Here is a 111784-nt window from a genome sequence, read left to right on the forward strand (position 1 = left end):
GCCCGGCCCCGACCGCCGCCAACAGCCCAACGTCAACCAAAGCCACAGGCGCTGTGAGAGATGCGGGTTAGGGACGACCTTCTTTGTCTGCGAGCAGAATGGCAGAATCCCTTATGGGATAGAAGCCGACCGGCAGAGATATGAATGGGTCAGGGAACGCATCACGACAAAGGATCATCTCTTCTGCGGTGATAGCGCGGGGCTGGCAGCCTTCGGCCTTCCCGAGATGGATTTCTGCATCACATCGCCACCATACATGCCCCATTGGCATAAATGGAACCCGCTTTACAACGGCGATCCCGATTATGACGGCTATGACGTTTATCTGAAACGCATGCAGGAAATATACGGCCAGATCTGCCAACGCATGAAGACGAATGCCTATCTTGTCGTTCAGGCCGATAATCTGACCAACGAAAAATTCTCCCCCCTTGCCTGGGATCTGGGAAGAGCTTTGTCAAAGGTCATGATGCTTGAAGGGGAAATTGTGGTGAATTGGTCTGAAGCGGTGGAAAGCGGCAACCGCTTCACCCAATGCCTCGTGTTCAAGAATACAGGCGGATGAAAAGTTCGCCGCGATAGCCGTTACAGTCTGTGCCCCAAGGCAGCCAAGCGAAAAACTATTGCTCGGCCGGGAAATCTCTTTCAAAGTCTTCCTTTTCTTTCTTGCCGTACGCGGATGAGTAATAGCCACTGCAAATCAGATATGAGCACTCATCCGGATCGCCCATTTCCCATCCCGGCAGGCAGGTAACCACGCGCTGGAATTTTTCGTTGCAAAGGCCGTGGTTTGCCAAGAGCCGCGGCTCATTTCCGAAATACGCGCTTATGGCTTTCTGGCGTGTCCATGCCGGAACGACTTTCCAATCCGCGGCGCCACCCTCAGCGCTCACATTGCCGGTCGCACAGAGCGACCAGTTGGAAATCACGACCGGCTGATCGCAGGGAAAGGCCTGGACGGCGCTTCCCAGCAGGATCGAAACCAATGCCAGTAGCCGCTGGCCATAGACCATCGCGCCCTTCTTCCTCATGCCGACCCTTCGCATCCTGGCCTCCACCACGTTCAATTACCTGCCACCGTCTGACGGGATCAGGTGATCTCAAAAATGCCCTAAGATTTTTTTCCTAGTTCACGGAATGTTCTTACGCTAGATTGCTTGCCGTTGCAACCATGGAATGTTGAATTCCGAAGAATATTGTGGCGATTGGCGATGTCGGCGCTTGGATAGGTCTTTCCCTCCGCTTCTGTGAAAAACGAGTTCTTCTGTCGTTTCTCGGAAGGAGGCGCTGGCAGCCAAGCTGAGGCGCTGGCAGGGGAGTTCAGCCCGCAGGACAAAAGCCGCCCCAGTGCCGGAAGCCGCCGGCTCGCGCCTCTCGGTGGAGGCATCAAGCCCAACAGCGTCCAAATGCCTGGCCCTACTCCTTGATCGGGATTCCGGCTTCGATCGCAGCCTCGATGAAGGCCTGCCGCGCCTCTTCCCGGTTTCGTTTGCCCGACATGACATCCGCGCAAACCGCGCAGGCCCGATCCAGGGCCGGCCCCTCTTCGGTCGGCCAGTCTTCGATCAACGCCCATGTTGCCGCCTGGGTCGTCTGGATGACCACCCACTGATCCGGGCCTTCAAGGGCTAACGTCACCGGCTTCTTCCAAATGGTTTGCATGTCTCAGGACCTCCGCTGCGTGCTCTCTGCCGTCTCCTCACATAAGGCGGTTTATCCCGCGTGGCGAGGCGACGGCTAGAGCGAGATGTTTTTTTCAGCAAAGCCGACTGCAGGCTTATGCGGCGCCTCTTAAAAATCCTGGGCGAATTCGCACGCCAGCAATGTCTTGCCTTTGAAGGCATCCCCCTGGCGGGCGGCGATGGAAACTTTTCCAGGCCCGGCAAGTCCGGGCTCGGGCTGCTGATCGGCTGGAAGCTCGCGCGCATAGCCCTTGGTGGAGGTTCCAAGCAGGTCCGAGGTCTCCGGCTTCAACCCGTATTTTTTCGCCAGATCGTCAGCGCGTTGGCCCTCGACCAGAATTCCGACCGCATTGCTGGCAAAGAAAACCTCCGTCGACTTGAAGCCGTCGTGGCCGATCTGGCTCGGGATCTTGTAGATCGCTGCACCCAGCGACGACGTGTCCGGCTTGGCCAGAGCTTCCGCGGCATCATAGATTTCGGTTGCCGATGTTATCGAATAGGGCGGCTTGCAAAGGGCGGCATCGAAGAACTTTTCATTGGCCGAAGCGGCCAGGGCGTGTTCGGCCTGAAATGTCTGAAAAGCAACGAATAGCGAGATGGCAGCGGTGCGCATGAATTTGGCGTTATGCATGTGATATTTCCACGAGTTGGCAGTAGCGGGCCGCGTTCGATGATAAGTCCGGATGCTTAGGGGATTCGGAACGGCATTGCCACCTTAGGTTTAGCTTTCGGTCTTTTCGAAAGTGCCGCCAGATGTTTAATTGGAGATCGCTGTCCGGCTCGGATAGAGCGGCTCCGCTTGTCGAGACAGAGCATCACAGTCCCTACGACGGCGGGAGAGCCATAATCGCAGCCTATATCGACGAAATCGTCATGTTTTGCGCAGGCCTGTGGATGACCTCGGTCGGCTTTGGTTATCTGCCGCTGCCCGGCTACTCCGCCAATCCGCCTTTGGTTCGTCACTTCAAGTGGATGGGGCCCATACTGCTCGTCATCGCCATCGTCCTGGCCGCCGCCTCATAGGGCTGGAGTGAACAAATGAACAATATGTTGGCTTGCCCATCGTGCGGATTGGACGAAACAGAATCGATTGTGCACTTCGATTCGTACATTCTTCGATGCGCCGCCTGCGGCGAAGCAATCGTCGCGACATCATTCATGGCGATGCTCGAGTCGGATCACGCGTTTTCAGCCTTTGCCGATCCGGGGCCTGGAAAACACCTTGCGCCAGAGATGCTCATCGCTCGCGGACCGCTTCGGCAGATCTCAACGACAATCAGCGGCGCGGCGTCTAACGGAACGCTGATACGCCTGATCCCTGAACCCAAGGATTGAAATCCGACTTCGCGTCGGTTTATGGGTTTAGCCCAGCGACAGCCGCGCCGCGCACCAGTGCCATACCGCATCGACCGCCTTTCGCGGCGATGACGCGCGTTTGCGGATAAGGAAATAGTCCGGTTCGATCAGCGTCGTCGCATCCGTCACCTGCACCAGCCGCCCGGCCTCGAGATCCGCCGCCACGAACGCCCGGCAGGCCAAAGCGACGCCCTGGCCGGCGAGCGCGGCATCGAGGGCCAGCGTGGTGTGGTTGAACACCGCGCCCGGCAGCTTCTCGCGCGATCGCAGGATGAGCGGCCAGGGGCTGACCGCGTCATGCAGAAGCGGCAGCTTGCGAAGCGCATCGGCCGTCAGCGGAAGGGGTAGGCCCTTGACGAGGTATGGGCTGGCGACGGCGACCAGTTCCTGGCGGAACAGCAGCCTTGTTTCCAGCGAGGCTGGGAAGGGCCCGCGGGTCAGCCGCACCGCAATGTCCACCTGATCGCGGTCGAAGTCCGACAGCGCCTCGGTGGCGACCGTTCGCAGTTCCACGTCGGGGAGGGCGGCTTTGAACTCGGCGAGACGCGGGATCAGCAGCTTGGCGGCGACCGTCGGGGTGACGCTGATCGTCACGGCGTCCGGCCGGGCGAGAAGCCGTCCGGTCGCCTCGCCGAGCGTGTCGAAGGCGCGGGTCACATCCGCCAGATAGGCTGCGCCTTGCGGGGTCAGAGCCAGACCGCGCGGCAGACGTTGAAACAGCATCAGGCCGAGTTGATCCTCCAGCGCGCGGACCTGCTGCGCCACCGCACCCTGAGACACTCCCAGCTCCTCGGCGGCGGTGCGGAAATTCAACCTGCGGCCCGAGACCTCGAAGGCGCGGAGCGCATTCAGCGGCGGCAGCTTGCGGCGGGGTTGGGCCATTGAGATTTCCGGAGGCTCTCCAGTAGATTTTCTACAGTCTGACACGTTTCTTTCTGAGGCGAAAGTCGGCGCTGTCTCTGGCATACTGCTTCGCAATTCAACGATTGGAGGCTTCGATGTCTAAAGAAAAAGTCGCTCTCATCACCGCAGGCGGTTCCGGCATGGGTGCTGTCGCCGCACGGAAGCTGGCTGCGGACGGCTATCGCATTGCGGTGCTCTCTTCGTCGGGCAAGGGCGAGGCGCTCGCCAAGGAATTGGGCGGTGTCGGCGTCACCGGCTCGAACCTGGTCAATGACGATGTGAAGCGGCTCGTCGATCTGGCGATGGAGAGATGGGGGCGGATCGATGCGCTGGTCAATTCCGCCGGCCATGGGCCGCGTGCGCCGATCCTCGAAATTACCGACGAGGATTGGCACAAGGGCATGGAGGTCTATTTCCTCAGCGCCGTGCGGCCGATCCGGCTGGTCGCGCCGATCATGGAGGCCCAGGGCGGCGGCGGCATCGTCAACATCTCGACGGCATGGGCCTTCGAGCCATCGGCGATGTTTCCCACTTCGGCCTTCGCCCGGGCGGGGCTGGCAAGCTTCACCAAGATTTTTGCCGACACCTATGCGGCGAAGAACATCCGCATGAACAATGTCCTGCCCGGCTGGATCGACAGCCTGCCGGCCACCGACGCGCGGCGCGACAGCGTGCCGATGGGCCGCTATGGCACAGCCGAGGAAATCGCCGCGACCGTCGCCTTCCTGCTCTCCGAGGGCGCCGGCTACATCACTGGCCAGAACATCCGCGTCGACGGCGGCATTACCCGTTCCGTCTGAGTCAGGCCATGGAAACAGATCATGAGGCCGTGCCGCCGAACCTCGCGGATATAGACGCTTCCGCATGGCGGGAGCTTGAAACGGCTGCGTCAAATCCGCAGTCGGGTTTCCGGTTCGTGAACCTCTGCTCGGTGGATTCAGAGGCGAGGCCGCAGGCGCGCATGGTGGTCTTGCGGCGCGCCGACGGGTCATTGCGGGTTCTGGAATTTCACACCGATAGCCGCAGCCCGAAATGGCGGGAGCTTTCGGCAAATCCCCATGTCGTAGTCCTCGGCTTCTGCCCGCAGACGCGGCTGCAGTTTCGCCTTCAGGGAACGGTCGAACTGCATGCCTCCGGCAGCGATCAGGCGAACGCCGCCTGGGACACGCTCTCCCCCTGGACGCGGACGACCTACACCGGCGGTCCGCCCGGCGACGAGTGTGGTTTTGACATGATCGATGAGGCGGTTCTACCAAAGCCTGCGGATGAGGCGGAGGGAAAGCCGCACTTCGGCCTGCTGATCTTTCGCGCCCGCATGCTGGACTGGTTCCAGTTGCGCCGGCAGGGCAATCGAAGGGCGCTGTCGACCTATGACGAGACGGGCGCTCTTGCCGCCTGTCGATGGGTCAATCCATAATCTGGGAGGCCATGATATGGAATGGGCGCACCCTCATGGGCGCAGCCGGACGACGATCGAAGCTCCCGGAACCCTCAACTGTTCCGCCATCGCTTCCAGATCTTTTCCATCGGTGCCCGCCAGAACAATGTGGCCATCCATGATCGGCTCCCTCATCCAAGGTTCCATGACGACCTTGTCGTTGATCAGCAACTGCGTTTGCCGTCCCAATGCGGCTTGCGTGAAATCGCGGAATTTGGCGGTGCTTTCCGGCGTGAGTACGATAGTCAGCCCCCGATCATAAGAGATGGGAGACCGGGCGACCTCGGCGCCCTTCACCTCGAGCGAGACGGGCGCGATCGCTTCAGCCCCGTCTTTTTCCGTCACCACCGCCGTCTCCTGCGATTCCGGCGGCGAAGGCGGCGTGGAAAGCTCGTCCAGGATGCCCGGCCCGGCCTTGGCAGATGGCAGCGGCTCGACATGCAGATCGGGCGTCTGCAATACCTTGGCCGTCACCACGGCGGGGAGCGGCAAGCGCGCCGGCATGTCGTCCCGCAATATGTGGGTGTAGGTGCGCAGCGTAAATCCGCCTGTGGTCACGCTGACGATCTCGGTGGCTTCGACCGCCGAACCATCGTCCAGCGAGACGACGAATTTGGCGCTTCGGGTCTTGCCGGCGCGTTTGATGGAAACCAGCTGATCGGCGGTAAGGTTCTTTACCCGCTCGGGAAAGGCCGCCATCATCTTTGCCGTCGCCGGCTGCTGCGACTGACTCAACGCTGCGGGATCGAATTCTTCCGAGAGGGAAAGAGTTGCCGTGTGGGAGGCAGCGTCGGTGGACTCAAGGGTCCAGGTCGACACCACGGGGACATTGACGCCGCTATAATCCTCGATCCGCGACGCCGCCGCGGGCTGCCCGATCTGCATGACCTGATCCTGATAGAATTGTCCGGTCGCAAGCAGCTGCGCCTCCGGCACCAAGGCGGTGACGATCAGCAGCGGGTTTTGCTCTATCTTGCCGATGATACCATTGACCCCATTTTCCGCGGGCGCGGTCCCACCTGGTCCATTGGCGGCCATTTCCCGCATATGCGCCAGGATCCCATCGACGCCGAAGAGGTTGGTGGGAAAGCCGTTCAGGTCCGTTTCCAGCTCGAGCGTGCTGGTGCCATAGACTGCAAGGGAGTTCCGATAGAGCAAGTTCATCTGATAGCTGTCGGTAGGGCCAGCAGTGCCTTCCGGCAATTCGGCATTGAGGGACCAGCGGGCCCGCATGCCGCTTTCATCCCGCGACAGAACCGTCATGCGCTGGCGAAATACGCCGCGCGCCGTCACCGCGGCACCTGGCTTGTCGAACCAGAACGACATATCGCTTTCGGTGGCTTTCTGAACGCTGTAGCCGCGCTCGGCGCCGGTCGCCGGCGCATAGCTGGGGATTGTGACGCCGTCATCGGACCACGCCGGACCGGAGAGCGTGACACAGACGCAAAACCAGACAAGTCTTCTCCAGTGCGGTGATTTCATGCTGGCTGGCCTCTGACATTCCTGCCGAGATCCTAGCAGGAAGGCCTCGGTGATATAAGATCAAAACTAAGAATATTTTCCTATCCTGTGGATCGTGCTTGCGATATGTTGCACGCAATTGCAACCATGGAATGCTGAATGTCGAGCAAATTTTTTCCCGTTGGCGAAATGATCGTCCGGACGAACTTCCGCTGTCGCCCGCAGAATTCCCGGCCTCGCAAGGTGGGAGTCTTGCCGAAGGATCGGCTGGCAACGAGGGTTAGGGGCTGATGGTGGAATTCAACCCGCGCGACAAGAGCCGAACCAGTGCCGGAAAGACGCGGGCGATGGTGCGAAAACATACCGCTCCGCCCGGCAGGAGCGATGACGGCAGCCTTCGCTGGCAATGGCTGACGATCCAGTTGCTGGAATCGCCGGCATTCACGACATTGAGCGCCAATGCCTGCCGCGCCTTCTTCCGCATCATCATCGAACACACCGCCCATGCCGCCTTGGAAAACGGCAAGCTTGTCGTGACCCATCCCCAGTTCGTGTCCTACGGCGTCACCGGCGAATATGTCGCCGATGCGCTTGATGAATTGGCATATAAGGGGCTGGTCAAAGTTCGCCGCGGCCGCGCAGGCAGCGGGGTCGCGCATCCCAACCGCTTCACCCTGACATTTGTCGGCGACCATGAAGGCGCGCCGGCCACCGACGAGTGGAAACAATGCACGGCCGATAGATGCCGGAAATGGTCCGAGACCGACCGCAAACTTGCCGCCGACAAACGCGGGCGCGTCGGCCGGAAGAAAAAAACGCCACTTCGGAATCCCGAAATCCCACCGCTTCGGGATCCCGAAATTCGCCGCGCTTCGTGAGCTATGACCCTCGGAAAATATTGAGGGATTTCAATGCCGCAGCCAATTTCGGGATTCCGAAGTGCTATATAGAGTTTGGTGGGGACGAAGGCACTTTGCCACGATCAGGAACTCCGTCTCCCGCCCGCCGATCCTTCCGGCCGAAACCGTGCGCAGCAGAAGGCCGAAGGCTTCATAGAGCCAATAAAGCGGAGGAATTCGGTCCTTGAGCGCATGCACCTGGGTCGACACATATTCTCCGACGAAGACGATATCCATGCCGAGTTCCTTCAGTGTCCCGGCGATCTCCGAATGCGATGCCTCTGCGGCGTGCTCGACGCGAAACGGGGCATAACCCGGTTTTCCCGCGTTTTTCTGCCGCAGCACGTAGCGGTAGAACAGGACGTGGGTCCACCAGGGCGTGAGGTCGGTGAAGATCCCTTTGGTCGAATTCAGGATCGGACCCTTGACGAAGACCAGGCCACCGGGGGACAGGGTGTCGTGGGCTCTGAGCAAGGCGGCGCGCGGGCTTTCCAGATGCTCGAGTACGTCCCAAAAGACACACGCGTCGAAGCGGCGGTCTCCGTAGTCGATAGTCTGCGCATCGCCGAGGATCCGCTCGCAAGCATCCCGGTTCCTCTCGAGCTGCTCCTTCGAGATATCCAGCACCGTATATCTGGCGCCCTCCAAGGGAATATGGGTGCGGGAGCCGCCGCCAACCTCGAGAATATCCGTGTTGATCTTGCTTGAAAAGGCTGACCGCGCGTGTGACAGCGCATCGTTTACCCACGGCGAAGCCATAATCTTCCTCCCCAGGAGAGATTAGCGTCTGCGACTATAAGTAAGCATTAATATAACGTTTAAGCAATATTTAAACTTTCGATGCCGGTGTGCCTAAAGCGCGTCGCGTCAAACTTGATTCATGCGACGCGCTTTAGCTCTTTGTTTTCACGCATGTCGCTGCCGCAAAACCGCGGCACACTTTTGCGCGACATGCTTTAGTTTCGCGCAACCTTGCTGATGTACCCGCAGGTCTGATGAGTCTCAGAGGCGCTTCGGCCGGAGGATTGCATGATGGTGGGTATTTTTCGGGCTCTGGCGGTCCTTGCGATGATGACGGCGCTTGCCGGCTGCATCGACCATGCCAATGATCCGGTGCTCCTGGCGGTGGGCGTGCCGGTCAATCCGCCTGCTGTTGCGCACGGCATCTGCATGACCGATGGCAACGCCATGTATGACGAGGCGAGGAAGCAGTATCAGCTGCGGGCCCAGCTGACCGGCTATGCTCAGGCCGACGAGCTGGAGGCGGAAACGATAGCGCGCGCTGCGGCCCACCGGCAATATGTCGCCTGCCTCTCCGGCCAGGGCTACCGGACATTATACGCGAATTGAGAACAGAGAATTCAGATTTCCACCCTGGCGCCGTTTGAGCCCGTCTGCCGATCGCGACTTTTCACGTTTTTCGGCGCTTTGGTCACGCCGGATCGCCTGCAATCACGAGTTTTGGAAGCTGCATGTGAGCGAGGAACCAGGCAGCTGGAAAAGGCATTTTCATCAGGTAAATCCACGAAGGAGGGTTTATCATGAAGACGCTCAGACTGACCCCTTTCACCACGGTGCTCAGTGCCTTTCTCGCCCTCGCGTCGATCGCGTCGATCGCGCCGGCGCAGGCGGCACCTGTCCAGGCAGTTCGGCCGCCCGATCTCCAAGCCGAAAAAATGGTGCAATATAAACCACATGCCGGGTCCTGGCATGGATATCAGGGCTTTCACACCGAGCGCGCCGGCACCCGCCGCCATTCCGACGGTTACTGGTATCCGCTTGCCGCCTTCGGCGTCGAAGCCGGCACCACGGGCTCCATCGTTCGCCAGCCGGTGAACAGACCGGCAGCCCCGGAAATGTGCAACCCTACGTTTTCCGGATCGATCGGTCCCGGCAGCATGCCTTGTGATAACGGCTATTGAGCCGGCAAATGAAAGAGGCGGCCCTGAGCCGCCTCTTTCTCGATCATGGGGCCGCTCACATATCCGTGACCTCCATTTTGGCGCCGTAGTATGTGACAGATCGCCTTCCTAACTCCGGGGCGCAAATTCCCTGAATCCTCCCAAGGAGACGATTATGACCACGACCTTCAAGAGCGGCCTGACCGCCGCCGCTTTCAGTGCAATCCTCGGCCTCTCTGCCTTTTCGGCCACGGCAGCTCCCCTCCAGTCGAGCGCGACGGAGCAAGGTGCGACAGCGCGCCCGGTTGCTCAGGAAACCAAGGTTGAACATGACAGGCGCACGACCGGTTCGATCGGCGAGCGCGCGGAAAGCATGGGTTCGACACACTATATGATGAACCCGAAGAAGCCCCTCAACATGGATTGCAAACTCGGCTTCAACCCCACGAGCAGCTCCAGCTGCAACTATTGACGAGCGCCCCGCCGTTCGCGGCCAAGTTGGCAGACTTTGTCGGCAATATGGAGGCGGCCTTTTTGGGCCGCCTTTTGCTGTAGGGACCGGTACAACCGTCTTCCACAAATCTTGCATCAACTGCAAAAATGCAATAAGTGAAAAATCAACAGAGATTTCGACAGAAAAAACCGCGCAAATCGCCTGTTCGCACAGGTGTTTGATGCGTCTGCCTTGGAATTGCCATGCTCGCCGCGATGGTCGCATTTCATAATCAATCGAATTTCAGACAGGTGGGATAGTCATGACCGCAAAGGCTGCATGCTCCGATTTCCTGCATTTTTTTCGCTCCTGGATCAGCAACCCGCTTCGTGTCGCCGCCATCGCGCCGTCGGGCGATTCGCTTGCCAGGATCATGACCAGTGAAATTGCCGCGCTCGACGGGCCGATCATCGAGCTTGGCCCCGGAACCGGCGTCTTCACCCGGGCGCTGTTGACGCGCGGCGTCAGCGAGGCGGATCTGACCCTGATCGAGTACGGCCCGGAATTCATCGCCGCGCTGCAGGCGCGTTTCCCTATGGCGCGTGTGTTGCAGATGGATGCGGCCCAGCTCGCCCATGCCGATATTTTCGAGGGCGAACCGGTCGGCGCCGTTGTCAGCGGCCTGCCGCTCTTATCGATGTCGCCGCGCAAGATCGCCTCGATCCTGGCCGGAGCCTTCGCCTATATGCGGCCGGGCGGGGCCGTCTATCAATTTACCTATGGGCCGCGCTGCCCGGTGCCGCGGCCGATCCTCGACCGTCTCGGCCTGAAGGCGGTGCGCATCGGCGGCACGGTGCGCAACCTGCCGCCGGCCTCCGTCTACAGGATTTCCCGCCGCAAACCGCTTGAGCTGTCGCGCGAGCGCTTCAGCTATCGTGAGAGCGAAGCCGAACTCGACGATATTGCCGCTTTTTCCAACGAAACCGGCGGCTGAGTGATGATGCCGGGCTGACATGGCTGACAGCAAACGGACGGCGACCGGGGAAGGCAGGCGGGAACGCAAGCGGCGGCAGACGCGCGAGCGCATCGAGCAGGCGGCGATGACACTCTTTCTCCAGCGCGGCTTCGAGGCCACGACCGTCGAGGACATCACCGAAGCGGCCGACGTCTCCAAGCGCAGCTTCTTCGACTATTTCCCCTCCAAGGAAGAGGTGGTGTTTGCCTGGCAGGACAGTTTCGCCGATCGGCTGATGGCTGCGATCGCCGCAAGGCCGGCAGAAGAGCCCTTGGTGGCCGTGGTCGAGGCGGCGATCATCGCCACCGTCATCGCCGCTGTCGACGAGCGCGGCCTGGCGCTCGCTGAACTCATTCATCGCACGCCGGCGCTGAACGCCCGCGACCAGCTGAAATATGCCAGGCTGGAGCAGAAGCTCGCCGAGGCGCTGCTTCTGCGCAAGGGAAATGATCCGCAAGAGCGGTCGCGCATGCGCATTCTCGCGGCGGTCGTCATCGGCGCGCTGCGCGTCGGGGCCGAACTTTGGCAGCAGCGCCCGCCGGGTGCCGCGCCGCAGGATTTTGCCGAGGAAATCTTCGCCGAGCTCTGGAGGATCCTGGCTGAATTCGGCGACGAGGCGAAGACCAGGCTTTGATGTCGGTCGCTCAATCCGCGCACCCTGCGGCATTTTCGGTTCCGTCCCTGTCCGTGCCCGCGGCTCCCTCCTATATGTGCAAGCGTCATAAAGGCCATAGTCTCGATATCACCGTGATCGGCGGATCATCACCGCGCGCCGATGACCGGTGAACCCGGCGGCACCGCGCTGCGCCACCCACTTTAACGATTTCATTGACCAGGAGAGGAAAGATCATGTCCAGTCATAATGCAGCCAAGTCAGGCACCTTCAAGATCGGCGGCGAGATCGCCGTCAACCGTCTCGGTTTCGGCGCCATGCGGGTCACCGGCAAGGGCATCTGGGGCGAGCCCGACGATCATGCCGAATCCATCCGCACGCTGAGGCGCCTGCCGGAACTCGGCGTCAACTTCATCGATACCGCCGATTCCTACGGTCCCGATATTTCCGAATGGCTGATCAAGGAGGCGCTGCATCCCTATGGCGGCAAATCCATCGTCGCCACCAAGGGCGGCCTCACCCGTCATGGCCCCGACATCTGGCTGCCGGTCGGTCGCCCGGAATATCTGATCCAGCAGGCGCATAAGAGCCTGCGCAATCTGGGGCTCGAGCAGATCGACCTCTGGCAGCTGCACCGCATCGATCCGAAGGTGCCGGCCAAGGAGCAATTCGATGCGATCAAATCGCTGCTCGATGCCGGTCTTATCCGCCATGCCGGCTTGAGCGAAGTCTCCGTCGCCGACATCGAGGCGGCCTCGAAGCACTTCAAGGTCGCCACCGTCCAGAACCGCTACAATCTCGTCGACCGCACCAGCGAAGACGTGCTCGATTACTGCGCCAAGCACAATATCGGCTTCATCCCCTGGTTCCCGTTGGCCGCCGGCGATCTCGCCAAGCCCGGCTCGCTGCTCGACACGATCGCCAAGAAACACAATGCCGCGCCAAGCCAAATTGCGCTCGCCTGGGTTCTGAAGCGCAGCCCGGTGATGCTGCCGATCCCCGGCACCTCCAAGGTCAAGCATCTCGAAGAAAACGTCGCGGCTGTGGATATCACGCTGTCGGACGAGGAATTCTCCGCACTCGATGCCGAGGGCCGGAAGGTCTTTAAGGCGGCTTGAGGAGCTGACCGGCGGAGCCAATCCAAAACCCCTCCCCACAAGGGGAAGGGGCCAACTTGCTGCACCGCTTCAAGTTACCGTCGATCGCACCAATCCGTCGAACGGTAACAACAGACAAAGACCTTCACCGTCTTTAGCCCCTCCCCCTTGTGGGAGGGGTTGGGGAGGGGAAAGGGCGGGAGGATGAGCGGCAGGCGGCGACCTCTGAGTTGCAGCAAGATTTTTCGGCACAATTTTGACCACCTGGTCAAACATGCCGCAAAATGAGGCGCCTCCCTGCTGTTTCCTAGGCAAGCCTTGCACTGAGTGCAATGCTGCATTGCGGTATTTTCGCTGTTCCCGATCAAATGAATGGGGTATCACTATCTTCGTAAGCAGCGCACTCCTCCTCCCAGCGCTCTTACATCGGACTGACAACACTCCTCCTCCCAGTTGTCAGTCAGGATCAAGAGCCTGGCGCACCTCCTCCCGCGCCAGGCTCTTTTCGTTTTCCCAATCAAGCTCTTCCTTCTAGGCAATTTGACTCTGCGGCTGTCGTCGGCCTATTTGAACGGGCGCCGCCTGTCGGTGCGCGAACCGGTTGGAGTTTGGTCATGATCGGCAGATGGCGCGGCCCGCGGGCGGCTCTGACAGGTCTTCTGCTCGCGGCGTTCGCGCTTGCCGGCTGCGGCGGCAGGCCGGTCGGCGTCATGCAGGCGGCGGGCAGCGTTCCCCCGGGTACGTCGAAGGTGGACCTTCTCGTCGCGACAACGCGCGCTGCCGACGACAATCCGGCCGTGCTTTTCTCAGGCGAACGCGGCACCGGGCTTACCGTCAATGCCGTCGATGTCTCGATCCCGCCGGAGGCCAATCGCAAGGTCGGCCAGGTGCAATGGCCAACGCGGCTGCCGGCCGATCCCTTACGCGATTTCGTCACAGTGTCGGTCGATCCGCTCGAAGGCGAGCGGGCGGGCGAGACCTGGCTGAAGGGCCATATGCCTAAGAGCCGCCGGGTGCTGGTCTTCGTGCACGGCTTCAACAATCGGTATGAGGATGCCGTCTACCGCTTCGCCCAGATCGTCCATGATTCGCATGCCGACGTCGCTCCCGTCGTCTTCACCTGGCCCTCACGCGCAAGCATCTTCGATTACAATTACGACAAGGAAAGCACCAACTATTCCCGCGACGCGCTGGAGGAATTGCTGACCCGCACCGCCGCCAATCCCGCCGTCAGCGACGTCACCATCATGGCCCATTCCATGGGCACATGGCTGACCGTCGAAGCGCTCAGGCAGATGGCGATCCGCAATGGTCATGTCGCGTCCAAGATCAACAACGTCATCCTCGCCTCGCCGGATCTCGATGTCGACGTCTTCGGCCGCCAGTTCGCAAGCCTCGGCAAGGACCGGCCGCATTTCACCATCTTCGTCTCCAGGGATGACCGGGCTCTGGCGTTGTCGCGGCGCATTTCCGGCAATGTCGATCGCCTCGGCCAGATCGATCCTTCGGTCGAGCCCTACCGCAGCAAGCTGGAGGCGGCCGGCATCACCGTGCTCGATCTCACCAAGCTCAAGGGCGGCGACCGGCTGAACCACGGCAAATTCGCTGAGAGCCCCGAAGTGGTGAAGCTGATTGGTGACCGGCTGATTGCCGGCCAGACGATCACCGATTCCAATGTCGGCCTCGGCGAAGCCGTCGGCGCAGTGGCGATGGGCGCTGCCCAGACGGCCGGAAGTGCCGTCAGCGTCGCCGTCAGCACGCCGATCGCCATCTTCGATCCGCGCACCCGCCGCAACTACGACGCCCAGTTGAAGCGCCTTGGCCGGTCGGTCGACAATACCGTCGGCTCAGTCGGCGACAGCGTCGGCGCCGGCCTGCCGGAAAGCCAGTAAAAAATCCATAGGCATCACTACCGATCTGATATATCAGAGTGGCGAACGGCAATTCTGTCTGCAGTATGGGTGGGTTGATGGCATGGCTGAAGAGACGAAGAAGAGGGTTGTTGTCGTCGGCGCAGGCGTGATCGGCGCCTCGATCGCCTTCGAGCTGCAGCGGCGCGGCCTTGCGGTGACCTTGGTCGACAAGGGCGAGCCGGGACGCGGCACCTCCTTTGGCAATATGGCGAGCATCGCGCTCGATTTCGTCGCCGGTTCCGGCCCCTCGACCTGGAAGAAAATGCCTGGCTGGCTGCTCGATCCCGAAGGCCCGGTCTGGCTGCGGCCCTCATATGCGGCAAAGATGCTGCCCTGGTTCCTGCGTTTCCTCGCGGCCGGCCGCCCGTCGCGCCTCCGCGCGATCGAGGATGCCGGCATGAGCCTCTCACAGCGCGCCCTCGGCGATTTCAGGCAGATGCTCGAGGCGATCGGCGCGCCCGAGCTGATGACCGAGGAGGGGTGTCTGGCGATCTACGAGACCGAGGCGGAATTTGCCGCCGACCGCGGCCATCTCGCCATGATGCAGCGCTACGGCCTCGAATTCGAAGTGTTGACCAACGGCGCCATCCAATCTTATGAGCCGGCGCTTTCGCCTTCGATCGCCAAGGCCGTGCTGCTGCCCGACAACAAGTCGATCCGCGATCCCTATCAGCTGGTGGTCAAACTTGCCGAGGCGGCCAAGGCCGCGGGCGCGGCCTTCGTCTCCGGTATGGTGCGGAATATCGAGCGCAATGGCGATGGCACCGCCGTCGTGCTGCTTGAAGACAGCAGCCGCATCGAGGCGGATTCCGTCGTGCTGGCCGCCGGCGTCCACACCCGCTTCCTCGCCGAAAAGCTCGGCGAGCCGATCCCGCTTGAAACCGAGCGCGGTTATCACACGCAGATCATGAAACCCGGCATCTCCATGCGCTATTCGATGATCTGGCCGGCGCGCGCCTTCATGGTGACGCCGACGGCGGGTGGCATCCGCGTCGGCGGCAATGTCGAACTCGCCGGCCTCGATGCAGCTCCGGATTTCCGCCGACCGCGGGTGCTGGTGCGCCATGCCCAGCGCGCGCTGCCGGGTCTCAAACTCGAGGAGGCGACGGACTGGATGGGCCATCGCCCGGCGCTGCCCGATACGATCCCGATCATTTCGCCGTCCTCGAAAATTCCGGGGGTTTTCTATGCGACAGGCCACGGCCATCTCGGCCTGACCTATGCGGCAACGACAGCGCGGCTGATCGGCGATATGGTGACCGGGCTCAAGCCACCTCTCGACATCACCCCGTTCCGCATAGACCGATATTAGGATTTACTGTCGATGGCGGCCTCGGCCGTCACATCCGAACTGGAGTTTACGACATGAGATGGAAGCGCACGATCCAGCTGCTGGACGTTCATGCTGAAGGCGAGATCGGCCGCGTCGCGATCGGCGGCGTGCCGAAGATCCCCGGCGAGACCATCGCCGCTCAACTGCATTGGCTGAACACCGATCCGAAGGGTGACGAGCTGCGCCGCTTCCTTTGCCTGGAGCCGCGCGGCGCCCCGATTGGCTCGGTCAACCTGCTGCTGCCGGCAAGGCATCCGCAGGCGGATGCCGCCTTCATCATCCTGCAACCGGATCAGGCGCATGCGAGCTCCGGCTCGAACTCGATCTGCGTCACGACGGCTTTGCTCGAATCCGGCATCGTCGAGATGCAGGAGCCGGAGACGATCGTGACGCTCGAAACCGCGGCCGGCCTCGTCAACGCGGTAGCAACCTGCCGCGACGGGCGCTGCGAGAAGGTCAAGCTCACCATGGTGCCTTCCTTCGTGCACGAACTCGACGTCGAGATCGACACGCCGCATTGGGGAAGGATCAAGGCCGATCTCTGCTATGGCGGCATCTTTTACGCCCTGGTCGATGTCGGCCAGATCGGTTTGACGATCGAGAAGGCCAATGCCGCCGGCCTCGTCCAGGCCGGCATGATTCTGAAAGAGCTGATCAACCGCGATATCAAGGTTGTCCACCCCGAGATCCCGGCGATATCAGGCGTTGCCTATGTGATGTTCCGCGATAGCGAGGCCGACGGCACGGTGCGCACCTGCACCACCATGTGGCCGGGCCGGGCCGACCGCTCGCCCTGCGGCACCGGCAATTCCGCCAATCTTGCCGCGCTCCATGCCCGCGGCAAGGCGAAAGTCGGCGATGTCTTCACCTCGAAATCGATCATCGGCTCCGAGTTCGAGGTCGGGCTGCAGGCGGTGACCGAGGTGGCCGGCCGCCCGGCCGTCATCCCAACAATCACCGGCCGCGGCTTCACCTTCGGTCTGACCCAAGTGGCCCTCGACCCCTTCGACCCGCATCCCGCAGGCTTCGCGCTGACGGATGTCTGGGGGCCGTCGGCGGGAGAAATCTGAGCCTTCCTCCAAGATGTGCCGCTGGGCCTAGAGTGGAACAATATATGGCTGGATCGATCGTGCAGGGAAACTGGTGCAAGCGCTTGGCGGCATCTTTGGTCGTCATCCCGCTATGCGGCTGCGATACTGTGACCCAGCATTTTGCCGATTTTGAATTGAGGGGCGACTATAAAGCGATAGCCAACTGTGCAACCAAGTATCTGTCCAGCGATCATTGGCTTCGAGAAGACCACGACGATGCCAAGCAAGTGAGGTTCCTTCAGTTTCCGCCAGGTAAATTGCAGGCCGTCATAGAGGTTGTTGGATCGGGAGCAGGGCGGACCCACGTCAGCGTCTCGGAGTGGTCGATAGGAGGCGGCATGGCTGATCTGTATGGGAGCTATTTCACCTACTGTGAATCGACGATCGCTGGATGACTTGCCGCGAGACCGAGTCTTCGGGAATCCGCGCTCTTTGACTTACGCACGCTGCCGCATGCTGATGCGCCCGCACTATCGATCATCAGCCTTTCCAAGTCTCTTTCTCGGGGCGACGGGGAGGGTCGTGTTTGAGCGTTTGCGGGCGGGCCGGGGGGTCGCGTCAAATGCGCGATCAGAGCACCTGCGCAGCAGCGAGGGATCGTCGATCACATGCGCCGGCACCGCGTAGTAGCGGCGAACCGTCACATCCCTGCCGGCAGCGCGGTAGCTGAACGGTTCCGAGCCATCTGCCTCGAACTCCGCGCGCATCGCGGCGTCGACGCGCAGATACAACGTGCCCTTCATGACGAATCCGAACTGCGCGCCGTTTCGGACGAGGGCGGATCCGCCGAAGAACCGCCTTACATCGATGGCGCCCGGTGGGGCGATCTGGCTCGCAAATTCGAGCGCCAACTGGCGTGTCGCCTCGCTAGTCATGGGGCTGCCCCGCCGAAGGATCAAAGAAGCCGGTGATCGCGCTGAGCCGGCCATCGGACATCGCCGCGAAGCTTGTCCCCGTCTGCAGGACGGTCTCGTCGTCGTGGCGCAGTTCCCAGCGTGCCAGCGAACGTTCATTGTGATGGAGGACACTCAATATTATGAACCTGCCTGCCGGCATACTCTCCTTGAAGCCGGCCATGTAAGCCGAGAGGCCGGCTCGCCCGGCGATCGCTCCATTCGGATCGCAATAGGTCACATCGTCGGCGAGGCATGCCAACATTTCCGGCTCGCGTGCGTCAGCGTCCAGCGACCAGATGGCCGCATATCGATTCCATAGCGCCTCAGGCGTCATAACAGTGTCTCCAGTTGATTGAATTCGTCTTCGATCGCCTGCAGCAGGCTGGCTTTGTCTTCGCCGCCGCGAATAAGCACGAGTAGGCCTTGATAGAGGGCAAGAAGACGGACGGCTGTCCGGTCCGCCTTGGCTTCGTCCGCGTCTCGAGCCACATTCGACGACTCGCCGAGCCTCGAGCGGAACGTGCTGCGAAGAAGACCGAGCGCTGCCTCTACACGGGGATGCGTTTTGACGTCACCGCCAAATTCCACAGCCATGTTGGTGATCAGGCAGCCGAGGGAGCCATTGTCGGGCTCATGCAGCAGTGAAAGGAACAGTTCGCGCAAGCCTTTAAGGCCGCTCCCCGGCGGCGCAAATCGCTCGAGCCGCCCCTCCAGGACCGCCCGATTGTAATGTCTGAACGCCGCGTCGAAGAGCCCGGCCTTGTCGCCGAAGGCGTGATAGATGCTCCCGCCTTTGAGGCCCGTAGCCTCTTCCAGGTCTCGGATCGACGCACCTTGATAGCCGTGCTTGCGAAAGACGTGCATCGCCCCCTTCAACACCGCCTCCTCATCGAATTCCCGCGTTCTGCCCACACTCGCCTCGATTCTTTATTGATCATTCTAGAATGACCGATCAAGAATGCGAGTGCAAGACCTTTCGTAAACTTTCACCAATCATGCCTCCGATGTCGCTGACGAGATGGGCAACGTGACGAGATTAAGGATTCCGTCGCGGATAGGCCGCGTAGCCGAAATCGAAATCCCTTATCTCAATTGCCGCGGCGACTGGTTGAATTTCTGGCGGAAAGCCGTTGCGAAATGTGCGGCATCCGAAAAGCCGGTCTCGAAGGCGATCTGCGTCATCGAGAGCGTGCTGTTCTCCACCAGAAAGCGGGCATAACGCAGGCGGGTCTCGATGATGAACCGCTTCGGGGTCATGCCGATGCCTTGCTGGAACAGGCGCCCGAACTGACGCGGCGACAGCCCGATCATGCTGGCTGCCTGCTCGGGTGATACGTCGCGGCCCTTGCGGCTCTCGATCAAAACGACCGCGCGCTGAATGCGGGAATCCTCGACATGTCGAAAGCTGGAAACCCGGCCTTGGTCGAAAGCGCTCAAGCCCTTGTGCTCGGTCAAAGACAGCTGGTGAACTGCCTTGGCCGCCCGGTCGGGGCCGCAATGGGTGCCAATGAGTTCCGTCATCAACGACAGGATCGAGACGCCGCCGGGAACGGTGATGCGGCCGTTCTCGATCAGGAAGTCGTCGCGCGTCGAGAATGCCTGGCGCGGAAAGGCGATCTTGAAATCCTCCGCATGGAAGGGATGAACGGAGGCTTTGCGCCCGGTCAGCAGGCCCTCTTGGGCGAGTACGAAGACGCCGGTGCAGACGCCGATCACCGGGACTCCGGCGGATGCGGCGACCCGAAGGTAGTCGCGATGCTTGCTGGGTGCTGCGCGTAGATGCGGCAGGAGACCGCCGATGACGGCGATATAGTCGAAGTCCGTCGGGTTGATATAGGGCGCATCGGCCTGCACGCGGATGCCGCAGCTCGCCACTGCGGCGTGGCCCGGCGCTCCCATGATCGACCAGCGGCAATGCAGGGGTCGGGAGTTGTCGGCAAAATCGGCCGCATGCCGCAAGGGCTCGACGATCCCGGTCAGCGACATCATCGAAGCTCGGCCAGAGCAGAATGCCAATGGAGAGATCGGCCTTGCGGTCTCGGGCGGCCAAAAGCCGTTCGGCCCACAATCCATCGAGCCAGCGGACATAGTCCGGCTCGATGGCCGGTGCATCTGAAGGGGTGGCGTCTGTGCTCATGGCGGCCGATCTTAAGTCAGCCATGTCGCTATTTCAAAGAAAATGTCCGATTTCTAAAATTCAACGCCGCCTTTCGGTGGCAAGCTCTCTCTCGTCGAACTCGACATCCGGCGACAAGACCCACCGGACCGGGGAACCAAAAACAAATCAAGGATCAGAACAATGGCACTTTCTCTTTCGAGAAGGGTGGTGATGTGCGCGCTGCTGGCAGGCAGCTTCATGGCATCGGCACCGCTCGCAAACGCATTCGAACTTGCCGAGCAGGGCAAGCTGACGGTCGCCTTTACGGGAGACATGCCGGGCTCCGGCTGGCAGGACGGCAAGCTGATCGGCTACGATGGCGAGATCATGCAGCGCATCGCCGACAAGCTCGGCCTCAAGATACAGCCGGCGCTGATGGAATGGTCGGGTACGATCGCCTCCGTGCAATCTGGTCGCGTCGACGTGATGCTCGGCACGATGGGCTGGACCGAGAAGCGTACGAAGATCATGACGTTGTCCGAGCCGATCCATTATTTCAAGAACGGCATCATGCAGTCGAACAAGACCAACTGGGATAAGCTTTCCGACCTGGAAGGCAAGAAGGTCGGCACGATCACCGGCTTCTCCTTTGTCCCGGAACTGAAGATGATCAAGGGCATTGAGCTCTCGCTCTACGACACATCCGACGCTGCCGTGCGCGATCTTATTGCCGGGCGTATCGATGCCGTCATCGGCGACCCCCCGGTGGTTTCCTACGCCATCAAGCAGAACCCGGATTGGAACATGCACTTCCTTGCCTTCACGGATAACAGCGCGGATTTCCCGCTGCTCACCGGGCTCGGTCAGGTCGTCTATGGTCTCAACCAGAAGAACGACGATCTGCGTCAGAAGATGGACGCGATCATCGCCGATATGTGGAAGAGCTGTGAGATGAAAGAGATCGGCGCACGCTACGGATTGTCCGCCGATGTCTGGTTCAAGCCGGTGGGTGCAAACTTCCGTGCCGGCGTCGACCGCCCCGGCGATTACAAGCTTCCCTCCTGCGCAGCCGGCGGCTGACCGGGCTGACGGATGAAGGCTGCGGCAAGCGGCCTTCATCCGACCTCTTCGCCACGACACAACAGCATAAGGAAACTGCGATGAATGCGCTTTTGAGCGTGGCGGGCCTGCGCAAGAGTTATGGCCCTGTCGAAGTCCTGAAGGGGATCGATTTTACCGTCGCGCCCGGTGAGAAGATTGCCCTGATCGGCCCCTCGGGCTCCGGGAAATCGACCTGTCTGCGCTGCATGAATTTTTTGGAGAAACCGAGTGCCGGTGAGATCTGCCTCGATGGCGAGCGGATCGGCGTTCGCAACGGCCAGGTGATGAGAGATCGGCAGCTTGCGCCACAGCGCGCCGAGATGGGCATGGTCTTCCAGCTCTTCAATCTCTGGCCGCATCTCTCTGTGACGGAAAACGTTGCGATCGCGGCACGCAAGGTCCGCGGCCTGTCTGCCGGCGAGGCGCGCGAATTGGCCCTGGAGATGTTGGCGAAAGTGCACATGACGCACCGCGCCGATGCCTCGCCGCTGGAGCTGTCCGGCGGCCAGCAGCAACGTGTGGCCATCGCGCGGGCGCTCGCCCAGAAGCCGAAACTCATGCTTTTCGACGAACCGACTTCAGCTCTGGATCCCGAACTGGTCCATGAAGTTCTGAAAGTGATGGAAGAGCTCGCCGCCGAAGGACGCACGATGCTGATCGTTACGCACGAGATTGCCTTTGCCCGCGACATCGCTGACCGGGTGCTGTTCCTCGACGGCGGAAAGATCGTCGAGGCCGGGCCGGCGCGCCAGGTCATTACCGCGCCGCGCGAGGCACGCACGCAAGCCTTTCTCAACAAGATCCGGCACTAGGCGCCATGAGCGGATTCTCGCTATTCCTCTCCGTCGTTAATGGGCTCGCCGCCGGGCTTGAGGTAACCGTCCTGGTGACGCTGGCCTCGCTGGCTTTTGCAACCGGCGTCGGCTTCCTCCTCGCCCTCGTCAGGCAATTCACCGCCATCAGGGTCGTCAATCTGGCGATCGACGCCTATTGCGAAATCCTCTGCAACGTGCCGGCCCTGACGCATCTGTTCATCCTCTATTTCGGGCTTGCCAGCATCGGCGTGAGGCTGACCTCGATTGCTGCCGCCATTCTGGGTCTCGGACTGATCGGCGCAGCCATTACCTCATCGATCTTCCGTGCTGGTTTCGCCTCTTTACCAAAAGGCCAGGCGGAGGCGTCGCTTGCTGCAGGTCTGACGCCGCTCCAGACGATTTTCGAAATTTTGACGCCGCAGGCCATGCGGATCGCGCTGCCGGCGCTCGGGAATTACGCGGTGCAGCTCCTCAAGGACACCTCAGTCGTCTCGGCCATCGCGGCGCCTGAAATCATGTTCTTCGCCCGCTCCATGGTCACCTCGTCCTTCCAGACAACGATGATCTACGCGACGGCGGCGGCACTCTATCTGCTGCTGAGCCTGCCATTGATGCAGGCGACGCGATTCCTCGAAAGACGTTACGGGAGGCTGAAAGGATGATCGGGTTTTTCGCACCCTACCGCGACTATGGTGGCGAATGGCTGCCCTTGTTGTTGCGGGCAATGGTGAATACGGCAGTGCTTTCCGTATGTGCCTTTGCTCTGGCGCTCGTGCTCGGTTTGCTGCTTTCGCTGTGCCAGAGATCAGATTTCCAGGCGTTACGGCATTTCGCGGCCCTTTATGTGACGGTCGTGCGCGGCGTGCCGCTGCTCGCGGTGCTGTTTCTGCTTTACTTCGGCCTGCCCGGCATTGGGATCGTCTTCGATGCTTTCGGCGCGGCGATCGCAGGTTTGGCGCTGTGTTTTGCGGCTCAGATCGCCGAACTCTTCCGGGCCGGGCTGAAGGCGATCCCGGCGGGGCAGCGCGAGGCGGCCCTGGCTGTCGGTCTCACGCCGGTTCAGAGCTTCCGGCTGATCATCTTCCCGCAGGTCGTCCGCGTCATCCTGGCGCCGATGATCGTCACCTTCGTCGCGCTTCTCAAGGATTCCTCGCTTGCGTCGCTGATCACCGTCAACGAACTGGTTCTGACCGGCCGGGCGATGGCGACCGAGTATTTCCTGCCGCTGCAGATCTATGTGGCGGTCGGCCTCTGCTACTTCGCGATCGCCTGGCCGTTTTCTGTCTTCTCCCGCCGGCTTGCCGTGCCCGCCCGCTAAATCATAAGGTTCAGACCATGACCACCGATATGACCGTTGCCGCGGTCACCGCGTTTCCCGCCGCGCCGGCACGTAAGGCCCGCCCCCTCATTCTCATAACGCCCGATCTCGACGAGACGCCGCAACAGCCGACGGAATGCGAATATGTGGTGCGCTCGAACTATGCCGAGGCCATCACCAGCGCCGGCGGGGTGCCGCTGATCCTGCCCTATGACGCCGAAAACATCGAGGCGGCGCTGGCGCTTGCCGATGGGATCGTCCTGACCGGCTCCCGGCCGGGGGCCGAAGTGGCCGATCGGCGCCGCGACTTCGAGCGTCAGCTGGTGGCCAAGGCGCTGACGGCAGGCAAACCGCTGCTCGGTATCTGCCATGGAATGCAGCTGATCGGCGAGTGCCTCGGCGGCGAGTTCCTCAGCGAGCTTCCGGCCGCCGGCATTTCGCACATCCCGCAGGACCTGCCCGATGAACTGGCGCACGAGATCATCGTCGAGCCGGGCAGCCTGCTTGCCGGCTGGGTCGGGACGGGGCCGACCCGGGTCAACAGCCTGCATCGCCATGCGCTGTCCGGTCACGGGCGCTTTCGCATCATCGCGCGGGCACCCGATGGGATCATCGAGGCATTCGAGGGCGAGACCGAGGCATTTTGCCTGGGGATCCAGTGGCATCCGGAATACCGTCTGACGGCCCTCGATCTGGAAATTCTCAAGGCTTTCGTCGCGCGCAGCGCCGAAGCCGGCAAAAGCAGAAGGGCTGATCCCGGCATGAGCGCAAGCGATGCCGTGCACAGGCGTCTTGCCGTCCTCGGCCTCAGTTTACCGGAAGCCGCAATGCCGCCCGGGGCTTTCGCCGGCGCTGTGCGAACCGGCAATATCGTCACCATGTCCGGTCAGGTGCCGGTGACCGGTGGAGCTGTTCGGCGAACCGGTCGGCTCGGGGCGGATGTCTCGATCGAGGAGGGCCGCGAATGCGCGCGGATCTGCCTTCTCAACCTGCTTGCTCAGCTTGAGCGCGCCGGTGGTGGGTTCGACAAGGTGCGCGGCTTCGTGCGGCTTGCGGGCTATGTTGCCGCAACGGATGATTTTACCCGCCATGGGGCGGTCGTCGACGGCGCGTCCGAGCTGCTGCGCGATCTGTTTCCGGATCGGTGGGAGCACGCCCGCATTGCGATCGGCGTGTCATCTCTTCCGCGGGGCGTTCCGGTCGAAATCGAGCTGACCGCGCTTGTGGGAAGCGAGGTCTGACATGGCGCGCATCGCAGTCATCGGCGCAGGCGTGATCGGCGTTTCCTCGGCCTATCTTTTGGCCAAGGCAGGGCACGATGTGACGCTTATCGATGCAGCAGCCGAACCCGGCAGCGGCGCCAGCGCCGGCAATGCCGCGCAGCTCTCCTGGGCCTATGGCGATGCGATGGCATCTCCCGGGCTGCTCAGGCATCTGCCGGCCATCGCTCTCGGCCGCGACCCCGCCTTCCGGATTCGCTGGCAGCTCGACCCGGATTTTTTTCTCTGGGGGCTGCGCTTCCTCGCCAACGCGTCATTTTCGCGATGGTGGAGCAATACCCGGGCCATTCTGGAACTCGCCGGAGAGTCCCGCCGCGAACTCGCATTGCTGGTGGCGGAAACCGGTCTGTCCTTCGACTACCGGCTTGCGGGAAAGCTGCATCTCTATCCGGATCAGCGTAGCTTTGCCGCGGCCCAATCAGCCGTCTCACGGAAAAATGCACTCGGATTCGAGCAGCAGATGCTCTCGAACGCGGAAGCCCAGGAGATCGAGCCTGCCCTTGCCGGCTACCAAGGCGAAATCGCCGGTGCGGTCTACACGCCGGGTGATGCGCTCGGCGATGCAGCCGGCTTTTGCCGTCAGCTGACACACCATATTGCACAGCACCACCGGGTGTCGCTGCTCTTCGGCCGGAAAGTGGCGGGCTTCTCACGAGAGGCGGACAGGCTTGCGGCCGTGAGGTTCGACGACCGGGAGGAACTCGCGGTCGATACCGCCGTCGTCGCTGCGGGCGCTCAGGTCCGTCTGCTTGCCGCGGAGCTGCCGGAGGTCCGCCCGGTGCGTCCGGTGAGAGGCTATTCGCTGACCGTGCCGCGGACCGCTGCCGCACCCGCCATCAGCCTCACCGACGTAAAACGCAAGCTGGCTTTCGCATCGATCGGGGATCGTTTCCGCGTTGCCGGTCTTGCCGATATCGACCGCCCGGGCGCGGGCTTCGACCCGGCGCGTTTCGAAGCGCTGCGCGGCGCAGCCGTCGGCGTCCTGCCGGCCCTCTTCAAGAACAGCGTCGTTCTGATGCGCTGGTCGGGCGAGCGGCCGATGACCCCGTCATCCCGCCCGATCATCAGGCCCTGCGAGCATCTGAAAGGTGTTTACATCAACACCGGCCACGGAATGCTCGGCTGGACCTTGGCATTGGGCTCGGCCCGAAAAATGGTGGACCTGATCGCCACACAGACGAGATGATGACTAGACGATAGCTAGTAAACGAACGGATCCACCCCGGCCGCCGACGGTGTGCCCGGTTCTTTCGGATAGATCACGCCCTTGCGCAGGATGATGTTGGCATAGAGCCTGGGTTCGCTGGTCTGGATCACCGCATGGGCGGCCTTCACCCGGCCGTAGAAATCCGGGCCGACGAGCGGCACCACCGGCCGGTGCGGCTCGTGACGGGCGCAGCAGTCGATCATCTCCTCATGCACCGGGTCGAGCTTGTCGCGCTCAGCCTTGACGGTCGAGCGGAAGATCGCTTCCGGCACGAAATCGTCGATCGGCAGCACGCTGAGCACGGCATTGAGGACCGGGATCAGGTGGTGGCCGTCGAGCCGGATCAGCCGGCGCGCATGTTCGACGCCCGGATAATTGCCGTCGACGATGGCGATCTCGTCGCCGTGGCCCATGGCCCGAAGCGTAAAAAGCAGCTCCGGGCTCAACAGCGGATCAAGTCCTTTCAGCATTGTCTACCTCCTTGAAGAGTACGTTCTGGTCGGTGAGGTAACGCGCAAAGATCGGCAGGCTGGCGCCGCCGATGGCGCGCGCCTGGGCGCCGACCGCGCCCTCGATGATTTCGGGCATGACGACGCCCTGCAGGTCGAGCTTGGCGGCTTCGTCGATGGTGGCCTGCACCACGCGGCTGCGCACCCAATGGGGAAAACCGCCGTCGATCACGGCGGCGCTGAAATCGACGATCGAGGCGGCCGCGACGATCGCCTGCGCCAGCGCCTTGGCGCTGTCCTGGATCCAGGTCTCCATCGGCTCGCCGAAATCCACCCAGTCGTCGGCCGAATACCACAGCGGCTCGGGATCGATGCCGCGCTCGCGCAGCATGTTTTCGAGCACAAAGATCGAGGCGATTTCGAGCAACTGCATCGTCTCGCCGTTCTTTCCCCGCACCGGCAGGGGGCCGATTGCGCCGGCTGTGCCGGTGCGGCCGGAAAAGATCGCCGAGTTGAGTACGATGCCGCCGCCGATGAAGGAGCCGATGAAGAAATAGACGAAATCCGGGTAGGACGGCCCGACACCGAAGACCAGTTCGGCCCCGCAGGCGCTGGTCGCATCGTTCTGCATGAAGACCGGATGGGAGACGCGCGCGGCGATGTCGGCCTGCAGGTCGACATCGCGCCAGACCTCCATGGCTCCAGGCGGCGCGCCCACCTCTTCGGCCCAGTTCCAGAGTTCGAAGGGGGCGGCGATGCCGAGGCCGGCAATGCGGCCGCGCTGCTTGTCGTCGAGCCGGTCTTCGAGTTCCTGGATGCCCGAAGTGACGAAGGCGAGGATTTCTTCCGGCAGCGGATAGGCATAGGTGCGGTGCAGCTGCATGCGGATACGGCCGACGAAATCCATCAGCACAAGATCGGCGCTGCGCCGGCCCATCTTCAGGCCGAAGGAATAGACGGCGTCGGCATTGAGATGCATAGGGATCGACGGCTGTCCCACACGGCCGCGCACCGGCGCCCCGCGCGACAGCAGACCTTCCTTCTCAAGCACCCGCATGATCACCGAGACGGTCTGGGCCGACAGTCCGCTGCGGCGCGCGATATCGGCCTTCGACAGCGCACCGTAGAGACGCACCAGCGACAGCACGAGCCGTTCGTTATAGGCCCGGACCCTGACCTGGTTCGCACCTCCGGCCGGATTTAGAATTGGCGGCGGGACCGGCGTGTGTTCCGGTCCATCCAAAGACGACATGGCCGCTCCTCCCGATTGTTGGCCTATGCCCAATTCGATCGAGCATGCCACATCGAATTAATAATTCAATTGGATTTATTTATTGACAAGCCGATTTCTTTCGCTCTTAATTGCCCTCGTCAAGGGCACGGGACGGCTTTGGAAGCTTAACAATCCACGGCGAAGTGTCATATCTTAAAATTCCGGCCCGCACGGGCGGCGCCGGCAAACTCTGGGAGGAGTTCCATGAAGAAATCTGTTCTCGCTTTCGGCGCGCTCGCGCTTGGTGTCACCTTTTCCGCCCCCGTCATGGCGGCGGACGTTGCCGCCTGCCTGATCACCAAGACCGACACCAACCCCTTCTTCGTCAAGATGAAGGAAGGTGCGACGGCCAAGGCCAAGGAACTCGGCGTTTCGCTGAAGTCCTATGCCGGCAAGATCGACGGTGACAGCGAAAGCCAGGTGGCAGCGATCGAAAGCTGCATCGCCGACGGCGCCAAGGGCATTCTGCTCACGGCTTCGGACACCAAGGGCATCGTGCCTGCGGTCAAGAAGGCCCGCGACGCCGGCCTGCTGGTCATCGCTCTCGACACGCCTCTCGAGCCGGCCGATGCCGCCGACGCCACCTTCGCCACCGACAACTTGCTCGCCGGCAAGCTGATCGGCCAGTGGGCCAAGGAAACGCTGGGCGACAAGGCCAAGGACGCCAAGGTCGGCTTCCTCGACCTGACGCCGTCGCAGCCGACGGTCGACGTTCTCCGTGACCAGGGCTTCATGATGGGCTTCGGCATCGACCCGAAGAATCCGGACAAGATCGGCGACGAAGACGACAAGCGCATCGTCGGCCACGACGTGACCAACGGCAACGAGGAAGGCGGCCGCAAGGCGATGGAAAACCTTCTGCAGAAGGATCCGGGCATCAACGTCATCCACACGATCAACGAGCCGGCCGCTGTCGGCGCCTATCAGGCGCTGAAGGCCGTCGGCATGGAAAAGAACGTGCTGATCGTCTCGGTCGATGGCGGTTGCCCGGGTGTGAAGTCGGTCAAGGAAGGCGTCATCGGCGCCACCTCGCAGCAGTATCCGCTGCTGATGGCGTCGCTCGGCATCGAGGCGATCAAGAAGTTCGCCGATAGCGGCGAAAAGCCGAAGCCGACCGAAGGCAAGTCCTTCTTCGACACCGGCGTCTCGCTCGTCACCGACAAGCCGGTTTCCGGCGTCAAGTCGATCGACACCAAGGAAGGCACGGACAAGTGCTGGGGCTGAGCCCAATCTCTTGAAACTAGAGCGGCCGGGGCTTGATCCCCGGCCGTTTTCGACGGACGATGTACCGTCGCCCCCACGAACCGGCTCAGAATAGACCGGAAGGATATCGGTGACGGCCCCCGTGCGAGTTCGGCGCACGGATGCGGAGGAGGAACCATGACCGGAACTCAGGAATTCGAACGTGTCCTCGACGGCAGCGACAAGAGCGTCGCCTCCTTCGAGCACCAGGACGTCTCGCTGATCAAGCGCGCCCAGCATTTTCTGCACTCGACGCCGGCCGCCGTGCCGCTGATCGTGCTGGTGCTGGCGATCATCATCTTCGGGGCAACGATCGGCGGACGGTTCTTCTCGTCCTATACGCTGACGCTGATCCTGCAACAGATCGCCATCGTCGGCATTCTCGGCGCCGCCCAGACGCTGGTCATCCTGACCGCCGGCATCGATCTTTCGATCGGCGTCATCATGGTGATCTCGGCTGTCATCATGGGCAATGTCGCCATCACCTACGGCATACCGACGCCGATCGCCGTTATCGGTGGTCTCCTTGTCGGCGGGCTCTGCGGCTTGCTGAACGGCTTCCTCGTCGCCTTCATGAAGCTGCCGCCCTTCATCGTCACGCTCGGCACCTGGAATATCGTCATGGCGACGAATTTCATCTATTCCGCCAATGAGACGATCCGCGACACCGATGTCGACGAACAGGCGCCGCTGCTGCATCTTTTCGCTGCGAGCTTCAGGCTCGGCAGCGCCGTGCTCACCCTCGGCGTCATCGCCATGGTGCTGCTCGTCCTCTTGCTCTGGTATGTGCTCAATCACACCGCCTGGGGCCGGCACGTCTATGCGGTCGGCGACGATCCTGAGGCCGCCAAGCTCTCCGGCATCCAGACCAAGAAGGTGCTGCTCACCGTCTACACCATCTCGGGCGTCATCGCCGCCTTCGCCGCCTGGGTTTCGATCGGCCGCAATGGCTCGATCTCGCCGTCCTCGGCGGTCACCGACTATAACCTGCAGGCGATCACCGCGACGGTGATCGGCGGCATCTCGCTCTTCGGCGGCCGCGGCTCCATTCTCGGAACGCTGTTCGGCGCGATGATCGTCGGCGTCGTGTCGATGGGCCTCAATATGCTCGGCGCCGACCCGCAATGGAAAGTCCTTTTGACAGGCGTGCTGATCATCGCCGCCGTCGCCATCGACCAGTGGATCAGAAAGGTTTCGGTGTAATCATGGCTCGCGAACCCCTTCTCACCGCCCGCGGTCTCGTCAAGCGCTACGGCCGCGTGACCGCGCTCGACAATGCCGATTTCGATCTTTACCCGGGCGAAATCCTCGCCGTCATCGGCGATAACGGCGCCGGCAAGTCTTCGCTGATCAAGGCGATTTCAGGCGCCGTCACCCCCGACGAGGGGGTGATCACCCTCGAAGGCAAGCAGGTGCAGTTCCGCTCGCCGATGGAAGCCCGCGAGGCCGGTATCGAAACCGTCTATCAGAACCTGGCTCTGTCGCCGGCGCTGTCGATCGCCGACAACATGTTCCTCGGCCGCGAGATCCGCAAACCGGGCGTGCTCGGCTCGATGTTCCGCATGCTCGACCGGCCGGCCATGGAAAAGCTGGCGCGCAACAAGCTCTCCGAACTCGGCCTGATGACCATCCAGAACATCAACCAGGCGGTGGAGACGCTCTCGGGCGGCCAGCGCCAGGGTGTCGCGGTTGCCCGTGCCGCCGCCTTCGGCTCCAAGGTCATCATCATGGACGAACCGACGGCAGCCCTCGGCGTCAAGGAAAGCCGCCGCGTGCTGGAGCTGATCCTCGACGTGCGCGCCCGCGGCCTGCCGATCGTGCTGATCTCGCACAACATGCCGCATGTCTTCGAGGTTGCCGACCGGATCCATATCCACCGCCTCGGCCGCCGCCTGACAGTGATCGATCCGAAGGAATATACCATGTCCGACGCCGTCGCCTTCATGACCGGCGCCAAGGCAGTGCCGACGGAGCCCGTTGCGGCATGACGGTCAGCACCGAGGAAATCGCCGGCGAGGTCATCAACCGCGCCGGTGATGCCAGACGCTTCCTCATCGGCATTGCCGGCCCGCCGGGTTCCGGCAAGTCGACCATGGCCGACAATCTGGCGGCGGCGTTGAAGGCCAGAGGCGAAAGCGCCGCGGTCCTGCCGATGGACGGCTTCCACATGGACAACGCCATCCTGATCGAACGCGGCCTCTTGGCCCGCAAGGGCATTCCCGAGACCTTCGATGTCCGCGGTTTCCTCGATATCGTCCGCGCCGTCAGGCCGGCCGATCAGGAGGTTCTCGTGCCGGTCTTCGACCGCTCCCGCGAACTGGCCATCGCATCGGCCCGGCCGATCGATCCGAACGACCGTTTCATCATCGTCGAGGGCAACTATCTGCTCTTCACAGAGGGAAAATGGGCTGAACTCGACGGGATCTTCGATTACACGATCATGCTGGCGCCGCCGATGGAGGTGCTCGAGGAGCGGCTCTGGGCGCGCTGGCGGGGTTATAATCTGAGCGAGGAGGCCGCCAGCGCCAAGGTCTACGGCAACGACCTGCCGAACGGCCGGCTGATCCTCGAAAACCGCCGTCCGGCCGATGTGACGCTGGAGATCGCGCTGGCGTAAGGCCGCGACGATTGTTTTCACCTGAGGTATAGTGCTATCGAGGCCCGCAGACGCATCGCTTCGGAGGCCTGCCATGCAAACGATCACCATCCGCCGCCCTGACGACTGGCACCTGCATCTGCGCGATGGCGCCATGCTCGAAGGCGTGATCGCCGATACGAGCCGCACCTTCGCCCGCGCCATCATCATGCCCAATCTGGTGCCGCCCGTCGTCACCACGGCGGATGCGACGGCCTATCGCGAGCGTATCCTGAAAGCCCTGCCGGCCGGTCATCGCTTCCAGCCGCTGATGACGCTCTATCTCACCGAACACACGAGCCCGGACGATATCGAGGTCGGCGCAAAAAGCGGCCTGATCACCGCCGTCAAGCTCTATCCCGCCGGAGCCACCACCAATTCGCATGGCGGCGTGCGCGACATGGAAAAGGCGATGCCGGTGCTGGAGCGCATGGCTGCGATTGGCCTGCCCCTCTGCGTCCATGGCGAAGTGACGACGCCTGAGGTTGATATCTTCGATCGCGAAGCCGTCTTCATCGACACCGTGCTCGATCCGCTGCGCCGGCGCCTGCCCGAGCTGAAGGTGACGATGGAGCATGTGACGACATCGGACGGCATCGATTACATCAAAGGCGCCAAAGGCAATCTTGCCGGCTCCCTTACCACCCATCATCTGATCATCAACCGCAACGCCATCCTCGTCGGCGGCATCCGCCCGCATTATTATTGCCTGCCGGTCGCCAAGCGCGAGAGCCATCGCCTGGCACTGCGTGCCGCCGCCGTGAGCGGTGACGCCCGCTTCTTCCTCGGCACCGATTCCGCCCCGCATGTCGATCCGCTGAAGGAATGTGCCTGCGGCTGCGCCGGCATCTACACCTCGATCAACACGATGAGCTGCCTGGCGCATGTCTTCGAGGAGGAGGGCGCGCTGGACAGGCTCGAAGCCTTCACCTCGCTCAACGGACCGGCCTGGTACGGGCTTCAGCCGAACGAGGAGCGCATCACCCTGTTCAAGCAGGCCGAGCCGGTCGTTTTTCCCGCCAAGATAGAAACGGGCGCCGGTCCGGTGACGGTGTTCGATCCGATGTATCCGCTGCATTGGCACGTCGTGGCGTAGGTGTTGCAGCCCGCGTAATCAATTTTAAATAGAATATTCATTAAAGTTGTGCGCCGACGTTAGGCGCATAACATTTTCATTGTGCAATGCATCATTTGTTAACGGATGCATAAGACATTTCTCACGCGGACATAGGCTGCCGATCATCCGGCGGGAAACCACCTGCGGAGGCTGAAAAGCATGATGCTTGACTATAACTCCCTCTTGCTGGCGCTCGGCGTCTCGACGGCATGCCTTGCCGTGACCTTGATGGGCGGCTGGCTCGTCCGCCGAGTCGAAACCGTGCTGCTCACCGCCACCGTCGGCCTGGTCTTCGTCGTCAGCGGCATTTTTGTCTACAGCGCCTACGTGGACAGGCCGGAGATAGGGTTTGGCATTGCCAATTTCGTACTGTTCCATGCCGGTTTCGCCACCATCTGGGGTGCCGGCCGACAGTTTCTCACCGGCCGTCTGCCCTTGCCGGGCATTGCGATCCGCGCCGTGGCGGCGATGACCTTCTCCATCGTGCCGCTGATATTGGGTTATGACGGCTTGGCCTTCATCGCTGACAATGTTGCCATTGCCCTGCTGCTCTTTGCCACCGCCCGGCAATACTGGCTCGCCCGCGCCGAGGCGCCGGCGCCGATCCTCGGGATCACGGCGCTCTATACGCTGACGGGGATCTCCTTCGTGCTTTGCGCCGCCGTGCTGATCTCCGACGGCAAGCTGGTGCTCGGCAAGGCGCCGAGCAACTGGGCCGAAGATCTGAGCCTTGCCGTCTGCATCGCCGGCATGACCGGGATCGGCGCCCTGTCGCTGGCGCTGCATCAGTGGCGGCTTGCCGCCCGCCATCGTCTCGAGGCGATCACCGATCCGCTGACCGGGCTGCTCAACCGCCGCGCCCTGTTCGATCAATACGGCACGCGCCCGATGGGCTCGACCACCGCCGTCATCGTCTTCGATATCGACCACTTCAAATCGGTCAACGACCGCTTCGGCCATGCGAGCGGCGACCGAGTGATCAAGGCCTTCGCCGGCGAACTCGCCACCCATTGCCGCGCCGGTGACATCGCCGCACGGTTGGGCGGTGAGGAGTTCGCGCTGGTGCTGAAGGAAACCATGCCCGGCCGGGCCGAACTGGCGGCCGAGCGCATCCGCGAGGCTTTCGAGGCGCGCGAGATCGATATCGATGACGAGGTGCTGAAATGCACCGTCAGCGTCGGCGTTGCGCCCGGGCGCGCCAAGAGCCTGGATTTCGACGCCATGCTGAGTGCCGCCGACAAGGCGCTCTACGCCGCCAAGCGGGGCGGTCGCAACCGGGTCGAGCTTGCCGGCCACCTGCAGGCGGTTCCGGTCGAGGCGTCGCGCACGGCGTCTTGATTCCTGACCTCTCCCCTCATAATATCGCCCCTGGCCGGATGCGGCCAGCCGCCCCGCGACGCCCGACGTTTGACAGTTTGGCGTTATGGTGAATGCATCCAAACCATCCTTCACATCCCTTGCCGTTTGGCGATCGATGGCGAACGGGTCAGCAGACGCGGGCACTGATCGTCCTGTTTGCCGCCGATGGAAGGATGACATATGCGCGATTTTCGCGATGCCAAACTCATGGCAAAGACGTTGCGGCAGGCCCTTGCCGACCGCGACATTTCCCTCACCCACAGCGAGACGCTCGAAATCGTCGCCCGGCAATTCGGGCTCGAGCAATGGAATATCCTCTCGGCAAGGATCGATGCCGCGGGTGCGTCCCGCTCCGCAATCGGCATCGAGCCGCCGATGCCGATCTTCCGCATCTTCTCGGTGGAGAAAGCCATGGAGTTCTACTGCGGCTTTCTCGGTTTCCATCTCGACTGGGAGCATCGCTTCGGCGAGAATTTCCCGCTCTATTGCCAGGTCTCCCGCGATGGCATGGCGCTGCACTTGAGCGAACATTCCGGCGACGCCAGCCCCGGCGCCAAAGCATTCGTCCGCGTCGCCAATGTCCGGGCCTACCACGCCGAGCTCGCCGGCAAGGACTACCGCTACATGAAGCCCGGCGTGGAGGAAGCCCCCTGGGGCCTGGAGATGACCGTCACCGACCCCTTCAGCAACCGCATCGCCTTTTGCGAGCAGAGATAGGCGCGGGCGCTGGACTCCCTCCTCTCCCCAGCGGCGAGAGGATGGCCCGAAGGGTCGGATGAGGGGGCTACACGGGCACAGCATTTATTGCCCTTCGCGTGCGCTCCGTGCATTCGGGCTTTGCCGCTCACCCCCTCAACCGCCTGCCGGCACCTTCTCCCCGCTGGCGAGAAGAGACGTGTCGCAATGCCGCCTTCTCAAACGACCATCAACGCCCTGACGAAGGCCATCGAAGCCAGCAGCGAGGCCACTGTCCGCACATGGTTCCACCACGTCCAGTCCCTGAGATAGGTCGCCCAGAGCCCGACTGCCTCCGGCCCGCTGCCGCTGACCTTTTCCAGCGCATCGTTCATAGGCACGTTGAAGATGATGGTCGAGAGGAAGGAGGCGAAGACATAGAGGGCGGCGCCTGTCAGCATCAGCGCGGATGCGCTGCCGCGCCAGTTCATCAGCGCCAGCACTGCGATGACGATGCAGAGGATTGCCGTCGGGACGAACAGCGCCATGAAGGGCGAGCGGACGATCGTCACGTTGATCGAGTTCATCGCCGCAATGCCCTGCTCGGCCGGGATGCGCGAGAAGGCGGTCATGATGAAGGTCGAGAAGGCGAAGAAGATGCCGGCGACGAGGCCGCTCCCGATGGCTGCGGCGACGAGCGAGAGGATGAGGACGAACTGCATGTCGAAGCTCCTTCCAAGGAACAAAACAAGAGAAACTCTCTTATTTGCAAAATGAGATAAACTCTCTTATTTTATTTGTCAACCGCCGAAGGAGCAGGGGATGTCGGAACAGCCGGTCGCAACGCGCAGGCGCAATCAGCAGCATTCCGGCCAGCCGCGCCGGATCCCGAGCCAGCAGCGCGGTCGTGACCGCTTCGAAAAGATCCTCGCCGTCGCCTCCGAGCTGATCGAAAGCCATGGCAGCGATGGCTTGAAGATGAGCGAGATCGTCGAAAGGGCCGGCCTCTCCTTCGGCGCGCTCTACCAATATTTTCCCGACAAGAGCGCGATCATCCGCACATTGACCGAGCGCTTCAACGAGGAGGGCAGGCGCTGCGTGGAGGCGGAACTGGCTGAGGTGACCGACGCTGCGGCGCTCACCGGCGCGCTTGCCAACATCGCCGACGAATATTACGCTTTTTTCCGCCGCGAGCCGGTGATGCGGGACATCTGGCATGCGACCCATACCGACAAGCAACTGCAGCAGATCGATGCCGAGGACATGGAATTCCATGCCCAGGCATTGCTCGCCGTGCTCGTCCGCCTGTGGCCGGAGCGTGACCGCAGCAAGCTTCTGGCGATCGCCCGGCTGACCATGCAGCTCATCGCCGCTGCCGTGCGTTATGCCGTTTCGCTGGATCCGGAGGAGGGCGATGCGGCGATTGCCCTCTTCAAGAAGATGCAGGGCCCCGATATCGGCCGTCTGTTGCTGGAATAGCCGCGCCTGCGTCTGGAAACGATGGGCTCTTGCTGCTATTGCCGGTGACACAAAGCTGAAGGAGAGCCCGCATGATCCAGACGACATTTCCCGACCGTGCCGTTATGGCCGAACTGGTGGCCAAGATGCTCTGGGAGATCAAGGCGGTGCATTTCAATGCCGCCCAGCCTTACAAACTTGCCTCCGGTATGGCGAGCCCGGTCTATATCGATTGCCGCAAGCTGCTCTCCTTTCCGCGCATCCGCTCGACGGTGATGGATTTCGCCGCCAGCACCCTGCTGCGCGATGCCGGTTTCGAGCAGTTCGATTGCATCGCCGGCGGCGAGACCGCCGGCATTCCCTTCGCCGCCCTGCTTGCCGACCGCCTCGGCCTGCCGATGATCTATGTCCGCAAACAGCCGAAGGGCCATGGCTGCAATGCCCAGATCGAAGGCAATATGCCGGAAGGGTCGCGCGTGCTGGTCATCGAGGATCTGACGACGGCCGGCGGCAGCATGTTCAAATTCATCGATGCGGTGCGGGCCGCGGGCGGCATTGTCGATCACGGCATTGCGCTGTTCTTCTACGGCATCTTCGGCCAACAGCGCTTTGACGACGGCAAGGTCCGGCTCCATCATATCGCCACCTGGCGCAATGTTCTGGCTGTTGCCAAGGAGCGGCAGCTGTTCGACGACAAGACGCTTGAAGAGGTCGAGGCTTTCCTCGATGCGCCGCTCGCCTGGTCGGGACGCAACGGTGGCGTCAGCGAGCTTTCGCTCTAAGCGGTTGACAAAAGCCCGCTTAATCGGTTGATGAACATATCAGTGCTGTTGGGAGAAATTCGATGATTTTGTGCTGCGGCGAAGCCTTGATCGACATGCTGCCGAGGGATACGACCCTTGGCGAAAAGGGCTTTGCGCCCTATGCTGGCGGCGCGATTTTCAACACCGCCATCGCGCTCGGCCGCCTCGGCATTCCCACTGCCTTCTTCACCGGCATCGCCGACGACATGATGGGCGAAATCCTGCTTGCGACGCTGAAGGCGAGCAATGTCGATTACAGCCCCTGCGCCATCACCCAGCGCCCCTCGACGATCGCCTTCGTCAAGCTCGTCAACGGCCAGGCGACCTATGCCTTCTACGACGAAGGCACGGCCGGCCGCATGATCACCACGGCCGACCTGCCGACCCTTGGCGACGATTGCGAAGCGCTGCATTTCGGCGCCATCAGCCTGATCCCGAGCCCCTGCGGCGAAACCTACGAAGCGCTGCTCGACCGCGAGGCAGCCAAACGTGTCATTTCGCTCGACCCGAACATCCGCCCCGGTTTCATCAAGGACAAGCCGGCGTATATGGCCCGCATCAAGCGCATGGCGGCAAAATCCGACATCGTGAAATTCTCCGATGAGGATCTCGACTGGTTCGGTCTTTCGGGCGACCACGACACGCTCGCCGCCCACTGGCTCGCCCACGGCGCCAAGCTCGTCGTCATCACCAAGGGCGCCGAAGGCGCCTGCGGTTATACCAGGGATCGCAAGGTGACGGTGCCGAGCGAACGCGTCACGGTCGTTGACACCGTCGGCGCCGGCGACACCTTCGATGCCGGCGTCCTGGCCTCGCTGAAGATGGACGGCCTGCTGACCAAGCCGCAGGTCGCCTCGCTCGACGAACAGGCGGTGCGCAACGCCCTGACACTGGGTGCGAAGGCGGCGGCCGTCACCGTGTCGCGTGCCGGCGCCAACCCGCCTTGGGCGCGTGAGATCGGGCTTTAAGGCAGGGCCCACCTCTCGATTCCCTCTTCCCCCAGCGGGGAGAAGGTGCCTGTAGGGCGGATGAAAGGGGCCGGCGAAGCCGGTCTTCACAACGCTGCTGCGGGATCGGCGGCGTTGGAATCGTTTCGACCTTGTTCAAGCCTAGAGCACGGCGTTTCGCGATAAGTTTTATATTGTTCCGGGCGGCCCCCTCATCCGCCTGCCGGCACCTTCTTCCCCGAGGGGGGAAGAGGATATGCCGCAACGTCTCGACATCCTGTCTCTCGCGCCAAGCGCGGGGGCGCGCCCGGCTGGTCGGTCAGGGCACGCCAGCCCCGCTCCGGTCGGAACTCGGAACGGTCACCAGGTCCCGCAGGAAATTTTCGCACCAGAGCGAGACGTCGTGCGAAAGCAGATGTTCCATCATCATGCTCCAGCGGTCACGGCGCTCCTCAAGCGACATGGCGAGCCCTCGCGCAATCGCATTGGCGGTGCCTTCGACATCGTAGGGATTGACCAGCAGCGCGCCCTTCAACTCCCTGGCCGCGCCGGCAAAGCGAGACAGCACCAACACGCCCGGGCGATCCGGATCCTGGGCGGCGACATATTCCTTGGCGACGAGGTTCATGCCGTCGCGCAGCGGCGTGACCAGCCCGATCGTCGCCAAGCGGAAGAGCCCGGCGAGCACATTGCGGCTGATCGATCGATTGACATAGCGGATCGGCACCCAGTCGACCGTGCCGATGGCGCCGTTGACGCGGCCGGCCTGTTCGGCGACCATCTTCTGCATCTGCTCGTATTCGGGAACTTCGGATCGCGATTTCGGCGTGACCTGCAGAAAGGTCACCTTGTTCTGGTAGGCCGGATTGCTGGCGATGAAGCGCTCGAACGCTTCCAGCCGCTCAATGATGCCCTTCGAATAATCGAGCCGATCGACGCCGATGATCATGTCGCGGCCTTCAATGCTGCGCCGGGTCTTCTGAACCATGACGTTGTTTGCGGCTTTTTCGGCGAAATCGGCGAATCCAGCGGTTTCGATGCCGATCGGATAGGCGCCGGCCTTGAAGACCCGCCCGTGCGAATCGAACAACCCGTTGCCGAGGTCGTCGCCGATGCCCTCCCTTCTGAGATAGCCCGCGAAGTTCTGCAGGTCGTAGTCGGTCTGAAAGCCGACGAGATCGTAATGCGAGAGCCCGCGCATGATTTCCTCGTGGACCGGCATGGTGACGAGAATGTCCGCCGGCGGCCAGGGGATATGCAGAAAGAAGCCGATCCGGTTCTTCAGCCCCATCTGGCGCAGTTCGGCCGCCAGTGGAATGAGGTGGTAATCGTGAACCCAGATAATATCATCAGGCTCGATCAGCGGCGCCAGCCGGTGTGCAAAGAAGCGGTTGACGCGGAAATAACCGGCCATTTCCTTCCGGCCATATTCGGCGAGATCCAGGCGGTAGTGGCAGATCGGCCAGAGAACGCGGTTTGCAAAGCCGCGATAGTATTCTTCGACGTCGGTGTCGGTGAGGTCGGTCAGGGCATAGGTGATGTTGCCCTTCTGCAGTTGTGACAGCGCGCCCGGTTCCCTGTCGCCACTCGACTCTCCCGACCACCCCATCCAGATGCCGCCGCGCTCCTGCAAGGCTGCCTGTAGCGCGACGGCAAGGCCGCCGGCAGCAGCACCCCCATCTTTGCTCGGCACGGGAACACGATTGGACACGACGACAAGACGGCTCATGGAGTTCCTTTGCCTGAGAGCGGTTCAGCTTTTTATGGAAGCGCCTGCTCATCGGCCGATGGGATTGATGGAACGGAGCGTCGTCCCAGGCTTGATAGGCCATGTCTTGGGAAGCAGCCCCTGCACAGAATTTGCTTAAATCTAGGGTGATTGCCGAGAAATGAAAGAATTCCTTCTATAATTTTCCATTAGAAGAACATTTCATCCGCTTCCGCACGACGAGCGTCTGTGCGGCGGCGCACCAGATCCTACTGATATCCGTTCAACATTTGCGGCTGTGATGATGATGTCGGCGCTCGTCGCGATGTCGGCCCGTGGATGGCCTGCGCGGGTCACAGCCCGCCGCGGGACGCCGCTCCCAGGAATGGGGCCGTCGGAGGACGGGCATAAACGTCTGCCCGGCCTCTTGCGTTAAGATGAGGCGGCTGCCTCGAGTGCTTACTTCGCGAGCTTCGACAGCGCTGCGACCAGCCCCTGCGTCGAGGAATCATGGCCAGCCGCGCTCTCCTTGCCCTCGACGACAGGCAGCAGGCCGGTCGCCAGTTCCTTGCCGAGCTCGACGCCCCACTGGTCGAAGGAGTTGATGCGGAAGAGCACGCCTTCGACGAAGACGCGGTGTTCGTAGAGCGCGATCAGGCGGCCGAGGGCGTAAGGGGTGAGCTTGTCGTAGACGAAGGTGATCGACGGCCGGTTGCCCTGGAAGACGCGGTGCGGGGCGATGAAATCGGCCTTCTTGTCGTCCATTCCTTTGTCGGTCAGCTGCTTCTTGGCTTCATCGAAGGTGCGGCCCTTCATCAGCGCTTCCGACTGGGCGAGAACGTTGGAGATCAGCAGCTGGTGCTGGTGGCGCAGCTCCGGCTCGAAGGCGTTGGCGGCGATCATGAATTCGGCGGGGATGATGCTCGTGCCCTGATGGATGAGCTGATAGAAGGCGTGCTGGCCGTTGGTGCCGGGCTCGCCCCAGACGACCGGCCCGGAATTGCCCTCGACCGGCGTACCGTCGATGGTCACACCCTTGCCGTTCGATTCCATGTCGAGCTGCTGCAGATAGGCAGGAAAGCGCGACAGGCGCTGGTCATAGGGCAGGATGGCGCGGGTGGGATAACCGAGCACATTGCGATGGTAGAAGCCGATCAGGCCGAGCAGCATCGGCAGGTTTTCGGCAACCGGCGCCTGACGGAAATGATTGTCGACGGCATGGGCGCCGTCGAGGAACTTGCCGAAATTCTCCGGGCCGACGGCGATCATCAGCGGCAGGCCGATCGCCGACCAGATCGAGTAGCGGCCGCCGACCCAGTCCCAGAAGCCGAAGACGCGGGCGCTGTCGATGCCGAAGGCGGCGACCTTGTCGAGCGCCGTCGAAACGGCGGCGAAATGGTGCTGCACGGCCGCTTCGCCGAGCGCCTTGGCGATGAAATTGCGCGCCGTCTGCGCATTGGTCATTGTCTCAACGGTGGTGAAGGTCTTCGAGGCGACGATGAACAGCGTCGTTTCCGGCTGAACCAGCTTGAGGATATCGGCGATATGGGCGCCGTCGATATTGGAGACGAAATGGGCGCGCGGGCCGTCATGGAAGGGAGCAAGCGCCAGCGTCGCCATCACGGGGCCGAGATCCGAGCCGCCGATGCCGATATTGACGACGTCGGTGATCGCCTTCCCGGTTGCACCCTTCAGCGCACCGGAGCGGACGCCGCCGGCGAATTTGCCCATGGCGGCCAGCACCGCGTTGACATCCGGCATGACGTCCTTGCCGTCGACCAGAACCGGCGTGTTGGAGCGGTTGCGCAGTGCAGTGTGCAGAACGGCGCGGTCCTCGGTGAAATTGATCGCCTTGCCGGAGAACATCTCCTCGCGCTTCTTCTCGACGCCGCCTTCTTCGGCGAGTTTCACCAGCAGCTTGAGGATGTCGTCGTTCACTGCCGTCTTGGAAAAATCCATCAGCAGGTCATCAAGCGAGACGGAGAAGCGCGAAAAACGCTTGGAATCGGCGGCGAAGGCCGCACGAAGATCGGTCGCCTTGGTGGCGGCGGCGGTGCTTTTCAGCTGTTCGACGATGGCGTTCATGGGAGGCTCCTTTGGAGGCGGAAAGGTTGCGGAAACTATTCGCTTTATCGGGCCTAAATCAAGTTCAGCCGCCGCTCCAATATGAAAAAAGCCACCCGCGGCAAGCGGCTGGCTTTTAGAGCCTTTCCTGGTCAGCTTGAAGCATTCTGCCGGAGCAGGTTTTCGTCAGGGCAGAGGCGATTGGCGATGGGCATACCGCAAGGTACGTCCGAGCCGATCGCCTCTGATCCTGGCGGAAACATGCCCGGCCCACCGGCCGCACCGCTTCGCCGTGGCGAAGCGATACGTGCGTCCGGCGCTTTAAAGTCTTGCAGATTTGCCTGGCAAATCTCCGGGAGGGTTGGCTGAAACGGGCCGGCTGATCGACCGGCCGGCTTGGCCGTAGAACTGGGCTACGACGCGCGCCGGCCGGTCGACCATCCGACTCCGTTTGAGCCAACAGAATGCTTCAATCTGACCAGGAAAGGCTCTAATTTCATCAGATCGTCAAACTCAGCCGCGCAGGTCCTTGCGCAGGATCTTACCGACCGGCGACTTCGGCAACTCGGTGCGGAATTCGATGAAGCGCGGGCGTTTGTAATTGGTGAGGTTGGCGATGCAATGGGCCTTCACCTCGGCCTCCGTCAGGTTCGGATCCTTCCTGACCACGAAGAGTTTGACCGCCTCGCCCGAATGCCCGTCCGGCACGCCGATGGCGGCTGCCTCGAGGATGCCTACATGCATGGCGGCGACCTCCTCGATCTCGTTCGGATAGACGTTGAAGCCCGAAACCAGGATCATGTCCTTCTTGCGGTCGACGATTTTGGTATAGCCGCGCGCATCCATGAAACCCATATCGCCCGAGCGGAAATAACCGTCTTCGGTCATCACCCGCGCCGTCTCCTCCGGCTTCTGCCAATAGCCGGCCATCACCTGCGGCCCGCGAATGCAGATCTCACCGACCTCGCCGAGCGGCAGCGATTTTCCGTCTTCGTCGCGGATATCGAGATCGGTTGAGGGCATCGGCAGGCCGATCGAGCCGGTGAATTCCGGCGAATCGAAGCGGTTGGCTGTGGCGACCGGCGATGTCTCGGAAAGGCCGTAGCCCTCGGTCACCGCCGTGCCCGTTATTTTCAGCCAGCGTTCGGCGACCGGACGCTGCACGGCCATGCCGCCGCCGAGCGACATGATCAGCGGGGAGAAATCGAGCTTGGCGAATTCGGCATTGTTCATCAGCGCATTGAACAGCGTGTTGAGGCCGGGAAAGATATGGACATCTGACTTGCCGAATTCCTTGACTAGACCGGGAATGTCGCGCGGATTGGCGATCAGGATATTGCGGGCGCCGAGAGACATGCCCATCAGCGAATTCACCGTCAGCGCGAAGATGTGGTAGAGCGGTAGGGCGCAGAGGAAATTCAGCACCTCGGGCTGTTTCTTGCGCTCGAAGGCCGATCTGAGCCAGAGCGACAGCTGCAACTTGTTGGCAAGCAGATTGGCATGCGTCAGCACCGCGCCCTTGGCAACGCCCGTCGTGCCGCCGGTATATTGCAGGAAAGCAATATCACCGCCGGCAAGCGTGACCGGCTGCAGGGTTTTATTCGCCCCTTCGCGCAGCACTTGGCCGAAGCTCTTGTGCTGCGGGATCGACCAGGAGGGAACGAGCTTTTTCACCTTGCGCACTGCGAAATTGACGATCAGCCCCTTCAGCCCCAGCATTTCGCCGAGCGAGGTGACGACGACATGGCGAAGGTCGGTCTTGTTCAGGACCTGCTCCACCGTGCGGGCGAAATTCTCCAGCACGAAGATCGCCTTGGCGCCGGAATCGCGCAGCTGATGTTCGAGTTCGCGCGGCGTATAGAGTGGGTTGACGTTGACGACGACGAGACCGGCCCTGAGGATGGCATAGGTGGCGACCGGGTTCTGCAACACGTTCGGCATCATCACCGCGACGCGGTCGCCCTTTTGAAGGCCCGTGCTCTGCAGCCAGGCGGCGACTTTGCGCGTCTGACTCTCCAGCTCGCGGTAGCTCATCGCCTTGCCCATGCTGGCAAAGGCGGTGCGGTCGGCGTAACGGGCGCAGGATTTTTCGAGCAGTTCCGCCAGCGAGGCATGTTCCGGCGGCGGAAGCTCGGCCGGAACCACATCCGGATAGGCGGCAAGCCAGGGTTTTTCAGGCTTGGCTCCGTTCGGATGGACGGAAATGCTGTTCATCGTGTCTCTCTCCCTTGCGGCCGCCGCGCCGACGATCGGTCGGCAGACTGACCGAAAGATCCTCCATCTTCCAGTCCGGCAGCTTATGCCATTGCTCGAATGGTTCAAGCCGAATGAAGCTATACTAACCTTGACGTAAACGTCAACATTCGCCGATTGCGCAATCGTGCCGGAGAGGGGGAACTTTGAACCCGCGATGACGTTGATCTTGCATACCCAATCCGAGGAAACCCAAAGGAGATGCATCATGCTCAATCAGGAAACTGACGCCAACCGCCGTGACCCGGACGCCAAAAGCACGCATTCGCTGATCGCCAGCGACCGCGTCGAAGGCACCCGTGTCTATGGTGCCGATGGCAGGCATATCGGCTCCATCGAACGTCTGATCATCGGCAAGCTTGACGGCCGCGTCGCCTATGCCGTGCTGAGCTTTGGCGGCTTCCTCGGCATTGGCCACGATCACTATCCGCTGCCCTGGGAAAAGCTGAACTACGACACGCAGCTGGATGGCTATCGCATCGACCTGACCAAGGAACAGATCGAAGGCGCCCCGAGCTATGCGGACGATGACGACAGCTGGTACAACGACAATGGCCGCCGAGTTTACGATTACTATGGCGTGCCGCCCTACTGGATGTAACGTCGTCCGCTAGGCTGAGCTGGAAGGGCCCCGTGCGATGCGGGGCCTTTTTGCTGTTTGGCGGCAGAAGACCTGCCTTACAAAGGGTGCGAGGAACGGAGAGATCACGGCATGTCCTCTTCTCCCGTCGGGCAGAAGTGCCGGCACGCGGATGAGGGGGCTACACGGCACACCTCACCCCAAACTATGCCCATACGCCGTGCCCAAGGCGCCAATCAACCCGATTGCAGCGCATCGCATCCGCACGAGGATTGCAGGAAAGACCGGCGTTTCCGGCCCCCTCATCCGCCCTACGGGTACCTTCTCCCCAAGGGGAGAAGAGGGAATCGAGATGTTGTGGCGGCCCTTTTCAGCGCCCCGCCACAAGATCATTGGCCGACCGCAACACGGTGCCGATCGTGATGTCCTCCGCGACGATCGTCTTCCCCGTCGTCACCGAAAACACATGGCTCTCGCCCGGCAGCAGCGTCACCAGCATCGTGTCGACCACCGCGTCCGGATCCAGCCGATCCGCCATCAGGCAGAGATCCTTGAGGAAATTATCAGCCCTCACCTTCACGGCATACCCGCCATTGATCGCTGCGACATCGACGCTCAGCCGCGGCGCCGGCAGGGCAAGCGCGATATCCTCGACGAAATAGTGAAAAGCCCGCCTGTCGAGCATCTCGACGACGATGACTTCCTCGTTCGGTAAGCCGGGCCTGACGATATCTTCGGGCAGCGGAAACTCCTTCGCCGCGAAGCGGTCGCAGAGCAGACGCCAGAATTCGAATTCGCCCAACACAGTGCCGTCGAGCGTCAAACGCCTTCCGCTGATCTTTGCCCGCCAGAACAGCGTTCTCTCGTTGACCGCCACCGCCGAAAGCCCGTCGCCGCGTGGCTGGATGGTCAAGAGACGCGGATCATAGGCGGCCTTCAGCGCATACCAGAGCGGCTTGCGGCGACCGGCAGAATCGAGTGCCGCCCAGGAGGTCACCGGCCAGCAATCGTTGAACTGCCAGACCACCGCACCCCTACAGATCTCCCGATGCGAGCGCATGTGCTCGATGCCGAAGCGGATGGCGCGGGCCTGGTTGAGCTGGGTGGCGAAGTGCCAGTCGTCCATCGTCCGTGGCTCCGGCAAATGGCCGGCAAGGCCGCGGATCAGCTTGTCATTACCCTGCGTCGCCTTCTGGTGATGGAAGACGCCGTTCGATTGCGGCGTCAGCGGCGTGTCATGAACGCTTTCGGCGATCGTCGCCCAGGCGGCCGGCGCCTGCCAGCCGAATTCGGAGCAGAAGCGCGGGATATAGTTGCGGTAGACCTCGTAGCCGACATCGTTCCACACGTCCCAGATATGTTTGCAGCCATGTGCGTCGGCATTGGGTTCGATCTCCATCGAGCCGGAATAGGGGCTGCCGGGATAATAGGGCCGGTCGCGATCGAGTTCGGCGCAAAGTCTTGGCAGCAGGTCGAGATAATAGCCGAGCCCCCAGCTTTCACCCGGCTTGATGATCGGCCGCCAGCCCCATTCGTCGAAGCCCCAGATGTTCTCATTGTTGCCGTTCCAGAGGATCAGTGAGGCATGTGGCATCAGCCGCACGACATTGTCGCGCACCTCTGCCTCGACCTCGCTCCTCAGTGGCTCCTCCTCCGGATAGGCCGCGCAGGCAAACAGGAAATCCTGCCAGACCAGCATGCCCATGCGGTCGCAGGCTTCGTAGAATTCGTCGCGCTCGAAAATGCCGCCGCCCCAGACGCGCAGCATATGGATATTGGCGGCCTTGGCCTCCTCGATCCGCGCGCCATAACGCTCAGCCGTCACCCGCGAGGGGAAACAATCATCGGGAATCCAGTTCGCGCCGGCGATGAACAGCGGCACGTCGTTGATGACGAAGGTGAAGGCCGAGCCGTGCGCGTCGGCCGAGGTGTCGAGCCTCAGCGAGCGGAAACCCAGCTCGCGCTCGTCAGCGTCGAGCAGATCGCCGCTGGCATCGTCGACGAGCTCAAGCGTCAGGGAATAAAGCGGCTGCGCGCCGAGATGGTGCGGCCACCAGAGCTGCGGCGAGGGGAGGGTAAGCTCGAAAGAAACCTCGTCTTCGCCGGCGCCGATCGCCACCGTTTTGGTCACGTCGCCGATTGTAGCGGTGAGCCGGCAGGCCGCCCCCTCGCCATGCCGCGCCAGCCGGGCATGGACCTTCACCAGCCCGTCACCACCGGCAAGGCTTGCCGAAACCCTTATCTCGCCGAGCCGCGCCCGATCCCAGCTTTCCAGCCTGACCGGTTTCCACAGGCCCGCCGTCACCAGCGTCGGGCCCCAGTCCCAGCCGAAATTGCAGGCCATCTTGCGCATCAGATTGCCCGGTCCCGGATAGTTGTTGGGCCGGTAGCCGTAATGGTTCTCCATCTCCGCGCCATAGGCATAGGCGGAGCGGAAGGTGACGGTGAGTTCGTTGGCGCCTGTTTTCAGCAGCCCGGAAACATCAAAACGATTGGTGCGGTGCATGTTGAAGCTGCGGCCGATTTCTTCGCCGTTCAGCGCGATCACAGCGATGGTATCGAGCCCGTCGAAGATCAGCTCCTGGATCTTGCCGTCCTCAGGCGCGGCCTCGAACGTGCAGCGATAGGTCCAGTCGGTTTTGCCGATCCAGTCGTTTGTGATCTCGTTGACGTCGATATAGGGGTCGGGGATCAGCCGGCTGGCGAGAAGGTCGAGATGCACGCATCCCGGCACGGTTGCAGGGATCGATTCCGGCAGGCCGGGCCTTCCTGTATCGTTGCAGTGGAGTGTCCAGCCGGAATTCAGCGTGGTCTTCTCGATCATGCGGGCTCCTGATTTATGCCGCTCGAAACTGGGGGGTGAGGTGTCGTTGGAAGGGCGCCGCAATCGGTCACGGCGCATTGTGGGTCAGAGAAACCGGCCGTGGCGCTGCAGCACTTCGATCTTGTAGCCGTCGGGATCGCTGATGAAGAAGAACAGGCCGAAGAGCTTGCCGTCGCGGTTGAGCTCCACCAGCTGACCGGGTTTCAGCCCCAGCTTTGACAGCCGCTCGCGCTCGATCGCCACCTCTTCGACCGAGACGGCGAGATGGCCATAGGCGTTACCGAGATCGTAGGGTTCGGTCCGGCCCTTGTTGACGGTCAGCTCCAGTTCGAAGCCGGTCTCGGCATTGCTGAGATAGATCAGCGTGAAGGTTTCGAAATCGACGCGGTCGGCGACCGAAAGGCCGAAGGCCTTGCTGTAGAATTCGACCGAGCGCGCCTCGTCGAGAACACGGATCATCGAGTGGATCATCTTCGCCATGGCGTCCTCCCGTGGAATCGATCACCGCAGCCTTGGTAGCGGTCCTTTCACGCCGGGCGCAAGCCGATTCTTCGGGTGATCGCCGCTTCGACAAGGCCCATGGCGTCATAGATCAGCACCGCCATCAGGCCGACGATCAGCCCGCCCTGCAGGATGAAGGCGGTATTGTCGGAAATCAGTCCGGCAATGATCACCTCGCCGAGGCCCTTGGCCGCCACCGTCGAGCCGATCGTCGCCGTGCCAATATTGATGACGGTGGCAACCTTCAGCCCTTCGAGGATCAGCGGCAGGGCAAGTGGTAGCTCGACCCGCAACAGCCGCTGCGTGGCACCCATGCCCATGCCGTCGGCGGCGTCGAGAACCTGCGGCGACACCTGCTTCAGCCCGGCGACGGTGTTTTCGAAGATCGGCAGCAGGCCGTAGAGAAACAGCGCGATCAGCGTCGGCATGGCGCCGAAGCCGGTGGCCGGAACGGCAAGCGCCAGCACCGCGACCGGCGGAAAGGTCTGCCCGGCATTGGCGATCGCCCGCGACAGCGGCAGAAAGTCGGCGCCGCTCTCGCGGGTGACGAAGATACCGCCGGCAACGGCGAGCACGGCGCTGCAGACAATCGATCCGATCACCAGCTGCAGATGGCCGACGGCGAGCGAGGCAAGGCTGTTCTGCGTATAGACGGCGGGCGCATTGTTGCTGGTCAGCGGCACGAGCAGGAAGGACAGCCACTCGGTCCTGAACAGCAGGATGAGCAGAAGGGCGAGCGCCGCCAGGCGGAAGAGATTGGCGACGACGAGTTTCATGCCTTGCGGCCCAGTTCGAGCAGCCGACTCATCGAGATCGATCCCACCGGCGCCTTCTCGCCATCCTGCACCGCCGCCTCGTCGACGCCCTGCCAGATCATTTCGGCGAGCGCATCGCGCAGGCTGAGCGATTGCGACAGGGCATAGGCGAGACCGCTTTTGGCCGGCTCCATGCTTTCTTTCAGCGGCAGCAGCGACATCAACTTCAGCGCCCGGTCGGAGGTGCCGGTCAATTGCTGGACGAAGGGGTCGGCGGGTTCGGTGAGGATCTTTTCCGGCGTCGAGCATTGCAGCAGCCGGCCCTGGCTCATCACCGCGATCTGGTTGCCGAGATGGAAGGCCTCGTCCATGTCATGGGTGACGAGGATGATGGTGGTGCCGAACTGCTTCTGGATCGCCAAGAGATCGTCCTGCGCCTTGCCGCGAATGACCGGGTCGAGCGCGCCGAAGGGTTCGTCCATCAACAGCAGTTCCGGCTCGGCCGCCAGTGCCCGGGCGACCCCGACGCGCTGCTGCTGGCCGCCGGAAAGCTGGTGCGGATATTTGTCGGCGAAAGTTGCCGGATCGAGGTTGAACAATCCAAGCAGTTCCTCGACCCGTCTGGCGATACGGGCCGAATCCCAGTCGAGAAGCTGCGGCACGGTGGCGATATTCTGCGCCACGGTGCGGTGCGGGAAGAGCCCGTGCCCCTGGATCGCATAGCCGATCTTGCGGCGAAGCTCCGTCACCTCGACGTCGATCACATTCTGCCCGCCGACGAAAATCTCGCCCTCGGTGATCGGCACCAGCCGGTTGATCATCCGCATCAGTGTCGATTTGCCGGAGCCGGAGGTACCGACGATGACGGTAATCTCGCCCTTCTCGACCTGCATCGAGACATTGTCGACGACGGTGGCCGTGCCATAGCGCTTGGTGACGTTCCTGATCTCGATCATGCTCATGCGGCGGATCCCCGGATACTGTCGATGACCGCATCGAGGATGACGGCCGATGAGAAGGCGAAGAAGACGGTCGGCACGGCGCCGAGCAGGACGAGGTCCATGGCCGTCTGGCCGAGTCCCTGGAAGATGAAGATGCCGAAGCCGCCGCCGCCGATCAGCGCGGCGATCGTCACCATGCCGATCGCCTGCACCAGCACGATGCGGATGCCGGTGAGGATGACCGGAAAGGCAAGCGGCATGTCGATGCCGGTGAGGATCTGCCGGCGCGTCAGCCCCATGCCGGCCGCGGCATCGCGCACCGAGGGGTCGACGCCCTGCAGGCCGACGACGGTGTTGGCAACGATTGGCAGCAGCGAATAGAGCACCAACGCGATCAAGGCGGGCGCCGTGCCGATGCCGCGAATGCCGATGGCCGATGCCAGCGCCACATGGGTGGCGAGATAACCGAGCGGCAGCATCAACAGGCCGAAGAGCGCAAGACTGGGGATCGTCTGGATGAGGCTGAGGCCCTGCAGCACGATGGCGCGCAGCTTCGGCACCCAGAAGCAGAGGATGCCCAGCGGCAGGCCGAGGATGATGGCGATGGCGAGCGAACCGAAGGCCAGCAGCAGATGCGAGATCGCTTCCGTCTCGAACTGCGGCGCCCGCGTCGAGAACTCCTTCATGATCGACAGGCTGTCGAGCAGGCCGGAGGCGAGCGAGATGAAGAGCAGCGCGGTGTAGCCCGCAAGGGCCGCGACCCGCATCCAGGGCGCCAGCCTTATTTTCACCAGCGCATCCGAGATGACGAGCCCGATCACCGCAAACAGCACCCAGAAGCCGCCGCCGGGCGTCATCCGCGCCACCGTGCTGCCGGGCGGTGTCGCCGCCGTCGAGACGAGGCCGATCGCAACGACCAGCGCCGCAAGGCAGAGTGTGGCGATCACGAGCCGGGCGAGAGCATTGCGGAGAAACAGCGTCGCCAAGGCCGTGAGAATAAGCAGCACGGTCAGGAAGATGACGGAAGGCTGGGGAAGAAGCTGCGTCAGCAGCATCGGCTTGCCGGCGGCGATGCGGTTCGCCTTGACATAGATGAACGGCATCAGTGCCGTCGCCGCAATGCCGCCCGCCACCAGAACCACGCCGAGCCGGTCCAGCCTGCGGACCGCTGAGGTTTCTTCCATCAAATCAACCCTGTCTGAGCAATCCCGTCCGGCCAACCCTATCAGCAGAGGGGGCTCCGCCCGCAATCGGGCGGAGCGAGTGATGATTATTTCAGGAAGCCTTTTTCCTTGAGATAGGCTTCAGCGACGGATTTCGCCGGCTCGCCGTCGACCTGGATCTTGGCATTGAGCTTGCGCAACTCGTCGGCGGTCAGGCTCTTGAAGATCGGCGAGAGCACTTCCTCGATCTTCGGATTGGCTTTCAGCACCTCTTCGCGGATGATCGGCGTCGGCGCATAGACCTGCTGCACGTTCTTGTCGTCTTCGAGAACGGTGAGCTCGGCCGCTTCGATCGCGCCATCCGTGCCATAGACCATGGCGGTGTTGACGCCGTTGGTTTGGTCGGCGGCCGCCTTGATCGTCGCCGCCGTGTCGCCGCCGGAGAGAACGACCATCTGGTCGGGCTTCAGCTGGAAGCCGTAGGTCGTCTGGAAGGCGGGAAGCGCGCCGGCTGAATTGACGAATTCGGCAGACGCCGCCAGCTTGGCGGCACCGCCGCCGGCGACCCATTTGCCGAAGTCCGTGAGGCTCTTCAGCTTGTTCGGTTCCGCGACGTCGCTGCGCACGGCGAGCGCCCAGGTGTTATTGGCAGGCGACGGCGTCAGCCAGACGATCTTGTTGGCGTCGTAATCGAGCTTCTTCGCCAGCTCGTAACCCTGGTCGATATTCTTCCAGGCGGCATCGTCGGCCTTGTTGAAGAAGAAGCCGGCATTGCCGGTATATTCCGGATAGATGTCGATTTCGCCTGCGGTGATCGCCTTGCGCACGACCGGCGTGGCGCCGAGCGCGATGCGGTCCTGCGTCTTGATGCCGTTGGCTTCGAGCGCAAGCGCAATGACATTGCCGAGCAGCGTGCCTTCCGTGTCGATCTTCGACGAGACGACGACATCCGCGGCGTGAGACGCACCCGCCGCGAAGGCGGAGAGCGAGACGGCGAGTGCGAGTTTCTTCAGCATGGAATATCCCCTTGGTTGACACTGTTAGCACTTTGAATTGCTGCATTATGCAGGTGCGCAAGCTCCGAGCGGGAGCTCTGCGCACAGAAGTTCGCCAGCCAGCGCGACGACGTCGCCACCATGCCGGAATTGCGTGCGTCATGGAAATAGCGTGCACGCCCGAAAAATCGATGCAAGCCCCCTCCAGTATTTGCAGTCGCGGCACGATTATGGCGGCGAATGCATCTCCACGCGTGGAAACGCATTCCCTTTTCCAGGGCCGGCGCGATTTGTTTTTGTCCCCTTGCGTGTTTCCGCGGTGGTCCGGTGCTCTGTTGCGGATTGCCGCCGCCCGGATTTTTCTATGACGGAAACGATAGCCCGCCTCTTACGATGCAGGGATATCTTTTTTCGTGAACACATCATATCGTCCGGTTTTTCCAGCGCTTTCCGGAGCCAGCCCTTTTGCATCTCGGCGCCCTGTTCATAAGCCACCATGTGCTGACCTCCGGTTCGGTGCGCGAGACCGCGCGGCGCTTCCAGCTGTCGCCCTCTACTGTCTCGACGGCCATCCGCCATCTCGAAACAGAGCTGGCGATGAAGCTGACGGAACGCGCCTCCGGCGAGCTGGTGACGCTGCTCGCCAGCGGCAGGGTGCTGGAGGGACTGGTGCCGATCACGGCGGCAATCGGCGAACTCGGTCAATTCGCCGGTCATGACGCTGCGGCCGCCGATGCCCACGCGGCCTGGGCATCGCGCATTCCCCTCAAGATCGTCACGATGGAGCGCTTTCTCGAAGTCGCCGATCAGGGCAGCATCAATCGCGCCGCCCGCCGTCTTGGCCTGGGTCAGCCGCAGCTTTCGCTTCAGCTTGCCAACCTGGAGAAATTTCTGGGTGGCCGCCTGTTCGAGCGGCAGGCGCAGGGCTCGGTGCTGACGGAGGAGGGCAGGCGCGCCTACCAGGTCTTCACGGCGATCAGCCAGGCATGGAACGATCTGAAGTCTTCGGCCGACGAGCGATATCGGCGCACCGTCCGGTCGCTGCGCATCGGCTCGATCATCCCCACGGGATCGGAAAGCTGGGTGGCGCGCTGCCTGGGTTCGCTGGTTTCGGAATGGAATGCGCGGCGCAGCAACAATGCGATATCGCTGGTCTCGATGACCGCCGACGATCTGCGCGAGGCGCTAAAGAGTGGCCGCATCGATGTCGCCATCCTGGATTCGGTCTTCGGGCTGGAAAGCTTCCGCCATCGCGAGCTGCTGCAGACCGACATGGTGGTGATCGCGCCGCCGGATAGCACCGAAACGAATGTCGCCGATCTCGTCGCCGGCCATGCCATCTGCATGCCGAGCCCGCGCACCGGCCTCGGCCACGCGGCCATGGCCTTCAGCTATGAGCGTGGCCCAAACCGGCGGTTCCGCAGCCAGGATATCACTGCGGCGGATTCGCTGCCCGTGATCGTCGACCTCGTCGCCAATCACGGCTACGTTTCCTTCTTGGGCCGCGTCAGCGCCATGCCGATCGCTGATAAGGTGCGCATTGTCGATCTCGACGAACATCTGCCGATGTCCTATCACGTCGCCTTCAATCATCGCAAAGCCGCCGCCGATGCCTGCGCCGTCATCATCGAGGCGGCGGCGAGAATCACGTCTGAGCCTGTCGCGCAGACCGAAAGAGTTAGGGAGAGCGCGGCATGACGATCCTGCTGGAAGTGTGCGTGGATAGCGCCAATGGCCTCGCCGCCGCCATCGAGGGCGGCGCCGACCGCATCGAGCTTTGTTCGGCGCTGGAGCTCGGCGGTCTGACGCCGCTGCCGAGCTTGATGCGGATCGCCGCCAGGGCGCGTATTCGCGTCTACGCAATGATCCGCCCGCATGCCGGTCCCTTCATCTTCGACAGGGCGGACGAGGAAGCGATGATGCTCGATATCGACGCCGTGCGCGCCGCAGGCCTGGCCGGGGTCGTCATCGGCGCCAACCGGCCTGATGGTACGCTCGACATGCCGCTGATCCACCGCCTGAAGGCGCATGCGACAGGCCTCGGCTCGACGCTGCATCGGGCGTTCGATCTGGTGCCGGATGCCGATCAGGCGCTGGAACAGGCGGTCGAACTCGGCGTTGAGCGCATCCTGACATCCGGCTGCGCGCCGAAGGCGGCCGACGGAACCGAAACCCTGAAACGCCTCTCGGCAAGGGCCGCCGGCCGCATATCCATCATGCCCGGCAGCGGCATCCGCCCCGCCAATGTCACCGCCATCTTGCAGGCAACCGGCGCCCGCGAGGTCCATGGATCCTGCAGCTCACCTGTGGAAAGCGCCGACCCCTGCGCGGTCGCCTTTGGTTTCGAGGCGAAAAGCGCGAACCGGACGGATAGTGCGGTGGTCAGGGAGATGTGCAGGGCGATTGCGTCAATGGAGCGTTAGCGGTCTCGCAATTCCGGACGGAAAGCGTTTTGCGATTTTGAAACGCGAATGCAGTGCTTGCGGCATGGGTCCTCGGGTCAAGCCCGAGGACGACGGAGTGTGGTGTGGGCGCTGCGGCAAGTAGGTGCCGTAGACACCAAACGACAAGCAAATTGGGACCGCGGGTTTTCCCTATTTTTACGCGATCCCGGACATAAAACGGGCGCCCACCTTTGATGGAATTGCTCCAAGCGTCCCGGCCCTTGCCGCGTGGTTTCCCCACCCTCCGTCATACTCGGGCTTGACCCGAGTATCCACGACGCACTCCACGTGCATGCTACCGTCTTACCCTAATCTCCAACCCTGATCACCGCCTTGATCAACCCGCTCTTCTCATGCGCCCAGCGCGCCAGATCTTGCGGCGTATCGGCCAGCGCCGTCCGGTGGGTAATCAGTTTATCCACCGGCACCAGCCCCTTGGCGATCGAATCGACCACATGCTCGAAATCGACGCGGGTGGCGTTGCGGCTGCCGATGACCATCATCTCGCGTTTGTGGAATTCCGGGTCGGAGAAGCGGATATCGTCCTTGACGACGCTGACCAGCACCAATGCGCCGCCATGGGCGACGAAGGAGAAGGCTTTTTCCATCGACGGGCCGTAACCGGTGGCGTCGAAGACGACGTCGAAACCGTCGCCATCGGTTTTTTCCCGCACAGCCTCTAAGGTTTTCTCACCGGCGACGATGCCGGAGGTAAAGCCGAAGCGCTCCGATGCCATCTGCAGTCGTTCGGCACTGGTATCGAGCAGCGTCACCTCGTGACCGGCAATGCGCGAGAAGATCGCCGCGCCGAGGCCGATCGGGCCGGCGCCGATGACGAGGGCGCGCGCGCCGGCGCCGGCCAGCGAGCGGCGCACCGCGTGGGCGCCGATCGCCAAAAATTCCGTTGTCGCCGCCGCCTCCAGGCTGAGGCCCTTGGCGGGATAGAGATTGCCTGCCGGAACAGAAATCTCCTCGCAGAAGGCACCGTCGGTATGGACGCCGAGCACCTTGATGTTGGTGCAGCAATTCGGCTTGCCCTGGCGGCAGGCGACACATTGGCCGCAGGAGAGATAGGGGTTGACGATAACAGGTGTGCCGGCCGCAAGCGTTACGCCGTCGCCGGCTGCGATGACCGTCGCCGAGATCTCGTGCCCCATCACCCGGGGATATTCGAGGAAAGGGTGTTTGCCCTCGAAGATATGATAATCCGTGCCGCAGATGCCGACATGGCTGACCGCCAGGCGCACCCAGCCGGGCGCCGGTGCGGCGGGAGATGGCCGCTCGACGATCTCGAGCACGCCGGGTTCGCGGCAAACAACTGCTTTCATGACAGGTCTCGCATTCCTGGAAATTGAAGAAGCCGGCCTGTGCGACCGGCTTCTCTGAGTTTCTCAATTGCTCTTGCGGCGGCGCAGCTGGTCGAAGAAGACGATCACGATGATCAAGAGACCGGTGATGATGCGCTGCCAGAAGGAGTTGACGTTCAGAAGGTTGGCGCCGTTGTTGATGGTGGCGAGGATGAAGGCGCCGATCAGCGGCCCGTGCACCGAGCCGACCGCGCCGAACAGGCTGGTGCCGCCGATGACAGAGGAGGCGATCGCCTGCAATTCCCAGCCGTCGGCCTGCGTCGCATTGCCGATGGCGATGCGCGAGGCGAGCAGCACGCCGACGAAGGCGGCAAAGCCGGCCGACAGGATATAGGCGAGGTAGATCATGCCCTTGACGTTGACGCCGGAAAGGCGGGCAGCTTCCGCATTCGAACCGACGGCGAAGAGATAACGGCCCCAGCGGCTGAGATGCAGGAACACGAAGGATGGCACCGCCACCAGGATGACCATCCAGAACAGGCTCGGAATGCCGAGGAAATCGGCGCGGGCGAAATTGCTGAAACCCTCATCGGTGATGCTGATCGTCGAACCGTTGGTGATCAGCAGGCCAATGCCGCGCAGCGATGTCAGCGTTGCCAGCGTGATGATGAAGGGCGGCAGGCCCATATGGACAATGCCGAAACCGTGGAAGGCGCCGATCGCCACACCGATGGCGAGCGTCAGCACGATCGCTCCCCAGAGCGGCACCCCCGCCTGCAACAGCCAGGCGATGATGACGGTGCAAAAGCCGACGATCGCGCCGACCGACAGATCAATGCCGGCGGTGATGATGACGAAGGTCTGGCCGAGTGCGAGGATTGCCGTCATCGCGCCTTGGCGCAGCAGGTTGGAAATGTTGAGCGGCGTCCAGAAGCTAGCGGTGACGAAGCCGAGTACGATCCAGAGGAAGATCAGCAACCCGATCAGGGTCAGGCCGAACAGGATGTTCATCTTCCGGCGCGGCGGCGGCGCGACGATTTCGGTGGGGGTGGCAGTCATGAATTTTCTCCCTCTTAGAGAATTTTCGTTTTTCCGAATGACGGAAATTCTCTATCTCTTTGTTCTCACGCAATTTCCGAACGCAAAACCGCAGCGCACTTTTGCTGGAATTGCTTGTGCTCAGACGCCGATCGCTTCGCTGAGCACTTGTTCATGCGTCGCCGCGTGGAAATCATGGCTGGCGACGAGCTTGCCGCCGCGGAAGACGTGCAGCCGGTCGGCCAGTTCGTAGACTTCAGGCAGGTAGGAGGAAATCAGGATGATGCCCGCCCCCTCCTTCAGAAGCTTGGCGAACAGCCTGTAGATTTCCGCCTTGGTGCCGACGTCGACGCCGACGGTCGGCTCGTCGAAGATGAACAGTCTTGCGCCGTGGCTCAGCCACTTGCCGATGACGATCTTCTGCTGGTTGCCGCCCGACATGCTGGAGGCCGGCACGCGCCGGCTCGGCGTCTTGATGCTGAGATCGCGGATCTGCTTGTCGGCATTGGCCGCTTCGCGCGTATGACTGATCACTGGTCCTTGGCTAAGGCGCCCGAAGACCGGCAGGTTGATGTTGAGGCCGATCGGCAGGTTGAGGCAAAGCCCCTGGTCGCGCCGGCTTTCCGGCGCCAGCGCAATGCCGAGTTCCATCGCCGTGCGTTCGTTTCGGATATCGACGCGCTTGCCCATCCATTCGATGTCACCGGCGCTGATCGGCTGGCGTCCGTAGAGGCCGAGCGCGAATTCGCTGCGTCCGGCGCCGATCAGCCCGTAGAGCCCGACAATCTGCCCGGCTTTGACGCTGAGCGACACGTCCTCGAAGCCCGGACCCGAAAGCCCCTTGACCTCGACGATCGTCCCGCCGATCGCAATCTCTTCCTTGTGGTAGATCTGCTCGATCGAGCGGTTGATCATCAAAGCGATCAGCTCAGCATCGTTGGTCTCGCCGATCAGCCGTGTGCCGACATGCGTGCCGTCGCGCAGCACCGAGACACGGTCGGCCAGTTCGAAGACTTCCTCCATGCGGTGGCTGATATAGACGATGGTGACGCCTTCGCCTTGCAGCCGGCGGATCAGCTTGAACAGCTGTGCGGATTCCTGGCGCGTCAGATAGGCTGTCGGTTCGTCGAAGATCAGGAACTGGGTGCCGCGCATCGCCGCCCGCGCGGTTGCCACCAACTGCTGCTGGCCGATGGTCAGTGAGCTCAGAAGCGCGGCCGCCGGCAGGCCGAAGCCGAGATCGTCGAGCACGGCCTGCGCCATTTTCACCATCTGCTTCTTGCGCATCAGGCCGTAGCGGTTGACCTCGTCGCCGAGGAAGAGGTTGGCGGCGACCGTCAGGTGCCGGCAGAGCACGACTTCCTGGTGGACGGCGTTGATGCCGCGGGCGATCGCCTCGTTCGGGGTCGACAGTCCTACCGGATGGCCGCACCACAGGACCTCGCCGGCCGTGCGGGTAATGACGCCGGTGAGCAATTTGATCAGGGTGGATTTGCCGGCGCCGTTTTCGCCGACGATGGCGTGGATCTCTCCGGCCAGAAAGGTCAGCGTCGCCGGCTTCAGCGCCTGGACATGACCGTAATTCTTTTGCAGGCCCTTAAGTTCGAGGATAGGCGATCCGGTCGGGATGCGATTGGCTTCTTTCAGCGTGGCGCTGTCATCATGGCGATGACTGACCTCTTCCAGTCCGATCATGGACCTCTCCTCTTCTTGGTCGTCTCATTTCCACCCTGGCAAACCATAGCATGGATGGAAAAGGCCGCGCCGGTTTTTAGAAAGCCGGCGCGGCCCGTTCTTGTCGGATTACTTGATCTTCGGGTTCAGGAGCGCGTCGATCTTCGGATCGGCCATGTTCGCCTTGGTGACGAGGTTGGCGCCGGTATCGACATTTTCCGGAACCTTTTCGCCCTTGGAGACGGCAAGCGCGGTCTTCACGCCGTCATAGCCCATGCGATAGGGGTCCTGGACGACGAGGCCGGCAATGGCGCCGTCCTTGAGGAAGCCAACCGTCTTGTCGTCGCTGTCGAAGCCGATGACCTTGATCTTGTCGCCGAGCTTGTTTTCGGCGATCGCCTGGCCAACGCCCTGTGCCAGTATGAGGTTCGAGGCGAAGACGCCGACGAGCTTCGGATTGGCCGTGATCAGGTCGGTCATCATGTTGAGGCCGGTGGTTGCCTGGCCGTCACCGTATTTGTCGGCGATGACCTTGAGACCGGGATGCTTGGTCTTGATCTGATCCAGGAAGCCTTCGCGGCGCTGTTCCAGCGAGCCGACGCCGGGAAGATTGGTGAGGATGACGATTTCGCCTTCTTCCTTGCCCGTCATCTCCTTGATCGCGGCGGCAAGACCGTCGGCTGCGATGCGGCCGCCCTGGACGTTGTCCGTCGTCAGGAACGACTTGAATGCCTTGGAATCGGCACCTGAGTCGATGCCGATGATCGGTACCGACTTGGCGGCTTCATCGATCGGCTTGCCGAGCGCCTTGAATTCGGTCGGCGAGATGACGATGGCGGCCGGCTTGCCGGCAACGGCGTTCTCCAGAATGCTGATCTGGCCGTTGATGTCGGATTCGGCCTGGGCGCCGAGCTCCGGCACGTTGACGCCGAGATCCTTGCCGGCCTTGCGGGCGCCGGCCAGAACGATCTGCCAGTAGAAGGACGTCGTGTCCTTGACGATGATCGGGATCGTCACATCGGCGGCAAAGGACGTGACCGGCATCGCCGTGGCGATAACGGCAGCGCCGGCAAGCGCGGTAAAGGCGCGGCGCGACAGAAGGGATTTCATGATGGTCATAAGGGTTCTCCTCTCAAGATGCGTTCTCCTCCGAATAAATCGGCCGCTGAACGCAGGCGGGCGATTTTTATCGATAAAAAACATTTGCAGGCAGAAGCTAGCTGAGGCGCAATCAAATTGCAAGAGCGCCGATCCGGCTTTTTTGCTTTGGTAAACTCCTGCCAAGCAACTGATTTCATTTCAATACAACGATAACCTAAAGTAGGTATCAGCCGAGATCGACCTCATGCGGATGCACGACGCCCTTTTTCAAAATCAGGTTGCCGTAGAGCCGGAATTCCGTCGTCGCGACGATATAGGCAGCCTTGCGGGCCATCGCGTAAAAGGCGAAGCGTTCGACCGGCACGATCGCAAAATCGCCGGCGCGCCTGGCAACGATCTGTTGGAACTCGGCGCACACCTCCGGCATGGCGTGCGGGTCGCCGACCACCTCCATCCGCCAGGCCGCTTCCGGCACGAAAGTGTCGAGCGGCATATGGGCGAGGATCGCTTCAGCCATCGCGGTGGCGCTGACGCCGTCGGCGCGGATGACCGGCGGGCCCATCGAGCCTGAGGGAAAATTAGCGTCCGAAATGACGATATCGTCGCCATGCCCCATCGTCTTCAGCGCATGGAGCAGGTCGGGGCCGAGCAGCGGATGAATACCCTTCAGCATAATGTCTCCTCAGACTCGGACCGCTTCGGCGCCGAGCGGCGGCGCGACCAGCGTATAGGGTTCGAATTCGGCATAGATCTCGTCGGCAAGCCGTGGTTCGACGATTTCCATGTTGCGCGTCAGGCTCGACGGTTTGGCCGTGCCGATCAGCACCGATGCGACGATCGGTTCGAGCAGCGGAAACTGCAGGGCGGGTGCTGCCAGCGGCACGCCGTGGCGCTTGGCGATCGCCTCCATGGCGCCGACCTTGGCAAGCACCTCGTCATCGGCCGGCATATAGTCGAAATGTGAACCGGGCACCGGGCCGGTGGCGAGAATGCCTGAGTTGAAGACGCCGCCGACGACCAGCGACGTGCCCTTCTGCCGGCAGAGCGGCAAAAGTTCGGCGACCGCCGAGCGGTCGAGCAGGGTGTAGCGGCCGGCCATCAGAATGCAGTCGAGATCGGCGTTGCGCATGACGTCGAGGCAGACGGGCACTTCGTTGACGCCGAGGCCGAAGGCGGAGATCGCGCCCGAGGATTTCAGTTCTTCCAGCGCCTTGATGCCGGAATCGAGCAGCTGCTTCTGGTAGACGGCATTCTTCGCCGCGCCATGCGTATAGACGCCGATATCGTGGACGTAGAGAATGTCGATGCGGTTGAGGCCGAGGCGTGCATAGCTGAACTCGACCGAGCGCATGATGCCGTCATAGGAATAGTCGTAATCGGCATCGAAGGACAGCGGATCGACATAGCTGTAATCGGGCACGGTTCCGGTCGGCACCGGCCTGAGCAGCCGGCCGACCTTGGTCGACAGCACGTATGAGCCATCAGGCTGGTCGCGCAGGAAATCGCCGACGCGGCGTTCGGCCAGGCCGAGCCCGTACCAGGGCGCCACGTCGAAATAGCGGATGCCGCTGTCCCAGGCCGCCTGCAGCGTGTCCATCGCCTGCTGGCGCGGGCAGGCGCGGTAGAGGCCGCCGAGCGCTGCGGCGCCGAAGCTGATTTCGGTCACCTCAAGCTTGGTCTTGCCGATCCGTCTCGTTTTCATCATGCCTCCTGGCGAAGAACGTGAAATTCTCTGGCCATTCCCGGAAACCGCGAAGCGGGCTTTCCGGGAATTGCGTAAAACAAAGGACTAGAGCGTAGCCCCCAGATGCCAGGGCACGAATTCATTGTCGCCATAGCCGAAGAGTTCGCTCTTGGTCTTCTTGCCGGAGGCCGTGTCGACGATCAGCTCGAAGATCTCGCGGCCCTTGCCGCTGATCGTCGCGTCACCGGTGGCGATCGTGCCGCAATCGATGTCCATATCCTCTTCCATCGAGGCATAGAGGGCCGAATTGCTGGAAAGCTTCAGCGACGGCGCCGGCCGGCAGCCGAAGCAGCTGCCGCGGCCTGTGGTAAAGGCGATCATGTTCGCCCCGCCGGCCACCTGGCCGGTTGCCGAGACCGGGTCGTAGCCTGGAGTGTCCATGAAGACGAGGCCGGGGGCGGTGACCCGCTCGGCATAACCATAGACCGCCGTCAGCGGCGAGCGGCCGCCCTTGGCGACGGCGCCGAGCGACTTTTCCAGAATGGTGGTGAGGCCGCCGCGTTTGTTGCCGGGTGAGGGGTTGTTGTCCAGCGAGGCGCCGTGCAGGGCGACATAATCCTCCCACCAGGCGATTTTCTCGTCGAGTTTCTTGGCCACCTCGTCGCTGACGGCGCGGCTGCGCAGCAGATGTTCGGCGCCATAGATTTCCGAGGTTTCCGACAGGATTGCCGTGCCGCCGGTGGCTGCCAGCAGATCGGCCGCGACACCCAGCGCCGGATTGGCGGTGATGCCGGAAAAGCCGTCCGAGCCGCCGCATTGCAAGCCGATGATGATCTCGCTGACCGACATCGGCACACGCTTTTCCCTGCCGACATCGGCCGCAATTTCGCGCAGCATGCCCATGGCCCGCTCGACCGCGCGGCGCGATCCGCCGGCATCCTGAATGTTGAAATGCCGCTTGGAGGCACCCGCACCGCTCTGGCCGTATAGCGTCAACTGGTTGACCTCGCAACCGAGGCCGATCATCAGCACGCCGCCGAAATTCACATGTCTTGTATAGCCGGCCAGCGTCCGGTGCAGCACGTTCATGCCGTCGCCGGTCGAGCTCATGCCGCAGCCCTGGTCATGCACGATCGGCACGAAGCCGTCGATGCCGTCATAATGCGGCAGGATTGTCCGGTTCGCCTCGTCGGCGATCGCCCGGCAGACCGTGGTGGAACAGTTCACGCTGGCGATGATGCCGATATAGTTGCGCGTTGCAGCCCGCCCGTCGGCGCGGCGATAGCCCATGAAGGTGCGCGCCTTGTCTTCGCTCGACGCTGTCTCCGGCGCCGAATTGGCGGTCGCAGCCAGCCGGTCGTTTTCGAAATGCAGATTGTGGCTGTGCACATGGTCGCCGGCCTTGACCTCCGCCGTCGTGCGGCCGATCGCCTGTCCGTATTTCACCACGGCGGTGCCGAGCGGAATATCGGCGATCGCCACCTTGTGGCCGGGGTCGATTTTTTCACGGGTTTCAATGCCGGCAACCGTCGAACCCGGCGCGATGGCCGCCGTTGCGACCGCGACATTGTCACCGGCCGACAGGATGATCCAAGGCAGTTTGTCCAAGTCTCTTCTCCCCAGAGCATGACACCGAAAAATCTAAGCGGTTTCGGACGACATCATGCTCCAACTCTTGAATTCAGGAAACACTCGCTGCACCGGCGAATGCGCATTGATTTTGTTTTTTATCTACAATAAACATTTTCAAGTCAACGGGAATATTGATCCTGTGGACGAGGGAGGCAATGAGCCGCAGGCGACTGGAAATAAGCTAAAGGTCGTTTGAACAAGCCCCGGTCTGTTTGCCCTGCTATGCAGAGGCGATTGCGCACGAGGGCGGAAAGCGGGGGTCTGGTGGCAAGGCAGAATACGGTCTTCAAGGAAGCCTACAACAGGTATGCCGTGGCTCTGCGCACGGATACCGCACTGCCCTCTGAGCCGGAGATCGCCGCCCAGCTCGGCGTCAGCCGCTCCACCGCGCGCGCCATCCTGACCCGCCTCAGCGAGGAAGGCATCATCCGCTGGAACAAGCGCCAGAAGATCGTACTGCGCCAGCCCACAGACCGCGACCTCTTTCCCTCCGAAGAAACCGACTCCCTGCATGACATCATCGAGCGCAGCTTCATGCAGCGCATCCTTGCCGATGATGCCGCCCCCGGCATGCAGATCAACGAGCTGGAACTTGCCCGCGAGATCGGCACCGGCACGACAAGCGTGCGCGAGTTCCTGATCCGCTTTTCCCGCTTCGGCCTCATCGAGAAACGGCCGAACAGCCACTGGACGCTGAAAGGCTTCACCCGCGAATTCGCCCTCGAATTGGCCGATGTGCGCGAGATGTTCGAGCTGCATTCCGCTGCCGAATTCGGCCGGCTTGCCAGGGACAGCCAGGCCTGGACCGATCTCGCCGCCATCCGTGACGAACATCACGCCATGCTTGCCGACATCAACCAGCGCTTCAAGGATTTCTCCGTCCTCGACGAACGCTTCCACCTGCTGATCCACCGCGCCTCGAAGAACCGCTTCATCGCCGATTTCTACGACGCCATCGCCATCGTCTTCCACTATCACTACCAGTGGAACAAGACCGCCGCCCGCGAACGCAACGAGCGCGCCATCCACGAACATCTGGATTACATCGCAGCGCTCGAATCCGGCGACCAGGCCGCAATCGAGAAAGCCTGCCGCATCCACCTGCGCTCCGCCCGCCAGACCCTGTTGCAATCCCTGCCGCAGATGGCGACCGACAGTGGCTGAGCGTAAGCGAAAATCGACAAAGGGCGTGCCGTGCAGCCCCCTCATCCGACCCTCGGGTCACCTTCTCCCCGCTGGGGAGAAGAGGGGAGAATGCCGCTTCGCCAACGATTCCATTGAATGGGGTGTCTTTGGACAGGCGCGTTCGTTTGGGCAGTGTCGGCGCATCTTGCTCCCTCTTCTCCCCAACGGGGAGAAGGTGGCCCGCAGGGGCGGATGAGGGGCCATACGGCACAACGCCAAACTTCGGCACGATGAAACCTTCTGATCCATAAGCCGTTATCGTGCTTATGAGCGGCGCAAAACTTAAACCGAAATCGGTCGACGACACCGAACCGCAGGGTTCCGAGACGACGGCCGAGGATAAGCCATCGACTGCCGAGGCCGTGCCGCCGCCAGATCTTCCACCTCCAGATGTCGTCGAACCCGGTCCGGAACTCACGCCCGAGGAGGCGGAGCAGGCGCGCAAGAAGTATCTGCTCAAGCGTTTCTGGATCAGCGCGCGCCATTACTGGGGCCGCGGCGGCGACAAGTTCGCCTGGCCGTGCACACTCGGGCTGCTGGCGCTAATCGGCATCAATGTCGGCTTCCAATATGGAATCAATCTGTGGAATCGGGGGATTTTCGATGCCATCGAGCGACATGATGCCGGCACCGTCTATTTTCTGAGCGCCGTCTTCGTGCCGCTGGTGCTCGGCACCGTCGCGGTCGTCACCACCCAGGTCGCGCTTCGCATGATGATCCAGCGCCGCTGGCGGTCCTGGCTGACGACCGCCGTCATCGGACGCTGGCTGGCAAACGGCCGCTATTATCAGCTGAACCTGATCGGCGGCGACCACAAGAACCCCGAAGCGCGTATTTCGGAGGATTTGCGGATTGCCACCGAAGCCCCTGTCGATTTCATCGCCGGGGTCATTTCCGCATTCCTGGCGGCCTCCACCTTCATTGTCGTGCTTTGGACGATCGGCGGGGCGTTGACGCTGCCGATCGCAGGCTTCACCGTCACCATTCCCGGCTTTCTCGTCGTCACCGCAGTCCTCTATGCCGCAATCACCTCCAGTTCGATGGCATTCATCGGCCGCCGTTTCGTCCAGGTCTCCGAGGCCAAAAATCAAACCGAAGCCGAATTTCGATATACGCTGACGCATGTGCGCGAAAACGGCGAGAGCATAGCCTTGCTCGGCGGCGAAGAGGAGGAGCGCAACGACCTCCACAAGACCTTCGCCAATGTGCTCGGGCAATGGGCGCTGCTTGCCCGCCAGCACATGCGCACGACGCTGGTGTCGCATGGATCCATGCTGATTGCCCCGGTCGTGCCGGTGTTGCTGTGCGCTCCAAAATTTCTCGAAGGCAGCATGACGCTCGGACAGGTCATGCAGGCAGCCTCAGCCTTCGCCATCGTCCAGGGCGCGTTCGGATGGCTGGTCGACAACTATCCCCGCCTTGCCGATTGGAACGCCTGCGCCCGCCGCATCGCGTCGCTGATGATGTCGCTCGACGGGCTGGAGCGGGCCGAACAGAGCGACGCGCTCGGCCGCATCAAGCGCGGCGAAACGGAAGGCGAGGCGATGCTCAGCCTGAACGATCTCTCCGTCTCGCTCGACGACGGCACCGCCGTGGTCACGGAAACCCGGGTGGCGATCGAACCCGGCGAGCGGGTGCTCGTCTCCGGAGAATCCGGTTCTGGCAAGAGCACACTGGTGCGGGCCATCGCCGGTCTTTGGCCCTGGGGTGACGGCAGCGTCAATTTCCACGCCGACCGCCGCTTGTTCATGCTGCCGCAACGACCCTACATTCCTTCCGGGACGCTGCGCCGCGCAGTCGCCTATCCCGGCGCTGCCGATAGCTGGACGTCCGATGAGATCAAGGCGGCCCTCGACAAGGTGGGACTGGCTTACCTGAACGACAAGATCGAGGAAGACGCGCCATGGGACCAGACCCTGTCGGGCGGCGAAAAGCAGCGGCTCGCCTTTGCGCGCCTGCTGCTGCATACGCCCGATATCATCGTGCTCGATGAAGCGACCTCGGCACTCGACGAAAAGAGCCAGGATAAGATGATGCAGATGGTGATCCATGAATTGCCGGAGGTGACCATCATCAGCGTCGCGCATCGCGCCGAGCTCGAAGTCTTCCATAGCCGCAAGATCACCCTGGAACGGCGCGAGGGCGGCGCAAAGCTCGTCAGCGATATCGACCTCATCAAGCGCAAGAGAAAACGGAACTTGCTGTCACGCGTTCTGGAGAACCGTCGCTCCCCGCGAAAGGCCGGCACGGCCTCGAACAAGAGGCGCAGCCCCTGAAGAGAACCTGGCTTTCGCTTGGTCGCGGTGCCCGGTGGGCCTTCGTTTTCTATTGCTCATTCTGGGGGAGGTTGTCGGTGATATCGTAGTAGTCGCCCTTATCAGCGACAAAGATATGCATTTTTAGTTTGGTTTCGGTCGGGCTATCAAATGCACCCATCGCGACAGCAATCCAGTCTCGATGCGGTGGATCCCAAAACAAAGATGATCCGCATATCGTGCAAAATCCACGCCTCACCTTTTCCGAGGATTGATACCAGGTGATATGTTTGTCTCCTTGGATCGTGATCTGACGTCGAGGTACGTCGGTTGAAGCGAAAAAGTGCCCGGATTGTTTTCGGCATTTGGAGCAGTGGCAGGCGTCTGGCGCTTGCAAACCGCCCTCGATCTCAAAAGTTACGGCGCCACACAAACAGGATCCTTTGTGCATAAGCGTTCCTCTCATAAGTCCCATATTGCCTATAATTCTGTGCCCAGGATATGGCGGTTACCGCTCGCCCGCCGAAGCCTCCGCGCCGGCAATCCGATCCAGATTGTCGATCAGCCGCTTGAGCAGATCGACGAGCTGTGCCGCTTCCGCCTCCGTAAACCCTGCCAATGCCTCGCTGTTTCCCTGGAACAAGGCCGCAACAGCTTCCGGCATGCCTTCCCGCGCCGCCTTCGTCAGCACGATGTGGCTGCTGCGCCCGTCAGCCGGGTCGCGCGTCCGTTCGATCAAGCCGTCCCGCTCCATGCGGGCGAGCATTTGTGCCATCGGCGGTTGCTCGACCCTGGCAAAGCGGGCGAGGTCTCGCTGCGTGCTTGCCGTGCCATCTCCAAGCGCCACTAGCACCGGCAACTGGCCGACACCGAAGCCGAGCGGTTTGAGGCGCATCTCGCTCAGCCGAGCAAAGCCCCGCGCCGCAAGACTGATGAGATGCCCCGGTGTTGACAGCACGTCTTCGCCCATCTGCTTCCCCGTTCTCATGCGCTTGACCACAAGATATATATGTACGTATATATCTCCATGAGCGGTCTTCGACAATGCCGTTTCGACACCGAATGTTTCAATCACCATCGGGGAAGCGATATGCCGCAGAATGACATCGAAATGATCAAGCGCATCTATGCCAGCTTCAATGCGAGAGACATCGACGCGGTCCTTGCCGTCCTTTCTGATGATGTCACCTGGGCCAACGGCATGGAGGGCGGCCATATCCATGGCCGTGAGGCCGTGCGCGATTATTGGACTCGTCAGTGGGCTGTCATCAGTCCGCATGTCGAGCCGGTCGCATTCGAAAAAACCGAAGACGGCGCCCTTGCCGTCGAGGTGATCCAGTCGGTCTTCGACTTGGACAGCCGGCCGCTGCAGGGGCAAACCCACGGCCTGCGGGACAAGATCGTCACGCATGTCTTCCGCATCGAAGCAGATAAGATTATTCGCTTCGATATCCGGGATGGCGTGTCAGGCCCGGCTTGAGCGTCGAGAGCCGAATCGTTTAATGCGAGGTCGCCTCGCTTGCGACAGCCGCGCCCCCGCTTTTCCGGCCATGCGCGACCGGGATCAGCCAGGTGGTGACGAAGGTCAGCACCGCGACGACCACAACGCCCCAGAAGCTCCAATGCAGCGCCGCATTGAAGACGGCGCGGATCGCCGGGTCGGCGGCGAGCGCCGACAGCCCGGTCGGCTGGTTCAGCGCGGCATGCAGGCCGGCCGCCGCCTCGCCGCCCGCATAATGATTGATGCCGGCATTGAGGATGGCGCCCAGCACGGTGGCGCCGAGCGTATTGCCGAGGCTGCGGGAAAAGATGATCGACGAAGTGGCGCTGCCGCGCATCGACCATTCGACGCTGTCCTGCACCAGCACGATGCTGGTGAGGCTGATGAGACCCATGCCGAAGCCCATGAAGAAGGAGCCGGCGCCGGCAACGATCGGCGAACTGTCGGGGGTCAGGAACAACAGGAAACAGGCGCCGAAGGGAAACATCAGGCTGCCGACGCGCAAGGTGCGCTGGATGCCGAAGGCCCTGTAGAAACGGCCGGAGAGCATCACCGCCAAAGGCCAGCCGACGACGAGCATGGTGAGCGTGAAGCCGGCGACAAGAGGCGAGCGGCCGAGCACGCCTTGCACATAGAGCGGCAGGATTGTCGAAAGCCCGATCAGCGCCATGCCGGCCAGCAGCGTCGCCGCATTGCTGGTCGCGATCAGCCTTCGGCTCCACAGCGGGATCGAGATGATCGGCTCCGGCGCCCGCCTCTCCTGGGCCAGGAAAAGGATGCCCGAGACCACGAAGACGGCGAAAAGCGACAGCAGGATCCAGGCGCTGGCATCGGTTTCCGTCAGCATGACGAGAAGTGCCACGATCGAGATCGAAAACAGCACCGAGCCGAGGTAATCGATCTTTGCCTGCTTGTGCGCCACGTCCTCCTTCAGGAAGAGCATGAAGGCGATGATTGAGATGACGCCGATCGGCAGGTTGATCCAGAAGATCCAGGCCCAGGAGATATTGTCGACGATGATGCCGCCGGCCAGCGGCCCGACGACAGCCGAGGTCGCCCAGACGGTCGCCATGAAGCCCTGGACGCGGCCGCGCTCCTCGAGCTTGAAGAGATCGCCGATGATCGTCGTCGTCACCGGCTGGATGGCCCCGGCGCCCAGCCCCTGCAGCAGCCGGAACAGCACCAGCGACATCATCGACCAGGCAAGCCCGCAGAGCAAAGAGCCGACCAGGAAGATCAGTATGCCGCCGATCAGCACCGGCTTGCGCCCAAAGATGTCGGAAAGCTTGCCGTAGATAACCGTCGTCGTCGACTGTGCCAGCAGGAAGGCTGAAAACACCCAGCTGTAATAGGAAAAGCCGCCGAGCTCCCCGACGATGCGCGGCATCGCGGTCGCCACGATCGTCGCCTCGATCGCCACCATGAAAGTGGCGAGCATGATGGTGGCGACGACAAGCACGCGGTTCGAGCGATGCGCTGCATTCGACATGACGATCCTCTTCGGGTGCTCCGCAGATGCCGGAAAACGGCAGGCTGGGCAGGGCGATCGCCGCTTGCGGAGGGATGTGGTACTATTACGTCCTGGAAACCGGCCGGTAAAGCAGTTCTCACGGCAACCGTTGTCTTATGCGGTTTGACGGCAGCGAAACGAAGGCCCGGCGCCCAGCCCCAGGCCCTTATCCAATCAGGCGGACATCCGCCCTATCCTCACTGCGGGCAGGCCTCGCCGCCCGAGCCGGTATCCCCGGAGCCGGCGGTGCAACCCGGCGTCGGCTTGAGATCAGGATTGACCCCGCCGGGATTGATCGTGCTGCGGTCGATGTTGAGTTCGACGCCGCCAGTGCCCGTGGCATTGCCGCTCGTGCTGCCGGTGGTGCCGGTATCGGTGCCGACGGAACCGCTGCCCGCCGAACCAGTGCCGCCGGATCCGGTGCCCGCCGAGCCTGAGCCGGAACTTCCCGAGCCGCCGATAACAGGCGCCACCGAAAGCCGCCCGCTGGAATTTGCACCACCAGCCGTCTGCGCCATGGTCGAGCCGGCAAGGCTGATGGAAAGGAGGGATATTGCGATGAGTTTGCAGGACATGATGTTCTCCATGCTCGTTTGTCTCAAGGGGAGAACCGGCTCGGCGGCGGCATTGTTCCGAGCGGAATTGGTCGCGCGGCCGCTTCACCTGCTCATCATGCAGCCCGTCATCCCTGGTTGATCAACGATGCCGCCCTCAGCAATCCGAGGCGCCGGCTAGGGGCGCTGATCGTGACCATCCCGACCGTCTATGCCTACCCGGCAGCTCAATGAATCTATAGCCTACGCAGGACAGTCATTCGCCCTGCAGCATTTTAAACTTTCGCGCCGCCTTAGGGCAAAGCATCGTGAACTGCTTGATCAGCGGCGGCATGCCTGAGGAGCACGACACATCTGCATCCTCCGGTAATGGGAAAGTGGCCCGCAGCGGTTCTCCGCCAGGAGGAACGAAGGACAGGGTGCCCTTGCGGCAATCGGCGGTGGAACGGTAAGTGTCTTTGCCATTTTCCTTCAGATACATCGCCACGCACTGCTCAACAGTCAGTTTCCCGCCATGTGCGACCGTCTCGTATCCCGGATCTCGCTCGCAATATTCCTGAAAGTTGGCCTGATTGACGTTCCCTTCCATAACCGCAGCGCGTGAATCGGTGCCGGTCCTGCTGACCAGCGTTCCGTCCCACCCAGCACATGAGGCAAGAGGGAAATCCTCGGCCTGTGCCGAGGACATAGCAAAGGTGAAAACTACCATACTCAAAAGCGATATCCGCATAAATCCTCCTAATTGCTGGCCTGCACGCGCTCGATCGACATCCAGCCGCTCATGCGAACTGAAGGGCAGCCCGACCGCGTTGAGAGAAGATGCCCACCACCTGTCGAAGCTTGCCTGCCGAGCGCCCAAACGTAGCTAAAGGTGGACGCAGGATATTAAAAGGGGCTTATAATGGAGGTTGTTAGCACGCGATTGAGGAAAAAATGGTGCCGCTTGCAGGACTCGAACCTGCGACCCCATCATTACGAATGATGTGCTCTACCACCTGAGCTAAAGCGGCATTTCACGGCCGAAGCATGCGGCCCGCGATTTGCATGGCGCTGATACAGCCATTGTCCGAAGATTTCAAGCGCTCTGTCATGGCTTTGGCAAAAAAGAGGGCAGGGTGTGGAAGACTGCCCTCAGAGTGCCAGCCGGGCGCGGGCGGCCTTATATTCGGCCTCCAGCCGGTCGACGAGTTTGGCAACCGGTTCGACGGCTTTGACAGCGCTGATGCCCTGGCCGCTGCCCCAGATGTCCTTCCAGGCCTTGGCGCCGCCGACCGCCTGCTCGAAATCCATCTTCGAGACATCGGCGGCGGGCAGGTTGTCCGGGTCCATGCCGGCAGCCACGATCGAGGGTTTCAGATAGTTGCCGTGCACGCCGGTGAAATAGTTGGAATAGACGATATCGCCGGCAGCGCCTTCGACGATCGCCTGCTTGTAGGCCTCGGTGGCGCGCGCCTCTTCAGTGGCGATGAAGGGCGAGCCGATATAGGCCATGTCGGCGCCCATCGCCTCTGCGGCGAGGATGGCGCCGCCGGTGGAAATCGCGCCGGCAAGCAGCAGCGGCCCGTCGAACCATTCGCGGATTTCCTGGATCAGCGCAAAGGGCGACAATGTGCCGGCATGGCCGCCGGCGCCGGCCGCCACCGCAATCAGCCCGTCGGCGCCCTTGCGGATTGCCGAATGGGCGTGGCGGTTGTTGATAATGTCGTGCAGCACGATGCCGCCATAGGAATGCACGGCGGCGTTGACCTCGGGCACGGCGCCGAGCGAGGAGATGACGATTGGTACCTTGTATTTGACGCAGAGCGACAGATCGTGCTCCAGCCGCTTGTTCGACATATGGACGATCTGATTGACGGCAAAGGGGGCGGCCGGCCTGTCGGGATGGGCGGCGTCGTGGCGGGCGAGCTCTTCGGTGATCTCGGCCAGCCATTCGTCGAGCTGGCTCTCCGGCCGGGCGTTCAGCGCCGGAAACGCGCCGATGACACCCGCCTTGCATTGCGCCAGCGTCAGCTTGGGATGCGAGATGATGAACAACGGCGAGCCGATGACCGGCAGTCTCAATTTATCCCTCAGGATCGGGGGCAGGGCCATGGTTCATGCATCCATTGACGTTTACGAAAACGTCAATCTCTTAACAGAGAAGAAAAGGCGATAAAAGAGCGGCTGCCACGCCTTCGTCGATTTCTGCCGGAATATATGCAGCCGACAGAGCCATTAGAATAAGGTCCGCAAGCGGTGAAACCTCGCGATTATCCCCGCCGATCCGCTGCAGCCGGGCCTGCAAGGCTTGCGGTTTGACGCGCTTGCCGCTACCGAATTTTGATGGAGAACGGCGGGGATTGCAGTCCGATGCCGGGTTCAAGGTGAAGGACTTGACGTGAGCGGATTAGAAACGGCCATCAGAACAGCGCTCGATAATTCCGATCGCGACAATCCGGAGGTTCGAGCGAGGATCTATCAGTCGGCCCGCCAGGCGCTTGAAGCCGGCCTGCGCAAGCAGGATATTACCGATACCGAGGTGGTCGCCCATCATCGCCATCGCCTGGAAAGCACCATCCACGCCATCGAAAGCGAAGAGCGCGACCGCCTTCACCCGCGCCAGAGGCCGCCTGAGGTGCCGGTGCCGCCCGTCGTCGAAATGCCGGCGCCGCCGGTCCATCAAGCTGATGCGGGTGATATCGACAACCATATCGACAGCCCCGTGGCCACCGGCGAGACTCGTGCTCCCGAGGTGGCCCACAGCCGCAGCGACGATTTCAGCCTCGACAACGTGCGTGCCGGCAGTGCCGATCATCTCGCCGCCGCTCCCATCGGCGAGGAGCGGCTTGCCCGCGGCCAGCGCGCCACCGACATGGATTTCCGCCCGGAGCGGGCGGCAGGCCGCCGCAAGCCGCGCAAGTTCTTTTCCAGGCTTCTCGTCTGGTGCGTCCTGCTCGCCTTCATCGGCATTGGCGCCTGGTGGGCGCATACGTCGGGCCTGCTTTTGACGGCCGCCGAGCGCGACACCAGCGTCGCCAATCCGCCGGCGAGCACCCAGCCGGAGGATTTCACCGGCAATGACGACAGCGCCGGCAATGCGGCCCCTCATACCGACGAGCCGGTGACCATCGATCCGCAGAACAGCTTTTCGGCCGATTGGATCCCCGTCTTCAAGCCCGATGACGCCGACAAGGTCCAGAGCGGCCCGCGGGCGCGCACCGAAAAGATCGCCGAGAATGACGGCCCCGCCGTCCGCCTGATTTCAGAAAGTGGTGCGGCCGACGGTAATATCTCGATCAGCGTTCCCGCCTCGGTGCTGCAGCAGCTTGCCGGCAAATCCTCGACCATCGCGCTGACGCTGCAATCCACAACCGACGAGCCGACGCAGGTCACCGTCGAATGCAATTTCCAGTCGCTCGGCAATTGCGCCCGCCATCGCTTCAACGTCACCCGCGAAAAGTCGGATGCGCTGCTGCAGGTGAAGTTCGACCGTTCGCTGGCGCCGAATGCGCCGGGCACGCTGACGATCAACAGCGATCTCGACGGCAAGGCGCGCGGCATCAACCTCTTCGCCATCCGCATCCTGCCGGGGCAATGATCCCAGCCTCGGCAAAGCCGATGGCCCCAGCCCCGGCAAAGCCGGTGGCTCCGGCTCGTCGCCTACTTCAGGAAACCAGGCCCTGAGCCGATGATCTGCTCGTCGACCGTGCCGAGCGCCTGTCTGTCCTTGCCGTCATAATCCATTCTGTTCAGCATGTGGCGGATGAGTTCGAGGCGCGTCCGCCGCTTGTCGTTGGCGCGGATCACAGTCCAAGGCGCGAAATCCGTATGGGTTTCCTTCAGCATCCGGTCGCGCTTTTCGCTGTAGTCGTCCCATTTCGTCAGTGCGGCGATATCCATCGACGACAGTTTCCAGACTTTCAGCGGATCGTGCCTGCGGTCGTGGAAGCGCTTCAGCTGCATTTCGCGGCCTATATCGAGATAGAATTTGAAGAAGAAGATGCCCTCATGGGCGATAATCTTTTCGAGCTGTGGTGCCTGCTTGAGAAAATCCTCGTATTGCTGCGGCGTGCAGAAGCCCATGACCGGCTCGACGCCGGCGCGGTTGTACCAGGAGCGGTCGAATAGCACGAATTCGCCTGCGGTCGGGAACTGCGCGACATAACGCTGGAAATACCATTGCCCCTGTTCGCGCTCGGTCGGCTTGGTCAGCGCCACGACGCGGGCAAGGCGGGGGTTCATATTCTCCGAGGAGGCCGAGATCGCGCCGCCTTTGCCGGCCGCATCCCGCCCCTCGAACAGCGCCATCACCCGCTTACCTGATGCCTGCAACCAGAACTGTACCTTGACGAGTTCCACCTGCAGCTTTTCCAGCTGCTCGACATAGTCCTCTTCCTTCAGCTTCTTCTTGTGGGGAAAGTCGCCGGATTCTAGTGCGTGTTCATCCACCCAGTCCGGCAGGACGGGATCGTCGACATCGAAGGTGCGTTTCTTTCCGCGGATCTCCAGCTCCACGGCCCTGCTTTCGACGGTCTCGGCCATATGCTCCTCCTAAGCCCGATCGGTTCTTTCTCTCAGGCGAACATATTTACCGTTGGAAATCAAATCTTTCGCATTCGGCCGATAATTTTTCGCGGGTTTCGACTGCGGCCTTTCGCTTGAGACGCAGCAGCCGAAAACTTCTGTCATGAATTGCCGCTATCAGGCAGAGTTCAATACTAAGAAAAACGAATCGACGCCGCGAGGGCACTTGGAAGACGAAACTCCGTGGAGAAAGAGCCTGTTGGCGCGCATCCGGCGCGAGCGGCCGGTGCTGCTGGCGGCGATCCTCAGCGCGCTCGCCGCGCTTGCCGCCGGCATGAACAAGTGGGTTGTGCTTGGCCTCCTGCTTGTCATGATCGTCACCGCGCTTTTCAATGAGGCGCCCGTCATCAAGGACGAACCCGCCGAGCCCATTGAAATCAAGCCGGAGGTGCCGCCGAGCCGCCTGCCTGAGGTTTCCGCCACGCTCTCCGGCCTCGATATCCCGGTCATGGTGCTGTCGGACGACGCCTCGGTGCTCTTCCAGAATCGCGCTGCCGAAAAGGCCTTCGGCGAGGTGGCGCTCGGCGCCCATATATCGGGCCGCATGCGTTCGCCCGGCGTGCTCGACATGGTGCGCGAAACCATCGCCACCAACGCGCCGAACCAGATCGAGCATGCCGAGCGGCTGCCCTCCGAGCGAGTCTATATCGTGCGCAGCGCCCCCGTCGAATTCGCGGCCGACGGCGGGCCGCATGAGCGGTATTTCATCCTTTCCTTCCGCGATATTTCGGAGGTCCGCCGCATTGACCGCATGCGGTCAGATTTCGTCGCCAATGCCAGCCATGAGCTGCGCACGCCGCTTGCTTCGCTGCGCGGCTTCATCGAGACCATCCAGGGGCCGGCGAAGAACGATCTGAAGGCGCAGGCGCGTTTTCTCGCCATCATGTTCGATCAGACGACGCGCATGAGCAGGCTGGTCGACGACCTGCTGTCGCTGTCGCGCCTCGAGCTGAAATCGCATATCGCGCCGGATGAAAAGATCGACCTGGTGCCGCTGCTCGGCCATGTCAGAGATGCGCTGGTGCCGCTGGCAAGCGATGTCGGCGTCGACATCAACCTGCATCTGCCCGACGGCAAGGTCGAGGTGCTGGGAGACCGCGACGAGCTCGTCCAGGTCTTCGAGAACCTGATGGAAAATGCCTGCAAATACGGCCAGGAGGGCAAGACCGTCGATGTCTGGCTGAAGAACGGCGCCGGCCAGCCGGTCGAGGTCAGCATCGTCGACCAGGGCCCGGGCATCCCGGCCGAGCATGTGCCGCGCCTGACCGAGCGCTTCTATCGCGTCAGCATCGAGGACAGCCGATCGAAAAAAGGCACCGGCCTCGGCCTTGCCATCGTCAAGCACATCCTCACCCGCCACAGGGCGCGGCTGATCGTCAAGTCCGAGGTCGGCAAGGGCACCGATTTTACGGTCCGCTTTTAATGCGCATTGCCTGTCCGCGGTGCCTTCTACCCGGCTCGCCATAATGATGTTGAGGTAGATTTTGCAACACAAAGTGGAGTGGCGCTCAAAGTTCATGGCGTTGTTGACGCATGTGTTCGGACCATTTTAAAATTTATATTTTATATCAAATACTTAACCTGTCACAAATGTTTCACGCCTTTGACATAAAAGGACGGTGCTTACAGCGCTAAGAGAGTCTCGCCGATGAAAAAAGGCACTGCGAGGGCCTCTCTGAAGGCCGCACTCACACAAGCCCAATGCCGGGAGATTTCTAATGAACACCTTCAAGCTCACCGTTGCCGCGCTCGCTGCAACCGCCGCTTTCGCTGGCGCTGCCGTCGCCCGCGACCAGATTCAGGTTGCTGGTTCGTCCACCGTCCTGCCTTACGCAAAGATCGTTGCCGAGTCCTTCGGCGAAACCTTCACCAACTTCAAGACGCCGGTCGTTGAATCCGGCGGCACGGGCGCTGGTTTGAAGGAATTCTGCAAGGGCGTTGGCGAAGACACCATCGACATTGCAAACGCTTCGCGTCCGATCAACAAGAACGAAGCCGAAGCCTGCAAGGCTGCCGGCGTGACGGACATTCAGGAAGTCAAGATCGGTTATGACGGCATCGTCTTCGCAACCGACTCGTCCAACCCGGATGTCGCCTACGTTCCCGCAGACATCTACAAGGCCCTCGCAGCCCAGGTCGTCGTCGACGGCAAGCTCGTCGCCAACCCCTACAAGAAGTGGTCGGACGTCAACCCGAAGCTTCCGGCTGTTGATATCGCTGCCTATATCCCGGGTGAAAAGCACGGCACCCGCGAAGTCTTCGAACAGAACGTCCTCGCTGCCGGCTGCAAGGCCTCTGGCGCACTCGACGTGATCGCCAAGGAAATCGCCGACAAGGCCGCTCAGACGAAGGCCTGCGTCGCAGTCCGCAAGGACGGCGCTGCTGTCGACATTGACGGCGACTATCCGGAAACGCTCGCCCGCATCGCCGCCAACAAGACCGGCGTCGGCGTATTCGGCCTTTCCTTCTATGAAAACAATGCTGACAAGCTCAAGGTTGCCAGCATGAGCGGTATCGTTCCCTCCACGGAAACGATCGCCAACGGCACCTACCCGGTTTCCCGCCCGCTGTTCTTCTACGTCAAGAAGGCACATCTCGGCGCCGTTCCGGGCCTGAAGGAATACGTCAACTTCTTCGTATCCGACCAGATGATCGGCCCCGACAGCCCGCTCGTCGAATACGGCCTGGTTGCCGCTCCGGATGCCGAGCGTGACGCGATCCGCAAGGACGTCGAAGCCGGCAAATCTATGTGATGACTTTGCCGGCGCGGCGCTGCAAAGCCCGCGCCGGCATTGCCTTTTCCCTTTGCGCGCCGGCGTTTCCGGTGCTGCAGGGTTGAATTCATTCCGCATGATTGGAAGCTGAAGGCAGGCTGATGAGGCTGCCGGGCTTTGGGGGCTACGGGCCTGGGGACGTAACGAATGAGCACATCCATCATACTTTTGTGCCTTGTGGTGATCGGCGCCGCCGCCTATCTGGTCGCGCGCAGCCGGGCCTCAGCACTTGCCGGAGGCAGATCCTCCGCATTGCATTCACGGCCGGCCTATTACGGCGCCTATGCGGCGATCTGGGCGGTTCTTCCCGCCCTCATCGTGCTTTGCGTCTGGCTTTCTGTCAGCCCCGGCATCATCCAGACCTCGGTTCGCAGTGGCTTCCCTGCCGACGTCAAGGCGCAAGCCGCCGTCGAGCAGGATCTCGGCTATTCGATGGTGGCAACCGTTGCCCGCGGCCTGACGATGCTGAGCGCGGATGAAACCGCAACGGTCGCCGGCGATCCGGCCGCCCTGCAGGCCAAGCTCAGCGAGAAGGGCGTGCCGCTTGCCGGCCAGCCGCAGCCTTACATGCTCGACGCCGCCAAAAAGCTCAACACCATGAGCATGACGAGCCGCCTCGCCATGACGGCGGTGGTCTTTGTTCTCGCTGTTGCCGGCGCCTTCTATGCGCTGCGCGCGATTGCGCCCCGCTTCCGCGCCCGCAACCGGGTCGAGCGCGTCATGCTCTGGGGCCTGCTGCTCGCCTCTTCGATCGCCATCCTGACGACGATCGGCATCGTGCTTTCCATGCTGTCGGAAGCAGCACGCTTCTTTGCCGTCGTTCCTGCCGCCGACTTCTTCTTCGGCACCGTCTGGGATCCGCGTTTTGCCGGTGCCGGCAGCTCGTCCTTCGGCCAGTTCGGCCTCATCCCGCTGCTGCTCGGCACGCTTTATATCGGCCTGGTCGCCATGCTGGTCGCCGTTCCCGTTGGCCTCTTCGCCGCCATCTACATGGCCGAATACGCCTCGCCGAAGCTGCGCGGGGTCGCAAAGCCGCTGCTCGAAGTGCTCGCCGGCATTCCGACGATCGTCTACGGCTTCTTCGCCCTTGTCACCGTCGGCCCGTTCCTGCGCGATTTCTCCGCTCAGATCAGCGGCCTGCTCTCCGGCAGCTACACCAACTTCATCCAGGCGCAGAGCGTCCTGACCGCCGGCATCGTCATGGGCATCATGCTGATCCCCTATGTCTCCTCGCTGTCGGACGACATCATCACCGCCGTGCCGCGGGCGCTGCGTGACGGTTCGCTCGGTCTCGGCGCCACACGCTCCGAAACCATCAAGAAAGTGGTCTTGCCGGCCGCTCTGCCAGGCATCGTCGGCGCATTGCTGATGACGGCCTCGCGCGCCATCGGCGAAACCATGATCGTCGTGCTGGCCGCCGGTGTCGCCGCCCGCATCCAGATCAACCCCTTCGAGCCGATGACGACGGTGACCGTCAAGATCGTCAACCAGCTGACGGGTGACCTTGAGTTCACCTCGCCGCAGACGCTGGTTGCCTTTGCCCTCGGCATCACCCTGTTCTGCATCACACTTTGCCTCAACATCTATGCGCTCTACATCGTGCGCAAATACCGGGAGCAATACGAATGACGGATATTGTTTCTCCCACAACAGGCGTCACCATCTCCAAGGCGCCGGCGCGCCGCGATATCGGCATCAAGCGCCGCTACGCCGCCGAGCGCCGGTTCCAGGCCTATGGCATCGCCGCCATCAGCTTCGGTCTCGTCTTCCTGTTCATCCTCCTGTGGACGGTGATCGGCAAAGGCTACACCGCCTTCCAGCAGACGGCGATCACCCTGCCGATCGAATTCTCCGAGAAGACGATCGACCCGAGCAACAAGCGTGCGACCGACCCTTCGGTGCTGGTTGCCGCCAATTATCCGGTTCTGCTGCGCGATGCGATCGTCAAGCAACTGAACATCAACGCCTCGAGCAAGCCTGACGTGCGCGATGCATCCGCCATGCTTTCCAAGAGTGCGCCGATCCAGCTGCGCGACATGGTCGTCGCCGACCCGTCGATCATCGGCAAGAGCGTCAATGTCACCGTGCTCGCCGACGCCAATGTCGACAGCGCCAACAAGGGCCAGATCGACCTCTCGGTCGATGAAAAGAACCGCAAGGTCAACGACAAGCAGGTTGGCTGGATGAACGAGCTGAAGGCGAGCGGCGCTCTGCACAAGCAGTTCAACACCGGCCTCTTCGTCAACGGCAATTCCAGCCGTCCGGAGGCCGCGGGTCTTGGCGTCGCCCTCATCGGCTCGCTCTACCTGATGCTGATCGTGCTGGTGCTGGCGCTGCCGATCGGCGTTGCCGCCTCGATCTATCTCGAGGAGTTTGCGCCGAAGAACCGACTGACGGATCTGATCGAGGTCAACATCAACAACCTCGCCGCCGTCCCTTCGATCGTCTATGGTCTGCTCGGCCTTTCCGTCTTCATCAACTTCGTCGGCCTGCCGCGTTCGGCCTCGCTGGTCGGCGGCCTGGTGCTGACGCTGATGACCCTGCCGACGATCATCATCGCGACGCGCGCCGCGCTGCGCGCCGTGCCGCCGTCGATCCGCGCCGCAGCGCTTGGCCTCGGGGCCTCGAAGATGCAGATGGTATTCCACCATGTTCTGCCGCTCGCCATGCCCGGCATCCTCACCGGCACGATCATCGGCCTGGCGCATGCGCTCGGCGAAACCGCGCCGCTGCTCTTGATCGGCATGGTCGCCTTCGTCGCCAACGCGCCGACGACACCGCTCGATCCCTCGACGGCTCTGCCGGTGCAGGTCTATATGTGGGCGAACGAGGCCGAACGTGCCTTCGTCGAGCGTACTTCGGGTGCCATCATCGTCCTGCTCCTGTTCCTGATCGTCATGAACATGGGCGCCATCCTCTTGCGTCGTCGCTTCGAGCGCCGCTGGTAAACGGAGTTAAACATCATGAATATGTTGACGGAAGCTGCAGTTGAAAAGGCGCTGGATCAGAAGATGAGCAACGTCCCGTATAAGATGATCGGTCAGGATGTCTCGGTTTACTACGGCGAGAAGCGCGCGCTTTTCGATGTGAACCTGAACATCCGCGAAAACACCGTAACCGCGCTGATCGGCCCGTCCGGCTGCGGCAAGTCGACCTTTCTGCGGAGCCTCAACCGCATGAACGACACGATTGACGGCTGCCGCGTCGCCGGCAAGATCACCCTGGACGGCGACGATATCTATGATCCCGATATCGACGTCGTCGAACTTCGCGCCCGCGTCGGCATGGTTTTCCAGAAGCCGAACCCGTTCCCGAAAACGATTTACGAAAACGTCTCCTACGGCCCGCGCATCCATGGCCTGGCCAAGTCGAAGGCCGATCTCGACCAGATTGTCGAGACCAGCCTGCAGCGAGCCGGCCTCTGGAACGAGGTCAAGGACCGGGTGCATGAATCCGGCACCGGCCTCTCCGGCGGCCAACAGCAGCGTCTCTGCATTGCGCGTGCCGTCGCCGTCAGCCCTGAAGTCATCCTGATGGACGAGCCCTGCTCGGCGCTCGACCCGATTGCCACCGCCAAGGTAGAGGAGCTGATCCACGAACTGCGTGAGAATTATACGATCGTCATCGTCACCCACTCCATGCAGCAGGCCGCGCGCGTCTCGCAGCGCACCGCCATGTTCCACCTCGGCAATCTGGTCGAGGAGAACGACACCGACAAGATGTTCACCAATCCCGACGATCCGCGCACCCAGGACTACATCATGGGTCGCTTCGGCTGATTTTGGCGTCACCAAGCCTTCCCGTTATTCGAGGATAAAGCCCCATGGCATCGACACATATTTATTCTGCCTATGATGATGATCTGAAGTTCCTGTCCAGGCGGATTTCCGAAATGGGCGGCCTGGCCGAGCAGATGGTCGCCGAATCCGTCCGGGCGCTGGTCAACGGCGATACCGCGCTGGCCCAGAAGGTGATTTCCGACGACGTGATCCTCGATCACGCCGAGCGCGAAATCGGCGACAAGGCGATCGTCACCATCGCCCGCCGTCAGCCGATGGCTTCGGACCTGCGCGAAATCATGGGTTCGATCCGCATCGCCGCCGATCTCGAACGCGTCGGCGACCTCGGCAAGAACACCGCCAAGCGCGTCATCGCCGTGCAGAGTACCGGCGTCCCGCGCAAGCTCGCCCGCGGTCTCGAGCATCTGTCCGAGCTGGCGCTCGTCCAGCTCAAGGAAGTGCTCGACGTCTACACGACACGCGCCGCCGACAAGGCGAGTGCGATCCGCGAGCGCGACAACGAGATCGACGCGATGTACACCTCGCTGTTCCGCGAGCTGTTGACCTACATGATGGAAGATCCGCGCAACATCACCAGCTGCACGCATCTTCTCTTCTGCGCCAAGAACATCGAGCGCATCGGCGATCACGCCACCAACATCGCCGAGACCATTTATTACATGGCGACCGGAGCACAGCCGGAAGGCGACCGTCCGAAGGACGACAGCGCCAACACCGTCGGCGCGGTCACGGAATAACCGCCTAAACCAGACGATTGCGCGCGCGCCCATGTGGGGCGCGCGAAAAGGTCGCAGCCAATTTTTATGAATTTGCGCAGGATGCATTGCTTAAATCACCCCCGGTTTAAGGATCATGCGCGAGGAGACCGACACGCATGATCCCGAGAGTTGCAGTTGTTGAAGACGAGGAAGCCCTGAGCGTGCTTCTTCGCTACAATCTCGAAGCTGAGGGCTTCGAGGTCGATACCATCCTTCGTGGCGACGAGGCCGAAATCAGGCTTCAGGAGCGCACGCCCGACCTTCTTATCCTCGACTGGATGCTGCCCGGCGTCTCCGGCATCGAACTTTGCCGGCGACTGCGCATGCGACCGGAAACCGAGCGCCTGCCGATCATCATGCTGACGGCGCGCGGTGAGGAGAGCGAGCGCGTCCGCGGATTGTCGACGGGCGCCGACGATTATGTCGTCAAGCCTTTCTCGACCCCGGAACTCGTCGCCCGCGTCAAGGCGATGCTGCGCCGCGCCCGCCCCGAGGTGTTGTCGACCGTGCTGAAATGCGGCGATATCGAACTCGACCGCGAAACCCACCGCGTCCACCGCAAGAGCCGCGAAGTCCGCCTCGGCCCCACCGAATTCCGCCTCTTGGAATTCCTGATGTCGTCGCCCGGCCGGGTCTTCTCCCGCTCGCAGCTCCTCGACGGCGTCTGGGGCCACGACATCTATGTCGACGAACGCACCGTCGACGTCCATGTCGGCCGCCTGCGCAAGGCGTTGAACTTCTCCAACATGCAAGACGTCATCCGCACCGTCCGCGGCGCCGGCTATTCGATGGAAGCCTGAGGGGTTTCCATCTTTTGTGCCGGTGTCGGCCCCTCACTCTAACCCGACCGGGGTCGAGCCACTCGTCTCGACCCGTCCTTCGGACCCCCTTAAACGGGGCGAGGAGACGTGTCCTACGTGACGTTGGAGAGGGACCGAGAGGTCGCGGCATATCCCCTTCGCCGCGCAAGCGGGGAGAAGGTGCCGGCAGGCGGATGAGGGGCAGCCACACCCAGCCCACTCGCATAAAAAAACGGGCCACTCGGCCCGTTTTCGAATTCTCTGCAATGTCGCCCGCTCAGCTCGCCCGCGCGGCCGCGCGGCGGCGTTCGTTCACCGGCTGGTAGGCTAGCTTCTGGTGATAGCTGCAATAGGGCGAGTTGTCGGGGGATTCGCAGCCGCAGAAGTGGAAGTCGTCCTTCAGCGGATCGCCGACCGGCCATTTGCAGGTGCGTTCGGTCAGTTCCGTCAGGCCGAGGCGGCGCGAGATCGGCACGACCACGTTGCCCTTCGGCACGTATTCCATTTCCTCGACCGTTTCGATCTCGATCTCTTCCTTCAGCATCGTCGCGCCCTGCTGGCGGGTAACGGTGCGGGTAGCGATCCGCGAGGCGTAGTTCGGTGCGCGCGGTGCCGATGTATTGCGTTTCGGCGTGCGCGCCGCGGCGGCCGTGCCGCCGGCCTTGGCGCGGCCGGGAAGGCTCAGCCGGTGAACCTTGCCGATCACAGCGTTTCTGCTGACACCGCCAAGTTGCGCCGCGATCTGGCTGGCGCTCAGTCCTTCGGCCCAGAGCTTCTTGAGTTTCTCGACCCGCTCGTCTGTCCAGTTCATGCCCTGTCTCCACCTTTTGCGTTGGTGATGGCAGAATCCCTCACCGTTGTCCCGGAAGCCTCCGAAACAAGAAACGCTTGATCAATTTTGGTGACTAGTTCCGCCGCATGCAGTCTAGTAATTGAACTTTAACCTAGTGTGAGCCTGACTCCGTGACAAGAGTCGCATGAATCCGGATGAATCGAATTCGGAGTTTTCCCCAACTTGCTTCCGCTGCGTGGCATTTCTGCAATATTGCCTGTTGAAGGCCGAAAACACCGCTGTACAAGCTTGCTGCATGCGCTAAGGGCGCAGTTTTGTTGACATTGCAGCGCGAAAAGGAAATAGTACCGCTGGCCGCCGCAAGGCGGCATTTTTGATTTTTCGGGCCTGGTTTTCTTAGCCGGAGTCCCATGTTTGACAACGCTGATCGGGAGACCCGCGCCATGGCTGAAGCCGCGCCGCTTTATGACACCTATTCTCGTGCCCCACTGCGGTTCGAGCGAGGCGAGGGCGTATGGCTGATCACCGAAGGCGGCGAGCGTTATCTCGATTTCGGCGCCGGCGTCGCCGTCACCTCGGTCGGCCATAGCAACCCGCATGTGGTTGGGGCGCTGAAGGAACAGGCCGACAAGGTCTGGCACCTCTCCAACATCTATGAGATCCCCGGCCAGGAGCGCCTCGCGAAGCGGCTGACGGACGCCACCTTCGCCGACAAGGTGTTCTTCACCAATTCAGGCGCCGAGGCGCTGGAATGCGCGATCAAGACGGCGCGCCGCTACCAGTTTTCCAAGGGCCATCCCGAGCGCTTCCATATCATCACCTTCGAAGGCGCTTTCCATGGGCGCACGCTCGCGACCATCGCTGCCGGCGGCCAGGAGAAATACCTCGAAGGCTTCGGCCCCAAGGCGCCGGGCTTCGATCAGGTGGCCTTCGGCGACATCGAAGCCGTCCGCGCCGCCATCACCGATGCGACGGCTGGAATTCTCATCGAGCCCGTGCAGGGCGAAGGCGGCGTCCGCCCGGCCACGCCTGAGTTCATGAAGGCGCTTCGCCAGCTCTGCGACGAAAACGGCCTGCTGCTGATCCTCGACGAGGTCCAGACCGGCGTCGGCCGCACCGGCAAGCTCTTTGCTCATGAATGGTCGGGCATCACGCCCGATATCATGGCGGTCGCCAAGGGCATTGGCGGCGGTTTCCCGCTCGGGGCCTGCCTTGCGACCGCTGAGGCCGCCTCCGGGATGAAGGCCGGCACGCACGGCTCGACCTATGGCGGCAATCCGCTCGCAATGGCCGTCGGCGGTGCCGTGCTCGACATCATCCTCGCCGATGGCTTCCTCCAGCAGGTGCGCGACGTAGCACTCGTCTTCCGTCAGGGACTGGCCTCGCTGAAGGACCGCTATCCCGATGTGATCGAGGATATCAGAGGCGAGGGGCTGCTGCTCGGCGTCAAGGCGGCGGTTCCTTCAGCCGAACTGCTGCAGGCGATCCGCGCCGCGCATCTGCTCGGCGTGCCCGCCGGCGACAACGTCATCCGCCTTCTTCCGCCCCTCGTCGTCACCGCCGAGGAAGCCCGCGAGGGCCTTGCCCGCATCGAGCGCGCCGCCGAGAGCATCCGCGCCTCCAAGGTCAAGAAGACGGCTTGAAAGGATTGCGCCTGCGGGCGCACGACAGGTAAGAACATGGCTCCTAAACATTTCCTCGACCTTTCGGCGGTCACCTCAGCCGACCTCAGAACCATCATGAACGATGCGCTCGCCCGCAAGCAGGCCTTCAAGGCCGGCAAGGGCGACAAGCCGCTCGCCGGCAAGATGCTGGCGATGATTTTCGAAAAGCCGTCGACCCGCACCCGCGTCTCCTTCGATGTCGGCATGCGCCAGCTCGGCGGTGAAACGCTGTTTCTATCAGGCACCGAGATGCAGCTCGGCCGCGCCGAGACGATCGGCGACACCGCCAAGGTGCTGTCGCGTTATGTCGATGCGATCATGATCCGCACCACCGAACATTCCAGGCTGAAGGAGCTTGCCGAGCATGCGACCGTGCCGGTGATCAATGCGCTGACGGATGACACCCATCCCTGCCAGATCATGGCCGATATCATGACGTTCGAAGAGCACCGCGGCCCGATCAAGGGCAAGACCATCGCCTGGACCGGCGACGGCAACAATGTGCTGCATTCGCTGGTCGAAGGGGCGGCGCGTTTCGGCTACCGCATGAACATGGCCGTGCCCCTTGGTTCGGAGCCCAAGGATCACTATCTGAACTGGGCCCGCAATGAGGGCGCCGAAATCATGCTCTGCCATGATGCCGACCGTGCGGTCGACGGCGTCGATTGCGTGGTGACCGATACCTGGGTCTCCATGAATCAGGAACATCGGGCCCGGGGTCACAACGTCTTCCAGCCTTATCAGGTCAACGCGGCCTTGATGGCCAAGGCCGGCAGCGATGCATTGTTCATGCATTGCCTGCCCGCGCATCGCGGCGAGGAAGTGACGGACGAGGTGATCGACGGCCCGCAATCCGTGGTCTTCGATGAGGCGGAAAACCGTCTTCATGCGCAGAAGTCGATTCTTGCTTGGTGCCTGGGCGCGATCTGAACCACAATCGGACGCCGCGTGTGAAAACGCGCGGCCGCGCGAGCGAAGGGCACCCTGTCCTTTCGCTTGAAAACTAGGAGTGAATCCATGGCAGAAGCTGCAGCCGCCCTCGGCCAGTTCGATTTCGCCGGCGATGACCATGTCGTCCCCTTCCAGGTGGAGGGTCTGGATGTGCGCGGCCGCGCCGTCCAGCTCGGCCCGATGCTCGACGCGATCCTCGAGCGCCATCATTATCCCGCACCCGTCGCCCGGTTGCTTGCCGAAGTCGTGGTGCTGACGGTGCTGCTCGGCACCTCGCTGAAGTTCGACGGCAAGTTCACCGTGCAGACCAAGGGCGATGGCCCGGTCGATCTTCTCGTCGCCGATTTCTCGACGCCGGAAAATGTCCGCGCCTATGCCCGTTTCGATCAGGCGTTGCTCAACAAGGCCATTGAAGCTGGGGAAACCGAGCCGGAGCAGCTGCTCGGCCGGGGCGTGCTCGCCTTCACCATCGATCAGGGCAAGTTCGGCCAGCCCTACCAGGGCATCGTCGAACTCGACGGCACCTCGCTCGAGGACATCGCCGGCGTCTATTTCCGCCAGTCGGAGCAGATCCCGACGCGCGTACGCCTGGCCGCGGCCGAGCTCTTCGACCGCGACGATGCCGGCAAACCACGCCATCGCTGGCGGGCAGGCGGCCTTGTCGCCCAGTTCCTGCCTGAGGCGCCGGAGCGCATGCGCCAGCCGGATCTCCACGGCGGCGACGGCGACACCGGCGGCCGCCCGCATGGTGAGGACGACGCCTGGACCGAAGCCCGATCGTTGGTCGAGACCATCGACGCCGATGAATTGACCGACCCGCTGGTTGGCACCGAGCGGCTGCTGTTTCGCCTGTTCCACGAACGCGGCGTCCGCGTCTACGAACCGCGGGCGGTCTTCGACCGCTGCAGCTGTTCGCGCGACAAGATCAAGGGCGTGCTGAAAGGCTTTACCGCCGAGGAGATCGAGGCCAGCCAGGAAGACGGAGAAATCGCAGTCACCTGTGAATTCTGCTCGACCACCTACCGCTTCGAGCCGGCCGAACTTCAGCCGGCCGAATAGGCTCGGTTGAGCACGCACAGAACGAATACAAAAGATTAGCGATGATGCAGCACGGTGACTCGACTTTCGGTAGTCACTGTGCACCAATTACCCAATTGGTTCGGGGATGGGGACTTCATGCGTATTTTTTATGTCGTAGTCGCACTCATGGCTGCGATGCCACGAATTGGCTTGGCTGATGATAAGGCAATCCAATGGAAAGAGGTCGGGGGCTGGACCGTGGCTGTCGACCCGACTTTAGACAATGGCTGTTTTGTTCTGACTTCCTTTGATGATGACACCATTTTTCGTCTTGGCTTCAATTTCCGAAAAAAGGACAAACCTCTGTACATTCTGCTTGGAAATCCGAACTGGAAATCCTTGGAGAAAGGTAAGCATTATCCCATCGAACTCTCGTTAGACCAGTCTCGATGGACGGCTGATGCGAGAGGTCTTGATCTCGATGGCCTCAAATCATTGTGGATCGATACCGACGATACCGACTTGATTGAGGAGTTCGCTGGTAAACTGAGTTTCCGCGCCCGCTTTAACGGAAAAGAGATTGTTGCCCTCGGTTTGAAAGATTCCGAGAGGGCAGCGGATGAGTTGCTCGCCTGCCAAAAGGCGGTAAACGATGCGGTCATGAAACAGCCGGGGCCGCCACAATCAAAAGATCCGTTCGAAGCAAAGCCAGGCACCCAAGCCTCGGATCTTTTTGACCTTTAGTTGATTGCTGACTGGGCAAGCCCGAGGATCCACGGCGGGGGGGTACGGCGCCCATGTTGGTACTGACTGGAAGGCTGCAGCCGGCCGCGTCCGAGCGCAGTGATTGCCGCATGGGTCCTCGGGTCAAGCCCGAGGACCCATGCGGCAAGCACGGCGTTCGCGTTCGAACTGACAAGCAACCCGTCAGTTGAGCACGCGCAACAGCCCCGGTGAATCCAGCGAGAAAGCGGGGATGTCGACATCGAACATCTCGCCTTCATCCGTTTCCATCTGGTAATGGCCGAACATCAGCCCGGAGGGCGTGTCGAGCGGGCAGCCGGAGGAATATTCGTAGGTATCTCCAGGGCTGAGCCGCGGCTGTTCGCCGACGACGCCGGGGCCGGTCACCTCGTCCACCTGTCCGTTCTGGTCGGTGATATTCCAGTAGCGGTTGACCAGGCGAACCGCGATGGCGGAATTGTTGCTGATGACAATCCGGTAACCCCAGACATAGCGATCGTCTTCCGGATCGGATTGCTCCTCCAGATAGAATGGCTCGACGACGACTTCGATATCTTTTGTGAGGGCGCGATACATGCCTTGCACCTTAGTCAAGATATGTTACCCGTATCTTATAAGAGGCGCTGTCCGTCAAGAAACGGAACGTTGATCGTGACTAAAACGGTCCTGATCCAAGCTGTTTCGATTGTTAAGCCTAATTGACAGTGTTAATTTCACTTCCGAACGCCGGCACCGCCGAACTTGTTCCCCGGCCGGACCGCAGTGAGGTCCGGCCTATCACATCGTGGCGTGCCGAACCCCCGAGGGGTCCGGCCGCCATGGGTGGGATCAGGCCGAGACCTTGGCAAGCGCCTTGGCGAAATCCTCGATCAGATCGTCGGTATCCTCGATGCCGGCCGAAAGGCGGACCGTGCCCGGGGAAATGCCGAGTTCGGCGCGCGCCTCCTCCGTGAGGTTCTTGTGCGTCGTCGTCGCTGGATGGGTGATCAGGCTCTTGCTGTCGCCGAGATTGTTGGAAATCTTGATGATCTCGAGCGCGTTCTGCAGCGCGAAGGCCGCCTCCTTGCCACCCTTCAACTCGAAGGCGACGAGGGTCGAGCCGCCGGTCATCTGCTTGGCGATGATGTCGGCCTGCGGATGGTCCTTGCGGCCGGGATAGATCACCTTAGCGACCTTGCCTTGCTCGGCCAGGAAATCGGCGATCTTCGCCGCATTCTCGGTCTGCTGACGCACGCGCAGCGGCAGCGTTTCGATGCCCTTCAACAGCGTCCAGGCATTGAACGGCGACATGGCCGGGCCGGTATGGCGGAAATAGTCGTGCAGGTTCTCGTCGATCCATTCCTTGTCGGAAAGCACGACGCCGCCGAGGCAGCGGCCCTGGCCGTCAATATGCTTGGTGGCGGAATAAACGACGATATGGGCGCCAAGCTCCAGGGGCTTCTGGAAGAGCGGTGTCGCAAAGACGTTGTCGACAACGACCTTGGCGCCGATCTGGTTGGCGAGCTTGGCGACGCCTGCGATATCGATCACTTCGAGCGTCGGGTTGGTCGGGCTTTCCAGGAAGAACACTTTGGTCTTCGGCGTGATCGCCTTTTCCCAGTTCGCCAGATCCCGGCCGTCGATCAGCGTGCAGTCGATGCCGTATTTCGGCGCCAGCGTCTCGACGACCCAGCGGCAGGAGCCGAACAGGGCACGCGCAGCGACGATATGATCGCCTGATTTCAGCTGGCAGAGGATCGCCGCGCTGACGGCCGCCATGCCGGAAGCGGTGGCGCGGGCGTCTTCGGCGCCTTCGAGCATGCACATGCGCTTTTCGAACATGTCGTTGGTCGGGCTGCCGTAGCGGGCGTAGATGTAGCCGTCCGTCTCGCCCTTGAAGCGGGCTTCGGCCGCCTCCGACGTCTCATAGACGAAGCCCTGCGTGAGATAGATTGCCTCGGATGTTTCGCCATATTGCGAACGCAAGGTTCCGCCGTGGACGAGTTGGGTTGCCGGGCGCCAGGTCTTGCTCATGCCATCACCTTCACATAACAAAAAAACCGGCCGCAAAAGCAGACCGGTTTCAACCCGGTCTTTTTAGCCACTTGTTTAACGTGGCTGCAAGCCGACCGGCCAAATCACCACGGGATAATTCTGCAATACTGCTGTTAGCTGCTTGCGTCAATTCCCCGTATTTGGTTTTGTCGGCGGCAAATGATGGATGAGGCATGATGGCTCGTGAAACGGGAATTCTGGCGGACCGCGCGATCTCGGCGCTGTTCGAAACGGGGCGTCTGATCTCCGAACGGGAGCTGGACCGTGACCAGATCCAGCCGGCAAGCCTCGACCTGCGCTTGGGCGCCAAGGCTTTTCGCGTGCGCGCCAGCTTCATGCCCGGCCCCTCGCACCTGGTCTCGGACAAGCTCGACCGCCTTAGCCTGCATGTCATCGACCTTTCCGAAGGTGCGGTGCTCGAAACCGGCTGCGTCTATATCGTGCCGCTGATGGAGAGCTTGGCGCTGCCGGCCGACATGTCGGCCTCGGCCAATCCGAAGAGCTCGACCGGCAGGCTCGATATCTTCACCCGCGTCATCACCGATTACGCCCAGGAATTCGACAAGATCCCATCCGGCTATGCCGGCCCGCTCTATCTCGAAATCAGCCCACGCACCTTCCCGATCGTCGTGCGCCGCGGCTCGCGCTTGTCGCAGATCCGCTTCCGCGTCGGCCAGGCCCTGCTCGGCGAGCCGGAACTGTTGAAGCTGCATGAAAGCGAAACGCTGGTCGCCAGCAAACAGCCGAACGTCTCCGGCGGCGGCATCGCGCTGTCAATCGACCTTGCCGGAGATGAAGACGGCCTGATCGGCTATCGCGGCAAGCACCACACCGCCGTTGTCGACGTCGACAAGAAAGATCAGCACGACATCTTCGATTTCTGGGAGCCGCTCTATAGCCGCGGCCGCAACGAACTGATCCTCGATCCCGACGAGTTCTATATCCTCGTCTCGCGGGAGGCCGTGCACGTGCCGCCGGATTATGCCGCCGAAATGACCCCCTTCGATCCGCTGGTCGGCGAATTCCGCGTCCATTACGCCGGCTTCTTCGATCCGGGCTTCGGCCACGCACCGGCCGGCGGTCGCGGCAGCCGCGCCGTGCTCGAAGTGCGCAGCCACGAAGTGCCCTTCATCCTCGAAGACGGCCAGATCGTCGGCCGCCTGGTCTACGAGCACATGCAGGAAAAACCGACCAGCCTCTACGGCTCCGGACTCGGCTCCAACTACCAGGCCCAGGGCCTCAAACTCTCGAAACACTTCCGCATCTGAGAGATCGGTCCCGCGCGGCTTGACAGCGGCCCCCATCTGTTGGAAATCTCAGCGGATCGCGGGTGTAGCTCAATGGTAGAGCAGCAGCTTCCCAAGCTGAATACGAGGGTTCGATTCCCTTCACCCGCTCCAACTGCCTTTCCAGCGAACTTCTCTAATCCCCAAAAAACCGGATCGGCTTGTACCGGCGGTGCGCGATGATCAGGCTCCGGTCGGGCTGGATGATGTAGGTTTCCTCCACCTGCTGGCCATACTGGTCGATGAAATCATGCGGGAAGGCGGAGCCAGCAGGTGATTTGGTGAGCTTGCTGCGTGGCTGGCCGTTATAGGTGATGCTTCCCGGGATCGGCTCCAGGCCGGGGCCGCTATAGGTGGCGGTGCTGCACCCGGTGAGAATGAGGCTGCCGATCAGGCCGATGAGTGCGGGTTTCATGTCCATCCCTTCCGATGCGCCGAGGATGCGATCTTACTCCCGATCGGATCACGCTCGCCAGATGAAACGGCGTATCCGCCTTCAATCCTTCGAGAAACGCTGCTTGGGACGCCGTGATCGGGCGCGGGCTATTTCATTGCCGAAACAGGCGCCGTCTGCTAGATCGGCAGCGTCGAAAAAGGCAGGATCGGTTGAGGTAAGCCCGATCCCTTCCGTCAGAGCGTCACGAGCGCTCTCAAAGAAGCTCTGCTCCGTAGCCTATGGCACGAGAACCCGCGACGTGATCTGCATCAGATGCGGGATCCCGGCGGCGTGCGGAGACGGCAAATTGCAGTCCCGGGATTTTTTTGAACGGAGACTGTCATGCGCCTGAACCATCTCGATTTTCACGTACCCGATATCGCTGAAACGGCGGACTTCTTCATCCGCCATTTCGGCCTGACGCTGAAGGATATGCGCGGTAACAACGGCCTAGCGATCCTGGAGGACGATACCGGCCTCGAAATCGTCCTCAGCCACGCCATCGCCAAGTTCGGCATTGCCGACCAGGTCGAACTGCAGCGCCAGACCTATCATATCGGCTTCATTCTGCCTGATAGGGCGGATGTCGATAGGGTTCACGCCGGGCTGGTTGCCGCCGGCGTGGAGCTCTCCGGCCCGCCGGCCGCTATGCGCGGCGGCTGGCTGTTTTATTGCACGGCGCCGGGGAATATCCTCGTGGAGGTTGGGTGGCGGCCGGCCAGGTAAACGCGGCGAAAGGAGGAGATGCCGCGGCCTTGCGATTGCCTCTTCTCCGGAGCGGGGGTCCGAAGGACGGGCGAGACCCGTGGCTCGCCCAGGCTGGTGCCCGTAGGGCGGATGAGGGGGCCGGCGAAGCCGGTCTTTTCATCGACGTCCATGCAGGCTTCGACAGTGGGATAGATTGTGACGGGAGGGCTTTCCGCGTAGCCCCCTCATCCGCCTGCCGGCACCTTCTCCCCGAGGGGAGAAGAGAATTTGCGGCAACCTCTCTGTTCCTCGCTCACGTCTCGCAGGACACGCCTTCTCGTGCTTCGTGCCGTGATTTGCTGCTTAGAACTCCGTCCAGTCACCATCCTGGCCCTTCGGCGCGCTGTCGGTTGCGGCGAAGGCGTTGGCGAGGGTCTGGCCGAGGGCGCGGGCCGGCGAGGCGATCGGGCGGGCCGCACCTTCCCGCGCGACCCGGATCGCGGGTGCCTTGGCCACTGGGCGCGCGGCGGCGCGCGGTGCGGCTGCCGGCGGTCGGGCAGAGGAAATCGGCGCGGCAGCGGCGAAGCCGCCGGTGCCGGTCAGCTTGAACTGGCCGAGCAGGTTGTTCAGCGCCGTCGCTTCCGTCGCCAGGCTGTGGCTGGCGGCTGTCGACTGCTCGACCATGGCCGCGTTCTGCTGCGTACCCTGGTCCATGGTGTTGACGGCGGTGTTAATCTCCTGCAGCCCGATCGACTGTTCGCGCGAGGCTTCGGCGATGGCGTGGACGTGCTGGTTGATTTCCTGCACTTCCTGGACGATCGAATCGAGCGCCTTGCCGGTTTCGCCGACCAGCGAGACGCCGGTCTGCACATGTGTGCCGGAATTGGTGATCAGGTCCTTGATTTCCTTTGCCGCCTTGGCGGAGCGCTGGGCGAGCTCCCGCACTTCCTGGGCAACGACGGCAAAGCCCTTGCCGGCTTCGCCGGCACGCGCCGCTTCGACGCCGGCATTCAAGGCCAAGAGGTTGGTCTGGAAGGCGATATCGTCAATGACACCGATGATGTTGGAGATCTCGCCCGAAGACTTTTCGATCTGCTGCATGGCGGAGACGGCCTTGCGGACGATCTCGCCGGATTTTTCGGCGCCGAGGCGGGTGCGGGCGACGAGCTGGCTCGCCTCCTCGGCGCGCTTGGCGGCGTCGCGCACCGTCGTGGTGATCTCCTCCAGTGCTGCCGCCGTCTCTTCGACGGAGGCCGACTGCTGTTCCGTCCGCCGGGAAAGCTCGTCTGCGGAAGAGCGGATCTCGTTGGCACCGGCGCCGATCGCCCGGGCATTGGCGCCGACCGTATGCAGCGCCTCGTTGAGCTTCTCGACCGAATTGTTGAAATCCTCGCGCAGCGCGTCGAGATGGGCGACGAAAGGCTGGTCGATATGCGAGGCGAGATCGCCGGCGGCAAGGCGGCGCAGGCCGTCGCCGAGCGCGGTCACGGCGCCTTCGAGCTCCGCAGCTTCACGGGTCCGCTGCGCCTCGCGTTCGCGGCGCTCGCCGTCGCTAAGGTTGCGGTCGGCTTCGGCACGCGCCTCGATCCGCGCACGCTCGATCGCGTTGTCGCGGAAGATCGACACGGCCTTGGCCATCTGGCCGACTTCGTCGCCGCGGTCGAGCCCGCCGACCTCGCTTGCGGTATCGCCCTCGGCAAGCCGTGTCATGCGCAGGTTGAGCCTCGTCATCGGGCCGGCAATACCCATCTGGGCGACGACCACGCTGAAGCCGACCGCGAGCAGCACAGCGATGCCGATCAGAACGAGGCAGAAGACGATCCGCCCGTTGACCGAAGCCGAAAGCGCGTCGCCGCCGTCGTTGAGCATCGCCATCATCGCATCATTGTTGGCGATCATCTTCGGCGTCAGCGCATTGAGCTTGGCATTGATCAGAGCAACGTTCGCCTGCGCCCCGGCGCCGTCCTTGGCTTTGCTCTGCTCGATGATCTTGTTCGCCAGCGTTTCGATCTCATCGATGCCGGTCTGAATGTCGTCGATCGCCGGCTTGCGGCTCGGCACCAGCGCCAACGCATCTTTCATCCGCTCGCGGGCCTGCGGCAGCTTGCTCGGCGTGGCGAGCGTCGTCTGGAATGCCGGCGTATCCGGCTTCATGTCGGCAAGCAGGCTCACCTGCAGCACCGAGGCCACCACCGAGGCGCTGGCGCGCGCGCTCTGCATCGAGGCCAGCGCTTCATGATCGATGAAGGCGCTGTAGGCGGCGTCCGCACGGCGGAATTCGGCGACGACATAGACCAGCCCGGCCATCGTGATCAGCCCCAGCAGCGCCACGACCGATATGATTTTCGTGCGGATTTTCAGATGCTTCATGGAAATGTCACCCGGTTGACCGGGCGTCGCACGCCCGGTTCTTTGAAATTAATTGTTGCAAACAGAGCACTGCGTCGGTGTCGCGGCTCAGGGATTATTGCGGGGTTGACGCATGCATCATGCAATCGGCCGGCGGGTCCGTGTCGTCGTCACAAATAGAGGCGATATTCTTTAATTCCGCGCTAACGGCGGGGCGGCGCCGCGGTGATTTTTGGGAGCGTCAACCGGCAAGCCGCTCCGGCTGCCACCGCGCCGAAGGCTGCCCCTCGCCCTAACCCTCTCCCCGTTCTGACGGGGAGAGGGGACGTGCCATGAAAGAGGTTAGCGAGGGACGGAGAGGTCGCGACATATCCCCTTCGCCCCGCAGGCGGGGGTCCGAAGGACGGGTCGAGACGCGTGGCTCGACCCCGGTTGGTGGCGGCAGCCGGATGAGGGGCGGATGTGGCACGATCCGTCCCATGCATATTCCTTGTCCCGCATGACTCTGCTACATCTCGCCGACACCACACGCTTCGCGCTTAATCCGAGACCAAGATCACGATGATGCAATCCAAGTTGGCATCCCTGGCTGTGAAGGGGTTTCTCGCGTTCGGCCTGTTTCTGGGCGCTCTATCTTTTGGCTTTTCCGCATCCGCCCAGCAGGCAACACCCTCGCTGCCGCTGCTTTTCGATGCGCGTGAACGTCTGGCGCGGCCCGATCTCTCCTCGCTGGTCCGCCTGCGCTTCCTGACCTCGGTCGATTTTCCGCCGTTCAATTTTACCGATCAGAACGGCAAGCTTTCCGGTTTCAACGTCGATCTCGCCCGCGAAATCTGCAGCGAGCTGGAGATTTCGGACAAGTGCCAGATCCAGGCGATCCCCTTTGCCGATTTGAAGGATGCGCTCGCCGCCTCGCAGGGCGACGCCGTGATCGCCGGCCTTGCCGTGACGCCGGAGCTGCGCCGGCAATTCGTCTTCTCCCGGCCGTATCTGATGCTGCCGGCCCGCTTCGTGCGCAATCTCGCCGTGCCGCTCGACGGCAAAACGGCTGCCGCCCTTTCGGCGCACCCGGTCGGTGTGGTCAGGGGCACGGTGCACGAGGCGATGCTGGCCGCGTTCTTTCCGGCGATCAAAGCCCAAACCTTCGACACCAAGGACGCCCTGCTTACGGCACTCAAGGATCGCAAGGTCGATGCCGCCTTCGCCGATGCGCTGCAGCTCTCCTTCTGGGTCTCCTCGCCGGCCTCGGCCAAATGCTGCGCCCTGTTCGACGGCCCTTATCTCTCCGAGCATTTCCTTGGCGAGGGCATGACGATCATGCTGCGGCAAAAGGATAGCGTGCTGACGGCGGCGATCGACCATGCGCTCGCCACGCTGTCGCGCAATGGCCGGCTTCAGGAAATCTATCTGCGCTATTTTCCCTACGGGCTTTATTGAGCCTTCAAGCCTAAAGCGCGGCGCGATCTTTCAGATTCGCTCCTCGCGCTTTAGCTCTTTGTTTTTGCGCATGTCGTTGCCGCAAAACCGCGGCACACTTTTGCGCGACATGCCTTATCCCTTGCGGAAGCGGGCAATGGCGCTGCGCTCGATCGCCGCGCAGGTGAGCTTGTCGAGGCCGAGCCGGTCGCGCAGCAGGCTGAGCAGCCGCAGTTCCTCGGCTTTGACGGAGAGATCGGCGGAAGCGACTTCGACGGCCAGCGCATAGGCGGTGTCGTAGAGTTTTGCCGGCAGGGTGTCGCGCACGGTTTCGAGAACGACGTCGAGGCCTTCGGGCCCGGCCAGCAGCGAGGCGCAGTCGCGCGCCACCGAAATCAGCTTGTCGTCGTCGAAGTCCCGGAAAACCGGCAGGAACCCGATCAGTTGTCCGATCCTTTCCATCTCCCGGTCGTTCATCGTGCTGTCGACGGCTGAGGCCATCACCATCACGTAGATCAGCGCATCATGGGCGGAAAGCGGCTTGTTCATCTCTGATTCCTTTTTCGATCAGCCCAGAGTGGGAATTGGCAGCCGGCATTGCAAGGGATCGGCGCCCTGTCAAGACCGCCGGTTATCTCCGGCGCGGATCGTCGCCGTAAAGGCCTTTTCCGGCTTGCCTGGCCTTCTCGGCGGCCGATGCCAGCGGCGAACCCGCCGCTGCCTCGGCCCAGCCGTTTTCGGCAAGCCAGGCGCCGAGATCCTGCGTGCCGAGCCGGCAGGCGACCGTCGCCGTTTCCGTCCATTCAACAGCGTCGAGATCGCACGCGATGCTGCGGTTGCGCAACAGCTGGCGCAGCGCGGTCTTTGCCATCATGCCGCAGGGCCATTGCCGGCCGGTCGGCCCGCATATCTTGTCGGCCGGCGTCGGCACGATGCCGGCAAGCTGCAGCTTGCGCTCGCCGAAGGAGAGAAGGCCGGCATTTTCGACTGCCGGCCGCGCCAGCTCCACCGGTTTTTTCGCGGCTGGGCTTGCCGTCTGCCCGGCGGCCGTCTCGGCCCGTTTCTCGCTCTCGGCGACTTTGGGTGCCGTGCCGTCGGCAGCCCCGAGGGAGGGCGCCGCCGGTTCCGTCGAGCGGACGATCACTTCGGCCCGGTCCTCCGAAATCGCAGCCGGTTCGCCGGCTGGCGCGGGCGGATCCACAGCGGCCACCGTTTCCTCGGCAGGCACGGGCTCGCCTTCGGCCGTGCCGCCCCGCAGCCTTGCTTCACCCGCCATCAGCAGGCCGGCCACCACCACCATGCCTATGAGACCTGTGAAGATGGCGGCAGGGCGCATGGAATATCTTCCTATTGGCTGGCCCAGATGATGCGGGCGATCCAATCGACATCGGAAAGCTCGAGGGTGCGGTTGGGATGCTCGGGATTGAGCGACATCAGCTCGATCGAGCGCGGGCTCTGGCGCAGCAGCACCTTGGCCATCACCTCGCCCTCGCATGTGCGCACGACGACGCGGTCGTTGCGGCGCACCTGCGCGCCGGGCTCGACGATCAGCACGTCGCCGTCGCGATAGAGCGGCATCATGCTCTCGCCCTGCACCTCCAGCGCATAGACGGCTGATTTCTGCGCCGGCGCCGCCGGAAATTCCACCACGTCCCAGCCCTGGCCGGCCGGAAAACCGCCATCGTCGAAGAAGCCGCCGGCGCCGGCTTGGGCAAAGCCGAGCAGCGGGATTGAACTGCCCTGCGGCGGAAAGGCGCCGTCAGATTGGCCGGCCGGCCGCTTGGAAAAACCGGCATCGGGCTGCAGAAAGGCAAGGAACTGCTCGACGCTCGCCCCGGTGGCGTCGAGCACCTTGGCGATCGATTCCGTCGAGGGCCAGCGCAGCCGCCCATCGGCGGAAAGCCGTTTCGACTTGTTGAAGGAGGTAGGGTCGAGCCCGGCACGCCGCGCAAGACCGGATGGCGTCAGTTCGTGCCGCTCGGCAAGCCTGTCGATCGCTCCCCAGATCTGATCGTGTGACAGCATAGGCGCCCGATTCCGTGCGCGGCTCATCCGCGCGTCAGCCGGTCGGAATATTAACCGACCGTGCCGCCGGAGTAAAGGCAAAGGAGGAATAAAATCCTGTTATTGCAAGGGTTTCAGGCGACCATCGCCATGTTGATCTTGCCGAGCTGGATGACTGCCTGCGTACGGCTGTCGACGTCGAGTTTCAAGAGGATCGCCGAGACATGCGCCTTGATCGTCGCCTCGGAGACGCCGAGTTCGTAGGCGATCTGCTTGTTCAACAGCCCTTCGCCGAGCATGGTCAGCACCCGGCTCTGCTGCGGCGTCAGGGTATGCAGGCGGTGGATCAGGTCGGCGACATCGGGATCCTGCTCCTGGCCGCCGCGGTAGTTTTCCGGCGTGGCAATGTCGCCGGCAAGCACCGTCTGGATGCTGCGGCGAATGTCGTCGATGCCGGCGGATTTGGAAATGAAGCCGGAGGCGCCGAGTTCCAGCGCCCGACGGATCGTCGTCGCATCGTCGGTTGCCGAGACGATGATGATCGGCAGGCTGGCGAATTCGGAGCGCAGCGCCATCAGGCCGGAAAAGCCGCTGACCCCGGGCATGGCGAGGTCGAGCAACATGAGGTCGGCCTCCGCATGGGCGCCTGCCGCCTTGCGCGCCGCCGCGAAATCGCCGGCTTCGACGATCGCCTGCCGGCCTTCCATGCCGATGACGGCCTGGCGCAGCGCATCGCGAAACAGCGGATGATCGTCCGCAATGATGATGGTCTGTTCCTGCATCGAAAACTCCCTCCCAAGAGCCCGATCGTGCCTGCATGCGCCGCCGTCCCCTCCGAGGTTTGCATGCATGCCTAGTGATATGACTATATCAGATCAGGTCTTCTGCGGAAGGGGATTGGTGTTTTCCTCAGCCTGAAACTCCTTCACCATCCCCATGAAACTCTTCATCATCTTCTCCATGATGCTGATCGAGCGGTCGATCTCGGCATCGCTCGGCAATGCGCGCTGGATGGGGCCGCCCTGTTCCAGCTTCGTCACCCGCTCGGACAGCCGGTCGAGTTCGTCCTCGTAGGCCGCCCGTTCGTCGGCCGCCATCCGGCAGACGAGGGCGCCGTCCTTGTCCTGGCAGATCGACATGGCCCCGGTCTGCCGGTCGAGCCGGACGAAATGGTCGCCGCTCTTCTCCAGCTGGAACCGACTTGCATCGGCCTCGGCTGCGGCCGCGCCAAACGGCAGGAGAAGAACGCCAAGTGTGAGAACCAAAATCTTCATCGTCTCATCCTCCGGATTTTGCTTGTGCGGGTCCTGTTTTTAAGCGCCGGGGCGTGGACATCGCCGCCTCTTTCCGGCAAAGCGCTGGTGATCGAGGACCAGCAACCGCGAGGCCATGATGACCCTGACACCGACCCTTTACAAGATCGTGACGGAAACGCTCTGGCAGCAAGCCAGACAAACCGGCATTTTTCATGGCGCCGGCATTGATCTCAAGGACGGCTTCATCCATTTCTCGACGGCAGAACAGGCCAAGCAGACCGCCGCGCTGCATTTTAACGGCCAGGCCGGCCTGCTGCTGATTGCCGTCGATGGCGGGGGCTTCGGTGACAAGCTGGTATTCGAACCCTCGCGCGGCGGCGATCTCTTCCCGCATCTCTATGCCGATCTGCCGCTTGAAGCCGTGCTCTGGGAAGCGGCGTTGCCGCTCGACGAGACCGGCGCCCATATCTTCCCGGAGCTGCAGCCATGATCGATCCCTTCAAACTTCTCGCCCGCAGCGGTCTCTTCCTGCTCGATCCGGAAACGGCGCACGGCATGTCGATCGCCGCCCTGAAATCCGGCCTCGTGCCCGCGTGCCAGATCACGCCCGATCCGCGCCTGCGCCAGACCGTCGCCGGCCTCACCTTCGAAAACCCGCTCGGCATGGCCGCAGGCTATGACAAGAATGCCGAGGTGCCAGAGGCGCTCTTGAAGCTCGGCTTCGGCTTTACCGAGATCGGCACGGTGACGCCGAAACCGCAAGCCGGTAATCCCCGGCCGCGCATCTTTCGCCTGGTCGAGGATGAGGCTGTCATCAACCGCCTCGGCTTCAACAATGAAGGCCATGAGGCCGCTTTCGCGCGCCTCGCGGCGCTGAGCGGCAAGGGCATCGTCGGCGTCAATATCGGCGCCAACAAGGACAGCGAGGATCGCATCGCCGATTACGTCGCCGGCATCCGCCGCTTCCATTCGGTGGCGCGCTATTTCACCGCCAACATCTCCTCGCCGAACACGCCCGGCCTGCGCGACCTGCAGGCGCGGGAAAGCCTGGCAACGCTGCTGTCGGCGGTGCTGGCAGCGCGCGACGAGATGGCGGCGACCTCCGGCCGCAAGGTGCCGGTCTTTCTGAAGATCGCCCCGGATCTGACCGAGGAAGGCATGGACGATATCGCGGCGGAAGCGCTCTCGCATGCGCTGGATGGCTTGATCGTCTCCAACACCACGCTGTCGCGTGACGGACTGAAAGATCAGCGCCAGGCGAGGGAGACGGGCGGTCTCTCCGGCGTGCCGCTGTTCGAAAAATCGACTGCCGTGCTTGCCAGAATGCGCAAGCGCGTCGGCCCCGCGCTGCCGATCATCGGTGTCGGCGGCGTTTCCTCGGCCGAAACCGCGCTGGAGAAGATCAGGGCGGGCGCCGATCTCGTCCAGCTTTATTCCTGCATGGTCTATGAAGGCCCTGGCCTGCCCGGCGATATTGTCCGCGGCTTCTCCAAACTCATGGACCGCGAAAAGGCATCCGGGATCGGCGAGTTGCGCGACAGCAGGCTGGATTACTGGGCGGCGCGAAAAGTCTGATCGGCCCGCGGCTTGACCAGCACGGCCAGGAAAAAGCCCCGGAAGAGCAGGAAGGCGTTCATAGCAAGCCACAGGCCGTGATTGCCGACGAGCGGCACGAAAACGGCAAGCATGGCGAGGTAGCCGGCAAAGGACATCAGCATCCGGTTGCGCATCTCGGCCGACCATGTCGCGCCAATGAAGACTCCGTCCATCAGGAAGGCGAGTGCGCCGGTCAGGCCGGTCACCGCCGCCCAGGGCAGATAGGTTGCTGCCGCCTGCCGCACCTCGGGCGAAGTCGTCAGCACCGAGATCAGCCAGGGACCGGCGAGGAAGAAGAAAGCGGAAACGATCGCTGCCAGCCCGAAGGACCACAGGATCGTCAGCTTCAGCCCGCGGTCGAAGGCCGGCCGGTAACGTGCGCCGATCGCCCGGCCGGTGATCTGCTCGGCGGCATTGGCAAGCCCGTCGAGATAATAGCTGGAGAGCAGGACGAAATTCATCAGCACGGCATTGGCGGCAAGTGTGACCGCGCCGAAGCTGGTGCCGATCCGCGTCATGATGGTGAAGGCGCCGATCAGCACGAAGGTGCGGATCAGGATGTCGCGGTTGAGGGCGAAAAGCTCGGCCAGCCGATGCCGCGAAAAGATCTCCGCCCATGCCGGCCGCTCGGCCTTGGCAAAGCCGCTAAGCACGATGAAAAGCCCGGCAAGCGCGCCGGCCATCTCGCCGGCCATCGTTCCCCAGGCGACTCCCGCCACGCCCCAGCCGAGCGTCAGGCCGAGATAGATCGACAGCAGGATATTCATGCCGTTGATGATCGCCTGCAGCAGCAGCCCGATCTTGCCCTGTCCGCGCCCGAGCACGAAGCCGAGAATGGCGTAATTCGCAAGTGCAGCCGGTGCAGCGAGAATCCGGATCGAGAAATAGGTGCTGGTCGCCTCTGCGATCGCGCCTTCCGCGCCCATCAGCCGCAACCCCGCCGTATTCAGCAGCGGCGAAAGAAAGAGCAGAGCCAGCCCGCAGCCGAGCGCCGAAATCAGCGCCCGGGAGAAGACCGCCTGCTGCTCGTGCTGGTCGCGCCGCCCATAGGCCTGCGCCGTCAGGCCGGTCGTCGAGGCGCGCAGGAAATTGAAGCTGCCCATGATCAGATCGAACAGCATCGCACCGATCGCCAGCCCCGCCAGCGCTTCCGGATCACCCATACGGCCGACGACGGCGGTGTTGGTCAGCCCGAGCATCGGCGTCGTCATGAAGCCGAGCGTCATCGGAATGGCGATCGACAGCACCAGCCGGTGCGTCACCTCGAAGGCGAACCTGTTATTGTGCGTATCCATCCATGGCCTGATATCGAGGCCGAATCGCCTCAGCTCGACAGCACCATGGCCCAATAGGGCAGGTTCCGGGAAGCTGAATTGTGGGCAACGGCGACGCCGAGGCCGTCATAGCGCCCGAGCATGTTTTCCAGATGATGCGGCGAGTTGATCCAGGCGGTCACCACCGCATCGACGCTCTGCTGGCCGGAGGCGATATTCTCCGCCGCCGGCAGCCGGACGCCGCTCGCCTTGACACGGGCGCCGAAACTGTCGGTCAGCCCCATCAGATGCGCCATCTTACCCGCACTTGCCATGCGTTTGGCCTGGAACAGCGCGGCGGTGCTCGCCGCCGGATCGACAGCTAGCGGCGGCAAGCCGTTCTTCGCTCTCAGTTGGTTGACCAGCGGCAATACGCTCGCCGTTTCGTCCTCGCCGTTCGAAGGCGTGCCGGCAAGGTGCGAGGTGGTGGTGCAGCCGGCGATGCCGGCGGCAAGCGAAAGCCCGGAAAGGATGAGCAGGCTGCGCCTGGAAAGATCGATCGATGTCATGTTACCGGCGATAGCTGAAAAGGCGAAGGATGACGAAAAGCGGGATAACGATCGTCGCCCCGAGGAGGAGGTAGTCGCCGACGCGCCCGAGCGCTGAAAAACCGCGATGCCAGATCTCCAGGATGAAGTCGCGGAAGCCATAGATGATGTTCCACGGCGTCAGGCCGAACACGGTCATGACGAAACCGACGATCAGCGACACGACGACAAGCTTTATCAATGTGCGGGCGAAGGAATCGCCGAGGAACCTGTTCACCTGATCGGACATGCGCCATCTCCTGTTTGCCCTTGGAATAAGGTTGCGGCGTGTTGCCTGCAAGCCCTTTCGGGGATTGGCCGCTTCGCCTCTGAAATAGGACTTGAGTTTTTTTGTGGCCGCCGCCAGATGCGGGCCACGTAAAACTGTGCAGCGCAACGACATGCGTCAAATAAAGAGCCGATGATGCAGCCCCACCAGCTTTCCTCAGGCGACGTCATCGCCGACCGCCGCGCTGATTATGCCCGAATGCTCGACGAGGGCGGCGAGCCGGAAGCGGCCGCCGAGCTGATGGAACAGGCCCTCGAACTCGTGCCCGGCTGGGCCGCCGGCTGGTATCGCCTTGCCACCTATCGCGAAAAGGCGGGCAGCGGCGAGGCCGCGATCGAGGCCTATCGCAACACGCTTACCCTTGATCCCGACGACATTTTCGGCGCCGCCCTCAAGCTCGCCCTTCTCGGCGACGGCGCCACACCCGACCGGCCGCCGAGCCGCTATGTCGAGCGCCTGTTCGACGACTATGCCGACCGTTTCGAATCGGCGCTCGTCGAAAAACTCGATTACACCGTCCCGCAGAAGCTCGCAGCCCTCGTCGCATCCACCGGCAGGCATTACGCACGTGCCGTCGATCTCGGCTGCGGCACCGGCCTGCTCGGCCCCGAGATCCGCGCCGGCGTCAGCCGCCTCGAAGGCTTCGACCTCTCGCAGAACATGCTGGCCAAAGCCGCCGAGAAGGGAGTCTATGATCACCTCGCTCAGGCCGATCTCTCGCTGGCGCCCGATTTCTCCGGCTTGTTCGCCGACGCCGCGCGCCATCGCGCCGAGCTGGTAACGGCCGCCGACGTGCTGATGTATCTCGGCAATCTCGAAAGCGTCTTTGCCATCATCGAGGACCTCGCCGCATCGGGCGCCGACATCGCCTTTTCCGTCGAGGATGCAGGGGACAGCGGGGGCTTCCACCTCGCGCCGTCGCTGCGTTACGCCCATTCGGAGGCCTATGTGAGGCAGCTCGCTGCCCGCCACGGCCTCGAAATCCTGAAGATCGTCAAGACGGTCATTCGCAAAGATGGCGGCAAACCGGTTGCCGGCATTCTGTTTCTTACGCGCAAACCCGCGTGAGCGAATATTTCTTGCGATTTTTTAATAGGACAGCATTGCTTACCTATTTCACTTGATCGGCACGCCAGAACACTGATATTGCACAGCTATCCGCAGAAAGCGCGGCCAAAAACGCCGGGCGATCCTGTCCATTTCACAATCAAACCACCGCGTCCGGCTTTTCCCCGGACGTGTTCCCGAACGCGTCTGCTGTTGGAGACTGGCGACATGACACAGCTCATCAATGCCCTTGGCTTCTGGAATACCAGCGCTACGCGCCATGCCCCGATCGAGGACGTGCAGGGCATATTCTCCGGCAGCCTGGTCGCCGCACTCGGCCTCTACGTGCTCGCCAGTGCCGGGCTTTTGACCGGCAGCACCGCCGGTGTTGCCTTCCTCCTGCATTATGCCTTCGGCGTCAATTTCGGCCTTGCCTTCTTCCTGCTCAACCTGCCGTTCTTCTGGCTCTCCTGGAAGCGTCTCGGCATGGCTTTCACGATCAAGACCTTCGTCGCCATCGGCCTGACCTCGGTACTGGCCGACGTGCAGTCGCGCTTCTTCTCCATTTCCAGCATCCACCCGGCCTGGGCCGCCCTTCTCGGTGGCCTGTTGCTCGGCTTCGGCGTGCTGGCGCTCTATCGCCACCGCGCCAGCCTCGGTGGCGTCGGCATTCTCGGCGTCTATCTGCAGGAGCGGTTCGGCATCCGCGCCGGCCTCGTCCAGCTCGCCATCGACCTCTGCGTGCTCGCCGCTGCCTTCTTCGTCACCACGCCGCCGGTGGTCTTCTATTCCGTCCTCGGCGCCGTCGTCCTCAACCTCTTCGTTGCCATCAACCATCGCGCCGACAGGTACATCGCGCTCTGACATTACAAATCGGTAAGCCATTCTAAACAAAACGTAACTTGCCTGAAGTCCCTCCCGGCGCGACACTTCTTCCCGCGCCGGATTTGATGAGGTGAGTTATGTCAGATTTGGAAAAGCTTGTGAGACGCCGCATGCAGGAAGAATACGCCAAAGGCGCTTCCGCAGAGGAAATCGCGAAAGTCGTCCGCGACCTCTTCAACAGCATTGACCTTTCGGGCTCATCGCCTGACGCCGTTGCCGTACGAGCCACTCCGAATTACGAGTGACCTTATATTCAACCGACCCGAATTTTTCGGGTCGGTCGCCGGGATGCCATCATGAAGGCGCCGGGAGGGCAGATGATGGAGTTGAGAAGCCCACGTAAAAGTCGCAGCCGGGCCCCGATTCCTCGCTGTTCTTGCTCCAAAAATCACCCCACACTCCGTCCTCCTCGGGCTTGATCCGAGGATCCACGCCGCCCCACCGCGGCGGGGCCATTGGTCCCAGGCTCAAGGCCTGGGATGACGGAGGGTAGGGGCCTGTTTTGCCAAACTCGCCGTTGACGCAGCGGATGACACGTCGCACTTCCTGGTTCAACGCGGTGCCGTGTGGCCCCGACGTTTGCCTGGGTTCAGCCCCCAGCCTCAACCCCGTGGCATTGGCCTCAAGCGGCCTTGACGGCAGCATCGATCGGATGTTGCGAGCGGAAGCCGACGGCAAGCCGGTTCCAGATATTGATCGCGCCGATCGCCACGGTGATCTTGGTCATCTCCTCCTCGGAGAAATGCGCCTTCAGCGCCTCGTAATCGGCATCCGGTGCGCCGGTTTTGGCAAGGTTCGTCACCGCATCGACCCAGCTGAGCAGTGCCCGTTCTCTGGCGTCATAAACAGGCGATTCCCGCCAGACGCACATCAGGTTGATCCACTGCTCGGAGAGCCCATCATGGCGGGCTTCCTTCACATGCATGTCGACGCAATAGGCGCAGCCGTTGATCTGCGAGGCGCGCAGCTTGATCAGGTGGATGAAGCGGCGCTCCAGCCCGGAAGACTGGACGTACTGCTCGAGTGCGACGACCGCCTTGTAGGCATCGGGGGCGGCTTTGGCGAAGTTGAAACGGGGTTGCATGGTCTTCTCCTTTGATATGGCTCAGCGAGCCGTCTTGCGTTCATGGAGTTCAAGGAAGGCGCAGCCTCTGGCTGCGATCGATCCATCATCGAGGGCATTCAATTCGATGCCGAGATCGGCAATGCTGGTCTTGGCCAGTTCGGCCCGGTAGACCCGTTCTGCCCGGAGCATCGCCGCGCTGATATTGCATGGCTTGGCAAAGAAGCGATCGGAGACAGGGTTCGGCCCGCGCTGGCGGATTTCGGCGCAGCGGAACGCCGGCGCCGGTCCTTCGACCGCGAGCAGGATATCGAGCAGCGAAATCTCTTCCGCCGCCTTTGCCAGCCGGTATCCGCCTTTCGGCCCCGGCACGGTATCGAGGATGCCGGCGCCAGACAGCGTCTGCAGATGTTTCAACAGATAGCTCGTCGACACACCGTGGAATTCCGCCAGGGCTGCGGCCGACAGCACGCCGCCCTCGGAAAGGCCAGAAAGCATCGCAACGCTGTGAATGGCCTGCTCGACGCCATCGCTCATCTTCATCGAGGCAATCTCCTAATCGTGGATAAAAGATATCCATGATTATATAGGCTGTCAAGAGCAGACCTTACGGCTGGCGGCTTGCCTTTCTCCCGACGGCGGATAGAAACGGGAAAAACGACAGGGGAAGATCATGGCAGCCAACGCCTTCACAGGCCTTCTGAACTCCAGCGCCGACCGCCACTCGCTGTTCGACGACGCCCAGGGCATCGTCGCCGGCAGCATGCTCGCCGTGCTCGGCGTCTCGCTGCTCTCCGGCGCCGGGCTGCTTGCCGGCGGCACGGCCGGTCTCGCCTTCCTCGCCCATTACGCGACCGGCTTCAGCTTCGGCCTCTGCTTCTTTGCCGTGAACCTGCCCTTTTATTATCTCGCCTTCCGCCGCATGGGGCCTGCCTTCACCATCAAGACCTTCGCCGCCATCGCGCTGACTTCGGTCCTGTCGGAATTCGTCCCTGGCTTTATCGGTATCGGGCATGTCAATCCGATCGCCGGTGCGCTCTTCGGCGGCCTCGTCATCGGCGCCGGCATGCTGGCGCTCTTCCGCCACCGCGCCAGCCTCGGCGGCATCGGCATTCTCGCCCTCTATATCCAGGATCGGCTCGGCTGGCGCGCCGGCCTCGTCCAGCTCGGCTTCGACTGTGTCATCCTGGCGCTCTCCTTCCTGGTCGCCAGCCCCTCGATCATCGCCTGCTCCGTGCTCGGCGCGGTCGTGTTCAACCTCACGCTTGCCATCAACCATCGCAAGGACCGCTATATCGCCGTATGAGGCGATGGACGCTCTTCTTTTTCCTTCCTATTTCACTACCTTCAGGGCGTGGACCAGATCGATTCCGAAGCCCGCGCTTTGCTGCCTGCCGCCTTTACCCGCTGGTTTGCGGAAAAGGGCTGGCGGCCGCGCGCGCATCAGCTGGAGCTGCTGTCCCGCGCCGAGGCCGGTGAAAGCACGCTGCTGATTGCGCCCACCGGCGCCGGCAAGACGCTTGCCGGTTTTCTGCCGTCGCTGACCGATCTTACCCGCCGCGGCAAAATTCCGCCCGGCTCCGCCTTCACCGGCATTCACACGCTCTATGTCTCGCCGCTGAAGGCGCTGGCAATCGACATCGAGCGCAACCTGATGAAGCCGGTGGCGGAAATGGGCCTGCCGGTCACCGTCGAAAACCGCACCGGCGATACGCCGAACGCCAAGCGCCAGCGCCAGAAGCTCAATCCGCCGGATATTCTGCTGACGACGCCCGAACAAGTCGCCCTGCTTCTCGCCAACCGCGAGGCCGAGCGCTTCTTCAAGGATCTGAAATATGTCGTGCTCGACGAGCTGCATTCGCTCGTCACCTCCAAGCGCGGTCATATGCTGTCGCTCGGCCTTGCGCGTCTGCGACGTCTTGCCCCCGGCCTCCAGACGATCGGCCTGTCGGCGACTGTCGCCGAACCGATGGATCTGCAGAAATGGCTGGTCGCCCAACAAGAGGGCAGCGGGCAGGAGAGCAGGGAACACCATGCCGGTCTCGTCGTCGTCGAAGGCGGCGCCAAGCCGGATATCTCGATCCTGTCGACCGAAGAGCGCATTCCCTGGGCCGGCCATTCCGCCAAATATGCCATTCCCGATGTCTACCGGCAGCTCCTCGACCACCAGACGACGCTGCTCTTCGTCAATACCCGCAGCCAGGCGGAAATGCTGTTCCAGGAACTCTGGACGATCAATGACGACAACCTGCCGATCGCCCTCCATCACGGTTCGCTCGATGTCGCCCAGCGCCGCAAGGTCGAGGCGGCGATGGCCGAAAACCGGCTGCGCGCCGTCGTGGCCACCTCGACGCTCGATCTCGGCATCGACTGGGGCGATGTCGATCTGGTCATCCATGTCGGCGCGCCGAAGGGCGCCTCGCGCCTTGCCCAGCGCATCGGCCGCGCCAATCACCGCATGGACGAGCCGTCGAAGGCGATCCTCGTACCGGCCAACCGTTTCGAGGTGATGGAGTGTCAGGCAGCGCTCGACGCCAATTATATCGGCGCCCAGGACACGCCGCCCGTCGGCCGCGGCGCGCTCGACGTGCTCGCCCAGCACGTGCTCGGCATGGCCTGCGCCGAACCCTTCGACATGCTGGAACTCTACGACGAAATCGTCAGCGCCTCGCCCTATGCCGATCTCAGCTGGGAGACCTTCGAGCGCATCGTCGATTTCGTCGCGACCGGCGGTTATGCGCTCCGCACCTATGAGCGTTATGCCCGCATCCGCAAGACCAAGGAGGGCCGCTGGCGTGTCTCCAATCCGGCCGTCGCCCAGCAATATCGCCTCAATCTCGGCACCATCGTCGAAAGCCCGATGCTGAACATCCGCATGGTCAAGCGCGGCGAGGGCGGCCGGATCGGCCGCGGCGGCGCCACGCTGGGAAAGGTCGAGGAATATTTCCTCGAGCAATTGTCGCCGGGCGATACTTTCGTCTTCTCCGGCAAGGTGCTGCGCTTCGAGGGCATTCGCGAAAACGAATGCCTGGCCTCGCAGGCCTTTTCGCTCGATCCGAAAATCCCCTCCTACAATGGCGGCAAGTTTCCGCTGTCGACCTATCTCGCCGAGCAGGTGCGGGCGATGATTGCCGATCCTGACCGCTGGCGCCATCTGCCGGATCAGGTGCGCGATTGGCTGTCCTTGCAGGACGACAAGTCGATGCTGCCGAAGCGCGACGAGTTCCTGATCGAAACCTTTCCGCGCGGCAGCCGCGGCTATATGGTTGCCTATCCCTTCGAGGGCCGTCTCGCCCATCAGACGCTGGGCATGCTGCTGACCCGCCGGCTGGAGCGGGCCGGCGCCAAGCCACTCGGCTTCGTCGCCACCGATTATTCGCTGGCCGTCTGGGGTCTCGAAGATATGGGGCTGATGATCGGCAATGGCCGGCTCAGCCTTTCCGACCTCTTCGACGAGGACATGCTCGGTGACGATCTCGAAGCCTGGCTCGACGAATCCTTCCTGCTGAAGCGCACCTTCCGCAATTGCGCCGTGATTGCAGGCTTGATCGAGCGCCGTCATCCGGGCAAGGAAAAGAGCGGCCGGCAGATCACCGTCTCGGCCGATCTGATCTATGATGTGCTGCGCAGCCACGAGCCGGATCACATCCTTTTGCAGGCGACGCGGCAGGATGCGGCGACGGGACTTTTGGATATTGGCCGCCTTGGCGATATGCTGAAGCGAATCAGGGGCCACATCACCCATCGCCCGCTCGACCATATTTCTCCACTTGCCGTGCCGGTGATGCTGGAGATCGGACGCGAGGCGGTGCCGGGCGAGGCCCATGACGCGCTCTTGGCCGAGGCGGCCGACGATCTGATCGCCGAGGCGCTCGCCTGAGGAGACTGGGCCCGAAGAGATTGGGCCTGACGAGAATTGGAAACGACGATAGTGATGAACCGCCTGGCGCTGGCGCGCGACATATCCGGATTGGCTGCGATCCCCGGCATCGAGACATCGGTCCATGGCATTGCCGCTGTCTGCGATCCGCTCGGCGCCCTCTATCTGCCGGACGCCGGCCTGCTCGTCGTCTCCGACCTGCATCTGGAAAAAGGTGCCGCCTTCGCCCGCCGCGGCATGATGCTGCCGCCCTATGATACGCTGGCGACGCTGACCGTGCTTGCCGCCCTCATTTCCCGTTATGATCCGAAGCTCGTCGTTTCGCTCGGCGACAATTTTCACGATCGCATCGGCTCCAAACATCTGCCGGAGAATTTTCGGGCGCTGATCGTCGCCATGGCCCGCGGCCGCGAATGGATCTGGGTCAACGGCAACCACGATCCCGACGGCGTCGTCGATCTGCCCGGCACCTCCGTCGACGAAATGCACTATGCCGGCCTGACTTTTCGCCATGAGCCGAGGAACGGCTTGCAGAGCGGCGAAATCGCCGGCCACCTGCACCCGTCGGCAACGGTGCGCCGCCGCGACAGATCCATCCGCCGTCCCTGCTTCGCCACCGACGGCGCCCGCCTCCTGATGCCCGCCTTCGGCGTCATGAGCGGCGGCCTCGATCTCGGCCATCAGGCGATGAAAGGCCTGTTCGACAAGGGGTCACTGATCGCACATCTGCTGGGGCGAGATCGGATTTATTCGGTCAGGTACGGGAATTTGCGGGGGTAGCGATCTCCCCACCTGCGGGGGGATGCCCGGCAGGGCAGAGGGAGGCGCCACACGGCACGCCCCAATATCGCTAATCACACCCCTGCAACTGCTGCTGATAGGTCCCAGCCATCCGCGCGAACTTCTGCGCGGTCTGCTGCAATTGCCCGTTCGAGCGCCAGTCGCCGCGTTTGTATCCGGTCGGGCCGGAGTAATAGGCGAGATAGAGATTATAAGCATCGTTCAGCGGAATGCCGGTCTCGGCGCTGTTCTGGGCGTGGTACCAGCCGATGAAATCGATCGCGTCGGCGAAGTTCGCCCGCCGCGCCGTCCAGTTCCCGGTCTGCGACTGATAATGGTCCCACGTTCCGTCGAGCGCCTGCGAATAGCCGTAAGCGGTCGAAGGCCGCGTCCAGGGAATGAAGCCGAACAGTTTGGTGCGGGGCGGCCGCGCGTAGGGCTGGAAGCCGGATTCGGTATACATCGTCGCCATCAGGATCGGCACCGGCACGCCGTATTTCTTCTCCGTCCGCTCGGCCGCACTCTGCCAGCTGGAGAAAAGTCCGTCGCGCTCGTCGAAGACGGCGCAGATGTTCCGCGTCTGCTTCGGCGCCGTCGCGCAGCCGGCGAGCAGCGCGAGACCCACAGCGGTCAGAACGATACGAGTACGCATGACAAAATCTCTCGTTTCCGAGAGATTACTAACTCGTAAATGTTAAAAACCGGTTTTTAGTCGAATACGAAGTTTTCTGAAGGGCTGCCTGTGCCGTCCAGGGATGGATGCCGTCGCGCAGCCAGAGGACGCTATCGCGCCAGAAACCCTCGCAATGACGTGAATGGAACAGGCCGAAATGGCCGATCGCCTCGAAGCCGAGATCGGCGGGACGCAACAGCACTTCGTCGATCTCGGCATTGCAGTAATAGGCAAGCGTGCGACGGATCGCCGGCACGGTTCCGAGCTCGTCGTCCGACATGGCGACGGCCAGGATAGGTGCGGTCACCGCAGCAAAACGCGCGAGCACCTCGTCCCGCTCCGCAGCCGGGTGGCTCATTTCCATGCGCGCCCGGCGAAAGCTCCATTCATGGGCGACGCCGGCCGGCAGATCCTCGAGCCAGCCGAGGCGTTTGCCGGGAAAATAGCCGAAGAGCGCCGTCAGCGCCGGCATGGCGACGTGCCATTTCATCAGCAGCCGCATTCGGCGCGCCGGCGCATAATCGCGCCAATAGGCGTATTGGGCGCCCATCGTCAGAATGCGGTCGATCCGGCCGGCATATTTCGAGAGGCCGGGCAGAAAACCGCCGATGCTGTGGCCGACGATGCAAAGCGGCTGGTCCGCCCGTCCGTCCATAAACCGCAGCGCCGCGTCGAAATCCTTTTCGCCCCACTCCCGCCACCGATAACCGCAGCCGCGGAGCCGCGCCGGCCTCGAAAGCCCAATGCCGCGGTAGTCATAGGTCAGAACGTCGAAACCATGAGCGGCGAGAAACTGGGCGTAACGGTGATAATAACGTGCAAGCACGCCGGTCGCGGGATTGATGATGACGCTGGCGTGAGCTTTCGCCCCGCCCGAGGTCCAAAGGTGGCCGCGGAGCATCACGCCATCGCTGCATCG

At 62.3% G+C, this 111784-nt stretch carries 113 protein-coding genes, 2 tRNA genes, 1 pseudogene and 1 riboswitch (1 of these 117 cut by a window edge); of the genes and pseudogenes, 61 read left to right on the forward strand and 55 right to left on the reverse strand.

Features of this window, described 5'->3' with window-relative positions:
- Positions 1 to 565 (forward strand): hypothetical protein (locus tag OS035_RS25865; RefSeq protein ID WP_331814225.1); only part of this gene is annotated, 565 nt, incomplete at its 5' end.
- A 55-nt stretch (positions 566 to 620) separates the two neighbouring features.
- On the opposite strand, the gene OS035_RS25870 is transcribed toward OS035_RS25865, so the two are convergent.
- The 3 genes from OS035_RS25870 to OS035_RS25880 all read right to left on the reverse strand — a co-directional run bounded on the left by OS035_RS25870 (position 621) and on the right by OS035_RS25880 (position 2313).
- Positions 621 to 1046, reverse strand: coding sequence for a hypothetical protein (locus tag OS035_RS25870; RefSeq protein WP_183779221.1), 426 nt, complete (start codon positions 1044 to 1046; stop codon positions 621 to 623).
- 370 nt (positions 1047 to 1416) lie between these two features.
- Entirely contained in the window at positions 1417 to 1662 is a 246-nt protein-coding gene (locus OS035_RS25875) for a DUF982 domain-containing protein (RefSeq protein WP_025415228.1), read from the reverse strand.
- Positions 1663 to 1791: 129 nt separating this feature from the next.
- Positions 1792 to 2313 carry a hypothetical protein gene (locus tag OS035_RS25880; RefSeq protein ID WP_097624699.1) on the reverse strand — a complete coding sequence of 174 codons (522 nt, stop codon included), beginning with the start codon at positions 2311 to 2313 and terminating at the stop codon, positions 1792 to 1794.
- 212 nt (positions 2314 to 2525) lie between these two features.
- Here OS035_RS25880 and OS035_RS25885 point away from each other — a divergent pair, with 212 nt between their 5' ends.
- Together OS035_RS25885 and OS035_RS25890 are read left to right on the forward strand one after the other, a co-directional pair.
- Entirely contained in the window at positions 2526 to 2705 is a 180-nt protein-coding gene (locus tag OS035_RS25885; protein ID WP_183779350.1) for a hypothetical protein, read from the forward strand.
- A gap of 15 nt (positions 2706 to 2720) precedes the next feature.
- Positions 2721 to 3017 carry a hypothetical protein gene (locus tag OS035_RS25890; RefSeq protein ID WP_097624701.1) on the forward strand — a complete coding sequence of 99 codons (297 nt, stop codon included), beginning with the start codon at positions 2721 to 2723 and terminating at the stop codon, positions 3015 to 3017.
- A gap of 27 nt (positions 3018 to 3044) precedes the next feature.
- Here OS035_RS25890 and OS035_RS25895 read toward each other — a convergent pair whose 3' ends face one another.
- Positions 3045 to 3920 carry a LysR substrate-binding domain-containing protein gene (locus OS035_RS25895; protein WP_097624702.1) on the reverse strand — a complete coding sequence of 292 codons (876 nt, stop codon included), beginning with the start codon at positions 3918 to 3920 and terminating at the stop codon, positions 3045 to 3047.
- Positions 3921 to 4036: 116 nt separating this feature from the next.
- Here OS035_RS25895 and OS035_RS25900 point away from each other — a divergent pair, with 116 nt between their 5' ends.
- Positions 4037 to 4741: an SDR family oxidoreductase gene (locus OS035_RS25900; protein WP_097624703.1), complete on the forward strand. Its 705-nt coding sequence runs from the start codon at positions 4037 to 4039 to the stop codon at positions 4739 to 4741.
- An 8-nt stretch (positions 4742 to 4749) separates the two neighbouring features.
- Positions 4750 to 5358: a pyridoxamine 5'-phosphate oxidase family protein gene (locus OS035_RS25905; RefSeq protein WP_097624704.1), complete on the forward strand. Its 609-nt coding sequence runs from the start codon at positions 4750 to 4752 to the stop codon at positions 5356 to 5358.
- A gap of 33 nt (positions 5359 to 5391) precedes the next feature.
- Here OS035_RS25905 and OS035_RS25910 read toward each other — a convergent pair whose 3' ends face one another.
- Positions 5392 to 6861, reverse strand: coding sequence for a hypothetical protein (locus OS035_RS25910; protein ID WP_331814226.1), 1470 nt, complete (start codon positions 6859 to 6861; stop codon positions 5392 to 5394).
- A gap of 269 nt (positions 6862 to 7130) precedes the next feature.
- On the opposite strand from OS035_RS25910, the gene OS035_RS25915 reads away from it, so the two are divergent.
- Positions 7131 to 7718, forward strand: coding sequence for a hypothetical protein (locus tag OS035_RS25915; protein WP_097624706.1), 588 nt, complete (start codon positions 7131 to 7133; stop codon positions 7716 to 7718).
- 30 nt (positions 7719 to 7748) lie between these two features.
- On the opposite strand, the gene OS035_RS25920 is transcribed toward OS035_RS25915, so the two are convergent.
- Positions 7749 to 8498: a class I SAM-dependent methyltransferase gene (locus OS035_RS25920; RefSeq protein WP_097624707.1), complete on the reverse strand. Its 750-nt coding sequence runs from the start codon at positions 8496 to 8498 to the stop codon at positions 7749 to 7751.
- Between the two features lie 270 nt (positions 8499 to 8768).
- Between OS035_RS25920 and OS035_RS25925 the strand changes: the two genes are divergently transcribed.
- The 10 genes from OS035_RS25925 to OS035_RS25970 all read left to right on the forward strand — a co-directional run bounded on the left by OS035_RS25925 (position 8769) and on the right by OS035_RS25970 (position 17530).
- Positions 8769 to 9089 (forward strand): hypothetical protein, encoded by a 321-nt coding sequence (locus OS035_RS25925; RefSeq protein WP_097624708.1) that lies wholly within the window; start codon positions 8769 to 8771, stop codon positions 9087 to 9089.
- Positions 9090 to 9280: 191 nt separating this feature from the next.
- Positions 9281 to 9661, forward strand: coding sequence for a cell surface protein (locus OS035_RS25930; RefSeq protein ID WP_097624709.1), 381 nt, complete (start codon positions 9281 to 9283; stop codon positions 9659 to 9661).
- A 154-nt stretch (positions 9662 to 9815) separates the two neighbouring features.
- Positions 9816 to 10112 (forward strand): hypothetical protein, encoded by a 297-nt coding sequence (locus OS035_RS25935; RefSeq protein ID WP_097624710.1) that lies wholly within the window; start codon positions 9816 to 9818, stop codon positions 10110 to 10112.
- 283 nt (positions 10113 to 10395) lie between these two features.
- Positions 10396 to 11067 carry a class I SAM-dependent methyltransferase gene (locus OS035_RS25940; protein WP_097624711.1) on the forward strand — a complete coding sequence of 224 codons (672 nt, stop codon included), beginning with the start codon at positions 10396 to 10398 and terminating at the stop codon, positions 11065 to 11067.
- A 19-nt stretch (positions 11068 to 11086) separates the two neighbouring features.
- Complete coding sequence (locus OS035_RS25945) at positions 11087 to 11722, forward strand: TetR family transcriptional regulator (RefSeq protein ID WP_097624712.1); 636 nt, start codon at positions 11087 to 11089, stop codon at positions 11720 to 11722.
- A gap of 215 nt (positions 11723 to 11937) precedes the next feature.
- Positions 11938 to 12819, forward strand: a complete 882-nt coding sequence (locus OS035_RS25950; RefSeq protein ID WP_097624713.1) for an aldo/keto reductase — start codon at positions 11938 to 11940, stop codon at positions 12817 to 12819.
- 593 nt (positions 12820 to 13412) lie between these two features.
- Entirely contained in the window at positions 13413 to 14690 is a 1278-nt protein-coding gene (locus OS035_RS25955; protein ID WP_097624714.1) for an alpha/beta hydrolase, read from the forward strand.
- Positions 14691 to 14772: 82 nt separating this feature from the next.
- Complete coding sequence (locus tag OS035_RS25960) at positions 14773 to 16023, forward strand: NAD(P)/FAD-dependent oxidoreductase (protein ID WP_331814227.1); 1251 nt, start codon at positions 14773 to 14775, stop codon at positions 16021 to 16023.
- A gap of 53 nt (positions 16024 to 16076) precedes the next feature.
- The gene (locus OS035_RS25965) at positions 16077 to 17114 is read left to right on the forward strand and encodes a 4-hydroxyproline epimerase (protein ID WP_183779242.1); all 1038 of its coding nucleotides are present in this window, start codon (positions 16077 to 16079) and stop codon (positions 17112 to 17114) included.
- A 44-nt stretch (positions 17115 to 17158) separates the two neighbouring features.
- Positions 17159 to 17530: a hypothetical protein gene (locus tag OS035_RS25970; RefSeq protein WP_183779244.1), complete on the forward strand. Its 372-nt coding sequence runs from the start codon at positions 17159 to 17161 to the stop codon at positions 17528 to 17530.
- Positions 17531 to 17605: 75 nt separating this feature from the next.
- Here OS035_RS25970 and OS035_RS25975 read toward each other — a convergent pair whose 3' ends face one another.
- The 4 genes and pseudogenes from OS035_RS25975 to OS035_RS25990 all read right to left on the reverse strand — a co-directional run bounded on the left by OS035_RS25975 (position 17606) and on the right by OS035_RS25990 (position 20168).
- Positions 17606 to 18010, reverse strand: a complete 405-nt coding sequence (locus OS035_RS25975) for a TfoX/Sxy family protein (RefSeq protein ID WP_183779246.1) — start codon at positions 18008 to 18010, stop codon at positions 17606 to 17608.
- Complete coding sequence (locus OS035_RS25980; protein WP_183779248.1) at positions 18003 to 18365, reverse strand: nuclear transport factor 2 family protein; 363 nt, start codon at positions 18363 to 18365, stop codon at positions 18003 to 18005. Before OS035_RS25980 ends, OS035_RS25975 begins: the two co-directional genes overlap by 8 nt.
- Positions 18362 to 18943: a TetR/AcrR family transcriptional regulator gene (locus OS035_RS25985; RefSeq protein WP_310806955.1), complete on the reverse strand. Its 582-nt coding sequence runs from the start codon at positions 18941 to 18943 to the stop codon at positions 18362 to 18364. Before OS035_RS25985 ends, OS035_RS25980 begins: the two co-directional genes overlap by 4 nt.
- A gap of 171 nt (positions 18944 to 19114) precedes the next feature.
- A pseudogene (locus OS035_RS25990) lies at positions 19115 to 20168 on the reverse strand (GlxA family transcriptional regulator).
- A gap of 162 nt (positions 20169 to 20330) precedes the next feature.
- Here OS035_RS25990 and OS035_RS25995 point away from each other — a divergent pair.
- From OS035_RS25995 to OS035_RS26020, 6 genes are all read left to right on the forward strand, one after another.
- Positions 20331 to 21209 (forward strand): ABC transporter substrate-binding protein, encoded by an 879-nt coding sequence (locus tag OS035_RS25995; protein WP_097624721.1) that lies wholly within the window; start codon positions 20331 to 20333, stop codon positions 21207 to 21209.
- 80 nt (positions 21210 to 21289) lie between these two features.
- Positions 21290 to 22042, forward strand: a complete 753-nt coding sequence (locus tag OS035_RS26000; RefSeq protein WP_097624722.1) for an amino acid ABC transporter ATP-binding protein — start codon at positions 21290 to 21292, stop codon at positions 22040 to 22042.
- A 5-nt stretch (positions 22043 to 22047) separates the two neighbouring features.
- Positions 22048 to 22707, forward strand: coding sequence for an amino acid ABC transporter permease (locus OS035_RS26005; protein ID WP_183779255.1), 660 nt, complete (start codon positions 22048 to 22050; stop codon positions 22705 to 22707).
- Entirely contained in the window at positions 22704 to 23363 is a 660-nt protein-coding gene (locus OS035_RS26010; protein ID WP_097624724.1) for an amino acid ABC transporter permease, read from the forward strand. The genes OS035_RS26005 and OS035_RS26010 overlap by 4 nt, the downstream gene beginning before the upstream one ends.
- Positions 23364 to 23380: 17 nt before the next feature.
- Positions 23381 to 24604, forward strand: coding sequence for an Atu1372/SO_1960 family protein (locus OS035_RS26015; RefSeq protein ID WP_097624725.1), 1224 nt, complete (start codon positions 23381 to 23383; stop codon positions 24602 to 24604).
- Position 24605: 1 nt separating this feature from the next.
- Complete coding sequence (locus tag OS035_RS26020) at positions 24606 to 25829, forward strand: FAD-dependent oxidoreductase (RefSeq protein WP_183779257.1); 1224 nt, start codon at positions 24606 to 24608, stop codon at positions 25827 to 25829.
- Between the two features lie 14 nt (positions 25830 to 25843).
- Here the strand turns inward: OS035_RS26020 and OS035_RS26025 are convergent, their stop codons facing one another.
- Together OS035_RS26025 and OS035_RS26030 are read right to left on the reverse strand one after the other, a co-directional pair.
- Positions 25844 to 26320, reverse strand: coding sequence for an RbsD/FucU family protein (locus OS035_RS26025; RefSeq protein ID WP_097624727.1), 477 nt, complete (start codon positions 26318 to 26320; stop codon positions 25844 to 25846).
- Positions 26304 to 27551 (reverse strand): ROK family transcriptional regulator, encoded by a 1248-nt coding sequence (locus OS035_RS26030; RefSeq protein ID WP_097624728.1) that lies wholly within the window; start codon positions 27549 to 27551, stop codon positions 26304 to 26306. Before OS035_RS26030 ends, OS035_RS26025 begins: the two co-directional genes overlap by 17 nt.
- Before the next feature lie 225 nt (positions 27552 to 27776).
- Between OS035_RS26030 and OS035_RS26035 the strand changes: the two genes are divergently transcribed.
- From OS035_RS26035 to OS035_RS26065, 7 genes are all read left to right on the forward strand, one after another.
- Complete coding sequence (locus OS035_RS26035; protein WP_097624729.1) at positions 27777 to 28796, forward strand: sugar ABC transporter substrate-binding protein; 1020 nt, start codon at positions 27777 to 27779, stop codon at positions 28794 to 28796.
- A 156-nt stretch (positions 28797 to 28952) separates the two neighbouring features.
- Positions 28953 to 30017: an ABC transporter permease gene (locus tag OS035_RS26040; protein WP_064836250.1), complete on the forward strand. Its 1065-nt coding sequence runs from the start codon at positions 28953 to 28955 to the stop codon at positions 30015 to 30017.
- Positions 30018 to 30019: 2 nt separating this feature from the next.
- The gene (locus tag OS035_RS26045) at positions 30020 to 30802 is read left to right on the forward strand and encodes an ATP-binding cassette domain-containing protein (RefSeq protein WP_097624730.1); all 783 of its coding nucleotides are present in this window, start codon (positions 30020 to 30022) and stop codon (positions 30800 to 30802) included.
- On the forward strand, positions 30799 to 31431 hold the full coding sequence (locus OS035_RS26050) for a nucleoside triphosphate hydrolase (protein ID WP_097624731.1): 633 nt from the start codon (positions 30799 to 30801) through the stop codon (positions 31429 to 31431). The genes OS035_RS26045 and OS035_RS26050 overlap by 4 nt, the downstream gene beginning before the upstream one ends.
- Before the next feature lie 73 nt (positions 31432 to 31504).
- A complete protein-coding gene (pyrC, locus tag OS035_RS26055; RefSeq protein WP_183779259.1) occupies positions 31505 to 32545 on the forward strand; it encodes a dihydroorotase in 1041 nt (346 codons plus the stop codon).
- 180 nt (positions 32546 to 32725) lie between these two features.
- Entirely contained in the window at positions 32726 to 33904 is a 1179-nt protein-coding gene (locus OS035_RS26060) for a GGDEF domain-containing protein (protein WP_331814228.1), read from the forward strand.
- A gap of 201 nt (positions 33905 to 34105) precedes the next feature.
- Positions 34106 to 34642, forward strand: a complete 537-nt coding sequence (locus OS035_RS26065) for a glyoxalase superfamily protein (RefSeq protein WP_097624734.1) — start codon at positions 34106 to 34108, stop codon at positions 34640 to 34642.
- 197 nt (positions 34643 to 34839) lie between these two features.
- Here OS035_RS26065 and OS035_RS26070 read toward each other — a convergent pair whose 3' ends face one another.
- Positions 34840 to 35322, reverse strand: coding sequence for an anthrone oxygenase family protein (locus tag OS035_RS26070; RefSeq protein WP_097624735.1), 483 nt, complete (start codon positions 35320 to 35322; stop codon positions 34840 to 34842).
- A gap of 100 nt (positions 35323 to 35422) precedes the next feature.
- Here OS035_RS26070 and OS035_RS26075 point away from each other — a divergent pair, with 100 nt between their 5' ends.
- The 3 genes from OS035_RS26075 (at position 35423) to OS035_RS26085 (ending at position 37829) form a co-directional block, all read left to right on the forward strand.
- Positions 35423 to 36079, forward strand: coding sequence for a TetR/AcrR family transcriptional regulator (locus OS035_RS26075; RefSeq protein ID WP_331814229.1), 657 nt, complete (start codon positions 35423 to 35425; stop codon positions 36077 to 36079).
- 71 nt (positions 36080 to 36150) lie between these two features.
- Positions 36151 to 36840, forward strand: a complete 690-nt coding sequence (locus OS035_RS26080) for an orotate phosphoribosyltransferase (protein WP_331814230.1) — start codon at positions 36151 to 36153, stop codon at positions 36838 to 36840.
- Between the two features lie 62 nt (positions 36841 to 36902).
- The gene (locus tag OS035_RS26085; protein ID WP_331814231.1) at positions 36903 to 37829 is read left to right on the forward strand and encodes a carbohydrate kinase family protein; all 927 of its coding nucleotides are present in this window, start codon (positions 36903 to 36905) and stop codon (positions 37827 to 37829) included.
- A gap of 298 nt (positions 37830 to 38127) precedes the next feature.
- Here OS035_RS26085 and otsA read toward each other — a convergent pair whose 3' ends face one another.
- From otsA to OS035_RS26100, 3 genes are all read right to left on the reverse strand, one after another.
- The gene (otsA, locus tag OS035_RS26090) at positions 38128 to 39537 is read right to left on the reverse strand and encodes an alpha,alpha-trehalose-phosphate synthase (UDP-forming) (protein ID WP_331814232.1); all 1410 of its coding nucleotides are present in this window, start codon (positions 39535 to 39537) and stop codon (positions 38128 to 38130) included.
- Between the two features lie 438 nt (positions 39538 to 39975).
- Positions 39976 to 41601, reverse strand: a complete 1626-nt coding sequence (pgi, locus tag OS035_RS26095; RefSeq protein WP_331814233.1) for a glucose-6-phosphate isomerase — start codon at positions 41599 to 41601, stop codon at positions 39976 to 39978.
- Positions 41602 to 42093: 492 nt separating this feature from the next.
- Complete coding sequence (locus tag OS035_RS26100) at positions 42094 to 43794, reverse strand: long-chain fatty acid--CoA ligase (RefSeq protein WP_097624741.1); 1701 nt, start codon at positions 43792 to 43794, stop codon at positions 42094 to 42096.
- A gap of 247 nt (positions 43795 to 44041) precedes the next feature.
- Here OS035_RS26100 and OS035_RS26105 point away from each other — a divergent pair, with 247 nt between their 5' ends.
- Positions 44042 to 44434 (forward strand): PRC-barrel domain-containing protein, encoded by a 393-nt coding sequence (locus OS035_RS26105; protein WP_003588818.1) that lies wholly within the window; start codon positions 44042 to 44044, stop codon positions 44432 to 44434.
- 349 nt (positions 44435 to 44783) lie between these two features.
- Here OS035_RS26105 and OS035_RS26110 read toward each other — a convergent pair whose 3' ends face one another.
- The 7 genes from OS035_RS26110 to OS035_RS26140 all read right to left on the reverse strand — a co-directional run bounded on the left by OS035_RS26110 (position 44784) and on the right by OS035_RS26140 (position 52090).
- A complete protein-coding gene (locus OS035_RS26110; RefSeq protein WP_097624742.1) occupies positions 44784 to 47237 on the reverse strand; it encodes a glycoside hydrolase family 2 protein in 2454 nt (817 codons plus the stop codon).
- 84 nt (positions 47238 to 47321) lie between these two features.
- The gene (locus OS035_RS26115) at positions 47322 to 47717 is read right to left on the reverse strand and encodes a VOC family protein (protein ID WP_097624743.1); all 396 of its coding nucleotides are present in this window, start codon (positions 47715 to 47717) and stop codon (positions 47322 to 47324) included.
- 47 nt (positions 47718 to 47764) lie between these two features.
- Entirely contained in the window at positions 47765 to 48514 is a 750-nt protein-coding gene (locus OS035_RS26120; protein ID WP_097624744.1) for an ABC transporter permease, read from the reverse strand.
- Positions 48511 to 49455, reverse strand: coding sequence for an ABC transporter ATP-binding protein (locus OS035_RS26125; protein ID WP_097624745.1), 945 nt, complete (start codon positions 49453 to 49455; stop codon positions 48511 to 48513). The genes OS035_RS26120 and OS035_RS26125 overlap by 4 nt, the downstream gene beginning before the upstream one ends.
- Positions 49452 to 50618, reverse strand: a complete 1167-nt coding sequence (locus tag OS035_RS26130) for an ABC transporter permease (RefSeq protein ID WP_097624746.1) — start codon at positions 50616 to 50618, stop codon at positions 49452 to 49454. The genes OS035_RS26125 and OS035_RS26130 overlap by 4 nt, the downstream gene beginning before the upstream one ends.
- Before the next feature lie 86 nt (positions 50619 to 50704).
- Positions 50705 to 51613 carry a glycine betaine ABC transporter substrate-binding protein OsmF gene (osmF, locus tag OS035_RS26135; protein WP_097624747.1) on the reverse strand — a complete coding sequence of 303 codons (909 nt, stop codon included), beginning with the start codon at positions 51611 to 51613 and terminating at the stop codon, positions 50705 to 50707.
- Positions 51614 to 51820: 207 nt separating this feature from the next.
- Entirely contained in the window at positions 51821 to 52090 is a 270-nt protein-coding gene (locus tag OS035_RS26140) for a hypothetical protein (protein ID WP_179867086.1), read from the reverse strand.
- On the opposite strand from OS035_RS26140, the gene OS035_RS26145 reads away from it, so the two are divergent.
- Both OS035_RS26145 and OS035_RS26150 read left to right on the forward strand, forming a co-directional pair.
- Positions 52058 to 53290 (forward strand): LysR family transcriptional regulator, encoded by a 1233-nt coding sequence (locus tag OS035_RS26145; RefSeq protein WP_097624748.1) that lies wholly within the window; start codon positions 52058 to 52060, stop codon positions 53288 to 53290. The genes OS035_RS26140 and OS035_RS26145 overlap by 33 nt on opposite strands.
- Positions 53287 to 54015, forward strand: a complete 729-nt coding sequence (locus OS035_RS26150) for a copper homeostasis protein CutC (RefSeq protein ID WP_097624749.1) — start codon at positions 53287 to 53289, stop codon at positions 54013 to 54015. Before OS035_RS26145 ends, OS035_RS26150 begins: the two co-directional genes overlap by 4 nt.
- 329 nt (positions 54016 to 54344) lie before the next feature.
- Here the strand turns inward: OS035_RS26150 and OS035_RS26155 are convergent, their stop codons facing one another.
- From OS035_RS26155 to OS035_RS26185, 7 genes are all read right to left on the reverse strand, one after another.
- Entirely contained in the window at positions 54345 to 55364 is a 1020-nt protein-coding gene (locus OS035_RS26155) for a zinc-binding alcohol dehydrogenase family protein (RefSeq protein WP_097624750.1), read from the reverse strand.
- Between the two features lie 63 nt (positions 55365 to 55427).
- A complete protein-coding gene (locus OS035_RS26160) occupies positions 55428 to 56402 on the reverse strand; it encodes an ABC transporter permease (RefSeq protein ID WP_097624751.1) in 975 nt (324 codons plus the stop codon).
- 120 nt (positions 56403 to 56522) lie between these two features.
- Entirely contained in the window at positions 56523 to 58076 is a 1554-nt protein-coding gene (locus tag OS035_RS26165) for a sugar ABC transporter ATP-binding protein (protein ID WP_097624752.1), read from the reverse strand.
- Between the two features lie 108 nt (positions 58077 to 58184).
- Positions 58185 to 59174, reverse strand: a complete 990-nt coding sequence (locus OS035_RS26170) for an ABC transporter substrate-binding protein (RefSeq protein ID WP_097624753.1) — start codon at positions 59172 to 59174, stop codon at positions 58185 to 58187.
- Between the two features lie 208 nt (positions 59175 to 59382).
- On the reverse strand, positions 59383 to 59829 hold the full coding sequence (locus OS035_RS26175; protein ID WP_097624754.1) for an RbsD/FucU family protein: 447 nt from the start codon (positions 59827 to 59829) through the stop codon (positions 59383 to 59385).
- A gap of 9 nt (positions 59830 to 59838) precedes the next feature.
- Positions 59839 to 60858 carry an aldo/keto reductase gene (locus OS035_RS26180; RefSeq protein ID WP_097624755.1) on the reverse strand — a complete coding sequence of 340 codons (1020 nt, stop codon included), beginning with the start codon at positions 60856 to 60858 and terminating at the stop codon, positions 59839 to 59841.
- An 87-nt stretch (positions 60859 to 60945) separates the two neighbouring features.
- Positions 60946 to 62448, reverse strand: a complete 1503-nt coding sequence (locus OS035_RS26185) for a UxaA family hydrolase (RefSeq protein ID WP_097624756.1) — start codon at positions 62446 to 62448, stop codon at positions 60946 to 60948.
- A 288-nt stretch (positions 62449 to 62736) separates the two neighbouring features.
- On the opposite strand from OS035_RS26185, the gene OS035_RS26190 reads away from it, so the two are divergent.
- The gene (locus OS035_RS26190) at positions 62737 to 63636 is read left to right on the forward strand and encodes a GntR family transcriptional regulator (RefSeq protein ID WP_097624757.1); all 900 of its coding nucleotides are present in this window, start codon (positions 62737 to 62739) and stop codon (positions 63634 to 63636) included.
- A gap of 287 nt (positions 63637 to 63923) precedes the next feature.
- Positions 63924 to 65933, forward strand: a complete 2010-nt coding sequence (locus tag OS035_RS26195) for an ABC transporter ATP-binding protein/permease (protein WP_097624758.1) — start codon at positions 63924 to 63926, stop codon at positions 65931 to 65933.
- Between the two features lie 49 nt (positions 65934 to 65982).
- Here the strand turns inward: OS035_RS26195 and OS035_RS26200 are convergent, their stop codons facing one another.
- Both OS035_RS26200 and OS035_RS26205 read right to left on the reverse strand, forming a co-directional pair.
- Positions 65983 to 66363 carry a GFA family protein gene (locus tag OS035_RS26200; protein WP_097624759.1) on the reverse strand — a complete coding sequence of 127 codons (381 nt, stop codon included), beginning with the start codon at positions 66361 to 66363 and terminating at the stop codon, positions 65983 to 65985.
- A gap of 57 nt (positions 66364 to 66420) precedes the next feature.
- Entirely contained in the window at positions 66421 to 66882 is a 462-nt protein-coding gene (locus OS035_RS26205; protein WP_097624760.1) for a MarR family winged helix-turn-helix transcriptional regulator, read from the reverse strand.
- A 120-nt stretch (positions 66883 to 67002) separates the two neighbouring features.
- Between OS035_RS26205 and OS035_RS26210 the strand changes: the two genes are divergently transcribed.
- Positions 67003 to 67392, forward strand: a complete 390-nt coding sequence (locus OS035_RS26210; RefSeq protein WP_097624761.1) for a nuclear transport factor 2 family protein — start codon at positions 67003 to 67005, stop codon at positions 67390 to 67392.
- Between the two features lie 19 nt (positions 67393 to 67411).
- On the opposite strand, the gene OS035_RS26215 is transcribed toward OS035_RS26210, so the two are convergent.
- From OS035_RS26215 to OS035_RS26235, 5 genes are all read right to left on the reverse strand, one after another.
- Positions 67412 to 68902 carry an MDR family MFS transporter gene (locus OS035_RS26215; protein ID WP_097624762.1) on the reverse strand — a complete coding sequence of 497 codons (1491 nt, stop codon included), beginning with the start codon at positions 68900 to 68902 and terminating at the stop codon, positions 67412 to 67414.
- 218 nt (positions 68903 to 69120) lie between these two features.
- Complete coding sequence (locus OS035_RS26220; protein ID WP_097624763.1) at positions 69121 to 69498, reverse strand: hypothetical protein; 378 nt, start codon at positions 69496 to 69498, stop codon at positions 69121 to 69123.
- A 235-nt stretch (positions 69499 to 69733) separates the two neighbouring features.
- Positions 69734 to 70207 carry a hypothetical protein gene (locus tag OS035_RS26225; RefSeq protein WP_183779273.1) on the reverse strand — a complete coding sequence of 158 codons (474 nt, stop codon included), beginning with the start codon at positions 70205 to 70207 and terminating at the stop codon, positions 69734 to 69736.
- Between the two features lie 204 nt (positions 70208 to 70411).
- Positions 70412 to 70487: transfer RNA gene (locus OS035_RS26230), tRNA-Thr, on the reverse strand.
- Between the two features lie 121 nt (positions 70488 to 70608).
- Positions 70609 to 71568 carry an NAD(P)H-dependent flavin oxidoreductase gene (locus tag OS035_RS26235; protein ID WP_097624765.1) on the reverse strand — a complete coding sequence of 320 codons (960 nt, stop codon included), beginning with the start codon at positions 71566 to 71568 and terminating at the stop codon, positions 70609 to 70611.
- 286 nt (positions 71569 to 71854) lie between these two features.
- Between OS035_RS26235 and OS035_RS26240 the strand changes: the two genes are divergently transcribed.
- Positions 71855 to 73054, forward strand: coding sequence for a regulator (locus OS035_RS26240; RefSeq protein ID WP_331814234.1), 1200 nt, complete (start codon positions 71855 to 71857; stop codon positions 73052 to 73054).
- Between the two features lie 62 nt (positions 73055 to 73116).
- On the opposite strand, the gene ppk2 is transcribed toward OS035_RS26240, so the two are convergent.
- Entirely contained in the window at positions 73117 to 73998 is an 882-nt protein-coding gene (gene ppk2, locus OS035_RS26245) for a polyphosphate kinase 2 (RefSeq protein ID WP_097624767.1), read from the reverse strand.
- 241 nt (positions 73999 to 74239) lie between these two features.
- Between ppk2 and phoR the strand changes: the two genes are divergently transcribed.
- The 7 genes from phoR (at position 74240) to phoB (ending at position 82172) form a co-directional block, all read left to right on the forward strand.
- On the forward strand, positions 74240 to 75463 hold the full coding sequence (gene phoR, locus OS035_RS26250) for a phosphate regulon sensor histidine kinase PhoR (protein WP_097624768.1): 1224 nt from the start codon (positions 74240 to 74242) through the stop codon (positions 75461 to 75463).
- A 295-nt stretch (positions 75464 to 75758) separates the two neighbouring features.
- Positions 75759 to 76793: a substrate-binding domain-containing protein gene (locus OS035_RS26255; RefSeq protein WP_097624769.1), complete on the forward strand. Its 1035-nt coding sequence runs from the start codon at positions 75759 to 75761 to the stop codon at positions 76791 to 76793.
- A 168-nt stretch (positions 76794 to 76961) separates the two neighbouring features.
- Positions 76962 to 78443 (forward strand): phosphate ABC transporter permease subunit PstC, encoded by a 1482-nt coding sequence (gene pstC / locus OS035_RS26260; RefSeq protein WP_097624770.1) that lies wholly within the window; start codon positions 76962 to 76964, stop codon positions 78441 to 78443.
- Entirely contained in the window at positions 78440 to 79762 is a 1323-nt protein-coding gene (gene pstA, locus OS035_RS26265; RefSeq protein WP_331814235.1) for a phosphate ABC transporter permease PstA, read from the forward strand. The genes pstC and pstA overlap by 4 nt, the downstream gene beginning before the upstream one ends.
- A gap of 15 nt (positions 79763 to 79777) precedes the next feature.
- On the forward strand, positions 79778 to 80593 hold the full coding sequence (gene pstB / locus OS035_RS26270; protein ID WP_049732262.1) for a phosphate ABC transporter ATP-binding protein PstB: 816 nt from the start codon (positions 79778 to 79780) through the stop codon (positions 80591 to 80593).
- A gap of 44 nt (positions 80594 to 80637) precedes the next feature.
- Positions 80638 to 81351, forward strand: a complete 714-nt coding sequence (gene phoU, locus OS035_RS26275) for a phosphate signaling complex protein PhoU (RefSeq protein WP_025415264.1) — start codon at positions 80638 to 80640, stop codon at positions 81349 to 81351.
- Between the two features lie 137 nt (positions 81352 to 81488).
- Entirely contained in the window at positions 81489 to 82172 is a 684-nt protein-coding gene (gene phoB / locus OS035_RS26280; protein ID WP_003570612.1) for a phosphate regulon transcriptional regulator PhoB, read from the forward strand.
- Positions 82173 to 82449: 277 nt separating this feature from the next.
- Here the strand turns inward: phoB and OS035_RS26285 are convergent, their stop codons facing one another.
- Positions 82450 to 82983, reverse strand: coding sequence for a GcrA family cell cycle regulator (locus tag OS035_RS26285; protein WP_097624772.1), 534 nt, complete (start codon positions 82981 to 82983; stop codon positions 82450 to 82452).
- 425 nt (positions 82984 to 83408) lie between these two features.
- Between OS035_RS26285 and OS035_RS26290 the strand changes: the two genes are divergently transcribed.
- The 4 genes from OS035_RS26290 (at position 83409) to OS035_RS26305 (ending at position 87344) form a co-directional block, all read left to right on the forward strand.
- Positions 83409 to 84608, forward strand: coding sequence for an aspartate aminotransferase family protein (locus tag OS035_RS26290; RefSeq protein WP_097624773.1), 1200 nt, complete (start codon positions 83409 to 83411; stop codon positions 84606 to 84608).
- 36 nt (positions 84609 to 84644) lie between these two features.
- Entirely contained in the window at positions 84645 to 85559 is a 915-nt protein-coding gene (argF, locus tag OS035_RS26295) for an ornithine carbamoyltransferase (protein WP_003588772.1), read from the forward strand.
- Positions 85560 to 85646: 87 nt separating this feature from the next.
- The gene (locus tag OS035_RS26300) at positions 85647 to 86639 is read left to right on the forward strand and encodes an Hsp33 family molecular chaperone (RefSeq protein ID WP_183852757.1); all 993 of its coding nucleotides are present in this window, start codon (positions 85647 to 85649) and stop codon (positions 86637 to 86639) included.
- A 117-nt stretch (positions 86640 to 86756) separates the two neighbouring features.
- Positions 86757 to 87344, forward strand: coding sequence for a hypothetical protein (locus OS035_RS26305; RefSeq protein ID WP_165503938.1), 588 nt, complete (start codon positions 86757 to 86759; stop codon positions 87342 to 87344).
- A 183-nt stretch (positions 87345 to 87527) separates the two neighbouring features.
- On the opposite strand, the gene apaG is transcribed toward OS035_RS26305, so the two are convergent.
- Positions 87528 to 87920 (reverse strand): Co2+/Mg2+ efflux protein ApaG, encoded by a 393-nt coding sequence (gene apaG, locus OS035_RS26310; protein ID WP_003588769.1) that lies wholly within the window; start codon positions 87918 to 87920, stop codon positions 87528 to 87530.
- Between the two features lie 252 nt (positions 87921 to 88172).
- On the reverse strand, positions 88173 to 89357 hold the full coding sequence (locus OS035_RS26315) for an O-succinylhomoserine sulfhydrylase (protein ID WP_097624775.1): 1185 nt from the start codon (positions 89355 to 89357) through the stop codon (positions 88173 to 88175).
- Positions 89358 to 89399: 42 nt separating this feature from the next.
- Positions 89400 to 89478, reverse strand: a riboswitch (SAM riboswitch).
- Positions 89479 to 89551: 73 nt separating this feature from the next.
- On the opposite strand from OS035_RS26315, the gene OS035_RS26320 reads away from it, so the two are divergent.
- Together OS035_RS26320 and OS035_RS26325 are read left to right on the forward strand one after the other, a co-directional pair.
- Positions 89552 to 90646, forward strand: coding sequence for a 2'-deoxycytidine 5'-triphosphate deaminase (locus OS035_RS26320; protein ID WP_165503939.1), 1095 nt, complete (start codon positions 89552 to 89554; stop codon positions 90644 to 90646).
- Between the two features lie 58 nt (positions 90647 to 90704).
- Positions 90705 to 90778 (forward strand) — tRNA-Gly (locus OS035_RS26325).
- A 22-nt stretch (positions 90779 to 90800) separates the two neighbouring features.
- Here OS035_RS26325 and OS035_RS26330 read toward each other — a convergent pair.
- The gene (locus OS035_RS26330) at positions 90801 to 91079 is read right to left on the reverse strand and encodes a hypothetical protein (RefSeq protein ID WP_097624856.1); all 279 of its coding nucleotides are present in this window, start codon (positions 91077 to 91079) and stop codon (positions 90801 to 90803) included.
- Between the two features lie 363 nt (positions 91080 to 91442).
- Here OS035_RS26330 and OS035_RS26335 point away from each other — a divergent pair, with 363 nt between their 5' ends.
- The gene (locus OS035_RS26335; protein ID WP_097624776.1) at positions 91443 to 91826 is read left to right on the forward strand and encodes a VOC family protein; all 384 of its coding nucleotides are present in this window, start codon (positions 91443 to 91445) and stop codon (positions 91824 to 91826) included.
- A 324-nt stretch (positions 91827 to 92150) separates the two neighbouring features.
- Here OS035_RS26335 and OS035_RS26340 read toward each other — a convergent pair whose 3' ends face one another.
- Entirely contained in the window at positions 92151 to 94157 is a 2007-nt protein-coding gene (locus tag OS035_RS26340; RefSeq protein ID WP_331814236.1) for a methyl-accepting chemotaxis protein, read from the reverse strand.
- Between the two features lie 540 nt (positions 94158 to 94697).
- Here OS035_RS26340 and OS035_RS26345 point away from each other — a divergent pair.
- Positions 94698 to 95573 (forward strand): transporter substrate-binding domain-containing protein, encoded by an 876-nt coding sequence (locus OS035_RS26345; protein ID WP_183852745.1) that lies wholly within the window; start codon positions 94698 to 94700, stop codon positions 95571 to 95573.
- A 114-nt stretch (positions 95574 to 95687) separates the two neighbouring features.
- On the opposite strand, the gene OS035_RS26350 is transcribed toward OS035_RS26345, so the two are convergent.
- The 5 genes from OS035_RS26350 to OS035_RS26370 form a co-directional block, all read right to left on the reverse strand.
- Positions 95688 to 96101, reverse strand: a complete 414-nt coding sequence (locus tag OS035_RS26350; protein WP_003570543.1) for a tellurite resistance TerB family protein — start codon at positions 96099 to 96101, stop codon at positions 95688 to 95690.
- An 82-nt stretch (positions 96102 to 96183) separates the two neighbouring features.
- Positions 96184 to 96888: a thermonuclease family protein gene (locus OS035_RS26355; RefSeq protein WP_331814237.1), complete on the reverse strand. Its 705-nt coding sequence runs from the start codon at positions 96886 to 96888 to the stop codon at positions 96184 to 96186.
- Between the two features lie 11 nt (positions 96889 to 96899).
- Positions 96900 to 97577, reverse strand: a complete 678-nt coding sequence (locus OS035_RS26360; protein ID WP_012556513.1) for a S24 family peptidase — start codon at positions 97575 to 97577, stop codon at positions 96900 to 96902.
- A gap of 113 nt (positions 97578 to 97690) precedes the next feature.
- Positions 97691 to 98338, reverse strand: coding sequence for a response regulator (locus OS035_RS26365; protein WP_012556514.1), 648 nt, complete (start codon positions 98336 to 98338; stop codon positions 97691 to 97693).
- A 93-nt stretch (positions 98339 to 98431) separates the two neighbouring features.
- Positions 98432 to 98830, reverse strand: a complete 399-nt coding sequence (locus OS035_RS26370; RefSeq protein WP_183852741.1) for a hypothetical protein — start codon at positions 98828 to 98830, stop codon at positions 98432 to 98434.
- 118 nt (positions 98831 to 98948) lie between these two features.
- Between OS035_RS26370 and OS035_RS26375 the strand changes: the two genes are divergently transcribed.
- On the forward strand, positions 98949 to 99302 hold the full coding sequence (locus OS035_RS26375; protein WP_183852739.1) for a DUF952 domain-containing protein: 354 nt from the start codon (positions 98949 to 98951) through the stop codon (positions 99300 to 99302).
- Positions 99299 to 100387 carry a quinone-dependent dihydroorotate dehydrogenase gene (locus OS035_RS26380; protein ID WP_331814238.1) on the forward strand — a complete coding sequence of 363 codons (1089 nt, stop codon included), beginning with the start codon at positions 99299 to 99301 and terminating at the stop codon, positions 100385 to 100387. Before OS035_RS26375 ends, OS035_RS26380 begins: the two co-directional genes overlap by 4 nt.
- Here the strand turns inward: OS035_RS26380 and OS035_RS26385 are convergent.
- The 3 genes from OS035_RS26385 to OS035_RS26395 are packed head-to-tail and all read right to left on the reverse strand — an operon-like array spanning position 100363 to position 102498.
- The gene (locus OS035_RS26385; protein WP_183852735.1) at positions 100363 to 101703 is read right to left on the reverse strand and encodes an MATE family efflux transporter; all 1341 of its coding nucleotides are present in this window, start codon (positions 101701 to 101703) and stop codon (positions 100363 to 100365) included. The two genes, OS035_RS26380 and OS035_RS26385, sit on opposite strands and share 25 nt — an antisense overlap.
- Positions 101704 to 101732: 29 nt before the next feature.
- A complete protein-coding gene (locus tag OS035_RS26390; protein WP_183852733.1) occupies positions 101733 to 102230 on the reverse strand; it encodes a CAP domain-containing protein in 498 nt (165 codons plus the stop codon).
- 1 nt (position 102231) lies between these two features.
- Positions 102232 to 102498, reverse strand: coding sequence for a DUF6460 domain-containing protein (locus OS035_RS26395; RefSeq protein WP_064836366.1), 267 nt, complete (start codon positions 102496 to 102498; stop codon positions 102232 to 102234).
- 174 nt (positions 102499 to 102672) lie between these two features.
- Here OS035_RS26395 and OS035_RS26400 point away from each other — a divergent pair, with 174 nt between their 5' ends.
- On the forward strand, positions 102673 to 103605 hold the full coding sequence (locus OS035_RS26400) for a class I SAM-dependent DNA methyltransferase (protein ID WP_331814239.1): 933 nt from the start codon (positions 102673 to 102675) through the stop codon (positions 103603 to 103605).
- 207 nt (positions 103606 to 103812) lie between these two features.
- Positions 103813 to 104448 carry a YitT family protein gene (locus tag OS035_RS26405; RefSeq protein WP_310804141.1) on the forward strand — a complete coding sequence of 212 codons (636 nt, stop codon included), beginning with the start codon at positions 103813 to 103815 and terminating at the stop codon, positions 104446 to 104448.
- Between the two features lie 643 nt (positions 104449 to 105091).
- On the opposite strand, the gene OS035_RS26410 is transcribed toward OS035_RS26405, so the two are convergent.
- Complete coding sequence (locus OS035_RS26410; protein ID WP_331814240.1) at positions 105092 to 105553, reverse strand: carboxymuconolactone decarboxylase family protein; 462 nt, start codon at positions 105551 to 105553, stop codon at positions 105092 to 105094.
- A gap of 21 nt (positions 105554 to 105574) precedes the next feature.
- Positions 105575 to 106075, reverse strand: coding sequence for an RrF2 family transcriptional regulator (locus tag OS035_RS26415; protein WP_331814241.1), 501 nt, complete (start codon positions 106073 to 106075; stop codon positions 105575 to 105577).
- Positions 106076 to 106205: 130 nt separating this feature from the next.
- On the opposite strand from OS035_RS26415, the gene OS035_RS26420 reads away from it, so the two are divergent.
- From OS035_RS26420 to pdeM, 3 genes are read left to right on the forward strand one after another with little or no spacing between them, the layout of a single operon-like run.
- On the forward strand, positions 106206 to 106838 hold the full coding sequence (locus OS035_RS26420; protein WP_183779284.1) for a YitT family protein: 633 nt from the start codon (positions 106206 to 106208) through the stop codon (positions 106836 to 106838).
- Positions 106839 to 106886: 48 nt separating this feature from the next.
- Positions 106887 to 109412: a ligase-associated DNA damage response DEXH box helicase gene (locus OS035_RS26425; RefSeq protein WP_310804140.1), complete on the forward strand. Its 2526-nt coding sequence runs from the start codon at positions 106887 to 106889 to the stop codon at positions 109410 to 109412.
- Positions 109413 to 109466: 54 nt separating this feature from the next.
- Entirely contained in the window at positions 109467 to 110192 is a 726-nt protein-coding gene (gene pdeM, locus OS035_RS26430) for a ligase-associated DNA damage response endonuclease PdeM (RefSeq protein WP_097624788.1), read from the forward strand.
- 70 nt (positions 110193 to 110262) lie between these two features.
- Here the strand turns inward: pdeM and OS035_RS26435 are convergent, their stop codons facing one another.
- Positions 110263 to 110844 (reverse strand): transglycosylase SLT domain-containing protein, encoded by a 582-nt coding sequence (locus OS035_RS26435; protein WP_003588729.1) that lies wholly within the window; start codon positions 110842 to 110844, stop codon positions 110263 to 110265.
- A 28-nt stretch (positions 110845 to 110872) separates the two neighbouring features.
- Positions 110873 to 111784: the 3' portion of an alpha/beta hydrolase family protein gene (locus OS035_RS26440; RefSeq protein ID WP_097624789.1), read on the reverse strand. 75 nt of this gene lie beyond the right edge of the window; only the last 912 of its 987 coding nucleotides appear in the window; its start codon lies beyond the right edge, outside the window; the stop codon is at positions 110873 to 110875.

The sequence above is a fragment of the Rhizobium sp. 268 genome (assembly GCF_036571585.1).
GTDB lineage: Bacteria > Pseudomonadota > Alphaproteobacteria > Rhizobiales > Rhizobiaceae > Rhizobium > Rhizobium redzepovicii.

Bases quoted from the DNA above. Each gene is read 5' to 3' on its own strand.
- pstC (WP_097624770.1), top strand. From the start codon at position 76,962: ATGAGCACATCCATCATACTTTTGTGCCTTGTGGTGATCGGCGCCGCC.
- pstA (WP_331814235.1), top strand. From the start codon at position 78,440: ATGACGGATATTGTTTCTCCCACAACAGGCGTCACCATCTCCAAGGCG.
- OS035_RS25980 (WP_183779248.1), bottom strand. From the start codon at position 18,365: ATGACGCCTGAGGCGCTATGGAATCGATATGCGGCCATCTGGTCGCTG.
- OS035_RS26125 (WP_097624745.1), bottom strand. From the start codon at position 49,455: ATGAGCATGATCGAGATCAGGAACGTCACCAAGCGCTATGGCACGGCC.
- OS035_RS26130 (WP_097624746.1), bottom strand. From the start codon at position 50,618: ATGGAAGAAACCTCAGCGGTCCGCAGGCTGGACCGGCTCGGCGTGGTT.
- OS035_RS26385 (WP_183852735.1), bottom strand. From the start codon at position 101,703: ATGGATACGCACAATAACAGGTTCGCCTTCGAGGTGACGCACCGGCTG.
- OS035_RS26365 (WP_012556514.1), bottom strand. From the start codon at position 98,338: ATGCAGGAACAGACCATCATCATTGCGGACGATCATCCGCTGTTTCGC.
- OS035_RS26080 (WP_331814230.1), top strand. From the start codon at position 36,151: ATGATCCAGACGACATTTCCCGACCGTGCCGTTATGGCCGAACTGGTG.
- OS035_RS25900 (WP_097624703.1), top strand. From the start codon at position 4,037: ATGTCTAAAGAAAAAGTCGCTCTCATCACCGCAGGCGGTTCCGGCATG.
- OS035_RS26060 (WP_331814228.1), top strand. From the start codon at position 32,726: ATGATGCTTGACTATAACTCCCTCTTGCTGGCGCTCGGCGTCTCGACG.
- OS035_RS26400 (WP_331814239.1), top strand. From the start codon at position 102,673: ATGCAGCCCCACCAGCTTTCCTCAGGCGACGTCATCGCCGACCGCCGC.
- OS035_RS26220 (WP_097624763.1), bottom strand. From the start codon at position 69,498: ATGTCCTGCAAACTCATCGCAATATCCCTCCTTTCCATCAGCCTTGCC.
- OS035_RS26050 (WP_097624731.1), top strand. From the start codon at position 30,799: ATGACGGTCAGCACCGAGGAAATCGCCGGCGAGGTCATCAACCGCGCC.
- OS035_RS26200 (WP_097624759.1), bottom strand. From the start codon at position 66,363: ATGCACAAAGGATCCTGTTTGTGTGGCGCCGTAACTTTTGAGATCGAG.
- OS035_RS25970 (WP_183779244.1), top strand. From the start codon at position 17,159: ATGGCTGGATCGATCGTGCAGGGAAACTGGTGCAAGCGCTTGGCGGCA.
- OS035_RS25930 (WP_097624709.1), top strand. From the start codon at position 9,281: ATGAAGACGCTCAGACTGACCCCTTTCACCACGGTGCTCAGTGCCTTT.
- OS035_RS26025 (WP_097624727.1), bottom strand. From the start codon at position 26,320: ATGCTGAAAGGACTTGATCCGCTGTTGAGCCCGGAGCTGCTTTTTACG.
- OS035_RS25965 (WP_183779242.1), top strand. From the start codon at position 16,077: ATGAGATGGAAGCGCACGATCCAGCTGCTGGACGTTCATGCTGAAGGC.
- OS035_RS25925 (WP_097624708.1), top strand. From the start codon at position 8,769: ATGATGGTGGGTATTTTTCGGGCTCTGGCGGTCCTTGCGATGATGACG.
- pstB (WP_049732262.1), top strand. From the start codon at position 79,778: ATGAATATGTTGACGGAAGCTGCAGTTGAAAAGGCGCTGGATCAGAAG.
- OS035_RS26065 (WP_097624734.1), top strand. From the start codon at position 34,106: ATGCGCGATTTTCGCGATGCCAAACTCATGGCAAAGACGTTGCGGCAG.
- OS035_RS26345 (WP_183852745.1), top strand. From the start codon at position 94,698: ATGATGCAATCCAAGTTGGCATCCCTGGCTGTGAAGGGGTTTCTCGCG.
- OS035_RS26305 (WP_165503938.1), top strand. From the start codon at position 86,757: ATGCGTATTTTTTATGTCGTAGTCGCACTCATGGCTGCGATGCCACGA.
- OS035_RS26140 (WP_179867086.1), bottom strand. From the start codon at position 52,090: ATGGTGGCTTATGAACAGGGCGCCGAGATGCAAAAGGGCTGGCTCCGG.
- OS035_RS25910 (WP_331814226.1), bottom strand. From the start codon at position 6,861: ATGAAATCACCGCACTGGAGAAGACTTGTCTGGTTTTGCGTCTGTGTC.
- OS035_RS26155 (WP_097624750.1), bottom strand. From the start codon at position 55,364: ATGAAAGCAGTTGTTTGCCGCGAACCCGGCGTGCTCGAGATCGTCGAG.
- OS035_RS26390 (WP_183852733.1), bottom strand. From the start codon at position 102,230: ATGACATCGATCGATCTTTCCAGGCGCAGCCTGCTCATCCTTTCCGGG.
- OS035_RS26290 (WP_097624773.1), top strand. From the start codon at position 83,409: ATGGCTGAAGCCGCGCCGCTTTATGACACCTATTCTCGTGCCCCACTG.
- OS035_RS26415 (WP_331814241.1), bottom strand. From the start codon at position 106,075: ATGAAGATGAGCGATGGCGTCGAGCAGGCCATTCACAGCGTTGCGATG.
- OS035_RS25975 (WP_183779246.1), bottom strand. From the start codon at position 18,010: ATGACTAGCGAGGCGACACGCCAGTTGGCGCTCGAATTTGCGAGCCAG.
- OS035_RS26435 (WP_003588729.1), bottom strand. From the start codon at position 110,844: ATGCGTACTCGTATCGTTCTGACCGCTGTGGGTCTCGCGCTGCTCGCC.
- OS035_RS26175 (WP_097624754.1), bottom strand. From the start codon at position 59,829: ATGCTGAAGGGTATTCATCCGCTGCTCGGCCCCGACCTGCTCCATGCG.
- OS035_RS26115 (WP_097624743.1), bottom strand. From the start codon at position 47,717: ATGGCGAAGATGATCCACTCGATGATCCGTGTTCTCGACGAGGCGCGC.
- OS035_RS26210 (WP_097624761.1), top strand. From the start codon at position 67,003: ATGCCGCAGAATGACATCGAAATGATCAAGCGCATCTATGCCAGCTTC.
- OS035_RS25920 (WP_097624707.1), bottom strand. From the start codon at position 8,498: ATGGCTTCGCCGTGGGTAAACGATGCGCTGTCACACGCGCGGTCAGCC.
- OS035_RS25870 (WP_183779221.1), bottom strand. From the start codon at position 1,046: ATGCGAAGGGTCGGCATGAGGAAGAAGGGCGCGATGGTCTATGGCCAG.
- OS035_RS26350 (WP_003570543.1), bottom strand. From the start codon at position 96,101: ATGAACAAGCCGCTTTCCGCCCATGATGCGCTGATCTACGTGATGGTG.
- argF (WP_003588772.1), top strand. From the start codon at position 84,645: ATGGCTCCTAAACATTTCCTCGACCTTTCGGCGGTCACCTCAGCCGAC.
- OS035_RS26165 (WP_097624752.1), bottom strand. From the start codon at position 58,076: ATGATCGGACTGGAAGAGGTCAGTCATCGCCATGATGACAGCGCCACG.
- OS035_RS26045 (WP_097624730.1), top strand. From the start codon at position 30,020: ATGGCTCGCGAACCCCTTCTCACCGCCCGCGGTCTCGTCAAGCGCTAC.
- phoU (WP_025415264.1), top strand. From the start codon at position 80,638: ATGGCATCGACACATATTTATTCTGCCTATGATGATGATCTGAAGTTC.
- OS035_RS26340 (WP_331814236.1), bottom strand. From the start codon at position 94,157: ATGAAGCATCTGAAAATCCGCACGAAAATCATATCGGTCGTGGCGCTG.
- OS035_RS26160 (WP_097624751.1), bottom strand. From the start codon at position 56,402: ATGACTGCCACCCCCACCGAAATCGTCGCGCCGCCGCCGCGCCGGAAG.
- OS035_RS25905 (WP_097624704.1), top strand. From the start codon at position 4,750: ATGGAAACAGATCATGAGGCCGTGCCGCCGAACCTCGCGGATATAGAC.
- OS035_RS26070 (WP_097624735.1), bottom strand. From the start codon at position 35,322: ATGCAGTTCGTCCTCATCCTCTCGCTCGTCGCCGCAGCCATCGGGAGC.
- OS035_RS26375 (WP_183852739.1), top strand. From the start codon at position 98,949: ATGACCCTGACACCGACCCTTTACAAGATCGTGACGGAAACGCTCTGG.
- OS035_RS25955 (WP_097624714.1), top strand. From the start codon at position 13,413: ATGATCGGCAGATGGCGCGGCCCGCGGGCGGCTCTGACAGGTCTTCTG.
- OS035_RS26110 (WP_097624742.1), bottom strand. From the start codon at position 47,237: ATGATCGAGAAGACCACGCTGAATTCCGGCTGGACACTCCACTGCAAC.
- OS035_RS26035 (WP_097624729.1), top strand. From the start codon at position 27,777: ATGAAGAAATCTGTTCTCGCTTTCGGCGCGCTCGCGCTTGGTGTCACC.
- OS035_RS26380 (WP_331814238.1), top strand. From the start codon at position 99,299: ATGATCGATCCCTTCAAACTTCTCGCCCGCAGCGGTCTCTTCCTGCTC.
- OS035_RS26120 (WP_097624744.1), bottom strand. From the start codon at position 48,514: ATGAAACTCGTCGTCGCCAATCTCTTCCGCCTGGCGGCGCTCGCCCTT.
- OS035_RS26005 (WP_183779255.1), top strand. From the start codon at position 22,048: ATGAGCGGATTCTCGCTATTCCTCTCCGTCGTTAATGGGCTCGCCGCC.
- otsA (WP_331814232.1), bottom strand. From the start codon at position 39,537: ATGAGCCGTCTTGTCGTCGTGTCCAATCGTGTTCCCGTGCCGAGCAAA.
- OS035_RS25895 (WP_097624702.1), bottom strand. From the start codon at position 3,920: ATGGCCCAACCCCGCCGCAAGCTGCCGCCGCTGAATGCGCTCCGCGCC.
- OS035_RS26000 (WP_097624722.1), top strand. From the start codon at position 21,290: ATGAATGCGCTTTTGAGCGTGGCGGGCCTGCGCAAGAGTTATGGCCCT.
- OS035_RS26410 (WP_331814240.1), bottom strand. From the start codon at position 105,553: ATGCAACCCCGTTTCAACTTCGCCAAAGCCGCCCCCGATGCCTACAAG.
- OS035_RS25890 (WP_097624701.1), top strand. From the start codon at position 2,721: ATGAACAATATGTTGGCTTGCCCATCGTGCGGATTGGACGAAACAGAA.
- OS035_RS26355 (WP_331814237.1), bottom strand. From the start codon at position 96,888: ATGCGCCCTGCCGCCATCTTCACAGGTCTCATAGGCATGGTGGTGGTG.
- OS035_RS26105 (WP_003588818.1), top strand. From the start codon at position 44,042: ATGCTCAATCAGGAAACTGACGCCAACCGCCGTGACCCGGACGCCAAA.
- OS035_RS26395 (WP_064836366.1), bottom strand. From the start codon at position 102,498: ATGTCCGATCAGGTGAACAGGTTCCTCGGCGATTCCTTCGCCCGCACA.
- OS035_RS26205 (WP_097624760.1), bottom strand. From the start codon at position 66,882: ATGGGCGAAGACGTGCTGTCAACACCGGGGCATCTCATCAGTCTTGCG.
- phoB (WP_003570612.1), top strand. From the start codon at position 81,489: ATGATCCCGAGAGTTGCAGTTGTTGAAGACGAGGAAGCCCTGAGCGTG.
- OS035_RS26370 (WP_183852741.1), bottom strand. From the start codon at position 98,830: ATGAAGATTTTGGTTCTCACACTTGGCGTTCTTCTCCTGCCGTTTGGC.
- OS035_RS26320 (WP_165503939.1), top strand. From the start codon at position 89,552: ATGATGGCTCGTGAAACGGGAATTCTGGCGGACCGCGCGATCTCGGCG.
- OS035_RS26225 (WP_183779273.1), bottom strand. From the start codon at position 70,207: ATGCGGATATCGCTTTTGAGTATGGTAGTTTTCACCTTTGCTATGTCC.
- OS035_RS26255 (WP_097624769.1), top strand. From the start codon at position 75,759: ATGAACACCTTCAAGCTCACCGTTGCCGCGCTCGCTGCAACCGCCGCT.
- OS035_RS26335 (WP_097624776.1), top strand. From the start codon at position 91,443: ATGCGCCTGAACCATCTCGATTTTCACGTACCCGATATCGCTGAAACG.
- pgi (WP_331814233.1), bottom strand. From the start codon at position 41,601: ATGAACGCCATCGTCGAACAGCTGAAAAGCACCGCCGCCGCCACCAAG.
- pyrC (WP_183779259.1), top strand. From the start codon at position 31,505: ATGCAAACGATCACCATCCGCCGCCCTGACGACTGGCACCTGCATCTG.
- OS035_RS25915 (WP_097624706.1), top strand. From the start codon at position 7,131: ATGGTGGAATTCAACCCGCGCGACAAGAGCCGAACCAGTGCCGGAAAG.
- OS035_RS26330 (WP_097624856.1), bottom strand. From the start codon at position 91,079: ATGAAACCCGCACTCATCGGCCTGATCGGCAGCCTCATTCTCACCGGG.
- ppk2 (WP_097624767.1), bottom strand. From the start codon at position 73,998: ATGGCCGAGACCGTCGAAAGCAGGGCCGTGGAGCTGGAGATCCGCGGA.
- OS035_RS26195 (WP_097624758.1), top strand. From the start codon at position 63,924: ATGAGCGGCGCAAAACTTAAACCGAAATCGGTCGACGACACCGAACCG.
- OS035_RS25945 (WP_097624712.1), top strand. From the start codon at position 11,087: ATGGCTGACAGCAAACGGACGGCGACCGGGGAAGGCAGGCGGGAACGC.
- OS035_RS26170 (WP_097624753.1), bottom strand. From the start codon at position 59,174: ATGACCATCATGAAATCCCTTCTGTCGCGCCGCGCCTTTACCGCGCTT.
- osmF (WP_097624747.1), bottom strand. From the start codon at position 51,613: ATGCTGAAGAAACTCGCACTCGCCGTCTCGCTCTCCGCCTTCGCGGCG.
- OS035_RS26040 (WP_064836250.1), top strand. From the start codon at position 28,953: ATGACCGGAACTCAGGAATTCGAACGTGTCCTCGACGGCAGCGACAAG.
- OS035_RS26315 (WP_097624775.1), bottom strand. From the start codon at position 89,357: ATGAGCAAGACCTGGCGCCCGGCAACCCAACTCGTCCACGGCGGAACC.
- OS035_RS26100 (WP_097624741.1), bottom strand. From the start codon at position 43,794: ATGAACAGCATTTCCGTCCATCCGAACGGAGCCAAGCCTGAAAAACCC.
- OS035_RS26300 (WP_183852757.1), top strand. From the start codon at position 85,647: ATGGCAGAAGCTGCAGCCGCCCTCGGCCAGTTCGATTTCGCCGGCGAT.
- OS035_RS26015 (WP_097624725.1), top strand. From the start codon at position 23,381: ATGACCACCGATATGACCGTTGCCGCGGTCACCGCGTTTCCCGCCGCG.
- OS035_RS26215 (WP_097624762.1), bottom strand. From the start codon at position 68,902: ATGTCGAATGCAGCGCATCGCTCGAACCGCGTGCTTGTCGTCGCCACC.
- OS035_RS26075 (WP_331814229.1), top strand. From the start codon at position 35,423: ATGTCGGAACAGCCGGTCGCAACGCGCAGGCGCAATCAGCAGCATTCC.
- OS035_RS25875 (WP_025415228.1), bottom strand. From the start codon at position 1,662: ATGCAAACCATTTGGAAGAAGCCGGTGACGTTAGCCCTTGAAGGCCCG.
- OS035_RS26010 (WP_097624724.1), top strand. From the start codon at position 22,704: ATGATCGGGTTTTTCGCACCCTACCGCGACTATGGTGGCGAATGGCTG.
- OS035_RS26085 (WP_331814231.1), top strand. From the start codon at position 36,903: ATGATTTTGTGCTGCGGCGAAGCCTTGATCGACATGCTGCCGAGGGAT.
- OS035_RS26235 (WP_097624765.1), bottom strand. From the start codon at position 71,568: ATGGCCCTGCCCCCGATCCTGAGGGATAAATTGAGACTGCCGGTCATC.
- OS035_RS26285 (WP_097624772.1), bottom strand. From the start codon at position 82,983: ATGAACTGGACAGACGAGCGGGTCGAGAAACTCAAGAAGCTCTGGGCC.
- OS035_RS25940 (WP_097624711.1), top strand. From the start codon at position 10,396: ATGACCGCAAAGGCTGCATGCTCCGATTTCCTGCATTTTTTTCGCTCC.
- OS035_RS26360 (WP_012556513.1), bottom strand. From the start codon at position 97,577: ATGCTGTCACACGATCAGATCTGGGGAGCGATCGACAGGCTTGCCGAG.
- OS035_RS26150 (WP_097624749.1), top strand. From the start codon at position 53,287: ATGACGATCCTGCTGGAAGTGTGCGTGGATAGCGCCAATGGCCTCGCC.
- OS035_RS25880 (WP_097624699.1), bottom strand. From the start codon at position 2,313: ATGCATAACGCCAAATTCATGCGCACCGCTGCCATCTCGCTATTCGTT.
- OS035_RS26405 (WP_310804141.1), top strand. From the start codon at position 103,813: ATGACACAGCTCATCAATGCCCTTGGCTTCTGGAATACCAGCGCTACG.
- OS035_RS25960 (WP_331814227.1), top strand. From the start codon at position 14,773: ATGGCTGAAGAGACGAAGAAGAGGGTTGTTGTCGTCGGCGCAGGCGTG.
- OS035_RS26180 (WP_097624755.1), bottom strand. From the start codon at position 60,858: ATGAAAACGAGACGGATCGGCAAGACCAAGCTTGAGGTGACCGAAATC.
- OS035_RS26020 (WP_183779257.1), top strand. From the start codon at position 24,606: ATGGCGCGCATCGCAGTCATCGGCGCAGGCGTGATCGGCGTTTCCTCG.
- apaG (WP_003588769.1), bottom strand. From the start codon at position 87,920: ATGTATCGCGCCCTCACAAAAGATATCGAAGTCGTCGTCGAGCCATTC.
- OS035_RS26420 (WP_183779284.1), top strand. From the start codon at position 106,206: ATGGCAGCCAACGCCTTCACAGGCCTTCTGAACTCCAGCGCCGACCGC.
- OS035_RS26030 (WP_097624728.1), bottom strand. From the start codon at position 27,551: ATGTCGTCTTTGGATGGACCGGAACACACGCCGGTCCCGCCGCCAATT.
- OS035_RS25995 (WP_097624721.1), top strand. From the start codon at position 20,331: ATGGCACTTTCTCTTTCGAGAAGGGTGGTGATGTGCGCGCTGCTGGCA.
- OS035_RS25950 (WP_097624713.1), top strand. From the start codon at position 11,938: ATGTCCAGTCATAATGCAGCCAAGTCAGGCACCTTCAAGATCGGCGGC.
- OS035_RS25935 (WP_097624710.1), top strand. From the start codon at position 9,816: ATGACCACGACCTTCAAGAGCGGCCTGACCGCCGCCGCTTTCAGTGCA.
- pdeM (WP_097624788.1), top strand. From the start codon at position 109,467: ATGAACCGCCTGGCGCTGGCGCGCGACATATCCGGATTGGCTGCGATC.